This window comes from Pseudomonas sp. P39-UII1 (genome assembly GCF_039672635.1).
GTDB lineage: Bacteria > Pseudomonadota > Gammaproteobacteria > Pseudomonadales > Pseudomonadaceae > Aquipseudomonas.
Genome location: NZ_JBDFPP010000001.1, coordinates 280301 through 395643 on the forward strand (window position 1 = coordinate 280301; position 115343 = coordinate 395643).

100 protein-coding genes and 1 pseudogene (1 of these 101 cut by a window edge) are annotated in these 115343 nt (G+C 63.2%); 42 read left to right on the forward strand and 59 right to left on the reverse strand.

Annotated features, from left to right (window positions below; translation table 11 throughout):
- Positions 1 to 55: 55 nt before the first annotated feature.
- Complete coding sequence (locus ABEH27_RS01375) at positions 56 to 742, reverse strand: tellurite resistance TerB family protein (protein WP_346611838.1); 687 nt, start codon at positions 740 to 742, stop codon at positions 56 to 58.
- Positions 743 to 949: 207 nt separating this feature from the next.
- On the opposite strand from ABEH27_RS01375, the gene ydcS reads away from it, so the two are divergent.
- The 7 genes from ydcS to ABEH27_RS01410 all read left to right on the forward strand — a co-directional run bounded on the left by ydcS (position 950) and on the right by ABEH27_RS01410 (position 7165).
- Positions 950 to 2101 carry a putative ABC transporter substrate-binding protein YdcS gene (gene ydcS / locus ABEH27_RS01380; protein ID WP_346611839.1) on the forward strand — a complete coding sequence of 384 codons (1152 nt, stop codon included), beginning with the start codon at positions 950 to 952 and terminating at the stop codon, positions 2099 to 2101.
- Between the two features lie 121 nt (positions 2102 to 2222).
- Complete coding sequence (locus tag ABEH27_RS01385) at positions 2223 to 3263, forward strand: ABC transporter ATP-binding protein (protein WP_346611840.1); 1041 nt, start codon at positions 2223 to 2225, stop codon at positions 3261 to 3263.
- A 1-nt stretch (position 3264) separates the two neighbouring features.
- The gene (locus ABEH27_RS01390; RefSeq protein ID WP_346611841.1) at positions 3265 to 4176 is read left to right on the forward strand and encodes an ABC transporter permease; all 912 of its coding nucleotides are present in this window, start codon (positions 3265 to 3267) and stop codon (positions 4174 to 4176) included.
- Positions 4166 to 4972, forward strand: a complete 807-nt coding sequence (locus ABEH27_RS01395) for an ABC transporter permease (protein WP_346611842.1) — start codon at positions 4166 to 4168, stop codon at positions 4970 to 4972. The genes ABEH27_RS01390 and ABEH27_RS01395 overlap by 11 nt, the downstream gene beginning before the upstream one ends.
- Positions 4973 to 4989: 17 nt before the next feature.
- A complete protein-coding gene (locus tag ABEH27_RS01400; protein WP_346611843.1) occupies positions 4990 to 6414 on the forward strand; it encodes a gamma-aminobutyraldehyde dehydrogenase in 1425 nt (474 codons plus the stop codon).
- A gap of 167 nt (positions 6415 to 6581) precedes the next feature.
- The gene (locus ABEH27_RS01405; protein ID WP_346611844.1) at positions 6582 to 6836 is read left to right on the forward strand and encodes a type II toxin-antitoxin system HicA family toxin; all 255 of its coding nucleotides are present in this window, start codon (positions 6582 to 6584) and stop codon (positions 6834 to 6836) included.
- A complete protein-coding gene (locus ABEH27_RS01410; RefSeq protein ID WP_346611845.1) occupies positions 6833 to 7165 on the forward strand; it encodes a type II toxin-antitoxin system HicB family antitoxin in 333 nt (110 codons plus the stop codon). The genes ABEH27_RS01405 and ABEH27_RS01410 overlap by 4 nt, the downstream gene beginning before the upstream one ends.
- 9 nt (positions 7166 to 7174) lie before the next feature.
- Here the strand turns inward: ABEH27_RS01410 and ABEH27_RS01415 are convergent, their stop codons facing one another.
- Positions 7175 to 8281, reverse strand: a complete 1107-nt coding sequence (locus ABEH27_RS01415) for an NADH:flavin oxidoreductase/NADH oxidase (protein WP_346611846.1) — start codon at positions 8279 to 8281, stop codon at positions 7175 to 7177.
- Between the two features lie 594 nt (positions 8282 to 8875).
- Between ABEH27_RS01415 and ABEH27_RS01420 the strand changes: the two genes are divergently transcribed.
- Positions 8876 to 9406 (forward strand): hypothetical protein, encoded by a 531-nt coding sequence (locus tag ABEH27_RS01420; protein WP_346611847.1) that lies wholly within the window; start codon positions 8876 to 8878, stop codon positions 9404 to 9406.
- A gap of 175 nt (positions 9407 to 9581) precedes the next feature.
- On the opposite strand, the gene recJ is transcribed toward ABEH27_RS01420, so the two are convergent.
- Together recJ and ABEH27_RS01430 are read right to left on the reverse strand one after the other, a co-directional pair.
- Positions 9582 to 11291 (reverse strand): single-stranded-DNA-specific exonuclease RecJ, encoded by a 1710-nt coding sequence (gene recJ, locus ABEH27_RS01425; RefSeq protein ID WP_346611848.1) that lies wholly within the window; start codon positions 11289 to 11291, stop codon positions 9582 to 9584.
- Positions 11292 to 11304: 13 nt separating this feature from the next.
- A complete protein-coding gene (locus tag ABEH27_RS01430; RefSeq protein WP_346611849.1) occupies positions 11305 to 11847 on the reverse strand; it encodes a YaeQ family protein in 543 nt (180 codons plus the stop codon).
- A gap of 132 nt (positions 11848 to 11979) precedes the next feature.
- On the opposite strand from ABEH27_RS01430, the gene ABEH27_RS01435 reads away from it, so the two are divergent.
- Together ABEH27_RS01435 and ABEH27_RS01440 are read left to right on the forward strand one after the other, a co-directional pair.
- Complete coding sequence (locus ABEH27_RS01435; protein ID WP_346611850.1) at positions 11980 to 13179, forward strand: CaiB/BaiF CoA-transferase family protein; 1200 nt, start codon at positions 11980 to 11982, stop codon at positions 13177 to 13179.
- 14 nt (positions 13180 to 13193) lie between these two features.
- Positions 13194 to 14051 (forward strand): TIGR02285 family protein, encoded by an 858-nt coding sequence (locus ABEH27_RS01440; RefSeq protein ID WP_346611851.1) that lies wholly within the window; start codon positions 13194 to 13196, stop codon positions 14049 to 14051.
- Positions 14052 to 14179: 128 nt separating this feature from the next.
- Here the strand turns inward: ABEH27_RS01440 and ABEH27_RS01445 are convergent, their stop codons facing one another.
- The 12 genes from ABEH27_RS01445 to ffh form a co-directional block, all read right to left on the reverse strand.
- Entirely contained in the window at positions 14180 to 14461 is a 282-nt protein-coding gene (locus ABEH27_RS01445) for a DUF3509 domain-containing protein (RefSeq protein ID WP_346611852.1), read from the reverse strand.
- Between the two features lie 79 nt (positions 14462 to 14540).
- Positions 14541 to 14939 carry a histidine kinase gene (locus tag ABEH27_RS01450; protein WP_346611853.1) on the reverse strand — a complete coding sequence of 133 codons (399 nt, stop codon included), beginning with the start codon at positions 14937 to 14939 and terminating at the stop codon, positions 14541 to 14543.
- Positions 14940 to 15068: 129 nt separating this feature from the next.
- On the reverse strand, positions 15069 to 16478 hold the full coding sequence (thrC, locus tag ABEH27_RS01455; RefSeq protein ID WP_346611854.1) for a threonine synthase: 1410 nt from the start codon (positions 16476 to 16478) through the stop codon (positions 15069 to 15071).
- Positions 16479 to 16537: 59 nt separating this feature from the next.
- The gene (locus ABEH27_RS01460) at positions 16538 to 17842 is read right to left on the reverse strand and encodes a homoserine dehydrogenase (RefSeq protein ID WP_346611855.1); all 1305 of its coding nucleotides are present in this window, start codon (positions 17840 to 17842) and stop codon (positions 16538 to 16540) included.
- A gap of 82 nt (positions 17843 to 17924) precedes the next feature.
- Positions 17925 to 18686, reverse strand: a complete 762-nt coding sequence (locus tag ABEH27_RS01465) for a thioredoxin fold domain-containing protein (RefSeq protein WP_346611856.1) — start codon at positions 18684 to 18686, stop codon at positions 17925 to 17927.
- A gap of 153 nt (positions 18687 to 18839) precedes the next feature.
- Entirely contained in the window at positions 18840 to 19736 is an 897-nt protein-coding gene (xerD, locus tag ABEH27_RS01470; protein WP_346611857.1) for a site-specific tyrosine recombinase XerD, read from the reverse strand.
- Between the two features lie 123 nt (positions 19737 to 19859).
- Positions 19860 to 20267, reverse strand: coding sequence for an acyl-CoA thioesterase (locus ABEH27_RS01475; protein WP_346611858.1), 408 nt, complete (start codon positions 20265 to 20267; stop codon positions 19860 to 19862).
- A gap of 94 nt (positions 20268 to 20361) precedes the next feature.
- Positions 20362 to 20712 carry a 50S ribosomal protein L19 gene (gene rplS, locus ABEH27_RS01480; protein ID WP_003252148.1) on the reverse strand — a complete coding sequence of 117 codons (351 nt, stop codon included), beginning with the start codon at positions 20710 to 20712 and terminating at the stop codon, positions 20362 to 20364.
- Between the two features lie 43 nt (positions 20713 to 20755).
- Entirely contained in the window at positions 20756 to 21508 is a 753-nt protein-coding gene (trmD, locus tag ABEH27_RS01485) for a tRNA (guanosine(37)-N1)-methyltransferase TrmD (protein ID WP_346611859.1), read from the reverse strand.
- A 3-nt stretch (positions 21509 to 21511) separates the two neighbouring features.
- Entirely contained in the window at positions 21512 to 22048 is a 537-nt protein-coding gene (rimM, locus tag ABEH27_RS01490) for a ribosome maturation factor RimM (protein ID WP_119145159.1), read from the reverse strand.
- A 5-nt stretch (positions 22049 to 22053) separates the two neighbouring features.
- Complete coding sequence (rpsP, locus tag ABEH27_RS01495) at positions 22054 to 22305, reverse strand: 30S ribosomal protein S16 (protein ID WP_016501232.1); 252 nt, start codon at positions 22303 to 22305, stop codon at positions 22054 to 22056.
- Between the two features lie 236 nt (positions 22306 to 22541).
- Entirely contained in the window at positions 22542 to 23918 is a 1377-nt protein-coding gene (gene ffh, locus ABEH27_RS01500) for a signal recognition particle protein (protein WP_172286731.1), read from the reverse strand.
- Between the two features lie 204 nt (positions 23919 to 24122).
- Between ffh and ABEH27_RS01505 the strand changes: the two genes are divergently transcribed.
- From ABEH27_RS01505 to ABEH27_RS01515, 3 genes are all read left to right on the forward strand, one after another.
- Positions 24123 to 24932: an inner membrane protein YpjD gene (locus ABEH27_RS01505; protein WP_346611860.1), complete on the forward strand. Its 810-nt coding sequence runs from the start codon at positions 24123 to 24125 to the stop codon at positions 24930 to 24932.
- Positions 24933 to 24941: 9 nt separating this feature from the next.
- Positions 24942 to 26147 (forward strand): transporter associated domain-containing protein, encoded by a 1206-nt coding sequence (locus ABEH27_RS01510; RefSeq protein WP_346611861.1) that lies wholly within the window; start codon positions 24942 to 24944, stop codon positions 26145 to 26147.
- Between the two features lie 273 nt (positions 26148 to 26420).
- A complete protein-coding gene (locus ABEH27_RS01515; RefSeq protein WP_346611862.1) occupies positions 26421 to 27719 on the forward strand; it encodes an MFS transporter in 1299 nt (432 codons plus the stop codon).
- Positions 27720 to 27865: 146 nt separating this feature from the next.
- On the opposite strand, the gene purT is transcribed toward ABEH27_RS01515, so the two are convergent.
- The 5 genes from purT to ABEH27_RS01540 form a co-directional block, all read right to left on the reverse strand.
- On the reverse strand, positions 27866 to 29047 hold the full coding sequence (gene purT / locus ABEH27_RS01520) for a formate-dependent phosphoribosylglycinamide formyltransferase (RefSeq protein ID WP_346611863.1): 1182 nt from the start codon (positions 29045 to 29047) through the stop codon (positions 27866 to 27868).
- A gap of 76 nt (positions 29048 to 29123) precedes the next feature.
- A complete protein-coding gene (locus ABEH27_RS01525; RefSeq protein WP_346611864.1) occupies positions 29124 to 29591 on the reverse strand; it encodes a preQ0 transporter in 468 nt (155 codons plus the stop codon).
- Positions 29592 to 29783: 192 nt separating this feature from the next.
- A complete protein-coding gene (locus tag ABEH27_RS01530; RefSeq protein ID WP_346611865.1) occupies positions 29784 to 29990 on the reverse strand; it encodes a DUF1289 domain-containing protein in 207 nt (68 codons plus the stop codon).
- Positions 29983 to 30507, reverse strand: coding sequence for a gamma carbonic anhydrase family protein (locus tag ABEH27_RS01535; RefSeq protein ID WP_346611866.1), 525 nt, complete (start codon positions 30505 to 30507; stop codon positions 29983 to 29985). The genes ABEH27_RS01530 and ABEH27_RS01535 overlap by 8 nt, the downstream gene beginning before the upstream one ends.
- A gap of 42 nt (positions 30508 to 30549) precedes the next feature.
- Positions 30550 to 31149, reverse strand: a complete 600-nt coding sequence (locus ABEH27_RS01540) for a CoA pyrophosphatase (RefSeq protein WP_346611867.1) — start codon at positions 31147 to 31149, stop codon at positions 30550 to 30552.
- A 126-nt stretch (positions 31150 to 31275) separates the two neighbouring features.
- Here ABEH27_RS01540 and ABEH27_RS01545 point away from each other — a divergent pair, with 126 nt between their 5' ends.
- The 4 genes from ABEH27_RS01545 to ABEH27_RS01560 all read left to right on the forward strand — a co-directional run bounded on the left by ABEH27_RS01545 (position 31276) and on the right by ABEH27_RS01560 (position 38794).
- A complete protein-coding gene (locus tag ABEH27_RS01545; protein WP_346611868.1) occupies positions 31276 to 31827 on the forward strand; it encodes an NUDIX hydrolase in 552 nt (183 codons plus the stop codon).
- An 18-nt stretch (positions 31828 to 31845) separates the two neighbouring features.
- Positions 31846 to 32400, forward strand: coding sequence for a L,D-transpeptidase family protein (locus ABEH27_RS01550; RefSeq protein ID WP_346611869.1), 555 nt, complete (start codon positions 31846 to 31848; stop codon positions 32398 to 32400).
- A gap of 160 nt (positions 32401 to 32560) precedes the next feature.
- Positions 32561 to 34240 (forward strand): ShlB/FhaC/HecB family hemolysin secretion/activation protein, encoded by a 1680-nt coding sequence (locus ABEH27_RS01555; RefSeq protein ID WP_346611870.1) that lies wholly within the window; start codon positions 32561 to 32563, stop codon positions 34238 to 34240.
- Positions 34241 to 34267: 27 nt separating this feature from the next.
- Positions 34268 to 38794 carry a hemagglutinin repeat-containing protein gene (locus ABEH27_RS01560; protein WP_346611871.1) on the forward strand — a complete coding sequence of 1509 codons (4527 nt, stop codon included), beginning with the start codon at positions 34268 to 34270 and terminating at the stop codon, positions 38792 to 38794.
- A 201-nt stretch (positions 38795 to 38995) separates the two neighbouring features.
- Here ABEH27_RS01560 and ABEH27_RS01565 read toward each other — a convergent pair.
- The 15 genes and pseudogenes from ABEH27_RS01565 to ABEH27_RS01635 form a co-directional block, all read right to left on the reverse strand.
- A pseudogene (locus ABEH27_RS01565) lies at positions 38996 to 39597 on the reverse strand (type IV secretion protein Rhs); the annotation flags it as partial.
- Positions 39598 to 39700: 103 nt separating this feature from the next.
- Positions 39701 to 40285 carry a DUF1629 domain-containing protein gene (locus ABEH27_RS01570; RefSeq protein WP_346611872.1) on the reverse strand — a complete coding sequence of 195 codons (585 nt, stop codon included), beginning with the start codon at positions 40283 to 40285 and terminating at the stop codon, positions 39701 to 39703.
- A 10-nt stretch (positions 40286 to 40295) separates the two neighbouring features.
- The gene (locus ABEH27_RS01575; RefSeq protein WP_346611873.1) at positions 40296 to 44552 is read right to left on the reverse strand and encodes an RHS repeat-associated core domain-containing protein; all 4257 of its coding nucleotides are present in this window, start codon (positions 44550 to 44552) and stop codon (positions 40296 to 40298) included.
- 320 nt (positions 44553 to 44872) lie between these two features.
- A complete protein-coding gene (locus ABEH27_RS01580; RefSeq protein WP_346611874.1) occupies positions 44873 to 45532 on the reverse strand; it encodes a hypothetical protein in 660 nt (219 codons plus the stop codon).
- Entirely contained in the window at positions 45529 to 45915 is a 387-nt protein-coding gene (gene gspM / locus ABEH27_RS01585; protein ID WP_346611875.1) for a type II secretion system protein GspM, read from the reverse strand. The genes ABEH27_RS01580 and gspM overlap by 4 nt, the downstream gene beginning before the upstream one ends.
- Entirely contained in the window at positions 45912 to 47000 is a 1089-nt protein-coding gene (locus ABEH27_RS01590) for a GspL/Epsl periplasmic domain-containing protein (protein WP_346611876.1), read from the reverse strand. The genes gspM and ABEH27_RS01590 overlap by 4 nt, the downstream gene beginning before the upstream one ends.
- Positions 46997 to 47587: a prepilin-type N-terminal cleavage/methylation domain-containing protein gene (locus ABEH27_RS01595; RefSeq protein ID WP_346611877.1), complete on the reverse strand. Its 591-nt coding sequence runs from the start codon at positions 47585 to 47587 to the stop codon at positions 46997 to 46999. Before ABEH27_RS01595 ends, ABEH27_RS01590 begins: the two co-directional genes overlap by 4 nt.
- Complete coding sequence (locus tag ABEH27_RS01600; RefSeq protein ID WP_346611878.1) at positions 47584 to 47952, reverse strand: type II secretion system protein GspI; 369 nt, start codon at positions 47950 to 47952, stop codon at positions 47584 to 47586. Before ABEH27_RS01600 ends, ABEH27_RS01595 begins: the two co-directional genes overlap by 4 nt.
- Positions 47949 to 48386, reverse strand: a complete 438-nt coding sequence (gene gspH, locus ABEH27_RS01605; RefSeq protein WP_346611879.1) for a type II secretion system minor pseudopilin GspH — start codon at positions 48384 to 48386, stop codon at positions 47949 to 47951. The genes ABEH27_RS01600 and gspH overlap by 4 nt, the downstream gene beginning before the upstream one ends.
- A gap of 3 nt (positions 48387 to 48389) precedes the next feature.
- Entirely contained in the window at positions 48390 to 48824 is a 435-nt protein-coding gene (gene gspG, locus ABEH27_RS01610) for a type II secretion system major pseudopilin GspG (RefSeq protein ID WP_346611880.1), read from the reverse strand.
- An 18-nt stretch (positions 48825 to 48842) separates the two neighbouring features.
- A complete protein-coding gene (gene gspF, locus ABEH27_RS01615) occupies positions 48843 to 50045 on the reverse strand; it encodes a type II secretion system inner membrane protein GspF (protein ID WP_346611881.1) in 1203 nt (400 codons plus the stop codon).
- Positions 50046 to 50048: 3 nt separating this feature from the next.
- Complete coding sequence (locus tag ABEH27_RS01620) at positions 50049 to 51497, reverse strand: ATPase, T2SS/T4P/T4SS family (RefSeq protein ID WP_346612068.1); 1449 nt, start codon at positions 51495 to 51497, stop codon at positions 50049 to 50051.
- The gene (gene gspD, locus ABEH27_RS01625) at positions 51497 to 53455 is read right to left on the reverse strand and encodes a type II secretion system secretin GspD (protein ID WP_346611882.1); all 1959 of its coding nucleotides are present in this window, start codon (positions 53453 to 53455) and stop codon (positions 51497 to 51499) included. The genes ABEH27_RS01620 and gspD overlap by 1 nt, the downstream gene beginning before the upstream one ends.
- 3 nt (positions 53456 to 53458) lie before the next feature.
- Positions 53459 to 53884: a pilus assembly protein PilZ gene (locus tag ABEH27_RS01630; RefSeq protein ID WP_346611883.1), complete on the reverse strand. Its 426-nt coding sequence runs from the start codon at positions 53882 to 53884 to the stop codon at positions 53459 to 53461.
- Positions 53881 to 55521, reverse strand: a complete 1641-nt coding sequence (locus tag ABEH27_RS01635) for a lipoprotein UxpA (RefSeq protein WP_346611884.1) — start codon at positions 55519 to 55521, stop codon at positions 53881 to 53883. The genes ABEH27_RS01630 and ABEH27_RS01635 overlap by 4 nt, the downstream gene beginning before the upstream one ends.
- A gap of 224 nt (positions 55522 to 55745) precedes the next feature.
- Here ABEH27_RS01635 and ABEH27_RS01640 point away from each other — a divergent pair, with 224 nt between their 5' ends.
- Positions 55746 to 57824 (forward strand): PhoX family phosphatase, encoded by a 2079-nt coding sequence (locus tag ABEH27_RS01640; protein ID WP_346611885.1) that lies wholly within the window; start codon positions 55746 to 55748, stop codon positions 57822 to 57824.
- A 152-nt stretch (positions 57825 to 57976) separates the two neighbouring features.
- On the opposite strand, the gene gspK is transcribed toward ABEH27_RS01640, so the two are convergent.
- The gene (gene gspK, locus ABEH27_RS01645; RefSeq protein WP_346611886.1) at positions 57977 to 58942 is read right to left on the reverse strand and encodes a type II secretion system minor pseudopilin GspK; all 966 of its coding nucleotides are present in this window, start codon (positions 58940 to 58942) and stop codon (positions 57977 to 57979) included.
- Positions 58943 to 59087: 145 nt separating this feature from the next.
- Here gspK and tatA point away from each other — a divergent pair, with 145 nt between their 5' ends.
- The 4 genes from tatA to ABEH27_RS01665 all read left to right on the forward strand — a co-directional run bounded on the left by tatA (position 59088) and on the right by ABEH27_RS01665 (position 62574).
- The gene (tatA, locus tag ABEH27_RS01650; RefSeq protein WP_346611887.1) at positions 59088 to 59324 is read left to right on the forward strand and encodes a twin-arginine translocase TatA/TatE family subunit; all 237 of its coding nucleotides are present in this window, start codon (positions 59088 to 59090) and stop codon (positions 59322 to 59324) included.
- The gene (tatB, locus tag ABEH27_RS01655) at positions 59324 to 59614 is read left to right on the forward strand and encodes a Sec-independent protein translocase protein TatB (RefSeq protein WP_346611888.1); all 291 of its coding nucleotides are present in this window, start codon (positions 59324 to 59326) and stop codon (positions 59612 to 59614) included. The genes tatA and tatB overlap by 1 nt, the downstream gene beginning before the upstream one ends.
- A complete protein-coding gene (tatC, locus tag ABEH27_RS01660) occupies positions 59611 to 60360 on the forward strand; it encodes a twin-arginine translocase subunit TatC (protein WP_346611889.1) in 750 nt (249 codons plus the stop codon). The genes tatB and tatC overlap by 4 nt, the downstream gene beginning before the upstream one ends.
- A 96-nt stretch (positions 60361 to 60456) precedes the next feature.
- The gene (locus tag ABEH27_RS01665) at positions 60457 to 62574 is read left to right on the forward strand and encodes an HET-C-related protein (RefSeq protein WP_346611890.1); all 2118 of its coding nucleotides are present in this window, start codon (positions 60457 to 60459) and stop codon (positions 62572 to 62574) included.
- Positions 62575 to 62586: 12 nt separating this feature from the next.
- Here ABEH27_RS01665 and ABEH27_RS01670 read toward each other — a convergent pair whose 3' ends face one another.
- Together ABEH27_RS01670 and purL are read right to left on the reverse strand one after the other, a co-directional pair.
- On the reverse strand, positions 62587 to 62898 hold the full coding sequence (locus tag ABEH27_RS01670; protein WP_346611891.1) for an NGG1p interacting factor NIF3: 312 nt from the start codon (positions 62896 to 62898) through the stop codon (positions 62587 to 62589).
- A gap of 3 nt (positions 62899 to 62901) precedes the next feature.
- Positions 62902 to 66801 (reverse strand): phosphoribosylformylglycinamidine synthase, encoded by a 3900-nt coding sequence (gene purL / locus ABEH27_RS01675; protein WP_346611892.1) that lies wholly within the window; start codon positions 66799 to 66801, stop codon positions 62902 to 62904.
- Between the two features lie 302 nt (positions 66802 to 67103).
- Here purL and mltF point away from each other — a divergent pair, with 302 nt between their 5' ends.
- The gene (mltF, locus tag ABEH27_RS01680; protein WP_346611893.1) at positions 67104 to 68561 is read left to right on the forward strand and encodes a membrane-bound lytic murein transglycosylase MltF; all 1458 of its coding nucleotides are present in this window, start codon (positions 67104 to 67106) and stop codon (positions 68559 to 68561) included.
- A 110-nt stretch (positions 68562 to 68671) separates the two neighbouring features.
- Here mltF and tadA read toward each other — a convergent pair whose 3' ends face one another.
- The 5 genes from tadA to ABEH27_RS01705 form a co-directional block, all read right to left on the reverse strand.
- Positions 68672 to 69151 carry a tRNA adenosine(34) deaminase TadA gene (gene tadA / locus ABEH27_RS01685; RefSeq protein WP_346611894.1) on the reverse strand — a complete coding sequence of 160 codons (480 nt, stop codon included), beginning with the start codon at positions 69149 to 69151 and terminating at the stop codon, positions 68672 to 68674.
- Complete coding sequence (locus tag ABEH27_RS01690) at positions 69151 to 70533, reverse strand: multicopper oxidase family protein (protein ID WP_346611895.1); 1383 nt, start codon at positions 70531 to 70533, stop codon at positions 69151 to 69153. The genes tadA and ABEH27_RS01690 overlap by 1 nt, the downstream gene beginning before the upstream one ends.
- Positions 70534 to 70707: 174 nt before the next feature.
- Entirely contained in the window at positions 70708 to 72285 is a 1578-nt protein-coding gene (gene guaA, locus ABEH27_RS01695; protein ID WP_346611896.1) for a glutamine-hydrolyzing GMP synthase, read from the reverse strand.
- 78 nt (positions 72286 to 72363) lie between these two features.
- A complete protein-coding gene (guaB, locus tag ABEH27_RS01700) occupies positions 72364 to 73833 on the reverse strand; it encodes an IMP dehydrogenase (protein WP_346611897.1) in 1470 nt (489 codons plus the stop codon).
- A gap of 86 nt (positions 73834 to 73919) precedes the next feature.
- Positions 73920 to 74477 (reverse strand): sugar ABC transporter ATPase, encoded by a 558-nt coding sequence (locus tag ABEH27_RS01705; RefSeq protein ID WP_346611898.1) that lies wholly within the window; start codon positions 74475 to 74477, stop codon positions 73920 to 73922.
- 294 nt (positions 74478 to 74771) lie between these two features.
- Here ABEH27_RS01705 and xseA point away from each other — a divergent pair, with 294 nt between their 5' ends.
- The 3 genes from xseA (at position 74772) to leuA (ending at position 78976) form a co-directional block, all read left to right on the forward strand.
- Positions 74772 to 76151, forward strand: a complete 1380-nt coding sequence (gene xseA / locus ABEH27_RS01710; protein WP_346611899.1) for an exodeoxyribonuclease VII large subunit — start codon at positions 74772 to 74774, stop codon at positions 76149 to 76151.
- A 3-nt stretch (positions 76152 to 76154) separates the two neighbouring features.
- Positions 76155 to 76982: a peptidoglycan DD-metalloendopeptidase family protein gene (locus tag ABEH27_RS01715; protein WP_346611900.1), complete on the forward strand. Its 828-nt coding sequence runs from the start codon at positions 76155 to 76157 to the stop codon at positions 76980 to 76982.
- A gap of 320 nt (positions 76983 to 77302) precedes the next feature.
- The gene (gene leuA, locus ABEH27_RS01720) at positions 77303 to 78976 is read left to right on the forward strand and encodes a 2-isopropylmalate synthase (RefSeq protein ID WP_346611901.1); all 1674 of its coding nucleotides are present in this window, start codon (positions 77303 to 77305) and stop codon (positions 78974 to 78976) included.
- Positions 78977 to 79207: 231 nt separating this feature from the next.
- Here the strand turns inward: leuA and ABEH27_RS01725 are convergent, their stop codons facing one another.
- The 3 genes from ABEH27_RS01725 to zwf are packed head-to-tail and all read right to left on the reverse strand — an operon-like array spanning position 79208 to position 82075.
- Complete coding sequence (locus ABEH27_RS01725) at positions 79208 to 79888, reverse strand: bifunctional 4-hydroxy-2-oxoglutarate aldolase/2-dehydro-3-deoxy-phosphogluconate aldolase (RefSeq protein ID WP_346611902.1); 681 nt, start codon at positions 79886 to 79888, stop codon at positions 79208 to 79210.
- Positions 79889 to 79905: 17 nt separating this feature from the next.
- The gene (gene pgl / locus ABEH27_RS01730) at positions 79906 to 80619 is read right to left on the reverse strand and encodes a 6-phosphogluconolactonase (RefSeq protein ID WP_346611903.1); all 714 of its coding nucleotides are present in this window, start codon (positions 80617 to 80619) and stop codon (positions 79906 to 79908) included.
- Complete coding sequence (gene zwf, locus ABEH27_RS01735; RefSeq protein WP_346611904.1) at positions 80606 to 82075, reverse strand: glucose-6-phosphate dehydrogenase; 1470 nt, start codon at positions 82073 to 82075, stop codon at positions 80606 to 80608. Before zwf ends, pgl begins: the two co-directional genes overlap by 14 nt.
- A gap of 211 nt (positions 82076 to 82286) precedes the next feature.
- Between zwf and hexR the strand changes: the two genes are divergently transcribed.
- Positions 82287 to 83150 (forward strand): DNA-binding transcriptional regulator HexR, encoded by an 864-nt coding sequence (hexR, locus tag ABEH27_RS01740; RefSeq protein ID WP_172960401.1) that lies wholly within the window; start codon positions 82287 to 82289, stop codon positions 83148 to 83150.
- Here the strand turns inward: hexR and ABEH27_RS01745 are convergent.
- The 11 genes from ABEH27_RS01745 to edd form a co-directional block, all read right to left on the reverse strand.
- Positions 83143 to 83997, reverse strand: coding sequence for a D-hexose-6-phosphate mutarotase (locus tag ABEH27_RS01745; RefSeq protein ID WP_346611905.1), 855 nt, complete (start codon positions 83995 to 83997; stop codon positions 83143 to 83145). The genes hexR and ABEH27_RS01745 overlap by 8 nt on opposite strands.
- A 117-nt stretch (positions 83998 to 84114) precedes the next feature.
- Positions 84115 to 85458 (reverse strand): carbohydrate porin, encoded by a 1344-nt coding sequence (locus tag ABEH27_RS01750; RefSeq protein WP_346611906.1) that lies wholly within the window; start codon positions 85456 to 85458, stop codon positions 84115 to 84117.
- Between the two features lie 41 nt (positions 85459 to 85499).
- Positions 85500 to 86654, reverse strand: coding sequence for a sn-glycerol-3-phosphate ABC transporter ATP-binding protein UgpC (gene ugpC, locus ABEH27_RS01755; RefSeq protein WP_346611907.1), 1155 nt, complete (start codon positions 86652 to 86654; stop codon positions 85500 to 85502).
- A 3-nt stretch (positions 86655 to 86657) separates the two neighbouring features.
- Positions 86658 to 87503, reverse strand: coding sequence for a carbohydrate ABC transporter permease (locus ABEH27_RS01760; RefSeq protein ID WP_346611908.1), 846 nt, complete (start codon positions 87501 to 87503; stop codon positions 86658 to 86660).
- Positions 87496 to 88404, reverse strand: coding sequence for a sugar ABC transporter permease (locus ABEH27_RS01765; RefSeq protein WP_346611909.1), 909 nt, complete (start codon positions 88402 to 88404; stop codon positions 87496 to 87498). The genes ABEH27_RS01760 and ABEH27_RS01765 overlap by 8 nt, the downstream gene beginning before the upstream one ends.
- 147 nt (positions 88405 to 88551) lie before the next feature.
- The gene (locus ABEH27_RS01770; RefSeq protein WP_346611910.1) at positions 88552 to 89838 is read right to left on the reverse strand and encodes an ABC transporter substrate-binding protein; all 1287 of its coding nucleotides are present in this window, start codon (positions 89836 to 89838) and stop codon (positions 88552 to 88554) included.
- A 104-nt stretch (positions 89839 to 89942) separates the two neighbouring features.
- Entirely contained in the window at positions 89943 to 91169 is a 1227-nt protein-coding gene (locus tag ABEH27_RS01775; RefSeq protein ID WP_346611911.1) for an AGE family epimerase/isomerase, read from the reverse strand.
- 153 nt (positions 91170 to 91322) lie between these two features.
- Entirely contained in the window at positions 91323 to 92777 is a 1455-nt protein-coding gene (locus ABEH27_RS01780; RefSeq protein ID WP_346611912.1) for an ATP-binding protein, read from the reverse strand.
- Positions 92758 to 93483: a two-component system response regulator GltR gene (gene gltR / locus ABEH27_RS01785; protein WP_346611913.1), complete on the reverse strand. Its 726-nt coding sequence runs from the start codon at positions 93481 to 93483 to the stop codon at positions 92758 to 92760. The genes ABEH27_RS01780 and gltR overlap by 20 nt, the downstream gene beginning before the upstream one ends.
- Before the next feature lie 164 nt (positions 93484 to 93647).
- Positions 93648 to 94607: a glucokinase gene (locus ABEH27_RS01790; protein WP_346611914.1), complete on the reverse strand. Its 960-nt coding sequence runs from the start codon at positions 94605 to 94607 to the stop codon at positions 93648 to 93650.
- The gene (gene edd / locus ABEH27_RS01795; protein WP_346611915.1) at positions 94604 to 96430 is read right to left on the reverse strand and encodes a phosphogluconate dehydratase; all 1827 of its coding nucleotides are present in this window, start codon (positions 96428 to 96430) and stop codon (positions 94604 to 94606) included. Before edd ends, ABEH27_RS01790 begins: the two co-directional genes overlap by 4 nt.
- Before the next feature lie 264 nt (positions 96431 to 96694).
- On the opposite strand from edd, the gene gap reads away from it, so the two are divergent.
- From gap to ABEH27_RS01825, 6 genes are all read left to right on the forward strand, one after another.
- Entirely contained in the window at positions 96695 to 97696 is a 1002-nt protein-coding gene (gene gap / locus ABEH27_RS01800; RefSeq protein ID WP_346611916.1) for a type I glyceraldehyde-3-phosphate dehydrogenase, read from the forward strand.
- A 172-nt stretch (positions 97697 to 97868) separates the two neighbouring features.
- Positions 97869 to 98381, forward strand: a complete 513-nt coding sequence (locus ABEH27_RS01805) for an RNA polymerase sigma factor (protein WP_346611917.1) — start codon at positions 97869 to 97871, stop codon at positions 98379 to 98381.
- Between the two features lie 90 nt (positions 98382 to 98471).
- Positions 98472 to 99434 (forward strand): FecR domain-containing protein, encoded by a 963-nt coding sequence (locus ABEH27_RS01810; RefSeq protein ID WP_346611918.1) that lies wholly within the window; start codon positions 98472 to 98474, stop codon positions 99432 to 99434.
- Positions 99435 to 99560: 126 nt separating this feature from the next.
- Complete coding sequence (locus tag ABEH27_RS01815; protein WP_346611919.1) at positions 99561 to 102146, forward strand: TonB-dependent receptor; 2586 nt, start codon at positions 99561 to 99563, stop codon at positions 102144 to 102146.
- Positions 102147 to 102352: 206 nt separating this feature from the next.
- Entirely contained in the window at positions 102353 to 102946 is a 594-nt protein-coding gene (locus ABEH27_RS01820; protein ID WP_346611920.1) for a biliverdin-producing heme oxygenase, read from the forward strand.
- Between the two features lie 53 nt (positions 102947 to 102999).
- The gene (locus ABEH27_RS01825) at positions 103000 to 103413 is read left to right on the forward strand and encodes a YbaN family protein (RefSeq protein ID WP_346611921.1); all 414 of its coding nucleotides are present in this window, start codon (positions 103000 to 103002) and stop codon (positions 103411 to 103413) included.
- On the opposite strand, the gene arcD (ABEH27_RS01830) is transcribed toward ABEH27_RS01825, so the two are convergent.
- Positions 103393 to 104820 carry an arginine-ornithine antiporter gene (gene arcD, locus ABEH27_RS01830; protein ID WP_346611922.1) on the reverse strand — a complete coding sequence of 476 codons (1428 nt, stop codon included), beginning with the start codon at positions 104818 to 104820 and terminating at the stop codon, positions 103393 to 103395. The genes ABEH27_RS01825 and arcD (ABEH27_RS01830) overlap by 21 nt on opposite strands.
- A gap of 426 nt (positions 104821 to 105246) precedes the next feature.
- Here arcD (ABEH27_RS01830) and arcD (ABEH27_RS01835) point away from each other — a divergent pair, with 426 nt between their 5' ends.
- From arcD (ABEH27_RS01835) to gcvP, 9 genes are all read left to right on the forward strand, one after another.
- Positions 105247 to 106674, forward strand: coding sequence for an arginine-ornithine antiporter (arcD, locus tag ABEH27_RS01835; RefSeq protein ID WP_346611923.1), 1428 nt, complete (start codon positions 105247 to 105249; stop codon positions 106672 to 106674).
- 33 nt (positions 106675 to 106707) lie between these two features.
- The gene (gene arcA, locus ABEH27_RS01840) at positions 106708 to 107961 is read left to right on the forward strand and encodes an arginine deiminase (RefSeq protein WP_346611924.1); all 1254 of its coding nucleotides are present in this window, start codon (positions 106708 to 106710) and stop codon (positions 107959 to 107961) included.
- Between the two features lie 69 nt (positions 107962 to 108030).
- The gene (locus tag ABEH27_RS01845; RefSeq protein WP_012270693.1) at positions 108031 to 109041 is read left to right on the forward strand and encodes an ornithine carbamoyltransferase; all 1011 of its coding nucleotides are present in this window, start codon (positions 108031 to 108033) and stop codon (positions 109039 to 109041) included.
- Between the two features lie 142 nt (positions 109042 to 109183).
- Entirely contained in the window at positions 109184 to 110113 is a 930-nt protein-coding gene (gene arcC, locus ABEH27_RS01850; RefSeq protein ID WP_346611925.1) for a carbamate kinase, read from the forward strand.
- Between the two features lie 56 nt (positions 110114 to 110169).
- On the forward strand, positions 110170 to 110538 hold the full coding sequence (locus ABEH27_RS01855; RefSeq protein WP_306379056.1) for a DUF5064 family protein: 369 nt from the start codon (positions 110170 to 110172) through the stop codon (positions 110536 to 110538).
- A gap of 165 nt (positions 110539 to 110703) precedes the next feature.
- Positions 110704 to 112212, forward strand: a complete 1509-nt coding sequence (locus ABEH27_RS01860) for a sigma-54-dependent transcriptional regulator (protein ID WP_346611926.1) — start codon at positions 110704 to 110706, stop codon at positions 112210 to 112212.
- A gap of 152 nt (positions 112213 to 112364) precedes the next feature.
- Positions 112365 to 113570, forward strand: a complete 1206-nt coding sequence (gene gltS, locus ABEH27_RS01865; protein WP_346611927.1) for a sodium/glutamate symporter — start codon at positions 112365 to 112367, stop codon at positions 113568 to 113570.
- A gap of 312 nt (positions 113571 to 113882) precedes the next feature.
- Positions 113883 to 114266, forward strand: a complete 384-nt coding sequence (gene gcvH, locus ABEH27_RS01870) for a glycine cleavage system protein GcvH (RefSeq protein WP_346611928.1) — start codon at positions 113883 to 113885, stop codon at positions 114264 to 114266.
- A 10-nt stretch (positions 114267 to 114276) separates the two neighbouring features.
- Positions 114277 to 115343, forward strand: partial view of an aminomethyl-transferring glycine dehydrogenase gene (gene gcvP, locus ABEH27_RS01875; protein WP_346611929.1) — the beginning only. The gene runs 1789 nt beyond the window's last position; only the first 1067 of its 2856 coding nucleotides appear in the window; it begins with the start codon at positions 114277 to 114279; its stop codon lies off the right edge, out of view.

The following is a 115343-nucleotide window of genomic DNA, read 5'->3' on the forward strand; positions in this document are numbered from 1 at the left end:
GGCTGAAATGCGGGGTAATCAGGCATCCATGCCTGATGGACAGGCCATTTGCAGGTTATTGCCCTGCGCCAAGGCGCGCCTGGCTTTCCAGCTCCTGGCGCAGCGCCGGGTCCAGGCGCAGCTGCCGCGCCAGTTCGTCCAGGTAGGCACGTTCCATGAAGTTCTCCTGGTCGACCATCATCAGGCTGGCCAGATACATCTCGGCGGCCATCTCCGGCGTTTGCGCGGCGCGGGCTACTTCGGCCGGGTCCAGCGGTTTGTTCAGCTCGTCGTGCAGCCAGTGCTGCAGCTCGCGGTCGCTGTCCAGGCGGGTGAATTCGCCCTCGATCAGCGTGCGCTCGCGCTCGTCGATATGGCCATCGGACTTGGCGGCCGCCACCAGTGCGCGCAATACCGCCTGGCTGTGCTGCTCGGCCTGTGCCGGCGGCAGGCGGTCGAGGGTTTGCGGTTCGCCCGCCTGCCCTGCCCCCTGGCGGGCCTGCCAGTTGCCATAGGCTTTGTAGGCGAGCACCCCGAGCGCGGCCAAGCCGCCGTAGGTGATCACCTTGCCGCCGTACTTGCGCGCTTTCTTGTTGCCCAGCAACAAGCCCAGCGCCCCAGCCCCCAAGGCCCCGCCGCCAGCCCCGGAGAGCAGGCTGCCGAGGCCGGCGCCACCGGTCGAGGGCTTGCCTGAGCCTGACTGTTTGTTCAGCAGTTCCTGGCCGGATTTGAGCAATTGATCGAGCAGGCCCCGGGTGTTCATGCGTGCGTCTCCACGGTAACGAAGGTAACCCGCAGAGTACGGCCTGGCGGGTGGAAGGCCATCCCTGGATTTGCTTCCGGATGTTGCGTGGACAAGCAAAAAACGCAACTAGACTCGAAGTCGCGCAAGCGCACTACGCTTATGACAATCGCTCCACTGCTTTCTTGACGACTGCCCCGACCAAGATCTCCAAAAAGAGGGAACACCATGTCAGTGCACAAGACCGCATTGCTCGGCGCCGTGACCGGCGCGCTGCTGGCCAGCGCCGGCCTGCAGGCCGCCGAGCTGCCCAAGGCCCTGGGCGCCGGCGAAGGCCGGCTGGATATCGTCGCCTGGCCCGGCTACATCGAACGCGGCGAGAGCGACAAGGCCTACGATTGGGTCACGGGTTTCGAAAAGGAGACCGGCTGCAAGGTCAGCGTCAAGACCGCCGCCACCTCCGACGAAATGGTCAGCCTGATGAACAAGGGCGGTTACGACCTGGTCACCGCCTCCGGCGACGCTTCGCTACGCCTGATCGTCGGCAAGAAAGTGCAACCGATCAACACCGCGCTGATCCCCAACTGGAAGAACCTCGACCCGCGCCTGCAGAACGGCGGCTGGTACGTCGTCGACAAGCAGGTTTTCGGCACCCCGTACCAGTGGGGGCCAAACGTGCTGCTGTACAACACCCAAACCTTCAAGCAGGCGCCGAACAGCTGGAGCGTGGTGTTCGAAGCGCAGGACCTGCCCGATGGCAAACCGAACAAGGGCCGCGTGCAGGCCTATGACGGGCCGATCTACATCGCCGATGCAGCGTTATACCTGAAGTCGGCCAAGCCTGAACTGGGCATCCAGGACCCGTACGAGCTGAACGAAGCCCAGTACAAGGCGGTGCTCGACCTGCTGCGCCAGCAGCAACCGCTGATTCACCGTTACTGGCATGACGCGACGGTGCAGATGAGCGATGTGAAAAACGAAGGCGTGGTCGCATCCAGTTCGTGGGGCTACATGGTCAATGGCCTGAAGGCGGAGAACCAGCCGGTAGCCTCGACCATACCGAAGGAAGGCGCCACCGGCTGGGCCGACACCACCATGCTGCACAGCGAGGCCAAGCACCCCAACTGCGCCTACAAATGGATGGACTGGTCACTGCAGCCGAAGGTACAGGGCGACGTGGCGGCCTGGTTCGGCTCGTTGCCGGCGGTGCCGGCGGCCTGTACCGGCAGCGAGTTGCTGGGGGCCGAGGGCTGCAAGACCAACGGCTTCGACAATTTCGACAAGATCGCCTTCTGGAAGACCCCACAGGCCCAGGGCGGCAAGTTCGTGCCGTATAGCCGCTGGACGCAGGACTACATTGCGATCATGGGCGGGCGTTGAGTTTTATTTGGCCTGTGCCGGCCTCATCGCCGGCAAGCCGGCAAGCCGGCTCCCACACTGTTCGCGTTGTTGCCGGCGATTAGGCCATTGAGGCCAATTGATGAACAACTGAGTCGTGCCCATGCCCTTAGCAGTCCAGTTCACCCAGGTATCGCGCACCTTCGGCGAGGTCAAGGCTGTCGACCAGGTCAGCATCGACATCGTCGACGGCGAGTTCTTCTCCATGCTCGGCCCTTCCGGTTCGGGCAAGACCACTTGCCTGCGCCTGATCGCCGGCTTCGAGCAGCCCGACAGTGGCTCCATCCGCATCCATGGCGTCGAAGCCGCTGGCGTGCCGCCCTACCAACGCGACGTCAACACCGTGTTCCAGGACTACGCACTGTTCCCGCACATGAACGTGCGCGACAACATCGCCTACGGCCTCAAGGTCAAGGGCGTGGCCAAGGCCGAGCGCCATGGGCGCGCCGAGGAGGCCTTGGCGATGGTGGCCCTGGCGGGTTATGGCGAGCGCAAACCGGCGCAGCTTTCCGGTGGCCAGCGCCAGCGCGTGGCCTTGGCGCGGGCGCTGGTCAATCGGCCGCGGGTACTGTTGCTCGACGAGCCGCTGGGCGCACTCGACCTGAAACTGCGTGAGCAGATGCAGGGTGAGCTGAAAAAGTTGCAACGCCAGCTGGGCATCACCTTCATTTTCGTTACCCACGACCAGACCGAAGCACTGTCGATGTCTGACCGCGTGGCGGTGTTCAATCGCGGCCGCATCGAGCAGGTCGATACCCCACGCAACCTGTACATGAAACCGGCCACCACCTTCGTTGCCGAGTTTGTCGGCACCTCCAACGTGGTCCGCGGCGACCTGGCCGAGCAACTCAGTGGCAGCCGGGCCCCCTTCTCCATCCGCCCCGAGCATATCCGCCTGCTGAGCCAGCCCGGCGCGGTTGACGGCGTGCAGATCAGCGGTCTGCTGCGCGACGTTCAGTACCAGGGCAGCGCCACCCGTTATGAGCTGCAGCTGGACAGCGGCCAACTGCTGGCGGTCAGCCAGGCCAACGACCGCTGGCATGAACGGCCACAGGACTTGCAAACCGGCCAGCGGGTGCAGGCGCATTGGCCGCGCGAGGCGATGACGGCGCTGCAGGAAACCGTCCTGGCCGAGGGCCGGTGAGATGAGCCCGTTGCGCAGTTTTTCCAACCTGCTCTACCGCCGCCCCAACCTGTACCTGCTGTTGCTGCTGATCCCGCCACTGACCTGGTTCGGCGCCATTTACCTGGGCTCGTTGCTCAATTTGCTGTGGCAGGGGTTCTACACCTTCGACGACTTCACCATGGCGGTCACCCCAACGCTGACCCTTGGCAACTTCGCCGCGCTGTTCAACCCGTCAAACTTCGACATCATCCTGCGCACCTTGACCATGGCCGTGGCGGTCTCACTGGCCAGCGCCGTGCTGGCATTCCCCATCGCCTACTACATGGCGCGCTACACCAGCGGCAAGACCAAGGCGTTCTTCTACATCGCCGTGATGATGCCGATGTGGGCCAGCTACATCGTCAAGACCTACGCCTGGACGCTGCTGCTGGCCAAGGGTGGCGTCGCGCAGTGGTTCGTCCAGCAACTGCACCTCGAAGGCCTGCTGCAGGCATTGCTGGCCGTGCCCGGCGTGGGCGGCAGCACGCTGTCGACTTCGCACCTGGGGCGCTTTCTGGTGTTCGTGTACATCTGGCTGCCCTTCATGATCCTGCCCGTGCAGGCCTCGCTGGAACGCCTGCCGCCGTCATTGCTGCAAGCCTCGGCAGACCTCGGCGCCCGGCCGGGGCAGACCTTCCTGCAGGTGGTCCTGCCGTTGTCGGTACCGGGCATCGCCGCCGGCTCGATCTTCACCTTCTCGCTCACCCTCGGCGACTTCATCGTGCCGCAACTGGTCGGCCCGCCCGGCTACTTCATCGGCAGCATGGTCTACGCCCAGCAAGGGGCAATCGGCAACATGCCCATGGCCGCGGCGTTCACCCTGGTGCCGATCGTGCTGATTGCGGTGTATCTGTCCATCGTCAAGCGCCTGGGGGCCTTCGATGCACTCTGAAAAAGCGTCGATGGGCCTGCGCCTGGCGGCCTGGGGCGGGCTGCTGTTCCTGCACTTCCCGATCCTGATCATCGTTCTGTACGCCTTCAACACCGAAGACGCGGCATTCAGCTTCCCGCCCAAGGGCTTTACCCTCAAATGGTTCGCCGTGGCCTTCGCCCGCCCGGACGTGCTCGAAGCGATCAAGCTGTCGTTGCAGGTGGCCTGCCTGGCCACGCTGATCGCCCTGGTGCTCGGCACCCTGGCCTCGGCGGCGCTGTACCGGCGCAGCTTCTTTGGCAAGGAGAGCATCTCGCTGATGCTGATCCTGCCGATCGCCCTGCCCGGGATCATCACCGGCATCGCCCTGCTGTCCGCGTTCAAGACGCTGGGTATCGAGCCGGGCCTGTTCACCATCGTGGTCGGCCATGCCACCTTCTGCGTGGTGATCGTCTACAACAACGTGATCGCCCGCCTGCGGCGCACCTCGCAGAGCCTGATCGAAGCGTCGATGGACCTCGGCGCCGATGGCTGGCAGACCTTCCGCTACATCATCCTGCCCAACCTCGGCTCGGCGCTGCTGGCCGGCGGCATGCTGGCGTTCGCCTTGTCATTCGACGAAATCATCGTCACCACCTTCACTGCCGGCCACGAGCGCACCCTGCCAATCTGGCTGCTCAACCAGCTCAGCCGCCCGCGCGACGTCCCGGTGACCAACGTGGTCGCCATGCTGGTGATGCTGGTGACCATGCTGCCGATCCTCGGCGCCTACTACCTGACCCGCGGCGGTGAAAGCGTCACGGGCAGCGGCAAATGACCCACAAGGAGCCCCCGATGCAAACCAACATGCTGATCAATGGCCGCCTGGTCGCCGGCGAAGGCCCGACCTGGACCGTGCTCAACCCGGCCGAGGGCAGCGCCCTGGCGCAGCTCAACGAAGCCACCGAGGCCCAGGTCGATACCGCTGTGCGGGCCGCCGACCAGGCTTTCGACAGCTGGTCGCAAACCAGCCCGAAAGAACGGTCCATGGCCCTGCTGGCGCTGGCTGACATCATCGAGGCACACGCCGATGAGCTGGCCCGCCTGGAGTCGCAGAACTGTGGCAAACCCTTCAGCGCCGCGCTGAACGACGAGATACCGGCCATCGCCGACGTGTTCCGCTATTTCGCGGGTGCCACCCGCTGCCTGGGTGGCTCGGCGGCGGGTGAATACCTGCCCGGGCACACCTCGATGATCCGCCGGGACCCGCTGGGCGTGGTGGCCTCGATCGCGCCCTGGAACTACCCGCTGATGATGCTGGCGTGGAAAATCGCGCCGGCCTTGGCTGCCGGCAATACCGTGGTGATCAAACCGTCCGAGCTGACCCCGCTGACCGCCCTGCGCCTCGGCGAACTGGCCAAGGACGTGTTGCCTGCGGGCGTGCTGAACATACTCTTCGGCCGCGGCCAGACCGTCGGAAACCCGCTGATCACCCACCCAAAGGTGCGCATGGTTTCGCTGACCGGCTCGATCCCCACCGGCGCGCACATCATCGGCGCCACTGCCGACAGCGTGAAGCGCATGCACATGGAGCTGGGCGGCAAGGCGCCGGTACTGGTATTCGACGACGCCGACATCGATGCCGCCATCGACGGCATCCGCACCTTCGGTTTCTACAATGCCGGCCAGGACTGCACCGCGGCCTGCCGGCTGTATGTACAGGCTGGCATCTACGAACGTTTCGTCGAACGCCTCGGCAAAGCCGTGGCCAGCCTGAAAGCCGGCCTGCAGGACGCCGAAGACACCGAACTCGGCCCGCTGATCAGCGCCCAGCACCGTGACAAGGTGGCCGGCCTGGTCGAACGCGCCATCGCCCAGCCGCACATTCGCCTGGTCACCGGGGGCAAGGCACTGCCGGGTGATGGTTTTTTCTTCGAGCCGACGGTGCTGGCCGACACGTTGCAGGATGACGAGATCGTCCGCAACGAAGTGTTCGGCCCGGTGGTATCTGTAACGCGCTTCACCGACGAAGCCCAGGCGCTGGAATGGGCCAACGACTCGGAGTACGGCCTGGCCTCGTCGGTGTGGACCCGCGACACCGGCCGCGCCCACCGCCTGGCGGCGCGCCTGCAGTATGGCTGCACCTGGGTCAATACCCACTTCATGCTGGTCAGCGAAATGCCCCATGGTGGGCAGAAGCATTCGGGGTATGGGAAGGATCTGTCGATGTATGGGCTGGAGGATTACACCTGTGTGCGGCATGTGATGATCAAGCATTGAACGTGATGTGAAGCTACCGGCCTCTGCTGAGACAAGTCAGCAAGGAGGCCGGTATGAAGTGGCGATGGTCCTCGCAGGAATACCTAGGACCTTTCCTTCAATCACCGTCCCTATCTCCTACAGTCCGGCTGTTGTGTAAAAATCGACTGGTATCATAGTCTGATACCATGAATAATCATCAGAGATCGACCCTTGAAGCCATTTTCAGGAAACCAGTGCCCAAGGCCTTGGAATGGGTCCGGCTGGAGTCACTGTTGATATCAGTTGGTGCCAATGTCATCGAAGGTCGAGGTTCGCGAGTTCGTTTCGAGCTCAATGGGGCCGTTGCCACCTTCCATCGGCCTCACCCGGACAAGCATGCCAAAACCTATCAATTGCGCGACGCCCGCCAGTTCCTTGAGCAGGCCGGAGTAACACCATGAATGTCATGACCTACCGCGGCTATGCCGCAAGAATCGAATACAGTGACGAGGACAAGTTGCTGATTGGACACGTTGCGGGCATACGTGACGTGATTGGTTTTCACGGCGAATCGATCAGTGAATTGCGACAAGCATTCGAGGAGGCCGTTGATGACTACCTGGAAACCTGTAAACGCCTTGGCCGCGAGCCGCAAAAGACTTATTCGGGGAAGCTGAGCCTGCGTCTTGAGCCTACCCTTCACGCCAGCGTGGCCGCAAAGGCCGAGCTGGCGGAAAAAAGCATCAATCAGTGGGTCAGCGATATTCTGAGCAAGGCCGCTTACAGCTGAGGTGGTTGATCAGTCCCGCAGGTCCGACTCATGTATCGGATTCGCCCGGCTGGTAGCCCGTTGATACTGCGCCGGCCACGTAGCCCTGTTGCCACCCAGGTCATCATCGGCATGCAACGGCCAGTAAGGATCGCGTAGCAGCTCGCGAGCCAGGAAGATCAGGTCGGCCTGCCCCGTGCGCAGGATGTGTTCAGCCTGGGCCGGTTCGGTGATCATGCCCACCGTGCCGGTAGCGATTTCCGATTCCTTGCGTACACGCTCGGCGAAGCGAGTCTGGTAGCCAGGGCCGGTCGGAATCTCGGCGTTCATCGAGGTTCCACCCGACGACACGTCGATCAGGTCAACCCCCAACCCACGCAGCCTGCGGGCCAGTTCGACCGTCTCATCAGGGTTCCAGCCATCCTCGACCCAGTCGGTTGCCGAAACGCGAACGAACAGCGGCAGTTCCTGCGGCCAGACCTTGCGCACTGCCTCGGTCACCTGCAGGGTCAGGCGGATGCGGTTTTCGAAACAGCTGCCATATTCATCGCGGCGCTGGTTGCTCAGCGGCGAGAGGAACTGGTGCAGTAAATAGCCATGGGCTGCGTGGATTTCGACCACCTTGAAACCTGCTTGCAACGCCCGTTCGGTCGCTTTGACGAATGCGGCGATGACGTCCTGGATCTCGTCCTTGCTCAACTCACGCGGTGCAGTGTGCTCAGGGTCGAAGGCAATCTTCGACGGCCCCACCGGCTGCCAGCCGCCGTCTTCGATCTTGACGCTGCCATGCTTGCCCAGCCAGGGGCGATGGGTACTGGCCTTGCGCCCGGCGTGGGCTAGCTGAATACCCGGCACAGCACCCTGGGCGGTGATGAAGCGGGTGATGCGTTGCAGTGGGGCGATCTGCTCATCGGTCCACAGGCCGAGGTCTTCGGCAGTGATACGGCCATCGGCGGTCACGGCCACCGCTTCGCTGATGACCAACCCGGCGCCACCTACAGCGCGACTGCCCAGATGAACAAGGTGCCAGTCGTTGGCCAAGCCATCGACGGCGGAATACTGGCACATCGGCGAGACGGCGATGCGGTTGGGCAACGTCAGCTGACGCAGGGTGTAAGGCTCGAGCAGCAGGCTCATGAGGGCACCTCCCAAGGACTCCAATGGTGAACCGGCCCGGGCACTCAAGTGCACATCCGTGGCCCGGTGCCGGTCATTAATCAGACTAGACCAGATTGGTGGGGGGGAAGGTTCCCTGGGATTGCTGACTGCTCCGACGCGGTAGGTGACCCCACCACCGCTAACAGATGCCGGCCGACGGCTCTATTTAGAAAATACCTACACGCCACCTCTAAACCTCCTACGGCTTCGTAGGAGATTCTTCTCAGTAAGCGAGTGCTTGGTCCTATCGCCTCCCAAAATAAAAAATACTATCGTCACAGCCGCCATCGTTTTGCGAAAAATCTTCGCAACTCGAGGAAAACACCTATCGACTTGGCGATCACGACAATCGACAAAAAACTATTTATACAGAACACAATCACACTCGATCACGCCGTCACCGAAAACTAAAAGCAACAATCACGAGCAAGTCTCACGAGTCATCGAGTGGGTTTAATTGGAGCAACATACATATGCTGCTGCGCTGCACCACGGCAAGATAAATATCGCTGACCGGCAATCACTTATAATAGAGAGGCACCAATGCTAACTTGGGGAGCTTGGATCAAACTGATGCGCAGCCTGCCTCCACACGACCGTGTAAAGTGCCTGATCATGGTGGGGTTCGCATTCCTCTGTTTTTTACCCATATTTCTCTTAGGCTATGGGGAAAAAATCGAGCCCATTACCGCTCCATGGACTCGCATCCCCGCGTCTCTGATCTCAAAACCTGAGATATGGGATTACGACAAATCCATATACAGTTTAGGCGTTCGCTACTATTCGCCTAACGGCCAGCGGGCGAAGGCATGGATGTACGTGGACCGGGCTCGCTACGATAATGCCAACGTCAGTAAGGTAACTCCGCTGTTCGTAGAAATCGAAGATACCTTTTCTGGCCCTATCGCGAGGACTTTATCGACCCATGACGAAGTATTATCCGACCCTTCAATCAGGCAACGTGTAAACGAAACGAGTGATCGGAAAGCTGCAGAAGGGATTGTGTTCTTCTGCGCGCTCAGCCTGCTCTCATTTGCAGGGGCTGCAGTGATGTACTGGGAAGACCGGAGGAATAAAAAACAACAGCGCACGGTCGGAATATAGCCACAATGCGCGGGGTCGCTGCGTGAGTGGCCTGAACGGGGATTGACGTTGCGCAGGTAGGGCGGCGGCACTGTAGAGCGACCCATTGTTCACCGGCAGGCTTGCATCGTCTATGAAAGTGAGCGCCGCGCGGGCGGCGCCCAGCTCTGCAGATCCAGGGCAGAAACTTTAGTGCTCAGCGCGGCTCGATATGCGCAATCATCAACTGCACACTTTCATTCCCGCGGAACTCGTTCACATCCAGCTTGTACGCCAGCTCCACCCAGCGCACGGTCGGGTTGGGCCACACTTCGCGGTCGATGCCAAAGGCGATGCCGTCCAGACGAACCGAGCCACATTCGCTCTTCAGCACCACCTTCAGGTGGCGCTCGCCGACCACACGTTGTTCGACCAACTGAAACACGCCGTGGAACAGCGGCTCGGGGAAGTGTTGCCCCCAAGGCCCGGCATTACGCAGAGCCTTGGCCAGGTCCAGGTGAAATTCCTCCACCGCCAGGCTGCCATCCGAAAGCAGACGGCCGGTCAAATCCTCTTCGCGCAGCTGGCGACGGACTTCTTCATCGAACGCTTCGGCGAACGCCGGGAAATTACCTTCGGGCAACGACAGGCCCGCAGCCATGGCATGGCCGCCGAACTTGCTGATCAGTTCAGGATGACGCGCCGCCACGGCATCCAGCGCATCGCGGATGTGGAACCCCGGCACCGAACGTGCGGAGCCCTTGAGCATGCCGTCGCCAGCATCGGCAAAGGCGATGGTCGGGCGGTGATAACGCTCCTTCAGGCGCGAGGCGAGAATGCCGATCACCCCTTGGTGCCAGTCGGCATCGAACAAGCACAGGCCATAGGGCATGGACTCGACCGGCAAATCCTTGAGCTGGGCCAGCGCTTCACGCTGCATGCCCTGCTCGATGGACTTGCGGTCCTGGTTCAGGTCGTCCAGTTGCTGGGCCATGTCCTGGGCCAGGGCCGCGTCTTCGCACAGCAGGCATTCGATGCCCAGGCTCATGTCGTCCAGGCGCCCGGCAGCATTGAGCCGTGGGCCGAGGATGAAGCCGAGGTCGGTAGAGGTGATGCGCCGATGATCGCGACGTGCCACTTCCAGAATCGCCTTCAACCCCGGCCGCGCACGGCCCGCGCGGATACGCTCCAGGCCTTGGTGCACAAGGATGCGATTGTTGGCGTCCAGCGGCACCACGTCCGCCACGCTGCCCAGGGCGACCAGGTCGAGCAGCTCGCCGATGTTCGGTTGCGCCTGGGTTTCATAACGCCCCAGGCTGCGCAGGCGCGCGCGCAACGCCATGAGCACGTAGAAGATCACCCCGACGCCAGCCAGCGATTTACTCGGGAAGCCGCAGCCTGGCTGGTTCGGGTTGACGATGGCGTCGGCGTCCGGCAGTTGCTGGCCCGGCAGGTGGTGGTCGGTGACCAGCACCTTGAGCCCGGCCGCCTTGGCGGCCGCCACGCCTTCGACACTGGAAATGCCGTTATCGACCGTCACCAGCAGGTGCGGCTGGCGCTGCAACGCCACCTGGACGATTTCCGGGGTCAGGCCATAGCCATATTCGAAACGGTTGGGCACCAGGTAGTCGACATGGGCCGCACCCAGCAGGCGCAGGCCGAGCACACCGACGGTACTGGCAGTGGCGCCGTCGGCATCGAAGTCGCCGACGATGAGGATGCGCTGGCGCTGGTCGAGGGCGTCGACCAGCAGGTCCACTGCAGCATCGATGCCCTTGAGCTGCTGATACGGCAACAGCCGCGCCAGGCTCTTGTCCAGCTCGGCCTCCGATTGCACGCCGCGGGCGGCGTACAAGCGGGTCAGCAAGGGTGGCAGGTTACCCAGCAATGGCAGGGTCGGAGGCAGCGGGCGAGGTTCGATACGCATGGGTTCGGTCGGCTCAGCCGCGCTCGCCAAGCAGCCACTGCAGCTGCACTTCATGCTGGCCACGATCGTCGGTGACGAACACCGTGCCTTCGCTGATCATCACGTCCCATTTGATGGAACGCGGCATGTCGGTTGCGAGGGTTTCCAGCACCTCTTGGGGCACTGCGGCAATGTTCAGGTTCTTCAGGCCCTTGACCGCACTCACCACCTTGGTCTCCCACACCCGCAGGCTACCGTAGGCCAGCAAGCTGGTACGCTCGGTGCGGCGCGAGCACCAGGTCAGGCGGTCGGCGTCCGGCTGGCCGACTTCGATCCAGTGCAGGACACGGTCGTCCAGGCTCTTTTCCCACAGCGCCGGTTCATCGACATCCGACAAGCCGCGACCAAATGACAGGTTCTCGTTGTACCAGAGCGCATACGCCAAAAGACGAACCGCCATCCGCTCTTCGGTTTCCGAAGGGTGACGAGCAATGGTCTGCTTGACGCTTTCGTAAACGTTGCGATCAAGGTCGGTCAAATTCAGTTCGAACTTGTAGGTGGTGGACGGCTGGGCCATGGTCGACGGGCTTCTTGCACAAAGAAAAGTCGCACAGTCTAACCGATCCTGATCTTCGTTGCCCCGCAGCAGTATCTGCCGTTACCGACCTATGATAAAACCACGGCTCTGACCAGTTGCCACGGATGCCTCATGTCTACGCCCAGCAAACCTCTCGCCGGCCTGAAAGTCATCGAGCTCGGCACCCTGATCGCCGGCCCGTTCGCCTCGCGCATCTGCGCAGAATTCGGCGCCGAGGTGATCAAGGTCGAGTCGCCCGATGGCGGCGACCCGCTGCGCAAGTGGCGCAAGCTGTACGAGGGGACGTCGCTGTGGTGGTTCGTGCAGGCGCGCAACAAACAGTCGCTGACGCTCAACCTCAAGCACCCCGAAGGCCGCGAGATCCTCAAGCAGCTGTTGGCCGAGGCTGACATTCTCATCGAGAACTTCCGCCCCGGCGTGCTGGAAAAGCTCGGCCTGGGCTGGGATGTATTGCATGCCCTCAACCCGAAGCTGGTGATGGTGCGCCTGTCGGGCTTCGGCCAGACCGGCCCGATGAAGGACCAGCCAGGCTTCGGCGCCGTGGGCGAGTCGATGGGCGGCCTGCGCTACATCACCGGCTTCGACGACCGCCCACCGGTGCGCACCGGCATCTCCATCGGCGATTCGATCGCCGCTTTGTGGGGTGTGATTGGCGCGCTGATGGCGTTGCGGCACCGCGAAGTCAACGGCGGCCAAGGCCAGGTGGTGGACGTGGCGCTGTACGAGGCGATCTTCGCCATGATGGAAAGCATGGTCCCGGAGTTCGACGTGTTTGGCTTCATTCGCGAGCGCACCGGCAACATCATGCCGGGCATCACGCCCTCCTCCATCCACACCAGCGCCGATGGCAAGCACGTACAGATCGGCGCCAACGGCGATGCGATCTTCAAGCGCTTCATGCAGGCCATCGGGCGTAGCGACCTGGCTGACGACCCGAGCCTGGCCAGCAATGACGGCCGCGATGCGCGGCGCGACGAGCTGTACGGGGTGATCGACCGCTGGGCCAACAGCCTGCCGCTGGAGCAACTCATGCAGACGCTGACCGCCGCCGAAGTACCGGCCAGCCGCATCTATTCGGCAGAAGACATGTTTCACGACCCGCAGTACCTGGCCCGCGAGATGTTCTTGCAGGCCTGCCTGCCAGACGGCAAGCCATTCAAGATGCCGGGCATCGTGCCCAAGCTTTCCGAGACGCCCGGCTCTGCAGAGTGGGTTGGCCCGGCGTTGGGCGAACATACCGATGCGCTGCTGACGACCCTGGGGTATGACGCCCCCGCCATCGCCGGGTTGCGCCAAGCGGGTACGGTCTGAGATTGCCCTGGCCCATGCGCGCGTTGCCCCTGCTGTGCGGGCTGCTGCTCGCCATGGCCATCGCGCCGGTGCAGGCCAAGGAGCGCTTGCTGTGGCTGGTTCGCGACCTGCCGCCCTTCACCATCTTCGAGGGTGAAGGGAAAGGCCAGGGCGTGGTCGATCAGATGTTGCCGCTGCTGATCAGGCAAATGCCCGAGTACGACCACGCCATCGTCCGCGTCAACCGCGCGCGCGGCATCCAGATGCTGCAGGACGCGAGCAGTTTCACCTGCGACCCAACCCTGCTCTGGACGGCTGAGCGCGCCAAATACGTGCATTTCTCCAAACCGACCTTGGGTGTTATCAGCGGTGGTCTGGTGGTACGCAATCAAGGCGCGGCGCTGCTGGCGCCGTTTCTGGACGGGCAACAGATCGACCTGAAAGGGTTGCTGAATGCCACGCAACTGAAGCTTGGCATCGTCGCCGAACGCAGCTACAGCACACAGATCGATGACATCTTGCGGCAACTGCCCGATTCGGCCTTGAGCCGCCATTACGGCAACGATGCTACGGCCAGCCTGCTGCAGATGCAGCGCCTTGGGCGTCTGCCATGGGTGCTCGGCTACTGGCCAGAGGTGCGTTACCTGATCCAGCAGCAAGGTGGGGCGTTGGATGAGTACCAGTTTCACCCCATTCAAGGCGTGAACCGCTACCAGTTCCTGCATGTGGGCTGCTCTGACTCACCCTTGGGGCGCGAGGCCGTGGCGCATATCGACCAACTGCTGCCCACGCTGCGCTCGGGCACGCTGCCGGCACTTTATGCACGCTGGCTGGACCCGGAGCTGCAAGCCGATTACCTGGAACAGAGCAAACATTTCTTCGAAGGGCAGTAAAAAAGAAACCCCGGACGCTGGGGAGGACGCCCGGGGCCAATCGAAAGCCCTGTCGGGCTTCCCACGGCAGCCTGCCATCACCGGAGCTGTGTGCTGGCTGGCTGCCCTTGCTGTGTCTGATACGCCATTCAGGCAAAGGTTCCCTGAGGTTGCTGGCGTTGTTGCAGTGCTGCAATGACACAGGGCTGCAGGCGACCTTCGGCGATTTGCAGGTCACGGTGCAGGCCGTCGACCAGGTCGATCAGCAGGCTTTGCTCCTGTAACTGGCGCAAGGACACCGTGCGCCGCAAGGTAGTACTGCCGAGGCTATCGAATACAGTCAATTGGCGATTGCCGCTGGCATCCAGGTTGCCGAGCTGGGTCTGATAAGGGCTCAGGGCGTCATTAAGCAGTCTGCAGATTCTTTCCATCCGGATCACTCGCTGCGTGGTGGGACATGAAGGAACTGACCAGCAAGCGCAGCGGAAAGTTCGTTACGCCGCGGCTGTTTCAGTGAGCATGCGTGGGTGATGTGACGGTTTGAATACGCTGCAATGCCTGCTGCCAGGCCAGCACCGGTAAAGGCCAGGGCAAGTCAGCCAGCACCCAGAGCCCACGGCGGCGCGCCTCCTGGGCGAGGTCTGGCCGCCGGGCGCTGGCGCGGCCGGTAAACAGCACCGCCCGCAAGCACCGGTTGCGCTCGATGCGCTTGAGTAGGGTCAGGCCATCGCCCACTGCATGATCGAGGATGAGCAGATCGGCTTTGCCAGGGCGGGCAAGGCAGGCCTCAAGGTCGGTGAGATCGAGGGTGACGCGGACGTTGAACATGCCTTGGGCATTGCACGCCTGGTGCAGGAGGATCTGGTGGGAAGGCCGCGCCTGGTAAATCAACACGTAGGGCTGATGCATGAGCCGCTCCTGGGGGAAGGACCGGCCACTCTAGGTAAGGCGTAGGGCGCCTTATATAGGACAATTCCGAATCAGATGAAGGAAAGCACCTAAAGAAAGGGGCCGCACAGCGGCCCCTTCTCATTTCGATTAAAGCGGTTTGCCGCGGTTACCGTGCTGGCTGACGAAGGCCTGGACGGCCTTGAGGTCGTTGGCCAGGACCGTGCAGCGCTCTTCACGGCCGAACAGGTCGCTCAGGTGCGCTGGCAGCTCCAGCGCCTTGCCCACGCCCGCCTTCTCCACGGCCTCCGGGAACTTGACCGGGTGCGCAGTACCCAGCACCACCATCGGCGTGTCCAGGCTGCGACGGCACTCGCGGGCAGCCTTGACGCCGATCGCGGTGTGCGGGTCGAGCACTTCACCGGTGCTGGCGAAGACCTCGGCGATGGTTTCGCAGGTCTGCTCGTCGCTGACGGCCAGCGAGTCGAACAGCTTGCGCGCTTCGGTCCAACGGTCCTGGTCGACGCTGAAGCCGCCGCCCTGCTTGAAGTTGGCCATCAGCTCGCCGATGGCGGCGCCATTGCGGCCGTGCAGGTCGAACAGCAGGCGCTCGAAGTTGGACGACACCATGATGTCCATCGACGGCGACAGGGTCGCGTGCAGGGTTTCCTTGACGTACTGGTTGCCGCTCATGAAGCGATGCAGGATGTCGTTGCGGTTGGTCGCGACCACCAGCTGGCTGATCGGCAGGCCCATGTTGCGGGCCAGGTAGCCGGCGAAGATGTCGCCGAAGTTGCCGGTCGGTACCGAGAACGCTACCGAGCGCGCCGGGCCACCCAGCTGCAGGGCTGCGTGGAAGTAGTAGACGATCTGGGCCATGATCCGCGCCCAGTTGATGGAGTTCACCGCTACCAGGCGCGTGCCCTTGAGGAACGACTGGTCGGCGAAGCTGGCCTTGACCATCTCCTGGCAGTCGTCGAAGTTGCCTTCGATGGCGATGTTGTGGATGTTTTCGCCCAGGATGGTGGTCATCTGGCGGCGCTGAACTTCCGACACACGCTGGTGCGGGTGGAGGATGAAGATGTCGACGTTGTCGCAACGGCGGCAGCCTTCGATGGCGGCCGAGCCGGTGTCGCCACTGGTGGCGCCGACGATCACCACGCGCTCGTTGCGCTTGGCCAGCACGTGATCGAGCAGGCGCCCGAGCAGTTGCAGGGCGAAGTCCTTGAAGGCCAGGGTCGGGCCATGGAACAGCTCGAGGACCCACTCGTTGCTGTTCAGCTGACGCAGCGGGGCGACCGCGGCGTGGGCGAACTCACTGTAGGTTTCTTCGAGGATCTTCTTGAAATCGGCATCGGCAATGCTGCCCTCGACGAACGGGCGCATCACGCGGAAGGCCAGTTCGTGGTACGGCAGGCCGGCCCAGGAGGCGATTTCTTCCTGGGTAAAGCGTGGCAGGTTCTCTGGCACGTACAGGCCGCCATCGGTGGCGAGGCCGGCCAGCAGAACGTCTTCGAAATTCAGGGCCGGTGCCTGGCCGCGGGTGCTGATATAACGCATGGCTACAAACCTTCGATACTGAGGCCGGGGCCGGTTGAGCGGCCCGACGGCGCTATTCGTTAATTAAGCTGTTCGACGCGGATGCGCACGACCTTGCCGACGACGTCCTGCAGGTCTTCCAGGGCGACAATGGCATCGTTGATGCTCTGCTCGACCACGCGGTGGGTCAACAGGATCATCGGTACCAGGCCATCCTGCTCCTCGGCTTCCTTCTGCATGATCGATTCGATGTTGATACCACGCTCCGACAGGATGCTCGCCACCTGGGCCAATACACCTGGGTGGTCCTTGGCCTGGATGCGCAGGTAGTAGGCGCTCTGGCAGGCTTCGATCGGCAGGATCGGGTGCGCCGACAGCGAATCCGGCTGGAAGGCCAGGTGCGGCACGCGGTTTTCCGGGTCGGAGGTCATGGCGCGGACCACGTCGACCAGGTCGGCGACCACCGACGAAGCGGTAGGCTCCATGCCGGCGCCGGCGCCGTAGTACAGGGTCGAACCTGCTGCGTCGCCATTGACCATCACCGCGTTCATCACGCCGTTGACGTTGGCGATCAGGCGGTCACTGGGGATCAGCGTCGGGTGCACGCGCAGCTCGATGCCTTCGGCAGTGCGGCGGGCCACACCCAGGTGCTTGATGCGGTAGCCCAGCGCTTCGGCGTAGTTCACGTCGGCGGTGGTCAGCTGGGTGATGCCCTCGGTGTAAGCCTTGTCGAACTGCAGCGGGATGCCAAAGGCGATGGACGCCAGAATGGTCAGCTTGTGCGCGGCATCGATGCCTTCGACGTCGAAGGTCGGGTCGGCTTCGGCGTAACCCAGCGCCTGCGCTTCGGCCAGCACGTCGGGGAAGGCGCGGCCCTTTTCACGCATTTCGGTGAGGATGAAATTGCCGGTGCCATTGATGATGCCGGCCAGCCAGTTGATGTGGTTGGCCGACAGGCCTTCACGGATGGCCTTGATCACCGGGATGCCACCAGCCACTGCAGCTTCGAAGGCGACGATGACGCCCTTCTCGCGGGCCTTGGCGAAGATTTCGTTGCCGTGCACGGCGATCAGCGCCTTGTTGGCGGTGACCACGTGCTTGCCGTTTTCGATGGCCTTGAGCACCAGGTCGCGGGCGATGGTGTAGCCACCGATCAGCTCGATGACAATGTCGATCTCCGGGTTGGTCGCAACATCGAACACATCAGCGGTAATGGGGGTACCGGTAATCTGGCAGTTCGGGTTCTGCGAGCGCATGGCGATCTGTGCCACTTCAATACCGCGCCCGGCACGGCGGGCAATCTCCTCGGCGTTGCGCTGAAGTACATTGAAGGTTCCGCCACCGACGGTCCCCAACCCACAGATGCCTACTTTGACCGGTTTCACTGTGAACTCCCCATTGAACGGCCGGCACCTGCGCCGACCGTGAAACATGCCGTCACCCCATGACGACGGCGTACTGAATTGATTACTTCGCTGCCTGCTGCTGGCCGGCCAGGGCCAGTTTGGCCACCTGCGGCGCCGGCTGATAGCCCGGGATCACCTGGCCGCTTTCGAGCACGATCGCCGGCGTGCCGTTGACGCCGATCGACTGGCCCAGCTGGAACTGCTTGCTGACCGGATTGGCGCACTTGGCGGCCTTGATTTCCTTGCCATCGACCATCTTGTCCAGCGCCGCGCGGCGGTCGCTGGAGCACCACACTGCCTGCAACTGCTCGTCACCTGGCGAGCCGAGGCCCTGGCGCGGGAAGGCGACATAGCGCACTTCGATACCGCGACGGTTCAGCTCCGGCACTTCGGCGTGCAGCTTGTGGCAATACGGGCAGGTGGTGTCGGTGAAGACAGTAATGTGCGATTTGGTCTCGCCCTTGGCAGGATAAACCACCATCTCGGCGGCTGGAATGCCGTTGATGAGCTTGGCGACGCCCTGACGCTCGGTTTTCTCGGTCAGGTTGACCGGCTTGCCGTCCTGGATCTGGTACAGGTAACCCTGCATCACGAACTGGCCATCGGCGCTGGCGTACAACACGCGGCCCCCTTGCAGCTTGACTTCATACAGCCCGTTCAGCGGGCTGCTGGCAACGCTTTCAACCGGTACTTCCAGTTCGAGGTTCTGCAACGATTTGCGAATGGCCTGCTCGGCACCGGCATTGCTGTCGGTTGCCGCGGCAACGGCAAAGGTACTGGCCAGCGCCATCGCGGCGGCGGCGAAAATCTGGGTCAAGCGCATGGGAACTCCTGAAGGCGGACAGGGGCCGGAGGGCGTCACCTGCGCAAAAAACGCGGCGACCGTGCGGCCCTTGGTGCAAACCGCCCAAGCCTACCACAACACGCCAGGCAGTAAGGGGCTTGCGAGTACCGGTCGGCGGAACATGAAAATCATTCATCCACGCGGATGGTGCTGGGCGTGCAGCTGCTGCAGGCGGGCCTTGGCCACATGGGTGTAGATCTGCGTGGTCGAGAGGTCACTATGGCCCAGCAGCATCTGCACCACGCGCAGGTCGGCGCCGTGGTTGAGCAGGTGGGTGGCAAATGCATGTCGCAAGGTGTGTGGCGACAGCGACTTGTCGATCCCCGCAACCTGCGCCTGATGCTTGATGCGGTGCCAGAAGGTCTGGCGTGTCATCTGCTCACCGCGCAGGCTAGGGAACAGCACATCGCTCGGGCGACCGTTGAGCAACTCGGCGCGACCACCGCGCAAGTAGCGCTCAAGCCACACTACCGCCTCCTCGCCCATCGGCACCAGGCGCTCCTTGCTGCCCTTGCCCATCACCCGCAGCACGCCTTGGCGCAGGTTGACCTGGTCCAGCGTCAAGCTGACCAGTTCGGTGACGCGCAGGCCGCAGGCGTACAAGACTTCAAGCATGGCGCGGTCGCGCTGGCCGATGGCTTCACCCAGGTCCGGCGCCTGCAGCAAGGCTTCAACGTCGGCTTCCGACAAGGATTTGGGCAAAGGCCTACCCAGCTGGGGCATCTCGACCTGCAAGGTCGGGTCCACAGCGATCAGCTTTTCGCGCAGCAAATAACGGAAGAACCCCCTCAAACCTGAAAGAAAGCGCGCGGTGGAGCGCGGCTTGTAACCTTGATCGAGGCGCCAGGCCAGGTGATCGAGGATCAGCTCGCGGCCCGCGTCGGGCAGGGCCACGCCGCGCTCCTGCAACCAGCCGTTGAACAGGGCAAGGTCGCTTCGGTACGAGACGCGGGTGTTGTCGGACAGGCCTTTTTCAAGCCACAGGGCGTCGAGAAACTGGTCGATCAGGGGGTGGTCTAGGGCGGGCATTCGGGGCTGCTGGGTGTTGGACGTGGCTTAGTGTTTCACAGCAACTGACAGGTTGTCGTGATCAATCGAAGCCTGATCGGCTGGCACCGCCCCCACAGAGACCGCGTCAGCCCATGAAGAGGCTCAGGCATGGGCCAAAACGGGCACAGGCCGCTTGTCTTCGTCGATGGCAACGAAGCTGAACACGCCATGGATCGCGCGCTCGCGACCGTCCAGGTACATGTTCTCGACGAACACATCCACCTGCACCTGCAGGCTGGTGTTGCCGACCTTGATCACCGTGCCGACCAGTTCGACGATCGAGCCCGCCGGGATCGGGTGCTTGAAGTCGATGCGGTCAGTGGACACCGTTACCAGCGGCAACCGGCAAAAACGCGTGGCGGCGATGAACGACACTTCGTCCATCCAGGCCAGCGCGGTGCCGCCGAACAGGGTGTTGTGGTGGTTGGTGGTGTTAGGGAACACCGCTTTGGTCACGCGGGTCACCGACAGCTCGGTGCGGCGCTGGATTTCCTGGTCTCGGCTGGTCATGTCTGTCACTTTTCCTGGGTTTCAAAACGCAAAAAAGCAGCCCGAAGGCTGCTTTTTTCTCGCTAGGCGGCCTGGGCCACCGGGCAAACTGTACTCAGGACAGTTTTTCCTTGATGCGAGCGGCTTTGCCGGACAGGTCGCGCAGGTAGTACAGCTTGGCTTTACGCACGTCACCACGACGTTTCACGGCCAGGCTGTCGATTTGCGGGCTGTAGGTCTGGAAGGTACGCTCAACACCAACGCCGCTCGAGATCTTGCGCACGGTGAAGGCGCTGTTCAGACCACGGTTACGCTTGGCGATAACAACGCCTTCGAACGCCTGCAGACGGGAACGCTCGCCTTCCTTCACTTTAACCTGAACGACAACGGTGTCGCCTGGTGCGAAGGTCGGGATTTCCTTGCTCATCTGCTCTGCTTCGAGCTGCTGGATGATTTTGTTAGTCATGCTGTGCTCCTAAGGTGGACAAACGTGATCCACCATCGATACGTTAACTATCGTTCCGCTCGCGGAGGTATTCCTCGAGCAGCTTCTTCTCTTCTCCAGAAAGTGAGCGACTTTCCAGAAGATCGGCGCGTCGTTCGAAGGTCCTACCAAGGGACTGCTTCATCCGCCATCGCCGGATATGTGCATGGTTGCCACTTAGCAACACGTCGGGTACACGCTGATCCGCATACACCTCAGGTCGGGTGTAGTGCGGGCAATCCAGCAGGCCATCGGTGAAGGAATCTTCCTCCGCCGACCCCACATGCCCTAAAGCTCCGGGCAGCAGCCGCGTAACCGCATCGATCAGCACCATGGCCGGTAGCTCACCACCGGAAAGCACATAGTCGCCAATCGACCACTCTTCATCGACATGAGCATCAATAAAACGCTCGTCAATGCCTTCATAACGGCCGGCGATCAGGATCAACGATTCCTGTTCGGCCAAGCCTTTGACCGCTTGCTGATCCAGCTTGCGGCCTTGTGGCGAAAGGTAGATTACCTTTGCCGCTGCTCCGGTCGCTTGCCTGGCACTGGCCAGCGCATCTTCCAGAGGCTTGATCTTCATCACCATCCCCGGACCACCGCCAAAAGGCCGATCATCCACCGTGTGGTGGCGATCAGTGGTGTAGTCCCGCGGATTCCAGCAAGTGACTTGCAACAAGCCCTGCTTCACCGCGCGGCTGGTAATGCCGTACTCCGTAATGGCCGAGAACATCTCGGGGAACAACGTGATGACTTCTACGCGAAGGTTACCCATCAGTTAGAAATCCGCGTCCCATTCGACCCGCATCACACCGGCTTCAAGGTCGACTGTCAGCACACATTGCGCCGTATAGGGCAACAAGCGCTCACGGTCATCCAGGCTGCCTGCGCAAGGCTTGACCACCATTACATCGTTCGCGCCGGTCTCCAACAGGTGATCAACCGTGCCGAACAGCTGTTCGTCCTGGTTGATGACTTTCAGACCGACCAACTGGTACCAGTAGTACTCGTCGTCCGTCAGGTTGGGCAAAAGGCTGCGCGAGATGCAAATCTCGTAACCGCTCAGAAGACGCGCTTCGTCACGATCGTCGAGCCCTTTGAGCTTGGCGACCAGCTCCTTTTTATTGGAACGGCCACTGACCAGCTCAACCTGCTTGACCGACCCTTCGCGCCGAAGCGTCCAGTTACGGTAATCCAACAGGTTTTCAATCGGATCGGTAAAGGAATACACCTTCACCTCGCCGCGAACGCCGTGAACCGAAAAAATCTTGCCAACGACGATGAGGTCGTCAGCCTTTTCTGGCGTCGCGTTCATACAGTTCAGGCAGCAGCCTTGGCAGCTTCCTTCAGCAGCTGAGCAACACGCTCAGACGGCTGTGCGCCGATGCTCAGCCAGTGAGCAACGCGATCTTGTTTAACGGACAGACGAACTTCCTGACCACGAGCGATCGGGTTGAAGAAGCCAACCTGTTCGATGTGGGAGCCGTCACGCGGGTTACGCGAGTCGGTTACGGTCAGTTGGTAGAACGGGCGCTTTTTGGAGCCGCCACGGGCAAGACGAATGGTAAGCATTGAACATCGTTCCTGTAGTCGGTGCTGCAAATCATGATGCACAGCGGGCACACGGGTGCCCGAAAGGCCGCACATTCTCAAGGAATATCCGGACATTTGCAAATGCCTTTTTACTTCAAATAAAAAGGCCAGCCTGCTGATCTGCTATTAAGCCGCCTGTTAATGGAGGCGGCAGTGTTCCCGCCGAAGCGGGTTCCGGCCAGCGGCGGGGTTGCCGCCACTGGCCTGAATCGGTTTTACAGCTTGGGCATGCCGCCGCCAGGCATCATGCCGCCCAGGCCGCGCATCATCTTGGCCATGCCGCCTTTGGCAGAGAATTTCTTCATCATCTTCTGCATTTGCTTGTGCTGCTTGATCAGCCGGCCGATGTCCTGCACCTGGGTACCAGAGCCGAGGGCGATACGGCGCTTGCGTGAACCGCTGATCAGGTCAGGGTCGCGACGCTCGGCCGGGGTCATCGAGTTGATGATCGCTTCCATCTGCTTGAACTGCTTCTCCGCCGCGCCCTGGGCATTGCCCATCTGCGACAGGTTGACCCCACCGATGCTCGGCAGCTTGTCCATCAGGCCGCCCAGGCCGCCCATGTTCTTCATCTGTTGCAACTGGTCGCGGAAGTCTTCGAGGTCGAAGCCTTTGCCCTTCTTGAGCTTTTTCGCCAGCTTGTCGGCCTTGGCCTTGTCGATGGTCTGCTCGGCCTGCTCGATCAGGCTGAGCACGTCACCCATGCCGAGGATGCGCGAGGCAACACGGTCGGGGTGGAATGGCTCGAGGGCCTCGGTCTTCTCTCCCATACCGATGAACTTGATCGGCTTGCCGGTGATGGCACGTACCGACAGCGCGGCACCGCCACGGGCATCACCGTCGACCTTGGTCAGCACCACACCGGTCAGCGGCAGGGCTTCACCAAAGGCCTTGGCGGTGTTGGCGGCGTCCTGGCCGGTCATGGCGTCGACCACGAACAGGGTTTCGATCGGCTTGACCGCGGCATGCAGCGCCTTGATCTCGTCCATCATGTCGGCGTCGATGTGCAGACGGCCGGCGGTGTCGACGATGACCACGTCGATGAACTTGAGCTTGGCTTCGCGGATCGCCGCTTCGGCAATGGCCACGGGTTTCTGGCTGATGTCGGACGGGAAGAAGGTCACGCCGATGTCGTTGGCCAGGGTTTCCAGCTGCTTGATCGCTGCTGGGCGGTAGACGTCGGCCGACACCACCATCACGCTTTTCTTCTTGCGCTCTTTAAGGAAGCGCGCCAGCTTGCCGGCGGTGGTGGTCTTGCCCGCGCCCTGCAGGCCGGCCATCAGCACCACGGCGGGCGGAGCGGCATTGAGCGCGAGGTCTTCGTTGGCCGCGCCCATCAGGCTTTCCAGCTCGGCCTGAACGATCTTCACGAACGCCTGGCCCGGGGTCAGGCTGCGCGACACCTCGGTGCCGACCGCACGTTCCTTGACACTGTTGACGAAATCCTTCACCACCGGCAGGGCAACGTCGGCCTCGAGCAGGGCCATACGCACTTCGCGCAACGTGTCCTTGATGTTGTCTTCGGTCAGCTTGGCCTTGCCGGTGACATGGCGCAGCGTCTGTGACAGGCGGTCGGTCAGGTTTTCGAACATGGTGATCCTTTCAGGCCCAGTAAAAGCCGAGGTTTGTCAGGCGCCCAGGTGAAAATGCACACGCGCTGGGCACAGCAAGCCGGCGATTATAGCGAAGAGCGGGCGCTGCGCACACCTCGGCTTCCCAGCGGCAATGTGCAGTCTTCCTTGCACAGCGCGATCTATGCCAAACTCCGTGTCTTTAAGGCTCGCCCACCAGGACTTATGTTCTCCTCACCCAGCCTCATCCCCAACCTGATCGCCGCCGGCCTTTATATAGCAGCGACCGTTTATCAGGGCTCGCGCCTGGCCCAATCGAGCAAAGCCGACAAGCGGCTGCTCGGCCTGCTTGGCGCCCTGGCCGTGGTCGCCCAGGGCGGCGCGCTGTTCTTTCAGCTGATTACCCCGCTGGGCTTGAGCCTCGACTTTTTCAGCGCCGCCAGCCTGATTGCCGTGGCGGTCATTACCCTGACCCTGCTCGCGTGCCTGCGCATACCGGTGGAAAACCTGCTGGTGCTGCTGTTCCCGCTCGGCGCGGTAACCGCCCTGCTGGCACAATTCGCCCCGCCAGGCACGGTACCGCTGATCAATGAGCAACCGGGGATTCTCGCGCATATCCTGCTGTCGATCCTGGCCTACGGCCTGTTCACCATCGCGGTGTTCCAGTCGCTGCTGCTGCTGCTGCAGGACCGTCAGTTGAAGAACAAACACCCGTCCGGCCTGATCCGCAACTTCCCGCCGCTGCAAACCATGGAGAGCCTGCTGTTCGGCTTCCTCTGGGCCGGCTGGTGCCTGTTGTCGCTGTCGCTGATCTCCGGTTGGCTGTTCCTCGACAACCTGTTCGCCCAGCACCTGGTGCACAAAACCTTGCTGGCCTGTGTCGCCTGGGTGGTCTTCAGCGTACTGCTGTGGGGCCGCACCCGCCTGGGCTGGCGTGGCCACAAGGCAATCCGCTGGACGCTGGCCGGTTTCTGCCTGCTGATGCTGGCCTATTTCGGCAGCAAGCTGGTTCGCGAATTCATCTTGCATATCTGACGGTCGCCCATGGACACCCTGCCGTACGCTCCGCTACTCGGCACTCTGGCACTGGCGCTGCTGTGGTCGGCGCTGTTTTCGGCAGTGGATGCCGCCCGCCTGCAGCTCAATGGCTCGCTGCGCAGTGGCGAAGACCCTCTGCCGCCACTGCCTGGCCAGGCCCTGGTGCTGTGCGCCAGCCTGGGCAAGCTGCTGGTGCTGGGCCTGGCCTGCCTGATCGGCCAGCGTTACAGCGGCGAGCATGGCTTCTGGCTGGCCGGCCTGGCGGCCACCCTGGCCTTGCTGGTGTTTGCCGAATACCTGCCAAGGCGCCTGGCCCGGCGCAACCCTTTGGCCTTCATCAGCCTGGGCGCCAGCCTGTTGAAGCTGCCCCTCGCCCTCCTGCAGCCGGTGGCCTGCCTGCTGGATGGCATCGCCAAGCTGATCCTGCGGCCATTCCGTGCACAGCCCACAGCGGTGGCCCTGCACCCGCAGGCTGATGATGATTTCACCGAAGATGAAGACCACGACATGCCGCGCCACGGCCTGCTCGACGGCCTGCAGTCGCTGGACAAGATCACCGTCAACGACATCCTGGTGCCGCGCAACGAAGTCGATGGCATCAACCTCGACGAGCCGATCGAACGCATCATCGAGCAACTCATCGTCAGCCGCCACACGCGCTTGCCGGTCTACCACAACGACATCAACCAGGTCGAAGCGATCCTCAATACCAAGCTGATCAGCCACCTGCTGCCAAAGGCCGAGCTGACCCTTGAGAAGCTTCACGGCGCGTGCTACGAGCCCTACTTCGTTCCGGAAAGCACGCCACTGCAACTGCAGCTGCTGAATTTTCACAAGCAGCAGCGCCGGTTGGGCGTGGTGGTGGACGAATACGGCGAGGTGCAGGGCATCGTCACGCTGGAAGACATCCTCGAAGAGATCGTCGGTGAGTTCGAGGAAGAACACAGCCTGGACAACCCGCACGTGCACCCGCAACCCGATGGCACGTACGTCATCGAAGGCACCGCCTCGCTGCGAGAGATCAACCGCACCCTGGGCTGGCACCTGCCCTGCGACGGCGGCCCGAAAACCCTCAACGGGCTGGTCACTGAAGCACTGGAGAGCATCCCGGAAAGCGCCGTTTGCCTGAAGATCGGCCGCTATCGCCTGGAAATCCTCGAAACAGAGGACAATTGCGCCAGCAAGGTACTGGTGTGGACCGTGACCCGCTAGCTATACTCGGGTCACGCTTACCCAGCCCCGCCGTCCCGCCTGCTACCCGCACCCGGCGCCCCACGGCCAGTCCGCTCCACTGACACGCCCTGCAGTCCTGCTTCAACACCCCGAACAGTGCCTGCTCCCGCCCCTATCCCCCTTGGGCTATCGTCAGTCGGGCGAGCAAAGAACAATACGCTCCGGCGTCTGCGCAACCGTGCCTGGCCTGTTCAGCGCGCTGCTGTGTGGATCAAGCCACGGAGCACGACAAGACTGTCAGGGACCTACTCAATGACCACCAGCACCTATGCCGAAGCGCCTGCCGCGCCGGTCAACTCGCCTGCACGGGTGGCCACCGCCAGCTTTATCGGCACTGCCATCGAGTTCTACGATTTCTACGTTTACGCCACTGCTGCCGCGCTGGTGATCGGCCCGGTATTCTTCCCGTCCGGGTCGGGTACCGCGCAAATGCTCGCGGCGTTCCTTACCTTCGGTATCGCCTTCCTCGCCCGCCCGCTGGGCTCGGCGTTGTTCGGCCACTTTGGCGACCGCATCGGCCGCAAGTCCACCCTGGTTGCCTCATTGCTGCTGATGGGCGTGTCCACCACGCTGATCGGCGTGCTGCCGGGCTACGACAGCATTGGCGTGTGGGCACCGATCATTCTCTGCCTGCTGCGCTTTGGCCAAGGCCTGGGCCTGGGCGGTGAATGGGGTGGCGCTGCGTTGCTGGCTACCGAAAACGCGCCAGCCGGCAAGCGCGCCTGGTTCGGCATGTTCCCGCAACTTGGCCCTTCGATCGGCTTCCTGGCCGCCAATGGCCTGTTCCTGACGCTGGCCCTGACGCTCAGCGACGAGCAGTTCCGTGAGTGGGGCTGGCGTATTCCGTTCCTGCTCAGCGCCGCGCTGGTGCTGGTGGGCCTGTATGTGCGCCTGAAGCTGGAAGAAAGCCCGGTGTTCGCCAAGGCCGTCGCCCGCCATGAGCGGGTGAAAATGCCGGTGGTCGACCTGTTCAGCAAGTACTGGCTGCCGACCCTGCTGGGCGCCGCAGCGATGGTGGTGTGCTATGCGCTCTTCTACATCTCGACGGTATTCTCGCTGAGCTACGGGGTCACGACCCTGGGCTACACCCGCGAGACGTTCCTCGGCCTGCTGTGCTTTGCCGTGGTCTTCATGGCCCTGGCCACCCCGCTGTCAGCCTGGCTCAGCGACCGTTACGGGCGCAAACCGGTGCTGATCGTCGGCGGCCTGCTGGCGGTGGCTTCGGGCTTTACCATGGAGCCGCTGCTGACCTCGGGCTCGACCACGGGCGTGGCGCTGTTCCTGGCCATCGAGCTGTTCCTGATGGGGGTAACTTTCGCCCCGATGGGCGCTTTGCTGCCCGAACTGTTCCCCACCCACGTGCGCTACACCGGCGCGTCTGCGGCCTATAACCTGGGTGGCATCGTGGGGGCTTCGGCGGCGCCGTTCTTTGCTCAAAAGCTGGTGAGCATGGGCGGGTTGAGCTGGGTGGGAGGGTATGTGTCGGTGGCAGCGGTGATCAGCTTGATTGCGGTGCTGTGCCTTAAAGAGACTCGCCATACCGAACTGTGAGTGATCGGGGCTGCTTTGCAGCCCTTTCGCCGGCAAGCCGGCTCCCGCGGGATCCTGCGCAACGCTTGATGCCAGCAGTTGACGCCATACCTGTGGGAGCCGGCTTGCCGGCGAAAGGGCCGCAAAGCGGCCCCGGCAATCTCAGATCAGAACTCGACCTTGACCGCCTGCGCTGCACGGGTCGCCTTGGCCCGCGCCGCTTCGATCGACTCGTCACGAGCCAGGCACACGCCCATGCGGCGCTGGCCGTTGATTTCCGGCTTGCCGAACAGGCGGATCGCGGTGTCCGGCTCGCTCAAGGCCGCGCCGAGGTTGGCGAAGCTGGCCTGCTGCGACTGGCCTTCAGGCAGGATCACTGCCGAGGCCGACGGGCCGAACTGGCGCACCACCGGAATCGGCAGGCCGAGAATGGCGCGGGCATGCAAGGCGAACTGCGACAGGTCCTGGGAAATGAGCGTAACCAGGCCAGTGTCGTGTGGGCGCGGCGAGACTTCGCTGAACCACACCTGATCGCCCTTGACGAACAACTCGACGCCGAACAGGCCACGCCCACCCAGCGCATCGGTGACAGCCTTGGCCACGCGCTGCGATTCGGCCAACGCTTTTGCGCTCATGGCCTGAGGCTGCCAGGACTCCTGATAATCGCCCTTCTCCTGGCGGTGGCCAACAGGCTCCAGGAAAGTGGTGCCGCCGACGTGACGCACGGTCAGCAGGGTGATTTCGTAGTCGAAATCGATGAAGCCTTCGATGATTACCCGGCCCTTGCCAGCACGGCCGCCTTCTTGGGCGTAGTCCCACGACTTCTGCAGGTCGGCATCGCTGCGCAGCAGGCTCTGGCCCTTGCCCGACGAGCTCATCACCGGCTTGACCACGCACGGGTAGCCAACGTCGGCCACGGCCTTGGCGTAGTCTTCATAGGTGTCGGCAAAGTGGTACGGCGAGGTCGGCAGGTCCAGCTCTTCGGCGGCCAGGCGGCGGATGCCTTCGCGGTTCATGGTCAGCTGGGTGGCGCGGGCGGTCGGCACCACGGTGAAGCCTTCGTTTTCCAGCTCGACCAGGGTGGCGGTGGCGATGGCTTCGATTTCAGGGACGATGTAATGCGGTTTTTCAGCTTCGATCACCGCACGCAGGGCGACGCCATCGAGCATGTTGACCACGTGGCTGCGGTGCGCAACCTGCATGGCCGGGGCATTGGCGTAGCGGTCCACGGCGATCACTTCGACGCCCAGGCGCTGCAGCTCGATCACCACTTCCTTGCCCAGCTCGCCACAGCCGCAGAGCAGTACACGGGTCGCGGTAGGCGACAATGGGGTTCCGATACGGGTCATTTCAGGTCCTCGAAGGCGTCCGGGGCCGCGCCAGGCTTAGCGCCGCCCGCTGAAAAAGGACCCGTATTCTACACCATCAGCCGGCGACGGCAGCCCGCCGCGCGCGAAATGCCATGGCCAGCCACACCGCAGTCACACCGGCGAACTTCGAGGCCATCGCAGTGCCGATCACGGCCGGCGTCAGCGCGCCGATCATGCCAAAGAAGATGAACGTATCCACCGGGATGCTCAGCGCCGAGCTCAGCCACAGGCGGTCACGCAGAGGCCGGCGGGTGATGCTGAAGACCAGCCAGTCGATCAGTTCGGAGATGAAGAACGCGGTGGCGCTGGCCAGGGCGATGGCCGGCTCCGAGGTCACGTAGGACAGCACCAGGGCCATCAGCATCGCAATCAGCGCGCCATGGCCGTAGCGGGTCTGCACCATGTCGCGCAGGATGAACACCAGCCCGCCCCAGGCGGACCAGATCACGTCCAGGTGCGGGGCACTGGAGAAGGCGAAGTTGATCAGTACAACGCTGCTGATGTAAGCGATGAGAAAGAACATGGGCAATGACCGTCGGGCAAGCCGCACAGATTACTTGATTTTCGGGTCAATGGCAGCCAGCCAGGCTCTGAGGTGTGCTGTGGCCACCGGCCTCATCGCCGGCAAGCCGGCTCCCACAGGTATCGCACAGGGTTTGAAGCCGGTGCGTTCGAGGTGTGAGCCGGCTTGCCGGCGACAGGGCCTATACAGCAATCACTGGCCCATGATCAAACCGGCTGCCACTGCGCGCTCATGGCACAGCTTCAGCACCGCCCGGCGCTCGGTATTGTCCATCCGCCCCCAACGGCCGATTTCGGCCACGGTACGCTGGCACCCGGTGCAGATATCCTGCTCGTCCAGCGCGCAGATGCTCACGCACGGCGAGGCGACCGGGCGTTCGGCGGCGCTCAGCTCACTCATCGTCGACCACCAGCTCACGGGCATAACGTTGGGCGTTGTGCACATAGTGCGCGGCGCTGGCTTCGAGCATGCGCTTCTGCTGCTCGGTCAGCTCGCGCACCACCTTGCCGGGCGAGCCCATCACCAGCGAACCGTCGGGTATTTCCTTGCCTTCAGGGATCAGCGCATTGGCGCCGATGATGCAGTGCTTGCCGATCCGCGCACCATTGAGGATGACCGCATTGATGCCGACCAGGCTGTAATCGCCAACCGTGCAGCCATGCAGCATGGCGTTGTGGCCGATGGTCACGCCCTTGCCCAGGGTCAGCGGTGAACCCATGTCGGTGTGCATCACGGTACCGTCCTGGACGTTGCTGTCTTCGCCAATGTCGATCAGCTCGTTGTCGCCGCGCAGCACGGCGCCAAACCACACGCTGGCACGCGCCTGCAGGCGCACTTTGCCAATCAGCATGGCGTTGGGTGCAGCCCAACTGGTGGGATGGCTTTCGACCCGCAGGTCGCCCAGGCGGTATTTCATGTTCGCTCCTCAGGGTAGCAACGGCGGCGGGGTGGGCCCCGCTCAGATTTCGATGTAGCGTTCGGGGGGGTGATGCAGGCTGATCCCGGCGTCGTACAGCAGGTTGACCAGCTCGACGATCATGATCGCCGACAGCCCCCAGATCTTGTATTCGCCATAGCGATAGCTGGGCACATACCAGCTGCGGCCCTGGTAATCGATACGGTGGGTATGGTCACGCGGGTCCTGGCGGAAGAATTCCAGCGGCACGCTGAATACTGCCGCGATCTCCGCATCGTTGGCGCGGTATTCGACGAAATCGGGAATAACCCCGACGAATGGCGTCACTTTCAGGCCATGCAGCGAAATCAGCGGGCTAAGTGGGCCGAGTACTTCGACCAGGCCCGGCGGCAGGCCGATTTCTTCTTCGGCTTCGCGCAGGGCGGTGAATACAAGGTCAGGGTCTTCCGGGTCGCGCCGCCCGCCGGGGAAGGCAACTTCGCCACCGTGGGTCGAAAGGCCCTGGGCACGCAGGGTCAAAACCAGCTCGGGCGCTTCGCTGCGGGTAATGGGCAAAAGAACCGCGGCCTCGGGGAACCGTCGGTCGGTTTCCAGTGAAGCAGGTTGGTGGTTGCTCATTCGGCGAAGTAGCTCGTCCAGCATTGCGCACTCTCGTTTCCAAGGCCTGCCCTGCATGATGCACCAAAGCCGCGAAGCACCCAAGCCCTGTACGCTTGCGGCAGCCCCACGTGGCGCGCCAAGATAGCCCGATCACAAGGGAAGAAAAGCATGAAATTCTGCAGCGCGTGCGGCCAGCCAGTCATTCAGCGGATCCCCGAGGGCGACACCCGCCTGCGGTATGTCTGCGAGCATTGCCAGACCATCCACTACCAGAACCCTAACATCGTCGCCGGTGTGCTGCCGACCTGGGGCAGCCAGGTGCTGCTGTGCCGGCGTGCGATAGAGCCGCGTCGCGGCTACTGGACCCTGCCTGCGGGGTTCATGGAGAACGGCGAAACCATCGACCAGGCCGCCCGTCGTGAAACCGTCGAAGAAGCCTGCGCCCGGGTAGGCCCCATGGCCCTGTATCAGCTGTTCGACCTGCCGCACATCAACCAGGTACATGTGTTCTTCCGCGCCGAACTGGCCGACAAGGCCTTCGATGTCGGTGTCGAAAGCCTGGAAGTGCGGTTGTTCGAAGAACACGAGATACCGTGGGACGAGCTGGCTTTCCGCACCGTCACGCGCACACTAGAATGCTATTATCGCGACCGCATCGGGCAGCACTACCCCATAGGCCATGAGTACCTGCCCCCGATGAACGTTTCGCCCACTACTTAAGCTTGCAGGTGCTGCTTCATGCGCTGGTTGTTCGCCCTCCTCTGCCTTTGCGTTACCTCGGTGTCCCAGGCGGCCTTCACCGAAACCATCATTCGCAAGCCGCAACCACCGGTGCCGCTACAATCGCAATCGCAGGCGGCCATGCAGCCGCTGATCGACAAGGTGCTGGTGATCAAGTCCGAGCGCCGTCTGCAACTGATCAGCCGCGGTGAGCCGCTGAAAACCTACCGCATCTCGTTGGGCAAACAGCCCAAAGGCGCCAAGGAGCGCGAGGGCGACAAGAAAACCCCCGAGGGCCTGTACTGGCTGGACTGGCGCAAGGAAAGCGACCGCTTCAACCTGTCCATGCACATCACCTACCCGAACATCAGCGATGCCGCCCGCGCCACCCGTGAAGGCGTCAGTGCCGGCAGCATGATCATGATCCACGGCACGCCGCTGAACGACGATTACCCGGAGTGGTACTTCCATACGCTCGACTGGACCGATGGCTGCATTGCCATGCGCAACGCCGACATGCGCGAGGTCTGGGATCTGGTGCGGGACGGCACCTTGATTGAGATTCGCCCTTGATAGTCCTGCATGCCCATTGAGGCTGTAGGAACCTTCCCACCGCCCTTGCACACTTGCCCTACCGCCATGTAGGCAGCAGACTGCATCCGACTGACTGGCAAAATTCTTAGCATCCACGCAAACGAGTACGCATGCCGTACGCCATTTGCGGGGTTATTCAATGCCGTCCGGGTTTCGCTGCATCGCCAGCAGGCTGCTTGCCTGCTTTGTGCCCGCCATGCTGGGCCTGCCACAGGCCCTGGCCGAAGACCCTGCCAGCCAGCAACTGCGTGACCAACAGCAGACATTGCGGCAGCTGGAGCAGCAGCTACGGCTGCAGCGCTGGCAGCAAGGCCCGGCGTTGCAGCGCAACGATGACCTGGCGCCGGGCGTTCCCAGCGACAGCCATTGCTGGAACGTCACGGGGGTGGCCCTGGCCGGCAACCAGCGGCTCTCTGCGCAGGCCCTTGAAGCGGCCGTTCTGCCTGCACTCAAGCCCTGCATGGGCATCGACGACATCAACCGCCTGCTCAAGGCCATTACCCAGCGCTATGTGCAAGCCGGTTACCCGACCGGCCGCCCTTACCTGCGCCAGCCACCACAGCATGACGCGCCCCTGGATGTCGTCATCATCGAAGGCTTCGTCGAGTCGGTCGAGCTCAGCGCCGACCTGCCGCTGTCCCTGCACAGTGCATTCCCCGACCTGCTGGGCCACCCCCTGTACCTGCCAGACCTCGAGCAAGGGCTGGACCAACTCAACCGGCTGCGCGCCTATGAGCTGAATGCCGAGCTGTTGCCAGGCGAGATGCAAGGCGGCACGCGGGTGCTGGTGCAATCTCGCCAGGTGGCTTCACGCTGGCACCTGGACAGCCGCTTCGACAACCGCGGCAGCGCCCTGACCGGGCGGCACAGGTTGAACCTCAGCCTCGGCGTGGACAGCCCGCTCGGCCTCAACGATGACCTGCGCCTATCGCTGGCAACCACCGTCATCGATGCCCCCGGGCGCAGCCAGGGCGTGACGCTGTACTACAGCCTGCCCTATGGGCCATGGACGTTCGCGCTCAACGCCAGCCAGTTGAGCTATGACGCGCCGATCCCGCAATACAGCCAACGCAGCAACGGCAGCAGCAGCTTCCAGGGCATCAGCGCCGAACGGGTGCTGTGGCGCAACCAGCGCGGCATGCTCAGCGCCAGTGCCCGAGTGGATCGCAAGCAACTGGTCAACCGCGCCGGCAAAGCTGTCATAGGCGTACAGAGCCATAACCTGACCACCGTCGAGGCTGGCCTCAATATGCTATGGCTGGACGACGGCCTGTGGAGCGCGCACCTGGGCGTCGCCCAAGGCATGGGCTGGTTCGGCGCCGATCAGCCAGCCCAGCGCGCGGATGCGCCGCGCCCCGACTTTCGCAAGTACCGCGCCAGCGTGCTGCATCTGCGCCAGGGGCCGGCGAACTGGCCTTGGCGTTGGCAGAGTGAACTTGCCCTGCAGTACAGCAGCGATGTGCTGCCCGCCGTCGAGCAACTGCTGGCCAGCGATGACTCGGCCGTGCGCGGTTTTCGCCAGCGCACCTACGCCGGGGCCAGCGCCGCCGTCTGGCGCAATACCTTCAGCCAGGCACTCCCCATGGCCTGGGCCGCCCCCGTGCAGGTGCGCCCTTATCTGGGCGTGGACCTGGGCGCGGCTCGCGTGGCGAAAGGCAAGCCTGGCCAGCGCCTTGCCGGTGCAGCGGCAGGCGTGGAACTGAGCCTGCCCCATGGCCGCTTTCGCCTGGATTACCAACGCGCCCTCTACACCAACGACTTGCACCGCTCTGGCCTTGAGCCCGGCTTCTGGGTGCTGGAGTGCGCCCTGAACATCTGATTCACCCACAACAAAGAGAACGAGAACATGCAGACACTCTCGCAGATACCGTCTACCCGCCCCGATACCTTGCGCTGGAAGATTTTCCTAGCCCTGCTCGGCCCCTCTACCGCGCTGGCTCAGGGCGGCCTGGAAGCAGCCGCTGGCCCTGGGGGTACTCCCGTCATCAACAACGGCCACGGCGTGCCGGTCATCGACATCGTCGCCCCCAACCCCAGCGGGCTGTCGCACAACCAGTATCTCGATTACAACGTTGCCGGCGCCGGCGTGGTGCTGAACAACGCCGTGCAAGCCGGCCAGTCGCAACTGGCCGGCGCGCTTGCTGCCAATCCGCAGTTCCAGGGCCAGGCAGCCTCGACCATTCTCAACGAGGTGGTCAGCCGCAACGCATCGTTGATCGAAGGCCCGCAAGAGATCTTCGGCCGCCCCGCCGACTACATCCTGGCCAACCCCAACGGCATCACCCTCAACGGTGGCAGCTTCATCAATACCACCCGCGCAGGGTTCCTGGTGGGCACGCCGGAGCTGCAGGAGGAACAATTGAAAAACCTCAACACCTTGAACGCCAGCGGCACTTTGCAAGTGCTCCAAAGGGGCCAGAGCAATGCCGAAGGTGCGCTCGAACTGATCGCGCCGAAAATCGACAGCAAAGGTTTGCTGCTGGCCGGGCAAGACCTCAACGTCACCGTTGGCCGCAACCGCATCGGCTACAGCGACGGGCAGGTTATCGAGCATCTGCCCGGTACCCCTTCGAGCATCGACGCCAACCTGTTCGGCGCCATGCGCGCGGGGCGTATCCGTGTGGTCAGCACCGCCGAGGGTGCCGGGGTGCGGGTGGGGCCGGTGCAGGTCAAAGCCGATCAAGGCATCACCATTCAGTCGGCCGGTACATTAGAGGTCAGTGGCAGTGCCGACCAGGCGGGCGAGTTGATCAGCGAGCACGGCACCATGCTGCTGACAGCCGCCGATGACCTGACGCTGACGGCCGTCGACGGTCGCGCCGAACGCATCGAAATCAAGGCGGGCAAGAAGCTCACTCTGGATGCCGCTAGCCGCGAAAAAATCGCGCACGAGCGCGAGGACTGGAAAAAAAAGTTCCTGTTCGTCACCCGCGAGACCTACAGCCGGGAGCGCACCACCACCGACAGCCATCTGCGCGGCACACAACTGAACAGCGCTGACAGCACCCTGTTGCAGTCCGGCGCGGACATGCGCCTGGTAGCGGCCGACGTGAATGCCGGTGGCGACCTGACCGTCGACAGCGGCGCCAACCTGGACATCGTCGCAGGCATCGAGAGCAAACGCAGCAGTGAAGCAGTCCGCCACCGCAAAGACCTGTGGCGCGGCGACTCGGACACCACGCAGTACAACGAAACGGCCAAAGGCAGCAACCTCAATGCCGGGCGCATGACGATCAAGGCCAACGACACGCTCACTGTCAGTGGCAGCAAGCTGCACAGCACAGGCGACATGGACATGAACGCCGAACACATTGAAATAGGCACCACGGCGCTGCAGGCCCAGGGCACCCGGCGCAACTACCGGGGCGACCTGGTCTCCGGCACGTTCTTCGGTGACCGCAAAGGTAACGACACTCAAGGCCAAAGCCTTGCCGGCAGCAGCGTTACGGCAGATGGCCTACTCAACATGACCGCCGACCAGGTCAGCATCAAAGGCAGTACCGTTCACGGCACGCAAGACGCGGTGCTCTACAGCGAAAAAGGCGCGCTGGCGATCGAGGCGGACTACGGCAGCACCACCACCACCGAGCGGGACAGCAACAGCAAGCTGTTTGGCCTGATCGGCAGCCAACATGAGCGCACGGACCGCACCCAGCAGGTGCTGGTCAGCGACGTGAGCTCGTCCAGCAACCTGCGCCTGGCCAGCGCCGAGGAAATGCGCATCCGCGGTTCCAAAGTCGAGGCGGGTGCGCATCTGCAGGTCGAGGCCAAGGGTGACCTGACCATCGACAGCGGGCAATCGGTCATCGACAGCGAAACTCGTAGCCAACAGCGTCATTTCACGGCCAGCGCCAAGCAGACCCAGGCAGCCGAGGACGGCAAACCCGAGTCGCGGCAATACGCCGCTGGCGTGGCGTACGACGTTGTCACCAGCACGGGTAAAGAGCACAAGGTTACCCAGCAGGCCAGTGAGCTGATGGGCGCAACCGTTGGCCTGGACAGTGGTGCCCACCTGCAGGTCAACGGGTCCAACGTCCAGGCCACCGCGGGCGATTTGAACGTCCAGGCCAGGCAGGTGACCCTGGGCGCGACCCGCAACGAAAACGAATCATCCAGCAGCACTGCCCGCAGCGGCGGCGGCCTGACCGTCACGGGTGGCATCGATCGGCTGGGCAGCCTGTTCGAAGGCCATCACAACGTCGAGGCGGTCACCGAGCGCGACAGCAAGGCGCAACGCAGCGAGCTACAGGCCAGCGGGGGTCTGAACATCCGCGCCGACGAACTGGTCACCGAAGCCGCACGCGTGAAGGCTGGCAATACCCTCAAGGTCACCGCCAGACACATTGAAAACCGTGCCGTGATGGACACCCACGAACGTGAGGAGCAGCGCAACGACTGGTCGGGCAGCGTCGGTGCCAGCCTGGAGTATCGCGACCTGACCCGGCCGATCGAACGCCTGGTGCTGGGCGAGGAAGCCGCACGCTTCCAGCAAGCGTCCCCTGAAGATGCGATGGTGGCGCCCAGCGTTGGCGGCGACATGACCATCGAACACCTCAAGCGCCTGGAAAACCAGCGCCGCGGCGTTGCCCAGATAAGCGAGCTGGCCGGGGCTGCGGTGGAGGTAAAGGCCGAGACCATCGATGACCACGGCACAGCCTGGCGCGCCAATGCCGGTGAGCTGAAGATCGAGGCCGAGCAACATCATGTGCGCGCCGCCGAGAACACCGAGGACGCCACCCTGCAGCGCCTTGCCTACGGTGGCGACTTGCGCGTGGACACCAGCACCGGCCAGGATCTGAACGTCCGCGCTTCCGGCAAGGGCGGCTCGCTGGACACGCAGAAAACCGCCAGCACCGCCGTGCCAGGCAGCCTGTATGGGCAACAGGGCATTCAGGTGCAGCTGGGAAGCGATGGCCGCTACGAGGGCACGCACATCGATGGTGGTGACGGCGACGTGGTCGTCCAGAGCGCCGGCACGCTGTCGATGACCCAGGCCAGCGACCATGCTCAGCAGGTATCGCGCCAGCTCGACGGCAACGCCTGGGCCAAGGTTGGCAACCGGCCTGGCAGCACCGGCGTCGATGGCCGTGGCTACCTCGACCATCGTCAGCAACAGGCCATGCAGACCACGGCGCACGTGGCACAGATCGATACCGAGGGTGGCGTGCGCCTGCTCAGCGAGGGTGATCTGCTGCTCGAAGGCACCCGCATTGGCAGCCGCGAGGCGAAGGTCGGCGATACAGTCGTGGAAAGTGGCGGTGGGCTGCAGGTCAAAGCGGCCAACAATACCCAGCAAGCCAATGGCGCAAGCCTCGGTGGCGGCATGGAGCTGGCCGTCAAGACCGGCAACACCCAGGGCGGGGCCATTGGTGGCCACTTCAACCACGGCAAGCAGAACGAAGACGCCCGCCAGGCGGTCGACGCGCACATCGAGAGCACCGGCAAACTGACCCTCGGCAGCCGTGCTCGCGAAGAGATCGCCGTGCACCTGGCAGGCCTGCAGGCTTCGGCGCAGCAAATCGACATTCAGGCCGCCAATGGCGGCGTGCTGGTCGAGGCGTCGTCCAACCTCGAGCGCCGCGACAACCTGGACATCACCGCCGGTGCCGGTTTCAACCTGTCCAAAGGCGCGACCGACACCCGCGGGCTGCATGGCCGTGCGCAGGTCGACCTGGACAAGCGCGACAACCACACCTCGAACGCCGGCAACCTGCGCGCCGAAAACATCGACCTGCAAAGCCGCGGTGACATGCGCATCGAAGGCGTCAGCCTGGAGGCCGGCCGAATCAGCGGCGCAATCGATGGCGACCTGCACATTGCCAGCCGCATGGACAAGGTGGACACCCTCACCGTCAAGGGTGATGCACGCCTGAGCCAGGAGAAGAACCCGCAGGGCTACGCCAACGCGGCCAGCTCCGTTACCACCCCGCTGGGCAGCAAGGTAAGCGACAAGGCCGGCTCGGCCGCAAGCAAGGTAGACCCCGGCTTCTCGCCAACCTTCAGCCTGGATGTATCGCATGAGCAGCGCAACAGCGTGGCCCAGCAGGCGGTACTCAAGGGCAGCGACGGAATTGACCTGACGGTCGGTGGTGATGCTCACCTGGTGGCTGCGAAGTTGCAGTCGGCGAAGGGTGACGTCGCCCTTAAGGCCAACGCGGTAACCCAAGCCTCACTCAGTGGCAATGACTACCGCCGGGATGTGTCGATCGATGCCTCCAATTCGCCGGTAGACCTGGGCACCGCGATAGCCCAGGTGGCCAAAAACAAAGGTGCGGCGGATGGGGAAAATGCACTGGATCTGGGGCTGCTGCGTACCAGCGGGCATAGCCGCAGTGAGCAGTGGGCTTCGAGCATAAAAGGGAAGGCGAACTAACCGAGGCTGAAAAACGCTTTCGACTGGACGTCGCTTTCCAAGTCCGGCAATCCGCTTGGGCTTCCTTGGGCTAACTAAGGTGGCCCAAAGCGGGTGATAGTAGAGCAGGCCCCCCCGAGGGGGCCGAGATTAATGGCAGCGACCTCACCCTCGCTTATTGCTCAGTTCTAACGGCGTACCAAGCTGATCGGTATGGAATTAGTAGACCTTCTGCCCTTCCCCTTCCACCTGATCCACCCGCGCCAGCGGTGCGTAGCTACCCGGCTCATACAAATACAGAATGCTCTGCCCCGGCGTCTCTTCCCGCAACATCCGCAGCCCTTGCCAGAGGAAGTGCTTCAGCTCCGTCTCGCCGACGATTTCAGCGCTCTTGGCAATGCGTCGCCCCAAACTGTCATAGCGATAAGTCCCGACGCTGTGCAGTTGCCCATTTACCAGCGTCTCGGCACGCACAAGCCGGTTTTCGCAGTCATAGCTAAAGCTCTGCAGTTTGCTATGCCCTGAGCGCTTCTCGATCAGGTTGCCCCACGGGTCATAGCGATACTCCTGATCGCGCCAGCGCTTGATACGGTTGTCCTTGACCTTCTCCAGTTTTCGCGCATTGAAGTCCAAGCGGTTGGCTGCCGGGTCATAACGGAACTCTTCGCTACCTACGAGGGAACCGGTATCGCGGCTGCGCAACTGGCGTTGCCTTCGTACTCGTATTTGATCTCCCCGCGTAGCTTGTCCAGCGTACGCACCAATTCCCCTGCCGGGTCGTACTGATAACGCCGATGAATCGGGTTGTACGCATGCTCCACCATCTTCCCCGTTGAGGTAGTCGGTCATCTGGCCCAGCGCATCGAACTCGGCCAGCAGGTTGCCCTTGTCGTCGTAGCGCGCCTGCCAATTCGTTAGGCCATTACATTAGCCAGCTTTAAGAAATCGCACACAAAGCTTTTTATCCTGAACTTCACGAACCAAGTTCTCCGAAACGATAGGATCAACCCAAATGGCACCCTGGATGAAGAAAAAATCCAGGGATCTAGCCTTGACCTCGTTGATGCATAGCCTTGTAATACCCCGGACATTATAGTCAGGACTTAGCTCGCCACTCTGAATCTTACTCAATACCAAGGACTTCCCAGCGTACTCTGAATCCCGATAATCAAAGCATGGCACTTTCGAATTAGCATGAATTAGATAATATCTCTTCTCAACAGGCTTTCCACTGTGATATTTAACTACCGCCGGTACAAACTCTAAATCTACCTCAAACTTGCTGAAGACTGCCTTTAATTGATCGGACACAAAAAACGAGCCACAACCCGTTAAAAAAAAGTCAGACTTCAAACTACGAACTTTTTTATCCATAGTCAAATCCACAGTCAAATCTTTAGTTTGAAGGAACCGTCCAACTTGATAGTAATCCTCGAGCGGAGGCGTGAATAATACATCGCCATCAGTATATCTCCCATCAACGGCCTCGTGGCACATAACAAAATAATTCACCGGTTTTCTCCTAGCATGTCGAGCGAGTGCCTTTGGGCCGAGGATCTGTATTTTGTAGCCTTAATGAATCTGATCCAAGACTCATTCTCATACTTCTTTCAACAGCCGCAATTTTCTTGAGTAATTGCTGGTCAGATGCAGTTGCCAAACTTCCTAACTTTTGCTCAGCCCCCAACAGTCGTGTTCGCGCGGCATCATAATAGGAGCCAAGATGGCCACCGCTATGTAGCGGCTTGCCTGAAGCTAAGGATTCAGCGGAGGTAGTCGGCAATGGAGAACCATTACTGGCGCCGTTGGGATTATAAATGCCGCGATTCATAGCTTCCTGAATGAGATTAGATTTATTAACCACGTTCGTCGGGATCAAATGGTGAGCAGCGTAACCCGGCGGCACAGTATTACCAGCCTTAGCCATGGCGGCAGCTAGTAGCTTACCTGGTGACAAACCAGCGGGATCAACCCAAGAGATTGGATTAGGTGCGTACAAGTAAAGATTATCGCCCCCTAGGACACCCAACGGATCCTGGGTAACAAACCTTCCAGCCTCTGGATCGTAGTACCTAAATAAATTGTAATGTAGCTCTGTTTCCTGATCAAAATATTGACCCTGAAATCGTAAATTCTGCTCAACCTCATTGGTTGAATAGTTATCTACCACACCCCACGATCGATACCTAGCCTGCCAGACGACGCGACCATCGCTACTTGTTAGATCCACAGGCGTACCCACCTGATCCGTATGGAAGTAGTAGACCTTCTGCTCGACCCCTTCAGCCTGATCAACGCGTGCCAGCGGTGCATAGCTGCCTGGCTCATACAGGTACAAGCTGTTCTGCCCAGGCGTATCCTCACGCAGCATCCTCAGTCCTTGCCAGAGGAAGCGCTTCTGCTCGGTGATGCCGTTGATTTCCGACTGCTTGGCTACCCGTCGACCCAGACTGTCATAGCGATACGCGCCGGTGCTTTCCAGCTTGCCATTGACCAGCGTCTCCGCCCGAACCAACCGGTTCTCACAGTCATAGCTAAAGCTCTGCAGTTTGCTATGCCCTGAGCGCTTCTCGATCAGGTTGCCCCACGGGTCATAGCGATACTCCTGATCCCGCCAGCGCTTGATACGGTTGTCCTTGACCTTCTCCAGTTTTCGCGCATTGAAGTCCAAGCGGTTGGCTGCCGGGTCATAACGGAACTCTTCGCTACCTACGAGGGAACCGGTATCGCGGCTGCGCAACTGGCCGTTGGCTTCGTACTCGTATTTGATTTCGCCACGCAGTTTATCGAGGGTGCGCACCAATTCACCTGCCGGATCGTACTGGAAACGGCGGTGGATGGGGTTGTAGGCATGCTCCACCAGCAGTGAAGTGTTGATGCCGGTATTGTGCACCTGCGACAGCTTGTCGGCCGGCAAGGTCGAGGCAAACTGCCAGGCTTTGCGCCCCATGGCGTCGTAACCAAAGCAACTGGTGAGTTTGCCCTGGGTGCGATACACCTCGCGGTGCAAGTCATCACGCTCCATGTCGCTGATGACCTGGCCATCCAGGTTCAGCTGGTGCAGGTGGCCGCTACCGTAGTACAGATAGTTGACCTGGCGACCGTCCGGCAAAGTCAATGTGGTCAAGTTGCTGAGCGGGTCATAGTCGTAGCCCAACATCCCTTGTGCTGAGGTCTCTTGGGTCAAGCGACCCAACACGTCATAGGCGTACTCCAGCGTTTCCTCAGTCACACCATGCTGCTTGCCAATGCCGGTGGGTTGGCGCTGGATGCTCAGCAACCGGTCGACTTGATCATAGGTGAAGTCTTGGCGGGCATCGCGGTTGAGCTTGGCGACCAGGCGGCCAATCGGATCGCGTTTAAACAGCGTATGGCGCTCCGGTTGTTCGCCACGCTCGCCGTAGCCGATTTCGTCCAGCCGGGTCAGATGGCCGCCGTCGTTGTAGGTAAACCGGCGCGTCAGGTTATCCACCCGCACTTCTTCCACCAGCCGGTCCGACGCATCGTAGGCGAAGCGGTACGAGGCGTTGTTCTCGTTGATGAGTGCGGTCAGGCGCAGCGCCTTGTCGTACTCGTAGCGCACCATCCCGCCTTTCGGGTCGCTGCGCAGGCTTGGCAAACCATGGCCCGTGCGCAACAGTCGGGTGGTCTGGCCTTTGCCGTCGGTGTGGCTGAGTACCTGGCCAACGTCGTTGTAGGTGAAAGCCTCCGCCGTGCCGTCCGGATGGCTGATGCGCAGCACTTCACCGTTCGGCTTGCGTTCAAGCGTGGTGGTCTGGTTCAGCGCATCGGTCACCGCCACCAGGTGCTGCCGCTCGTCATAGCGGTAGTAGGTGCTCTTGCCCGAACAGTCCTGATACCGCTCGACCTGGGCGTGGGCGTTCCACCACAGGTACTTGGACCTGTAGGTGGCATCGACGATGGTGTGCGGCAGGCCATCTTCGCCGTGGAAGTATTCGGTCATCTGACCGAGTGCATCGAATTCGGCCAGCAGGTTGCCCTGGGCGTCGTAACGCGCTCGCCTGGTGCTACCGTCGGGATACGTGACCTGGGTCACCAGGGTGGTCAGGTGGTGGTATTCGTAGGCGATGGTGCGGCTCAGCGGGTCGGTTTCTTCGAGCAGGCGGGCGAACTCGTCGTACTTGAAGTGCAACTGGTTGCCGTCCGGCAGGGTCAGGCCGACCATGTTGCCGTAATCGTCCAGGTCGATGGCGTAGCGTTCGCCGCCGTAGTCGCGGCTGGCGATAACGCGGTGGTCTTCGTTGTAGTCAATCTCCAGCTCACGGCCCAGCACGTCGGTGGCCCAGCTGGTGCGCGCTGCGAAGTCGTAGCGGAAGTGGAAGCGCTCGCCGTCGCTGGTCCAGTGTTCGACCACGCGCGGCTGGCCGTCGAGGGTTTGCCAGCGATAGTGGCAGCCCAGGCCAATGGCGTTGCTGTGGGCCACCATCACGCCGTCGGCATAGCTGAAGCTGCGCACGGTGTCGCCGTTGCGGTTGACCACGGCACTGAGCTGGCCGTGTTCGTCGTAACGGTACTGGGTCAGCGTTTCGACACCCTGGTTGTCGACCACCCGCTTGATGTCGGTCAGCCGGCCCAGGGGGTTGTCGTAGTGCAGGTGCACGCGTGTGCCGCCGGTAGCGCTGATGTCGGTCAGCGTGCCTTGTTCGGTGCGGGTGAAGTGCAGGAAGTGGCCTAGGGCGTTTTCGATGCGCTGCAGTGGGACATCGGTGTTGGTGTCCGGCACCTCGCCGAAGTAGAAGAACAGGTTGTCCAGCGTCTGCAGGATGTAGTGGCCGCCTTCGGTGCACACCAGGTACACCTGCTCGTGCGGGTTGTAGATGCGCTCACCCGGCTGGATGTCCACGAACGGAACTTCGCGGCCCTGGTTGTCGGTGAGGTAGACGAAGTAGCCGCTGCGGCGCAGGCTTTGCTCCCACGGCAGTACCCAGCCGCGGCCGAGCACGCTTTCGACGGTGAGGTCGCTGGCGTAGAAGCGTGACCATTCGATCGGCATCAGGCCCGGCAGGCTGAAGTCGACTTCGTCGGGGATCAACTTGCGGCCTGTGGTCAGATCGACTGGGTTACCTGCCAAACCGCCCAATACCCTGCGAGCCACCGGCTCGACCACATAGCGAGCAGCCACCTCGCCGGCCACGAAGCCCGCCGTGAATCTCATGGCGCACGGCATGGCGGCCTTCAGGCCGGCCTGGGTGCCGGTCTTCAGCACGCTGGCGAGACCACCGGCGGCACCGGCGACGGCCATCAGTACATCCACGGTGGTGCGCAGCCATTGTGGGATTTCGTCATCCACCGGCAGGTAGCGGTACGTGCCGCCGCCGATGAAGACGTTGTTCGAACCACCGGAAATGCTCGCGCCGCAGGTCAGCTTGTCGCCCTTGCGCGCGGCCGCCACGCCATTGATGAAAACATTGGTCGAGCCTTCGGCGATCTGCATCGGACCGGGGTGCTTGGTGCAGGCGCCGATGCTCTTCTCAACCCGCGCGGCCTTGCGGTTGTTGATGAAGACGTTGGGTGAAGCCGTCGTTATCGTCCCAGAGGGGGACTTGAACAGACTGCCCAGCGCCTCGCCGGCAGCGGTCAGCAGGCTGCTCCCGACACCTGCCGCGATGCCGGCCAGCAACGCCACGCCGAAGCCACAAGTGAATGTGGCGATGGCCACCGTGGCCACCAGCGCGATGCCTAAGGCAGCACCCAGCACGAACCCGCCCAATGCGCCCGTATGTGAAATCTCGTCGCCGAACCTGGCTGCTTCGAACATGACGGGTTACTCCCGTTCGCCAGATACGGCATAGCCTGCGACCCTGTCGCGCCGATCCATTGACCTCAGCATCTCCCTGAAATGCACGGTAAACGTCTCAATCCAATTGCCGTGTGATCATCCGTGAAAGGCGCGAAGTAAATAGTTTCGGGCGTTGCCCTGTCAACCGGGCGCAAGCCTTGTCCGGCGCGGGCTAGAGTGGGCCAGAGGCGATATCAGAAAGCCATACCTCAAAGAAATCGGGCGTCCCGAGCGAGCGGTAGGCACTTCGTTTGAAAAGCCTCTTTTTGTAACTTCAGAAACGTCCGTAGGAACAATCGCTACCACTTGATCTCCTTCCGCCCAGACAGCGCCTGCGGCCCCAACCACTGCATGCTCCGTAACAAGGCAGTCAGACCAGCATCCGATTGCACATCGAATACCACTGTTGCCCGACGCGCCAGCAGGTCGGCATCCAGCTTGAGTTCCTGTTCGCCCTGCTGCGCCAGTTGCCCGCGAAGGTGCCAGCCAGCATGGCAATCCACCTCGACCCAGCCCTGCCCCAACCCCAGCGACCACGGTTCGCTCAAAGCCAGGTCGGTTACGCTTACCCGCCCTTGGCTACCTCGACACTGGCGCCCCGCGCCGTGCATGCGCAGCGCCCCCTGCCATTGCCCGGCCAGCCGGAAGTCGGTGAGCACCGTCGGCTGGCTACCCAACGCGGTAGCGTCGAGCTGCCAACGCCATGGCCAACCTTCCGCGCGCAACTGCCAGCCCTGCCCTTGAAAACCTAGCTGCGCATCGGCTTGCAAGCGCCAGGGCTGCAGCGTCCAGGTCATGGGGCCGACAGGCCCGAACTGGCGGGCCTGGCCGTGCCACAGGCTGCCGCTGACATCGTGCAGCGGCAGGCCAGCGACGCGTACCACCCAGGCGGCAGGCAGCTCTATCAGCAAGGTCAGGCTGAAGACCAGCCCAGCCCACAACCAACACCAGCGCCTCATGGTTGCATCACCAGATCGAAACGCAGGCCCTTGGCATCCTGCTCCAGGCCCCACTGCAGCGGCCGGGCGCCTTCTGCCTGCAAGGCTTGCATCCAGCCTTGCAGCACACGCTCATCGGCCACCTGGCCGCGCAGTTGCCAGTGGCTGCCTTGCGCCTCGACGTCGACAAGCTCGATCTGTCTGGCCTGGGCAGACTGGCGCAACCGCTCCAGGCTTACCCCTGGGCCGCTGTGCAAAGCGCCAGCCTGCTCTGCCAGAACACCCCACTGCCTGAGCTCGCGCCACTGCGAGAGACCTTCGCGCAGCGCCACGAACGCCAGTAATGCGCCGATCAGGCACCACGCAAGCGGCAGGCGATAGCGCTGAATCCACTCTCGGGTCATGTTGCCGCCCCCAGATCGAACACCACCTGCGTTGACGGCGCGGTGCCTTGCACCTGCACCGCTGCGCCTGCGGCGCTGGCCATTTCTTGCCATGGCGGCGCGCGCCCTTCGCCGTCCAGGCGCAGGTGCCAGCGTTGGCCGTCAAAGCGCACTGCTTGCAGACGCCAGGCTGGGTGGTCCTGCAGCCAGGCGTGCAAACGTGCCTGCAGGTCGTCCAGCTGGCGCATGCGCAGTTGCTGTTGCACATCGGCCTCCCTCAGGCGCTTGAGGGCCTGCGCCGCGTGCCTTGGCGTGGCCTGGGCGCCGGTCACCGCCAGCACTTGCCCTCGCCATGTCTGCACCTGGCGCCATTGCTGGCTTGACCACAACGCGCCCCACACCGAAGCCAGTACCAGGCAAACCACGATCAAGCGCCGCTGGGGCGCTGGCACGCCGGGTAGCGCGCGCACCGAACGCGAGCGTTCGAACAGGCTTGGCAGGTTGTCCAGCGGCGCCAGCGCTAACGGCCAGCGACCGGCCAAGGCTACTGTGCGCAGCCCGCTCCAAGGCTGCTGCGGCAAATCACCCAGTGCGTCCGGCCACGCCAGCCAATGTTCACGGCTATCGTCACAGAGCCCACGGTAGAGGCTCAGGCCAGGCGCCCGCTGCCACTGCCAGGCCGCACCCGGCTCCGTTGTGGGCAGCAACTGGAACTCGGCCCAGCAGCGTTCCACCTCAAGCCCCCATTCGGCGCATTGCCCACGCCAGTCATCCAGGTGCTGCCGTGCTACCGCCAACAGGCGCAGCTGCCCGGCCTGGCGAGACAGGCAGGCACATTGCACCTCCTGCGCCCCCTGCAGCAAATGGTCTTCCAGCAGCAATGGCCACTCGTCACGCTTGAGGCCGGGCGGTGCCGCTAGCTGAAACTGGCTGCACAGCGGGCCCGGGATGATCAGCGCTACCCGTGCCTGCAGGTTCGCGGGCGGCTCGCCCTGCCCTTCACGCTGTGCCACCCCATCTTCGACCAGCACCCAGTCCCAGATTTCGCCCGGGCGCACCAGCAGCCACGGCCGGGCCGGCGTACGTCGCCGCCATTCAAGCTTCATGAACGCCCCCACGGGAGGATGAAGGTGCAGACATAAGGAGCTCCATCGCGCTGCAGTTCCACACGCACGCCACGGCCGGGGTGCGCAGGTTGATCGGAGGGCCAGGGCAGCCAGCGGCCACCCTGGTGATAAAGAACAGTGAAGGCACTGACCTGCTGCAGTTGCTCACGCAAGACCCAGCGCGGCTCGCTGGCGGCATACAGGTCTGCCGAAGTTTCCAGCAGCAGGCGTTGCTCGCGGGCGTCGAAACGCAGGCGCTGGCGCTGCAGCCGCGAACCGCCCTCGGCTTCGGGCAACGCCGTGGCTGCCACCCACAGCAATTGCTGACGGCCCGCCTGCCAGTCGAGCCAGCGGCTGGCCAGTGGCAGGCGCTGCTCGTACACCCGGCGCAGTGCCGGGCTGTCGAAGCGCCGCTCCAGGGCCAGGCAGAACTCCAGCACGCGGGTTTCCTGTTGGCTGCTCTGCAACCGTTCGCGGACCTTCAGCCAGCCATTGACCAAGGCGGCAAGCATCACCCCAAGCAAGGCCGTCAGCGCCATCGCCACCATCAGTTCGATCAGGGTCAAGCCGAGCTGGCGCTGCTTCATGGGCGCTCCAGAAAGACCGTGTACTGGCCAAGCGGCAGGCGCTGGTCGCGGTCGGCGTACAGCTGCAGCTCGCCACGGCGCAGGTCGCGCACGCCGGTGCGGCGCAGTTGCAGTAGCCAGTGGCAGGCCTGGCCACCCTGGAGCAACACGCCACTGGCCTGGCTGCTCGCCGGCCAGAACTGCTCGACGGCAAAACGCGCTTGCAATTCGCGGGCGCACAGCACGCCCAGGCGATGCTGTTGCACGCTGTCCTGTACCGCCAGGCGCTGGCGCAGGACCTGGCTGGTGATCACCGCCAGCACTGCGGCGATCGCCAGCGCCACGGTCACTTCCAACAGCGTGAAGCCGTGCTGCTGGCGCTTCATGGGGCCAGCCCGACGCGCAACTGACCGTCGCGGCCCCACGCCCACTGCTGGCTGCCTTCGGCCCAGCGCCAGTGGACCGTGCCCGGCTGCGCCCACCCCTGTGGCGTGAACAGCAAACGTGGCTGGCTGCTGGCTGGCCAGTCCGGGCGCAGGCCCTTCGGCCAGTCACCCAGGCTGACCGCTTCGACCACCCAACCGTCGCGTTCACGGCGCACGAACTGCGGGTGCTGGCCGGTCCAGCGCAGCCCGCGCAGCTGCCCGGCGTGCCTGGCCAATGCAGCTTGCGCCTGGACGTGCGCGGCCAACCGCTGCAGCGCCTGGTCGACACTGGCCTTGCCGCTGTCGAGCCAGGCCACGGCGAGGCCGGTCATGAGCCCGGCGATCGCCAGCACCACCAGCAACTCGAGCAGGCTGAAACCCTGTTGGCCGCGCATCGATCACAGCGCCCAGTTGCCCAGGTCGGCATCCTGGCCTTCACCACCCGGCACACCGTCTGCGCCCAGCGAATACACGTCGACCCGGCCATGCTCGCCCGGCATGCGGTACTGGTAAGGCGTGCCCCACGGGTCTTCGGGCAGGCGGCGCACATAGCCGTCGCTGCGCCAGGCACGCGGCAGCGGCTGCTGTGTCGGTTTTTTCACCAGTGCGGCCAGGCCTTGCTCATTGCTGGGGAAGCGCAGGTTGTCCAGCCGGTACATGTCCAGCGCCTGTTCGAGCGTGGCCAGGTCGGCCATGACCTTTTGCCGCATGGCCTTGTCCTGGTTACCAAGCACACTGGGCGCGACCACCGCGATCAGCAGGCCGATGATGAAGATCACCACCATGATTTCCATCAGGGTGAAGCCGCGCTGGCGGGTACGTCGATGCTGCATGGGGAAACTCCTTGTCATCTACAGTTGCAGGCCCTGGTTGAGTTGCATGATCGGCAACAGCACCGCCAGCACGATGAACAGCACCACGGCGCCCATCACCAGGATCATCAGGGGTTCGAAAAGCGCCATGGCGGTGTCCACCTGGCGGGCAAAACCGCGCTCCTGGTCATCGGCCACGCGTTCGAGCATGTCGGCCAGGGTGCCGCTGGCCTCGCCGCTGCCGACCATGTTCACCAGCAGTGGCGGGAACTGTTGGCAGGCGTCCAGCGCCCGGTGCAGGCTGGTGCCGCCCTGCACCTGCTGGCGCACCTGTTCCATCGCCAGGCGGATGCGCCGGTTGCCGACGGTTTCGGTGGCCACCTGCAAGGCTTCGAGCAGGGCCACCCCGCTGCTGGTGAGAATTGCCAGGCTGCGTGCCAGGCGGGCGCTCTCCAGCACCTGCAACAACCCGCCAATACGGGGCAGGCGCAGCAGCAGGTCATCGCGGCGCAGGCACCAGTGCGGTTTACGCAGCAGCCAGCGGGCCTGCAGCGTGGCGAGAACGGCCAGGCCCAGAATCCAAGGCCCGGCGTGCACAAGGCCCTGGCTGAAGCCGATCAGCAATGAAGTGATCAGCGGCAGGCTCTGGCCCGCATGGGCAAACTGTTCCGTGAGCTTGGGCACGACAAAGGTCATCAGGCCGATCACCACCGCCAGAGACACGCCCATCAGCACGCAGGGGTAGATCAACGCGGTGCGTGCCTTGTGCTGCTGGCGCTGCACCTGCTCCAGGTGGTCGGCCAACCGTGTCAGCACCTGGGCCAAGCGCCCCGAGCGCTCGCCGGCCTCGACCAGCGCACAATACAAACCGGTGAACGGCGCGCCTTGGCGGGCCAGGCTGGGCGCCAGCCCCAGGCCTTCGGCGAGCGAACCACGCAAGGCCACCAGCACCCCGTGCAGGGCGGGCTGGCGCAGCTGACGTTCCAGCGTGGCCAAGGCATCGACCAGGGCAATGCCGGCACCGGTCAAGGTCGCCAGTTGACGGGTCAGCTCGCACAACTGCGCCCGGCTCAGGCGCTGGCGGCGCGGTTGCCGGGTGCCTGCGTCATGGCGCTGTAATTGCCGGGCAAACAGCCCCTGCTCGCGCAGCAGCTGGCGCGCATGGCGCTCGGTGTCGGCCTGCAGGCTGGCTTTGTGGGTCTTGCCGGCAAGGTCGACGGCCTGGTAGCGAAAAGTCGGCATAGGTCAGCCCTGCACCACGCGCAGCACTTCGGCCAGGCTGGTCTCGCCGCGGGCCAGGCAGTCACTGGCCATCGTCACCAGGCTCTGGCGGCGCTCGGCCAGGTAGTCCTGCATCGCCAGCTCGCTGGCGCCGTCGTACAGCAGCGCGATCAGGCCCGCGTCCAGCTCGATGAACTCATAAAGGCCCAGGCGCCCGATATAACCGCTGCCCTGGCACTGTTCACAGCCTACCGCGTGGTAGCTGCTGCCCAGCGCTGCAAGCTCCGGCCACAGCGCGCGCTCGGCTGCCTGCAGCGGCTGCGCCACGGCGCAACTGCACAGGCGCCGCACCAGGCGCTGGGCCAGCACGCCGCGCAGGCACGAGGCGATCAGGAACGGCTCGATGCCCATGTCGCGCAGGCGGGTAACTGCGCCCACCGCGCTGTTGGTGTGCAGCGTCGACAGCACCAGGTGCCCGGTGAGGCTGGCCTGCACGGCGATTTGCGCGGTTTCCTGGTCACGGATTTCGCCGAGCATGATCACGTCCGGGTCCTGGCGCAGAATGGCGCGCAGGCCGCTGGCGAAGGTCAGCCCGGCGCGCGGGTTGATGGCGGTCTGGCCGATGCCGGCGATGGCGTATTCCACCGGGTCCTCGACGGTGAGGATGTTGCGGCTGCCGTCGTTGAGGCTGTTGAGGCTGGCGTACAACGTGGTGGTCTTGCCCGAGCCGGTCGGGCCGGTGGACAGGACGATCCCATTGGGCCGCGCCAGGCAGCTACGCAGGCCCTGCAGCACTGCTGCCGGCATGCCCAGGTTGGTCAGCGACAGCAGGCTGGCCTGCTTGTCGAGCACGCGCATCACCACGCGCTCGCCGTGGATGCCCGGCAGGGTCGAGACGCGCACATCCACCTCGCGCCCGGCGGCGCGCAATGTAATGCGGCCGTCCTGCGGCTGCCGCTTTTCGGCGATGTCGAGCCGCGCCATGACCTTGATCCGTGACACCAGCATCGCCGACAGCGCACGCGGCGGGCGCAGCACTTCGCGCAGGTGCCCGTCGACGCGCAGGCGCACCACCAGGCTCTGTTCGAAGGTCTCGATATGAATGTCCGAAGCGCGCAGGCGCAGGGCCTGGCCGAACAGGCCGTTGATCAGGCGGATCACCGGCGCTTCGTCGTCGCTTTCAAGCAAATCCTCGATGCGCGGCATTTCGCTCATCAGGCTGTTCAGATCGACCTGGTCGCCGATGCCCTCGATCAGCGCTGCGGTGGCGGCATCGCCAGCCTGGTACAGCTGGCCAAGGCGTTCGTCGAAGGCAGCAGGCTCCAGGTAGGCAAGCGCAACAGGGCGGCCATGCACACGCAGCAGTTCCTGCAACTGATCGCTGTCGGCATCGCGGCGTAGCCACAACTGCCAGCCGGCCTCTGCCGGGGCCATGGCCAGCCCGGCCTGGCGCGCCAGGCGATAGGGCAGCATCACCAGTCACCGCCTTCGAGGCGTGCACGGCTGGCCGGGAACACGCGCTGAAGCTGGCCGTCCTGCGCCAGGTCGGGCAGCTTCAGCGGCGTGGTCTGCTGCAGGGTGCGGTACTTGTCTTCGCTCAAACCGGCCAGGCTCGGCCCGTCACGCAGGATGCGCGGGCGGATGAACACCATCAGGTTCTGCTTGGTGTTCTTGCTGGCGTCGGAGCGGAACAGCCGGCCCAGGCCCGGAATATCACCGAGGAACGGCACGCGCTGGTCGCTGGTGCTCAGCTCGTCACTGATCAGCCCGCCGAGGATCACCAGGCCATTGTCCTCGACCATGACCTTGGTCTTGATCTCGCGCTTGTTGGTGATCACGTCGCTGGCAGCGCTGGAGTCGGCGATTGACGAAACCTCTTGGACGATGTCCAGGCGCACGCTGTTGTCGATGTTGATCTGCGGCTTGATGCGCAGCTTGACCCCGACTTCCTTGCGCTCGATGGTCTGGTACGGGTTGGCGTTGTTCTGGGTGACGGACCCTGTGACGAAGGGCACTTCCTGCCCCACCAGGATCGACGCCTCGGCGTTGTCCAGGGTCAACAAGGTGGGCGTGGACAGCAGGTTGAAGCCGCTCTTGCCTTTGAGTGCGTTGACCAGCATGGCGAAGTTGAAGCCACCGCCGATATGGCCGATGCCGACGGTGGCACCGGTGGTGGCCGACAGCAGGTCACCGAGCCCTTCGTTGTCACCACTGGCGGCGGCGCCAGCGATGTTGGCGATGTTCACCCCGTTGCTGCCGAAGTTGACGATGCCGGCACCAAACTTCTCATCGGCAAACAGCCACTGCACGCCAAGCTCCTGGGCGCTGCTGTCGGAGACTTCGGCGATGATCGCCTCGACCACCACCTGGGCGCGGCGGATATCCAGTTGTTCGACAATGGAGCGGTAAGCGGCCAGTTGGCTATCGGGGCCTACCATGACCACGGCGTTGGTGCCTTCCTCGTACTCAAGGCGGATGCCCGAATCGCTGGCGGCGGCCATCACCGGTTTGTCCTTGCCTTCGCCTTCGCCTTCGCTTGCACCTTCGCTGGGCGCTGCGCCTTCCTGGCTCAAGCCGCGCAGCACCTTGACCACTTCGCCGGCATTGGCGTGACGCAGGTAGATCACCTGGGTGTTGCTGCTCTGGCGGTTTTCGCTGGGCTGGTCGAGCTGGCGCAGCAGCGCCTTGACGCGGTCGGTGCTGCCACGTACCAACAAGGCATTGCTGCGCGGGTCGGCGACCACCTGGGTGCTGTCGGCGCCTTGCTCGCGGGCCAGCAGGCGGGTCAGCAACTGCGCGGTGTCGGCAGCGCTGGCGTGGCGCAGCGGCATGACCTGCAGCGGCTCGTCGCTCACCTGGTCGAGCTGGCGCAACAGGCTGTCGATACGTTCGAGGTTGCTGCGCCAGTCGGTGACCACCAACAGGTTGGCGGCAGGGTACGGGGTGATTACGCCGACGCGCGGGTCGATCAATGGCTTGAGGATGCCGAGCATCTGCTCGCTGGCGGCGTTGCGCACATTGAATACCCGGGTAGCCACGCCGTCACTGCCTGCGGACTGTTTACCAGCCGGCTCCACCGGTACCGGCTCCAGCCGCGCCGCCTGGTCGGGGACAATCTTCACACTGCCATTGGGTAGGTCCACTGCGGCGTAGCCCTGGGCGCGCAACTGGGCGAGGAAGATGTCGTAGATGGCATCGGCATCGTGGCGGTCGACAGTACGCACGGTGACCTTGCCTTTTACCCGGGGGTCGACAATGAATGTGGTACCGGTGATCCGCGACACGCTGTCGATGAATTCGCCCAGCTCGGTATCGACGAAATTCACTTCGTAAAGCGGCGTGCCATTTTCATCGAAGGTTTCCGGTTCTTCTGCCCAGGCCATCGTCAGGGCCAGGCTCAAGGCAGCGGCCACGCAATATCTCACCAGCATCGTTCATCCTTGCCGCTTGAAGCCGGTCACGGCGGGGCGTGGCGGCCAGGGCAGGCGCTCACGCCGCCCCTGGTTGTCGAAAATGAGGCCATCGGCGTCGATGTCCTGTAACACGATCCCCGGCGCCAGCCGCTGGCCGCGGCCGAGGGTGCGCACCTGCTGGCCGTAGCGCAGCACCACCACGCTGGCCGACAGCGGCTGGGCCTTGAGGCCACCGAGGTATTGCAATGGCAACCGGGTGAGCGCGATTGCGCCGTCGTCGAGTGGGGCCTGCCAGTGGCCGACCAATAAACCCGGCAATGGCGTATCGGCGGCTGCGAGAGGGCTGGCCGGGTGCGGCTGGCGGCCCAGTTGCAGCACGCATTGGGCGGCCAGCCAGCCGGCCAGGGTCAGCAGGCCGCCGGTGAACAGGCGCGAGGCAAGGCTCACGAAACCACCTGGCGTGGGTGCCAACCCGGGTGGCCTTGTACATAGCGCACCTCGGGCAGTTGCAGGGCCGCCAGTTGCCAGCCCGGTTGCTGACGCCCGAGCCAGGCCTCGACCCGCTGCCACAGCGGCTCACCGGCCTGGGTTTCGAACTGCAGGCCAAAGGTGCGACACAGGCCCTGAACCGGGTCCAGGCCAGTGATGCGCTTGCCTTGCGGGCTGTAACTAACCCCCCAGGCCTGGCCCTGCCAGCGCGGCAGGTCCTGGCTGTTGTCCAACAGCAGCGGGTCGCCGAACAGTTGCTCGGCGGCGTTTTCCAGCACCTGTTCGACCTGCCGGGCCGGGGCCTCGACCACCGGTGCCGGGTAGCCGCCGGTCAGGCTGATCAGGTGTTCGCGGGTGATGGGCTCACCGGCGGCCAAGGGGTAGTCGTAGCGCAGGCCCGGCAACAGCACCGGCAGGCTGCTGTCACCCGCCAAGGCTTGATGCAGCAGGCGGTCCCAGCTACCGCCGCGGGTGTCGCGACGCCACAGCGCCTGCGGGGCGCGGGCGAGCGGTTGGTCGAGCCACGCGGCATGGCCGGCGCGCTGCTGGCGCAACTGGGCCTGCAACTGGCTGGCGCGTAATTGCGCGGCAGGTGATAGCTGCTGGCTAACGGCGGGGAAGAAGCGCCCATCGAATTGCCACTGCCCCGCCACTTGCTGGCAGCGCAGGCGAAACGCACCACTGCCACGGCAACCGGCAAACAGCACGGGAATGCGCCGGCCGCTGGCCTGGGTCGCCTGCACGGGGGTCGGCCACAGGTCCTGGCCGCGTGCGCAGAGCAGTACGTCGATTTCTGGCACCCGTTCGGCCAGCCACAGGCCCGGCCCGGTGCCGACATCGGCCAGCGCCACTACCAGGTCCGCCTCCCGACGCGCTTGCTCGAAGGTGGGCAACAGCGACTGATACCACTGTTTGAGGGAGGCTTTCTGGTCTTGGGCGTAAGGGTCGGTGACGCCCACCACGGCGATGCGTGCGCTGCCTCGCTCGAATACGTGCAGCGGCTCCAGCCCCAGGGCTTTCCGCTGTTGCTCAGCAAGGCCGGCGCCGAGCGTGACCGCAGAAGACTGGCGGTAAAGGGCCGCGCTGCGCTGCGGCCAAAGTACGCGCTCATCGCTGCTGACCCGCGCTTCACTGCCTAGCAGCTGGCTGCCCTGCCGGCCGCTCTCGCCTTGAGTGAGGTAAGCCAGGCCACTGCCATTCCAACCCTGGCCATTCTCCAGGGTCAGGCTGTTGCTCTGGCCCGCCTCCCCACGCAACTGCTCCAGCAACGCCGCGAGCACCGCATAACCGCCCACTTGCAGCGTTGACGCCTGGTTGGCATCGAGCAACGGCGCAAGGTGTGGGTGCGCCAGGCTGGCGCTGGTGCCGGTCATCCACGGCGCACGGCCCAGGTGGCTGACCGGTCCCAGGCGGGTCGCCGGCACCACGGGCAGGCCGGGCTGCCGCGCATCGAGGGTGTCGGCGACATAGAGCAGGTCCACGCTGGCATTGCCGCCACCCTGGCCTGGGAATGCAGAACAGGCGCCGAGCAACGGTGCCAAGGCACCGATTCCCATCCAGCTGATCACTTCGCGCCTGTGCACACTGCTTGCCATCGGGCCCGCCATCCTTATCCGAGTTCTCTTTGGGCTCCGGATGTTGCGGCGTTGGCATTACAGTTTGATGGCAGAAATCCGACAGCCATTCCAAATTGATCTGTCGGACACACAAGTAAGAACTGACAGTTTTAAAGGCCCGTTAACATTTCTGCCAAGGAATCATCACACTAGCGCTCTAAAGTCGCGGTTTCTTTCAACTCAGCTACTACAAGGAAACCCTGATGAGTCGAGAATCCGGCGACAACGTTGACCGCAACGCTAGCGGCAACCTGCCCATGGCCAGCGTCATGGACGCTTACCTGAGCCGTCGCAGCGTGATGCGCGGTAGCCTTGGCGCCGCTATCGCCATGATTGCAGGTACCGGCCTGACCGGCTGCTTTGACAGTGGCGGTTCTGACAACGACGACCCGGTAACCGAGCCGCCTGTAACCGAGCCACCGGTTACCGAACCTGAACCGGAACCGAAACTGGCCCTGGGCTTCCAGTCCATACCGGGTTCGCGCACCGACGCCTGCGTCGTCGCAGCCGGCTACAGCGCCTACGTGCTGGCACCGTGGGGCACGCCGCTCAACAGCAACGCCAACCCGTGGAAATCGGACGGCAGCAACACCTCGACCGACCAGGCCAATGCCATGGGCATGCACCATGACGGCATGCACTTTTTCCCCATCAATGGCAGTTCGGAAGACGGCCTGCTGGCGATCAACTTCGAATACATCGACGCGGCCGCCCTGCACCCCAACGGCCCCACCACCGACGTCAGCGGCAAGCGCCCGGCCGAGGAAGTGCGCAAGGAAATCAACGCCCACGGTGCCGGCGTGGTACGCCTGCAGAAGCTCAACGGGCGCTGGCAGGTGGTCGACAACGACCCGCTCAACCGCCGCTTCACCACGGCTTCGCGCATGGAAATCACCGGCCCGCTGCGCGGCACCGACCACGTCAAGACCAAGTACTCGGCGGCCGGTACCCACTGCCGAGGCACCAACAACAACTGCGGCAACGGTTACACCCCGTGGGGCACCTACCTGACCTGCGAAGAGAACTGGCCAGGCATCTTCGTCAACAAGGGCACACGCCCTGAAGACCAGCGCCGCATTGGTGTCGGCACCTCCAGCGGCCAGTACAAGTGGGAAAGCGCTGCCGGTGACAGCACCGAAGTCAGCGACGAATTTGCCCGCTTCGACGTGACCGTCAAAGGCGCCAGCGCCACCGACGACTACCGCAACGAAGCCAGCACCTATGGCTACATCGTCGAGATCGACCCGTACAACAGCAGCACCCTGGCCACCAAGCGCACCGCCCTTGGCCGCTTCCGCCACGAAGGTTGCTGCCCGGGCCTGCCGGTGGTGGGCAAGCCGCTGGTCTGGTACATGGGTGACGACTCCAACAACGAGTACCTGTACAAATTCGTCTCCACCGCCGTGTGGGACGCTGCCGACGCGAACCCGGCCGACCGCCTGGCCACCGGTGCCAAGTACATGGACCAGGGCAAGCTTTACGTGGCCCGCTTCAATGCCGACGGCTCGGGCGTATGGCTGTTGCTCGACGTGGCCACCCCAACCGCGGCCGGCACTACCCTCGGCGCGCTGTACGGTGACCTGCCCGGCATCATCCTCAACACCCGTGGTGCGGCTGATGCGGTGGGTGCAACGCCGATGGACCGGCCAGAGTGGACCGCAGTGAACCCGCTCAATGGCGATGTGTACCTGACCCTGACCAACAACAGCGCGCGCACCCCGGAGAAAGTCGACGCAGCCAACCCGCGCGGCCCGAACCGCCACGGCCACATCATCCGCTGGCACGACAGCGACGATCAGTTGAGCTTCACCTGGGATATCTTCGTGTTCGGCGCCAACGCCGCAGGCACGGCCGACATCAACCGCTCAGGCCTGACCGAACTCAACCAGTTCGCCAGCCCCGACGGCATGAGCTTCGATAGCCGTGGTGTGCTGTGGTTCGAGACCGACAACGGTGAGAGCACCCTGACCGACTACACCAACGACCAGCTGCTGGCGGTGATTCCTACCGACCTGGTGGATGGCACCGGCAAGCAGGTGCCGGTCAATGCCCAGAACCAGGTTGACCTGCGCCGCTTCTTCGTCGGGCCGAATGGTTGCGAGGTGACCGGGATTGCCTTCAGCCCGGACAACAAGTCGATGTTCGTGAACATTCAGCACCCGGAGAACTGGCCGTATACCGACAAGGCCACCGATGCTACCCCGGCGGGGGCCACGGTGCGGCCGCGGGCTTCGACGGTGGTGATCCAGCGGGATGATGGCGGGGAGATCGGGACAGTCTGATCCTGTTCGCATCAGGGCCGCTGTGCGGCCCAATCGCCGGCAAGCCGGCTCCCACAGACACCCTGCAGTACTGAATATCAGCGAGGTAGTTGGGGGCAGCCCGTACTTGTGGGAGCCGGCTTGCCGGCGATTGGGCTGCACAGCAGCCCCCCTTACCAGGCAATTGGCTCACGGCTCTTGACCCGCACCTGCTGCGCTGGCACCCGCGCATGCCACTGCACCACACCCAATGCCTCCACCTGAAACTCGCTACGCATCACCCTCCCCTGCTCCTCGAACGACAGCTGCAACAGAAAACGCCCGCTGTTGAGCAACAACCCCTCGCTCAAGCGCTCGAACGTCTCGTCATCCACCGCCCCCAGCGCCTGGCGCAACGCCGAGGCATCTTCATACCCCGACGCCGGCCGGCCACTGATGATCCGGCTCAGCAGCGAGCGCGGATAGCGCCCCTCATACAGCGCATCTAGCAACGGCAGATGCTCCACGCCCAGCGCATTGGCATTCAGGCGCCAGCCTGTGGTTTGCGGCAAGGCGCACAGCATGGGGTAACGACGTTGGCGCGCGGCATCCGGTTCGAGCAGCAGGTTCAATTCACTGGTGTCGAGCATCGGCTGGTTCGCCGCCAGGCGTGACGGTTGCTGGCGCAGGTACTGGGCACTCTCAGCGCCTTGCAGGCGGGCATCGCTGTCACTGTCGAGCCAGTCGGCCAGCGCATCGACCAGGCGCTGCGCCGCCATGTCGTCGCCCAGCACATACCGAAGCTGGCGCTCGGCACGCGCTCCATCGGCGCCCAGCAGTGCATTCACGTTAAAACACGTGTGTTGGTCGCGCACCCGCAACTGCGCCTGGCCGGCGCCAAAATCGTAGGTCAGCGGCTGCCCGCGCAACGCCTGCCAGAACAGTGGGCTGAGCCGCCAGGCAGGGTCGCGCAGGGCCTGCTCGGCGTAGGCCAGGCCGGCCTGCTCCATAGCCCTCACCTGCACCCGCTGGCGCAACAACTGCACGTCATCGACCTGGCGGCGGCCGTCTTCCACCAACCAGGCCATCCCCGCAGCGAGCATCGCCAACACCACCATCACCATCAGCAGTGCCGCGCCCTGCTGTCGCGTGTTCCTCATTCGCAGCCATCCTTTTGATGATTCGAGGCGCCAGTCAACACAGGGGTTGTTGCAGATAGATGGCAATCACTTTGCAGTCATCTGCGCGTCATCAAGGCGAGGCAGGATTAGCCATTCTTTTCATGGCCTTACAGGAGTGGTGGTAATGGGTGGCATCGGAATCTGGCAATTGGTGATCGTACTGCTGATCGTGTTTCTGCTGTTCGGCACCAAACGCCTCAAAGGCCTGGGCAGCGACGTGGGTGAAGCGATCCAGGGCTTTCGCAAGTCCATGGGCGGCGACAGCGACGCCGACACCCCTGGCGCTGCGCAGGTACAACAGCCACCGCTGACCAGCCAGGCTGCGGCGCAGCCACAGCCCCACGCGGATCGACAGGCCTGATGTTCGAGGTAGGTTTCAGCGAACTGCTGCTGGTCGGCATCGTCGCCCTGTTGGTGCTAGGGCCGGAGCGCCTGCCGGTGGCGGCGCGCACCCTGGGCCGGGGGCTCGGCCAGGCGCGCCGGGCGATGCAGGGTTTGCGTACGCAGATGGAGCGCGAAATCGATATGTCCCATTTCGAGCGTGCGCCATTGCAGCGCCTGGAGCAGGAAATCCGCCAGGGCATCAGCCTGAAGGTGGAACCGGCCAATGACGCAGCAGCAGTCAGCGTCACGCGGGAGAGCAGCTCATGAGTATCGCCCTGGACCCAGCGGCACGCATGCCGCTGACCGATCACCTGCGCGACCTGCGCAAGCGCCTGGTGCGTTGCCTGCTATTGATAGCGCTAGTGTTCGCCGGGCTGTTCCCCTTCGCCCAGCAGCTTTATACGTTGATCTCGGAACCGCTGCGCCGCTTTCTCCCGGAAGGCGCCAGCATGATTGCCACCAGCGTCACCTCGCCCTTTCTGACGCCGTTCAAGCTGACGGCGATGTGCGCGCTGTTCGTGGCCATGCCGCTGCTGCTGCACCAGGCCTGGGGCTTCCTTGCACCGGGGCTGTACCGCCGCGAACGGCGCATCGCCCTGCCGTTGCTGGTGTCGAGCATCCTGCTGTTCTACGCCGGCATGGCCTTCGCGTTCTACCTGGTGTTCCCGATGATGTTCGGCTTCTTTGCCAGTGTGACACCGGATGGCGTGGCGATGATGACCGACATCAGCCAGTACCTGGATTTCATCATGGCGCTATTCCTGGCGTTCGGCTTGGCGTTCGAAATCCCGGTGGCAACGTTCATCGTGGTGTGGGTGGGGCTGGCCGATGTGGCCTCGTTGCGCCGCAGCAGGCCGTACGTGATCGTCGGATGTTTTGTGGTGGGGATGATGCTTACGCCGCCGGACGTGTTTTCGCAGACCATGCTGGCGGTGCCCATGTGGATACTGTTCGAACTGGGCCTGGTGGCCTGCGCGCTGGTCCACCGCAAGGCAGGTGAACCCTCAACTTGAGATGGGCATCAGCTGATTCGGTAGCGCTGCCTCGTTAACTTCGTAAAGCCTCGTCTACATGCTGCTCGCTCATCCGATCCTATTGCGAGGAACACCATGAACGAGCCCCTTGAAACTTCAGACGTCAGTGACGAAACCACGTTCAGCAGCAGCCTTGCCCTGGAGCAGTTGGGCAATCTCGCCAAAACCCTCGATGCCCAGCTATTCACTCACCTGTTCAGGTCGGTGTTCGGCACTGGCTTCGCGCCTGCAGTGTTTGTGGAGTTGCAACGGCATCTGGCTGACGACACGCTGGCCAACCCCGCATTCAGGGTCCAGACAGGCCTGCAGACATGGTCAGCCTATGACCCGGACGCGGGCGAGATCCAGGTGCAGCGCGAAGTCATAGATCAGGCACTTGATGATCCGGAGATCACCGCCACGTTCATGTTGGCGCTGATACAGGTTTTTGCACTGCATGTTCACCAGCTGCTTTGTCGATACCAGGACGCTGCAGGCATCGAACAGGCAATCGAGCCCCCACGGGAACACCTCGGCGTAGCCTTTGCCCAGACGCTGCTTTTCTACAACGAGCCGATCGAAGCGGGTAGGACCTTCGCAATCTTTACCCACTCAGGCACTGAAACACCGTTGGTTATGGCATTCCCGACCCAGGAGCCACCGCAGACTGCAGGCTTCGGTGCCGGTCGAGGCGACAAGAACTCCCATAGATCCTTCGGCCATGAGTCCATCGAGGACGGACTGGAGATCGCCGGCTTCGACAGCGCCCAGCGCAAAGCCATCTACTTCGGCAACTGGTTGCGGGACTACTCTCAACTGATTGACCCAAAGCTGGTTCATCCGGTGCAAGATGCAGGCATCAATACCGCTGAAATCATTCAGGCCATTGCCGCTGGCCAACTGCCGAGAGTCTCGCGCAAAAAGCTGACAGCCATTGTCGACCTGTTTGCCCTCAAGGAATTCCACAGCCTGCAGCAGACACCCGAAGACCGCGCGCAGTATCAGGTGACACCGATGATGCTTGGGGTCTACCGGGCCCACGAACACATCGACAATCCGACCACGCTGGACCGCAATGCCTTCGACCCGCGCAGCATCGACAAAGACTTCACTGCCCTTGTGTTCCCTGAAGACAAGCAGAATGCAGTGCTGCCCAAGCGTTCGATGAAACGTTATATCCGCCGCCCGATCGCATTCATGATCAAACAGCTGGAGGCGGCCAAGAAGGAGGGCATGACTGCCAAGGGCATGCGCTACTTTGGCGAGGCCTTGCATGTGCTGGAGGACTACTTCGCCCATTCAAACTTTGTCGAGCTCAGTTTGAAAAAACTGGGTCACGACGAGGTGCTGCTCTGGACCACGCGGATCGAGGCCAGAGAAGACAGCAAGCATGAGTGGCCTGTGGTCACTGGCATGTTCGGTGCTCTGGACATCGTCGGTAGCGTCGCCGACCCGCTGGCCGACCTGCTCTATGGTAACGAGTCGTCCCCAACACCCGAGCCTGGCGAGCGCAGCGACTTCGACCAAGTTATGCTGATATTGCTCGAGGATGAGGACCCTCTGCTGCGCAATGCTTATGAGCTCTACCTGAAGGCCCGCGACAACGTACGTAAAAACGAGATCTACCAATGGATCAACCAGGTTACGAAAGTCGCTCAGCTGCCCAACGAGGCGATTGCCTATGCCACCAGCCTGATCAAGAAGCCGCTGCTCAAATGGGCAGGCGATCACGTCGCAACCCTGCAAACGCTGCTGGACACTGACCCCAACAGCGATGCCAGCGCCCTGGTAAGCCATTCACAGCTAGCCAAAGACCACGACACGCATCCTTTCCATACCCTGGCAGTACAGATGGCGGCAGTGGCCGTGAAGGATGTAGGCCAAGCGATGTTCGATCACTGGCACGGAAACAGCGCAGGGCATGGCGACCCCCGTGTAGTGGCTGAAGGCATGATTGTTCACCCCTACGACACCGACCGATTCGATCAGATCGTCAAGGACTGGGCACTCGCCAATCCAGAAAGGATCGAGCAGGGGGCATCCATCGACACGCTCAGGCAGTTGCAGACAGACGAGCTGGCAGAAGCAATGAAAGGTATAGGGGAGGCGCTGGAGACTGTCGTCAAGCACGTCGAGGAAATAGAACAGATAACCGATACGAGCTTCTGGAGCATCGTCAACAGCCCGGACGCGGGCCCTTCGCCCTTTGGCTGAAAACCACCGGTTTCAGAAATCCAGCAGGCGCCAGACCTCAAAGGCCGGTGTCTCGTACGGATGGCTCAGTCGAAGCGCAGCGACGACCTGAGCAATCAGGTCGTCAGCCACCACCAGCTCCACCTTCCACTCCTCGACCACCTCAACCTGGCCGGTTTGCCCGAGGAACGGCTGGCTGCCGTGCAAAGGGCGAAACTGGCCCTGGCCCAGGGTTTGCCAGGCGCAGTGGTCGTAGTCGCCGATACGCCCGCCACCGGCGGCGAATACGGCGGCCTTGACCACGTCGACATGGCTGGCCGGGACGAAGAAGGCGAGCTTGTACACGCCTTAGTTCACCCAGACGCGCGCGTTGCGGAACATGCGCATCAGCGCGGCGTCTTCCTGCCACTCATCCGGGCGCCAGGAGTTCTGCACGGCGCGGAACACACGCTCCGGGTGCGGCATCATGATGGTCACGCGGCCGTCGCGACTGGTCAGGCCGGTGATACCACGCGGCGAGCCGTTCGGGTTGGCCGGGTAGGCTTCAGTCACCTTGCCGTGGTTGTCGACGTAGCGCAGGGCTACGCAACCGGACACATCGGCTTCCAGCAGTGCTTCTTCACTGGCGAACTCGGCATGGCCTTCGCCGTGGGCGATGGCGATCGGCATGCGCGAACCGGCCATGCCCTGCAGGAAGATCGAGTTGGACTTCTGCACCTCGACCATGGCCACGCGGGCCTCGAACTGCTCCGAGCGGTTGCGCACGAAGTGCGGCCAGTACTCGGTGCCCGGGATCAGCTCGTGCAGGTTGGACATCATCTGGCAACCGTTGCACACGCCCAGGGCGAAGCTGTCGGTACGCTCGAAGAAGGCCTGGAAGGCATCGCGGGCACGGGCGTTGAACAGTGCGGACTTGGCCCAGCCTTCACCGGCGCCCAGCACGTCACCGTAAGAGAAGCCACCGCAGGCGACCAGGCCTTTGAAGGCTTCGAAGTCGACACGCCCGGCGAGGATATCGCTCATGTGCACGTCGATGGCAGCGAAGCCGGCGCGGTCGAAGGCGGCTGCCATCTCGACCTGGCCATTGACGCCCTGCTCACGCAGGATCGCCACTTGCGGGCGCACGCCTTTCTTGATGTACGGCGCTGCGATGTCGTCGTTGACGTCGAAGCCGACCTTGACCGACAGGCCCGGGTTGTCTTCTTCGAGCAGCGCGTCGAATTCCTGGTCGGCGCAGTCGGCATTGTCACGCAGGCGCTGCACCTGGTAGCTGGTCTCGGCCCACTGGCGCTGCAGCATGCGACGGTCGTCGTCGAACAGCACTTCGCCATTCAGGCTGATCGACACTTCAGCGTTATTGACCGGCTTGCCGATCACGGCCACACACCCTTCACCCAGGCCAGCAGCGCTGAACTGCGCCAGCACGTCCGGGGTGGCATCCTGGCGAACCTGGATGACCGCGCCCAGCTCTTCGTTGAAGAGGATGGCGGGGACGTCATTGCGGTTGTCGGTCAACGGGTCGAGCTGCAGGTCGAGGCCGCAGTGGCCGGCGAAGGCCATTTCCACCACGGTGGTCAGCAGGCCGCCGTCGGAGCGGTCATGATACGCCAGCAGGTGGCCGTCGGCGTTCAGGCCCTGGATCACGGCGAAGAAGGCCTTGAGGTCTTCAGCGTCGTCGACGTCAGGTGCCTGGGCAGCGATCTTGCCGTAGGTCTGCGCCAGGATCGAGGCGCCCATGCGGTTCTTGCCACGGCCCAGGTCGATCAGGATCAGGTCGGTTTCGCCCTTGTCCATGCGCAGTTGCGGGGTCAAGGTCTTGCGGATGTCGGTGACCGGGGCAAAGCCGGTGATGATCAGCGACATCGGCGAGGTGACGCTCTTGTCGACGCCCTCTTCGCTCCACTGGGTTTTCATCGACATCGAATCTTTGCCGACCGGGATGGTGATGCCCAGCTCTGGGCACAGCTCCATGCCGACAGCCTTGACGGTGTCGTACAGGCGGGCGTCTTCACCCGGGTGACCGGCAGCGGACATCCAGTTGGCCGACAGTTTGATGTCGGACAGTTTTTCGATCTGCGCAGCCGCCAGGTTGGTCAGGGTTTCGCCGATTGCCATACGGCCGGACGCCGGTGCGTCGAGCAAGGCGAGCGGGGTACGCTCACCCATGGCCATGGCTTCACCGGTATAGACATCGAAGCTGGTGGCGGTAACGGCGCAGTCGGCCACCGGTACCTGCCACGGGCCGACCATCTGGTCGCGAGCAACCAGGCCGGTGATGGTGCGGTCACCGATGGTGATCAGGAAGCTCTTGCTGGCCACGGCCGGGTGGTTCAGGACACGCTGCACGGCGTTGTCCAGGTCCAGTTGGCTCGGGTCGAAGTCATCGCCCAGCTCGGCTTCGCGGCTGACCGAGCGGTGCATGCGCGGCGGTTTGCCCAGCAGCACGTCCAGCGGCATGTCTACCGGGGTATTGCCGAAGTGGCTGTCGGTGACGGTGAGGTGCGGCGCTTCGGTCGCCTCGCCGACAACGGCGAACGGGCAGCGCTCGCGCTCACAGATGGCCTGGAAGCGCTCGAAATCGACAGCGCTGACGGCCAGGACGTAACGCTCCTGCGATTCGTTGCTCCAGATTTCGTGCGGGGCCATGCCCGGCTCGTCGTTGGGCACGTTACGCAGTTCGAAGCGGCCACCACGGCCACCGTCGTTGACCAGCTCAGGGAAGGCGTTGGAGATGCCACCGGCGCCGACGTCGTGGATGAAGGCGATCGGGTTGTGGTCGCCCAGCTGCCAGCAACGGTCGATGACCTCTTGGCAACGGCGCTCCATTTCCGGGTTTTCACGCTGCACCGAGGCGAAGTCCAGGTCGGCGGAGCTGGCGCCCGTGGCAACCGACGACGCCGCGCCGCCGCCCAGGCCGATCAGCATGGCTGGGCCGCCGAGCACGATCAGCTTGGCGCCGACGGTGATCTCGGCCTTCTGCACGTGGTCTTCACGGATGTTGCCCATGCCGCCTGCGAGCATGATCGGCTTGTGGTAGCCGCGCACTTCTTCACCGTGCGGGGTATTGATGGCCTGCTCGAAAGTACGGAAGTAACCGGTCAGTGCCGGGCGACCGAATTCGTTGTTGAACGCAGCGCCGCCCAGTGGGCCTTCGATCATGATGTCGAGGGCGTCAACGATACGCTCCGGCTTGCCGTACGCCTGCTCCCACGGCTGCTCGAAGCCCGGGATGCGCAGGTTGGATACGGTGAAACCGGTGAGGCCGGCCTTGGGCTTGGCGCCACGGCCAGTAGCACCCTCGTCGCGGATCTCGCCGCCGGAGCCGGTGGAGGCGCCGGAGAACGGGGCGATGGCGGTCGGGTGGTTGTGCGTCTCGACCTTCATCAGGATGTGCACCGGCTCCTTCACCGCGCCGTACTGGCGGGTTTCAGGGTTCGGGAAGAAACGGCCGGCAACGCTGCCGACGATCACCGAGGCGTTGTCCTTGTACGCAGACAGCACGCCTTCGCTGTGCATCTGGTAGGTATTCTTGATCATGCCGAACAGGCTTTTTTCCTGCTCCTCGCCATCGATATCCCAACTGGCGTTGAAGATCTTGTGGCGGCAGTGCTCGGAGTTGGCCTGGGCGAACATCATCAGTTCGATGTCGTTCGGGTTGCGCGCCAGGTTCTGGAAGGCATTGACCAGGTAGTCGATCTCGTCTTCGGCCAGGGCCAGGCCCAGGTCGATGTTGGCCTTGGCCAGCGCATCGCGGCCACCGCCCAGGATGTCGACCGAGGTCATCGGCTTGGGCTGGGCGTGGCTGAACAGGTCGGATGCCTGCTCCAGCTGGGCCAGCACGCGCTGGGTCATGCGGTCGTGCAGCTCGGCGGCGACAACCGCGGCGTCGGCATCACTCAGGTCGCCGGCGACGTAGTAGGCGATGCCGCGCTCCAGGCGCTGGATCGACTGCAGGCCGCAGTTGTGGGCGATGTCGCTGGCCTTGCTGGCCCAGGGCGAAATGGTGCCCAGGCGCGGCACGACCAGGAACAGGCGGCCACTTGGCTCCTGCACCGGCACGCTCGGGCCGTACTTGAGCAGACGGCCCAGCACCTGCTGCTGGTCGGCGGTCAGCTCGCCGTCGACATCGGCGAAGTGGGCGAATTCGGCATACAAACCAGTAACAGCGGGGACTTTCTGGCTCAGTTGCTCGAGTAATTTACCGTGGCGAAAGGCAGAAAGGGCAGGAGCGCCGCGCAGGATCAACATCGTCGGGACAGCCTCAGGAAGGGGTGTGCTTAGAGGCCGTGCATTCTAGCCTAATTCAACCGCTTTCGGCACCTGCTCTAAGCCAAGCCTGCCGGGCGGTGGAACCGGACTTTCGGGTCAAAAAATTTTGACTTGTTTTGCCTGCCCCGGCCCCATCGCCGGCAAGCCGGCTCCCACAGGACAGCGCCAACCTTGAGTATGGGGCGGGTCCGATGGGGCCGGTGCAACACAGACTGCGCTACCAGACAAGCTATCAGTTGTCGAGATATGGCGGGCTCCATCCTTTGCGTATACTGCAAGCTATGTTCGCCCACACTGCTTTGCGCCAGCGTTGCGCCAAATGGCTTTTAGCAACCGGTCTCTTTCTGATGCTCGGTGCCTGCGTTGAAAAACCCAGCACCCTCGAGCGCGTGAAGGAGGATGGCGTGCTGCGCGTGATTACCCGCAACAGCCCGGCTACCTACTTCCAGGACCGTAACGGCGAAACCGGCTTCGAATACGAGCTGGTCAAGCGTTTCGCCGATGATCTGGGCGTGAAGCTGGAGATCGAGACCGCCGATAACCTCGACGAAATCTTCGACGACCTGAGCAAACCGTCCGGCCCGGTGCTGGCGGCCGCCGGCCTGGTCAGCAGCGAACGGCGCAAGACCCAGGCGAAATTCTCGCACCCGTACCTGGAAGTGACCCCGCAGGTCATCTACCGCAACGGCCGTTCCCGCCCCACCGAGCCCAAAGGGCTGGTCGGCAAGAAGATCATGGTGCTCAAGGGCAGCAGCCATGCCGACCAGTTGGCCGACCTGAAAAGGCGATATCCGGGCCTGGAATACGAAGAGTCCGACGCCGTCGAGGTGGTCGACCTGCTGCGCATGGTCGATGAAGGGCAGATCGACCTGACCCTGGTCGATTCCAACGAACTGGCGATGAACCAGGTGTACTTCCCCAACGTGCGGGTTGCCTTCGACCTGGGCGACGCCCGCGATCAGCGCTGGGCGGTGGCCCCCGGCGATGACAACAGCCTGCTCAACGAAGTGAACGAGTTTCTCGACAAATCGCAGAAGAACGGCACCCTGCAACGCCTGAAAGACCGTTACTACGGCCATGTCGACGTGCTTGGCTACGTTGGTGCCTACACCTTCGCCCAGCACTTGCAGCAGCGCCTGCCCAAGTACGAAAAGCACTTCAAGAGCTACGCCAAGGTCGAGCAGGTGGACTGGCGCCTGCTGGCGGCGATCGGTTATCAGGAGTCGATGTGGCAGCCGGAAGTCACCTCCAAGACCGGCGTGCGCGGCCTGATGATGCTGACCCAGCGCACCGCCCAGGCCATGGGCGTGTCCAACCGCCTGGACCCGAAGCAGAGCATTCAGGGTGGCGCCAAGTACTTCATGCTGATCAAGGAACAGCTCGACGACAGCATCAAGGAGCCGGACCGCACCTGGTTCGCCCTGGCGGCCTACAACGTCGGCAGCGGCCACCTGGAAGACGCGCGCACCCTGGCCAGGCGCGAGAAGCTCGACCCGAACAAATGGCTGGACGTGAAGAAGATGCTGCCGCGCCTGTCGCAGAAGCAGTGGTTCCGCCAGACCAAGTACGGTTACGCCCGCGGCGGCGAGCCGGTGCACTTCGTGGCCAACATCCGCCGCTATTACGACATCCTCACCTGGGTGACCCAGCCGCAGCTTGAAGGCCAGGTGGCCGAGGGCAACCTGCATGTGCCTGGCGTGAACAAAGACAAACCGGCAGAACAGTCGCCGCCGATGTAAACCCTTACGGCCCTATCGCCGGCAAGCCGGCTCCCACAGGGTCAGCGCAAGTCATAGGGTTTGCGCTGACCCTGTAGGAGCCGGCTTGCCGGCGATGAGGCCAGAACAGGCTAACCCTTGGCCCGCCGAGCCTTGAAGAAGTCACTGAGGATCTGCCCGCATTCTTCAGCCAGCACACCACCCTCGAACATTACCCGATGGTTCAGGAAGCCCTGGCTGAAGAACTGCCCCTGGCTCTGCACGATACCCGCTTTAGGCTCCAGCGCCCCGTACACCACCCGCGCCACCCGCGAATGCACGATCAACCCTGCGCACATGCTGCAAGGCTCCAGCGTGACGTACAAGGTGCTGCCCGGTAGCCGATAATTGCTGGCGGATTTCGCCGCCGCGCGGATGGCAACCATCTCGGCATGGGCACTGGGATCACTGTCGAGAATGGGTCGATTGAAACCCTGCCCTATCACCTGGCCGTGCTGCACCAGCACCGCACCGACAGGCACCTCGCCCATGGCTGCACCTTCGCCAGCCAGGGCCAGGGCCAGGCGCATGAATTCCTGATCGCGGCTGCGATCGATGATCTGCGGGCGCATCAGACCACCGCAATCGCGGCCATCAGGCCGGTTTCCATGTGGTCGATGACATGGCAGTGGAACATCCAGGTGCCCGGGTTATCCGCCACCAGCGCGACCTGGGCGCGTTCGTTCTTGCCCAGCAGATAGGTATCGGTGAACCACGGCTCGACGATATCGTGGCGATTGGAGGCGATCACCTTGAAACTCATGCCGTGCAGGTGGATCGGGTGCTGGTACTGGGTCATGTTCTTCAGCTCGAAGATGTAGCTCTTGCCCTTCTGCAGCGTGGCGATTGGCCGGTCGGCGCAGGTCTTGTCGGTAATGTCCCAGGCCTGGCCGTTGATTTGCCACAGGCTCGGCGGCTTGCCGTTCTCGGTGTTGACCGAAACCTTGCCGACCCATTCGAAATTGAAGTTCAGCTTCTCGGCATTCTCCAGGTCCGGCTCAGCCACCGGGTTCGGCGGCAGGGCTGGGGGCCAGTCGCTCGGCGCGTCGTTGCTGGCCACCGAACGCAAGGTGCCCAGGCGCACGAAGCCGTCGCGCAGGGAGATTTCCTCACCCGCCTCGGGAATGCGAATTGCCAGGCAGATACGCATGCCAGGGCCCAGCCAGTATTCGTCGCCCAGATCACGCGGAGTGACCGGGTTGCCATCGAGGGCGTAGATCTTCGCCTCGAAATTGCCTTTGAGATTCAGGCGGTAGGTCCAGGTATTGTCCAGGTTCAGCAGGCGCAGGCGCACCACTTGCCCGGCCGGCAGTTCGGTCACCGAATTGGCCTGGCCGTTGATGGTAATGAGCCGCCCGGCCGTGCCGTTGCGCGCCGCCTCGCGGGGAATGCTGAACGGCAGCCAGGCGCCCTGCTCGTCCACGTGCCAGTTTTTCAGGCTCATGGTGCGCTCATGCAGGAAGCCGGTAGGCTCACGCTCCTCGACGATCAGCGGGCCCACCAGGCCGCGGCCAAGCTCTTCGGAACTGCTGACATGCGGGTGGTACCAGTAGCTGCCGGCGTCCGGCACGCGGAACTTGTAGTCGAAGTACTCGCCCGGCTTGACCGGCAGCTGCGACACGTACGGCACACCGTCCATTTCCAGCGGCAGGCGGATGCCGTGCCAGTGAATGGTGGTCTCGACAGGCAGGTGGTTGATGAAGCGCACCCGCAACCAGGTGCCCTGGCGTACTCGCAGCTCCGTACCCGGCGCCGAGGGGCCGAACGCCCAGGCCTCGGTCTTGAAGCCCGGCACCAGCTCCACGTCCAGAGGCGCTGCGATCAACTCGTAGTCGTGCCCCGCGTTCTCGTCCTCGACCTTGCCCAGCCAGTACCGCGCCGCGCCTCCGGCGCCCAGGCCTACCACAACCAGGCCGGTGAGGCCTTTGAGCATTTGTCGACGGGTGAAGGACATCGGTGCGGGTACCTCGTTTCTGCGCAATCAAGCTGCCAGCAGGGCTGACGATGAAGGGCGAATACGATACACCTGCAAATGCGAAAGATTAAGTGAAGTCTTGTCGCAGGATGGTATGCGGTCTGTCACGGCCAGATACAACAAGGGCGCCTCGCGGCGCCCTTGTGGCTCAACTTATTCCCACTCGATAGTGGCCGGCGGCTTGCTCGACACGTCGTAGGTGACGCGCGAGATGCCTTCGATTTCGTTGATGATACGGCCGCTGACGGTTTCCAGCAGCTCGTACGGCAGGTGTGCCCAACGTGCGGTCATGAAATCCACGGTTTCGACGGCACGCAGCGCCACGACCCAGGCGTAGCGACGGCCGTCGCCGACGACGCCAACCGATTTGACCGGCTGGAACACCACGAAGGCCTGGCTGGTCTTGTGGTACCAGTCGGCTTTGCGCAGCTCTTCGATGAAGATGTGGTCGGCGCGACGCAGGATGTCGGCGTATTCCTTCTTCACTTCACCGAGGATCCGCACGCCCAGGCCCGGGCCCGGGAACGGGTGGCGGTAGACCATGTCGTACGGCAGGCCCAGCTCCAGGCCGATCTTGCGTACTTCGTCCTTGAACAGCTCACGCAGCGGCTCGACCAGCTTGAGGTTCATCTCCTCCGGCAGGCCACCGACGTTGTGGTGCGACTTGATCACGTGGGCCTTGCCGCTCTTGGCGCCAGCCGACTCGATCACGTCCGGGTAGATGGTGCCCTGGGCAAGGAACTGGATGTTTTCCAGCTTGCTGGCTTCGGCATCGAAGATGTCGATGAAGGTGCGGCCGATGATCTTGCGCTTCTTCTCCGGGTCCGCTTCGCCTTCCAGGTTACCCAGGAACTGGGCCTCGGCATCGGCGCGGATCACCTTGACGCCCATGTTCTCCTTGAACATGGCCATCACCTGGTCGCCTTCGTGCAGGCGCAGCAGGCCGTTGTCGACGAAGACGCAGGTCAGCTGGTCGCCGATGGCGCGGTGCAGCAGCGCGGCAACCACGGACGAGTCGACGCCGCCGGACAGGCCGAGCAGCACATTGGCCGAACCGACTTGCTCACGCACCTGGGCGATGGCGTCTTCGACGATGTTGGACGGGGTCCACAGGGCTTCGCAGCCACAGATTTCCTGAACGAAGCGCGAAAGGATGCGGCCGCCCTGTTTGGTGTGGGTCACTTCCGGGTGGAACTGCACGCCGTAGTAGCCGCGTGCATCGTCGAACATGCCGGCGATCGGGCAGCTCGGGGTGCTGGCCAGCACGTGGAAGTCGCCCGGCATCTGGGTGACCTTGTCACCGTGGCTCATCCACACGTCCAGGCCCAGTACGCCGTCACCATCGACGTGGTCTTCGATGCCGTCCAGCAGGCGGCTCTTGCCGACCACGTCAACGCGGGCGTAGCCGAATTCACGCAGGTCGGAACCGGTGACCTTGCCGCCCAGTTGCTCGGCCATGGTCTGCATGCCGTAGCAGATGCCCAGCAGCGGTACGTTCAGGTCGAACACGGCCTGCGGCGCGCGTGGGCTGTTGGCTTCGTGCACCGACTCGGGGCCGCCGGCGAGGATGATGCCGCGCGGGTTGAATTCGCGGATCGCTTCATCGTCCATGTCGAACGGGTGCAGTTCGCAGTACACGCCGATCTCGCGCACGCGGCGGGCAATCAGCTGGGTGTACTGGGAACCGAAGTCGAGGATCAGGATGCGGTGAGCGTGAATGTCGAGGGCCATGACTCAATCTCGTCAGTGGAAATCGGAAACGACGCGGGGCTGTCGTGACAGCCCCGCATGCTGATGTTGCTGGAAGCCTCAGCCTACGCGGTAGTTAGGGGCTTCTTTGGTGATCTGCACGTCATGCACGTGGGACTCGGCCATGCCGGCACCGGTGATGCGCACGAATTCCGGCTTGGTGCGCATCTCTTCGATGGTCGCGCTGCCGGTGTAGCCCATGGACGAACGCAGGCCGCCCATCAGCTGGTGGATGATCGCGGCCAGGGCGCCCTTGTAAGGAACACGGCCTTCGATACCTTCCGGTACCAGCTTCTCGGCGCCGGCCGAGGAGTCCTGGAAGTAACGGTCGGACGAGCCTTGCGCCTGTGCCATCGCACCCAGCGAGCCCATGCCGCGGTATGCCTTGTAGGAGCGGCCCTGGAACAGCTCGACTTCACCCGGCGCTTCTTCGGTACCGGCGAACATCGAACCCATCATCACGCACGAAGCACCGGCGACGATGGCCTTGGACAGGTCACCCGAGAAGCGGATGCCGCCGTCGGCGATCAGCGGCACGCCAGTGCCTTCCAGTGCGGCGGCGACGTTGGCGATGGCGCTGATTTGCGGCACGCCGACACCGGCGACGATGCGGGTGGTGCAGATCGAGCCAGGGCCGATACCGACCTTGACCGCGTCGGCGCCGGCTTCAGCCAGGGCCTTGGCCGCAGCGCCGGTGGCGATGTTGCCGCCGATCACCTGCACTTGCGGGTAGGTCTCCTTGACCCAACGAACGCGGTCGATCACGCCTTTGGAGTGACCGTGGGCGGTGTCGACCACCACCACGTCAACGCCGGCGGCAACCAGGGCAGCAACGCGCTCGCCGGTGTCCTTGCCGGTGCCGACCGCAGCGCCGACGCGCAGGCGACCCTGGTCGTCCTTGCTGGCCAGCGGGTAGGCCTTGGCTTTTTCGATGTCCTTGACGGTCATCATGCCCTTGAGGCTGAACTTGTCGTCGACGATCAGGACTTTTTCCAGGCGGTGCTTGTGCAGCAGCTCGCGGACTTCGTTCTTGTCGGCGCCTTCGCGCACGGTGACCAGGCGCTCTTTGGGCGTCATCACGTCGCGCACCCTGGCATCCAGGCGGGTTTCGAAGCGTACGTCACGGGAGGTGACGATACCGACCAGGTCACCGTTCTCCAGCACCGGAACACCCGAGATGTTGTTCAGGCGGGTCAGGTCGAACAGGTCGCGCACGGTGGCGTCGGCTTCGATGGTGATCGGGTCCTTGACCACGCCAGCCTCGAACTTCTTGACCTTGCGTACTTCGCCGGCCTGCTGCTCGATGGTCATGTTCTTGTGGATGATGCCGATGCCGCCTTCCTGAGCCATGGCAATGGCCAGACGCGCTTCGGTCACGGTATCCATTGCAGCGGAAACCAGAGGGATGTTCAGCTCGATGCCACGAGTCAAACGGGTCTTGAGACTGACTTCATTGGGCAGTACCTCGGAATAGCCAGGTACAAGGAGGATATCGTCGAAAGTCAGGGCTTCTTGGCTGATACGCAGCATCGCGGGGGCTCCCGGGCGGGAAAAATGGAAGCGCGCCATTATACTCATCCACGGCGCGCCGCTCAATGCAAAATAAGGGCCTTCGGTCAGCGTTCTGGCAGTTTTACCTGCACCACTGCCACTGGCTGGTCCAGCCAGTCGGCGAAGCTGTCGAGAAAGGCTTGGGTAAAACCGGCCTCGCCCCAGTTGTTGAAGATGAACCCCAGGTTGGAAAAGGCACATGGCTGCAGGTAAATGAAGCCATTGATGTCGTCTTCGAAGCCGCACAACGGGCAGGTGAAGTTGTCGCTCACCCCCGGCATCCATTCTTCCAGGCTTTCGAACAACGGCTCGCCCACTTCGCGCCGGCACTCGGGGCAACCGGCTTCTTCGAGGAACCCGGCAGTTGGGGTATAGATGCAGCGCTTGAGCATCACTTCCAACCCGTTGACCGGTGCGCCAAACGGCAACTTTTCAGGGTGCAAGGCAACCTTGCGCGCGCCTTCTGCCAGGGCATGGCCCATGCGGTTGCCGGTGCGCCCGCATGTGGTCAGTTGCTCCTCGACCACCTTTTCGCGCACCAGCCAGCGCAGGATGGCCCGAGCGCGGGCCTCGTGCACCGGGACGGTGGAAAGTTTCGGAACGATGATGCTCTGGGTGTTCATGGGTCAAACAGGCCTGCCAACTGCGGTAATCGGCTGATTCTACCGCTCACGCGCTCAGGTAGCGACCGATCAGCGCCAGGCTGGCCAGCATGCCGCGGGATTGTATGTGGGCGAACAGGTGCATGCCTTGAAGTTTATAGCGGCCTCAAGATCGAGCGCCGCCCGCGCGGCGCTCGATCTCAAACGCCCTGAAAAATTGAAGGCGTGCGCCCACAGACATCGCCTACCCCCACCAAAACCAGAAATCTCCCCCATGCACTTGGCGCCCTCACCCTCCCCCCTTATCATGCCCCCATGATCAAAGACCCCTTCGAACGACTCGGCCTGGACCGCGAGGTCCTCACCGTCAGCCAGCTCAACGGCCGCGCCCGCGTACTGCTGGAAGACGTGTTCCGCAGCGTCTGGGTGGAAGGCGAGATTTCCAACCTCGCCCGCCCGGCCTCCGGCCACATGTACTTCACCCTCAAGGACAGCGGCGCTCAAGTGCGCTGCGCACTGTTCCGGCAGAACGCTGCGCGCGTGCGCCAGGCACTGCGGGACGGCCTGGCGGTGCGGGTGCGCGGCAAGGTATCGCTGTTCGAAGGGCGTGGCGACTATCAACTGATTCTCGACAGCGTCGAACCCGCCGGTGACGGCGCCCTGCGCCTGGCCTTCGAGGCGCTGAAGGAAAAACTCGGCGCCGAGGGCCTGTTCAGCACCGAACGCAAGAAACCGCTGCCAGCCCATCCTCAGCGCATCGGCATCATCACCTCGCCCACCGGCGCAGTGATCCGCGACATCATCAGCGTGTTCGGCCGCCGCGCCCCCCAGGTGGAGCTGAGCCTCATCCCCACCGCCGTGCAGGGCCGCGAGTCCATCGCGCAGATCGTGCGCGCCGTGCAATTGGCCGACAGCCTCGGTTTCGATGCGCTGATCCTGGCCCGTGGCGGTGGCTCGCTGGAAGACCTGTGGAGCTTCAACGAGGAAGCCGTGGCCCGCGCCGTGGCCGCTTGCGTCACGCCCATCGTCAGCGCCGTCGGCCATGAAACCGACGTGTCGATCAGCGATTTTGTCGCTGACGTTCGCGCGCCCACGCCATCGGCCGCCGCCGAACTGCTGGCCCCCGACAGCAGTGGCCTGCAGCAACGCCTCGATGGCCTGCAACGGCGCCTGCTGCTGCGCATGCAAAACCGCCTGAGCCACGACCGCCTGCGCGTGGAATCGCTGGCCCGGCGCCTGCGCCACCCCGGCGAGCGCCTGCGCCAACAGGCCCAGCGCCTGGACGACCTGGACATGCGCCTGCGCCGGGCATTCGCACTCAACCTCAACCAGCGCCGCGAGCGCCTGGCACGCCTGGACACGCGGCTGGCCGCGCAGCATCCGGGGCGTACGCTGAAACTGCTCAGCCAACGCCTGGACAGCCTCGCCGAGCGCCTGCCGCGCGCCATGCGCGACGTGCTGAAGGATCGCCGCCAACGCTTCCAGGCCCAGCTGCAGACGCTGCAGGTGGTCAGCCCGCTGGCGACCCTGGCGCGCGGCTACAGCATCCTCCTCGACGAGCATGGCCAAGCCATTCGCAGCGCCGAGCAGACCCGCAACGGCCAACGCCTGACTGCCCGCCTGAACGAAGGTGAGCTGCAGGTGCGGGTCGAGGACAACCACCTGACTCCGGTCACCCTTTCTCTACTGGACTGACACATGCCCCGCCTGTTCGCGCCCCTGCTCGCCCTTTCCCTGTTGTTGCTGGCCGGCGGCGCCCAGGCCAGCTATATCACCCGCACCCTCAACAAACCGGTACCCGGCGGCGTCGCTGTGGTCGACCTGGGCCCTGCGGCTGCCGCCCCCAGCGCGCGCTTCGATGGCAAGCCGGTGCTGGTGGTGCAGGAGCAGGGCAACTGGCTGGCCATCGTCGGCATCCCGCTGACGCAAAAGCCCGGCACCGCAGTGCTGACTGAAGGTGGGCGCAACCTGCCGTTCAGCGTGGGCAGCAAGAAGTACCCGGAACAGCACATCACCCTGAAGAACAAGCGCCAGGTCAACCCCGACCCGGCCGACCTCAAGCGCATCGACCGCGAGCTGGCCGAGCAGATCAAGGCCTATCGCAGCTTCAGCCCCAACCTGCCAAGCAATCTGGTCCTCGACAAGCCGGTCAGCGGGCCACTGTCGAGCAAGTTCGGCGTGCGTCGCTTCTTCAATGGCGAAGAACGCAACCCCCACGCCGGGCTGGATTTCGCGGTGCCTGCAGGCACGCCCATCAAGACGCCGGCCAATGGCAAGGTGATCCTGGTCGGCGACTACTTCTTCAATGGCCGCACGGTGTTCGTGGACCACGGCCAGGGCTTCATCAGCATGTTCTGCCATATGTCGAAGATCGATGTAAATGTGGGGCAGACGCTGCGTCGGGGGGATGTGGTAGGCCGGGTAGGTTCGACCGGTCGCGCGACCGGGCCCCACATGCACTGGAACGTCAGCCTCAATGACGCCCGCGTGGATCCGGCCATCTTCATTGGCGCGTTCCAGCCCTGAAAATGGGCTGCCACTGGGTTGCGCGAGTGAAAAGACTCGCGCAAAGAACAAGATGACCCCTTAAAAATTCAGCAATAAAATCTCGGTTGATTCCACTTTTTAAGCATTCCTCTCAATTTTCCGCGAACACTTGCCATCCCTGACCCCACTGGTTAGGGTTGAGGGCATGAAAACCTTCAGCACCCTCATCCTGCTCCGACAACATCGCAGCCTCTGCCTGGTCAGCGCTCGACTACCAGGCTGAATCGCGTCGCCTCGCCCTTCTATCTCGTTACTGCTCGGCAGGCCCGATCTCGGCCGCACACAAAAGGATTGCTTCCATGACCATGCTCAAAGACCCATCGAAGAAGTACCGCGCTTTCCCGACCATCGACCTGCCTGACCGTACCTGGCCGTCGAAGACCATCACCGAAGCGCCGATCTGGTGCAGCTCGGACTTGCGTGATGGCAACCAGTCGCTGATCGAGCCGATGGACTCGGAGAAAAAGCTGCGTTTCTGGAAGACCCTGGTGCAGGTTGGCGTGAAGGAAATCGAGGCCTCGTTCCCGTCCGCCTCGCAGACCGATTTCGACTTCGTGCGCACCTTGATCGAAGACGGCCACATCCCCGACGACACCACCATCCAGGTGCTCACCCAGGCCCGTGAAGACCTGATCGCGCGCACCTTCGAATCGCTGCGCGGGGCCAAGAAGGCCATTGTCCACCTGTACAACGCCACCAGCCCGTCGTTCCGCCGCATCGTCTTCAACCAGGACAAGCAAGGCGTGAAAGACATCGCGGTGAACGCAGCCAAGCTGTTCGTCAAATACGCCGCCCAGCAGCCGGAAACCCAGTGGACCTTCCAGTACTCGCCTGAAACCTTCAGCGCGACCGAACTGGAGTTCGCCAAGGAAGTCTGCGACGCGGTCATTGAAGTGTGGAACCCGACGCCTGAGCACAAGCTCATCCTCAACCTGCCGGCTACCGTGGAAGTCGCCACGCCGAACATCTACGCCGACCAGATCGAGTGGTTCTGCCGCAACATCAGCCGCCGTGACAGTGTGATCATCAGCCTGCACTGCCACAACGACCGTGGCACTGGCATCGCCGCCACCGAACTGGGCCTGATGGCCGGCGCCGACCGTGCCGAAGGCTGCCTGTTCGGCAACGGCGAGCGTACCGGTAACGTCGACCTGGTGACCCTGGCGCTGAACCTCTACACCCAGGGCATCGACCCGCAATTGGACTTCTCCGACATCGACGGCGTGCGCAAGGTCGTCGAAGAGTGCAACCAGCTGCCGGTCCACCCACGTCACCCGTACGTCGGCGACCTGGTTCACACCGCGTTCTCCGGCTCGCACCAGGACGCCATCCGCAAAGGCTTCGCCAAGCAGCAGGACGGCGAATTGTGGGAAGTGCCGTACCTGCCAATCGACCCGGCCGACATCGGCCGCAGCTACGAGGCGGTGATCCGCGTCAACAGCCAGTCGGGCAAAGGCGGCATCACCTACCTGCTCGAGCAGGAATACGGCATCAGCCTGCCGCGCCGCATGCAGATCGAGTTCAGCCAGGTGGTACAGGGCGAAACCGACCGCCTGGGGCTGGAAATGACCGCCAAGCAGATCTACAGCCTGCTGCAGAAGGAATACCTGCAGGCCAACGCCCCGTACGCGCTGGTCAGCCACCGCCTGCAGGAAGAAAACGGCCACAGCGCCGTGGAAGTGGAAGTCGCCGGTGAAGGCGAAACCACCCTGCACTGGCGCGGCAAGGGCAACGGCGCCCTGGAAGCCCTGGTGGCTGGCTTGCCGATTGCCGTGGAGATCATGGACTACAACGAACACGCCATCGGCGCCGGCACCAACGCCAAGGCGGCGGCCTACATCGAGCTGCGTGTGGCCGGTGGCCGTCCGGTACATGGTGTGGGCATCGATGAGAACATCACCACTGCCAGCTTCAAGGCACTGTTCAGTGCGCTGAACCGCTCGCTGAGCCAGCAAGAGGCCAAGGCGGCGTAAGCTGCTGTTGATGATCAAGAGCCCGCATCCATGATGCGGGCTTTTTTATTGCCGGTACTGGCCCTATCGCCGGCAAGCCGGCTCCCACAGGATCGCCACAGGTTTCAAGACGCGTGGAGTACCTGTGGGAGCCGGCTTGCCGGCGATAGGGCCGTACAATCAGTACAAAACCTGCAGACAAAAAAGGGGCGCCGACCAAGCGCCCCATAAGCCGTAAAGCACACAACAAATTCAGTTGGCGTCCAGCAGTGCCATCGCCTCCGCACTGCACGCTTCGATTCGCGCCCAGTCACCGTTCTTGATCCAGCTACTGTCCAGCATCCAGGTCCCGCCCACGCACATCACATTGGGCAGCGCCATGTAGTTGCGCACGTTCGCCGGGTTGACGCCGCCAGTCGGGCAGAAGCGGATATCGCCGAATGGGCCGCCAAAGGCCTTGATCGCCGCCACGCCGCCGCTGATTTCAGCGGGGAACAGCTTGAACCGGCGATAACCCAGGGCATAGCCCATCATTATTTCCGAAGGGGTGCTGATACCCGGCAGCAGCGGAATGTCGCTGTCCACGCCGGCTTCGAGAATGTCCTGGGTAATGCCCGGGGTCACCACGAACTGCGCACCAGCGGCTTCGACCGCTGCATACATGCCGCGATCGAGCACGGTACCGGCCCCCACGCACAGCTCCGGGCGCTGCTCGCGCAACACCTGGATGGCCTTGAGGCCATACTGCGAGCGCAAGGTCACTTCCAGGGTACGGATACCGCCGGCGGCCAGGGCATCGGCCAGGGGCAGGATGTCTTCCTCGCGGGCGATGGTGATCACCGGCAGGATGCGCGCCTTCTTGCAGATCGCGTCGATGCGGGCGGCTTTGTCGGCCATCGAGAGCAGAGGCTGTGGGCGTTCAAGGGTGGTCATGACAGTGGATCCTTTGCTCATGGGCACCAGTAGATGTCCAGGGGGGCGTGAAGAAAGGCGCGAATCGGCATTTCGTTTAAGTCGTCGCCCGCCAGCGCGGCGCGCAGGGTAGCGAGTTTGCCTGGGCCTTGGACGGACAACGCGGTGAAGGCGGCGCTGGCCAGCAGCGAACGGGTCAAGGACAGGCGCTGGTGCGGCACGCTCGGCGCCAGCAATGGCAGGCAGCGGCGCTTGCTGTTCAGGTCAAGGCCTTCAGCCAGGTTGGGGCTGTTAGGGAACAGCGAGGCCGTGTGGCCATCGTCACCCATGCCCAGCACCAGCACGTCGATGGCGGGTAATTCGGCCAACGCCTGGTCAGCTTTCAGCGCTGCCGCGTCGAGGTTTTCCGCCTGTTGATACAAACCGACAAAGCGGGCCTTGGCCGCTGCGCCCTGGAACAAGTGGCGGGCAAGCAGGCCGGCGTTGCTATCGGCGTGCTCAACCGGTACCCAGCGTTCGTCAGCCAGGCTGACGGTTACCTTCGACCAGTCCAGCGCCTCGGCTGCCAGCTTCTCAAGGAAGGGCACCGGGCTGCGGCCACCGGACAGCACCAGGCAAGCCTGCCCTTTCGCGGCAATGGCTGCACGCAGGCGTAGGGCAACATCGACGGCCAGCGTCGCCGAAAGCGCCTTGGCATCATCCAGTTGATGCGCCTTCACCGTTGCCGGCAATTGCAGTTCAGATATCCCCATACCACGCCCTCCCATCTCGTGTAATCAGTGCAATCGAGCTCATCGGCCCCCACGACCCAGCCGCATAGGGCTTGGGGGCATCCCCGGCGCTCTGCCAGCCAGCGATCAACTGGTCGCACCACTTCCAGGCGTATTCGATTTCGTCTTTGCGCACGAACAGGTTCTGGTTGCCGCGCATCACTTCAAGCAGCAAGCGCTCGTAGGCATCCGGAATACGCGCTGTGCGCCAGGTGTCGGAAAAATTCAGCTGCAACGGGCCGCTGCGCAGTTGCATGCCCTTGTCCAGGCCCTGCTCCTTGGTCATCACCCGCAAGGAAATACCTTCGCTTGGCTGCAGGCGAATGATCAGCTTGTTGCCGACCTGCAAACGCTGCTCCGGGGCGAAAATGTAGTGAGGTGTTTCCTTGAAGTGGATGACGATCTGCGACAGCTTCTGCGGCATGCGTTTACCGGTGCGCAGGTAGAACGGCACGCCGGACCAGCGCCAGTTGCGGATATCGGCGCGCAGGGCGACGAAGGTTTCGGTGTCGCTCTGGGCGTTGGCGTTGTCTTCTTCCAGGTAGCCGGGCACCGGCTTGCCATCGCTGTAGCCGGCGATGTACTGGCCGCGCACCACGCGGGTGGTCAGCCCCTCACCGGTGATCGGCGCCAGCGCCTTGAGTACCTTGACCTTCTCGTCGCGGATACTGTCGGCCGACAGTTCGCTGGGCGGGTCCATGGCGATCAGGCACAGCAGCTGCAACAGGTGGTTCTGGATCATGTCGCGCAGCTGGCCGGCCTTGTCGAAATAGCCCCAGCGGCCTTCGATACCCACCTTTTCAGCCACGGTGATTTCCACGTGGGAAATGGAATTCTGGTTCCACTGGGTTTCGAACAGGCTGTTGGCAAAGCGCAGGGCGATCAGGTTCTGCACCGTCTCCTTGCCCAGGTAATGGTCGATGCGATAGACACGGCTTTCCGGAAAGAAGCGCGCCACGGCATCGTTGACCCGGCGCGATGACTCAAGATCATGGCCGATGGGCTTTTCCAGCACTACCCGAGTGCGCGAAGCCAGGCCAGCCTTGTCGAGGTTTTCGCAAATGGCGCCGTACACGGCCGCCGCAGTCGCGAAATAGGCAATCAACGGCAGCTCGGCAGGCGCCTGCTCGGCCAGGGCCTCGTAGCCCTCCGGCTGCAGGAAATCCAGGTGCTGGTAGCTGAGGCGCCCGAGGAAACGCCCCAGCGCTGCCGGCTCCAGGTCACCCTCTGCCACATGCTTGCGCAAGTGGGCCTCGATGGTATTCAGGTGCTCCTGCGCGCTACCGGCCTCGCGGGCCAGCGCCAGCAAGCGGGTATCCGCGTGCAACAAATTGGCGCGGTCGAGCTGGTAAAGCGCAGGAAACAGCTTGCGCAATGCCAGGTCGCCGAGGGCGCCGAAAAGGGCAAAGGTGCAAGGTTCGACACTGATCGCAGCCATGATGTTGGTTCTTTCCTAAAGTTGGTCTAGGAATACCGCTTTCACATACGGTTTTCAAGGGATAATGTAGTAAAAACCACAACATTACACACGAGTGTTACAGACAAGTGGTGCGCCACACGCACCGCCAGTACGATAGACGACCGTGCAAAAAGCCTGCTGCTCCGGCGGCCGGCTGTCTTCCCGACCCAAGGACACACCCATGGACCGCGTGCGAAACCTCCTGGAGCAGATCCAGGGACGCCTCGACGAGCTGAACAAGGCCGAACGCAAAGTCGCCGAAGTCATCTTGCTCAACCCGCAACAAGCTACCCGCTTCAGCATTGCCGCGCTGGCCCAGGCGGCCAAGGTCAGCGAGCCGACCGTCAACCGCTTCTGCCGCTCGTTCGGTGTCAGCGGCTACCCCGAGCTCAAGCTGCAACTGGCGCAGAGCCTGGCCAGCGGCGCTGCCTACGTCAGCCGCGCGGTCGAGGCCGACGACGACCCTGCAGCCTACACCCAGAAGATATTCGGCAGCGCCATCGCCTCGCTCGACAGCGCCTGCCAGCAACTCGACCCGCAGCAGGTCAGCCGTGCCGTGGACATGATGATCCAGGCCCGGCAGATCCACTTCTTCGGCCTGGGCGCCTCTGCGCCAGTGGCGCTGGATGCGCAGCACAAGTTCTTCCGCTTCAACCTGGCGGTTTCGGCCCATGCCGACGTACTGATGCAGCGCATGCTGGCCTCGGTGGCGCATACCGGTGACCTGTTCGTGATCATCTCCTACACCGGGCGTACCCGCGAACTGGTCGAAGTGGCCCGCGTGGCCCGCGAAAACGGCGCCTCGGTGCTTGGCCTGACTGCAGCCGGTTCACCGCTGGCCCAGGCCTGCAGCCTGAGCCTGCACATCCCGCTACCGGAAGACACCGACATCTACATGCCGATGACCTCGCGCATCATCCAGCTGACCGTGCTCGACGTGCTGGCCACCGGCATGACCCTGCGCCGTGGCGTGGACTTCCAGCCACACCTGCGCAAGATCAAGGAAAGCCTCAACGCCAGCCGCTACCCGATCGAGGACGACGAACTCAACTGAGCCGGTGCGCCTGCAGCCGCAGGTGGGCGCGCTGGCCCGGCGCCAGGCTCAGGCCCTCGCCACTGCCGCTGGCCGCTTCCACGCAAACGAACCCCTGGCACTCGCGCCCCGTCACACCCATCAGTGGCCGGTTGCCGGGGTGCCAGACCACGGTGTCGTCGCTGTCACCGGTGTCGATGCACAGTTCGCGCTGCCAGGCCGGGTCCTGCAGCTGCACACGCGGCGTGCCGGGGTACACCTTCTGGCAGCCGCCGTTGAGCTTCAAGGCGCCGTCCTGGCGGCAGGCTTGCCGGTTCAGGCGGTCATACCCTTCGATGTCTTCAAGGCCAGACAGCGCTATCTCGGATACGTCACTGATACGCCAGTAGGCCAGCAGCGCATGGCTCAGCTGGCAGGGTTCGCTGTCCTGATGTTCAGTACTCAGGCTCAGCTCCATGCGGCTACCCAGCCGGGCATGCAGGTCGACCTGCCAATCGCACAGGTCCAGCCGCCATTTCAGGCTGACGCCCTCCTCGTCCTCGCGGCTGTCCACCAGCTTCCAGTCCAGCAGGCGCGCCCAGCCATGGGCCGGCCACAGGTCTTCGCTGGGATGGCGGCCATACCACGGCCAGCACACCGGCACGCCTCCACGGATCGCCCCCACTTGTGGCCACTGTTCAGCGCACCACAACCAGGGCCGCTCGCCGGCCGGCTGGAAGTGCAGCAACTGCGCGCCCTGGCGGCTGAAGACCGCCTGGCAACGGGGGTGATCGATGATCAGCACATCGCGCTGCTGGTAACGCTCCCACTCGAATGTCGGCCTGGGCCTCTGTGCGGAAAAGAAGCGATGTAGCGGATGTTCAGGCATGGGTTCCAAGCTCTTGTTGTTTGAGATAGCGCTGTCTCGGTCTGTTCCCGACAACCACTGCAAGCCAGTGGTGCCGGGAGCCGAAATTGGATTGGCGTAAATTTACAACAAACAGGCTCAGAATGACGACTGAATCTTCAAACCTGCGACCAGCGCGTTGTCCACCTCATCCACCCCGCCGGGGCTCTTGATGTACTGAAGGTTCGGCCGCACGGTCAGCCAGTTGGTGACATGGAAGCCGTAGTACAGCTCGGCGTTGTACTCGGTGCGCTGCAGCGGCACGAAGCCCGGGTTGTCGTAATCGTTGATGCCACTTTGCGCATTGAGCTGCTCGGCGCGCTTTTTCACATCGTCGTTTACGTGGATGCGCGCGATGCCGAAACCGATGTCGTCCTTCGGCCGTGCGTCGAAAGCGCCCTTGTAGACCAGGCCAACTTGCTGGTAGTTGTCGACCACGTTGGTGGCCTTGTCATGCACGGTGAAGTTGGCGAACAGGCTGAGGCCCCGGCTGGCGTCGCCACCGTGGGCGGTCACCTGCTGCTGCGCCACGACCCACCAGCCATGCTTGCTCGAATGCGACTTGAAGCCTGCGCCGCTGATGCCCTGCGGGTTGCCATTGATGTCCTCGTAAACGTCTTCGGCATCGGCGGTGCTGTAGTAATAACCAAGCCGGTACTCGCCCGGCAGGCCGTTGACCTGCGGCGACCACACCGCCTCCACCGGCAGGATCGCACCCTTGGTGCCGCTGCCGCTGAGCTTGAAGCCGTTGCCGGTTTCCAGGTTCGACGGGTTCTGCTCGAAGGCGCCGACCTGAACGAAGAACTCCGGCGTGATGTTGTACTTGACCCGCAGCGCCCACTGGCTGACTGGCCAGTTGTACCAGATGCCACCCACCCAGTTGCCAACCTGCGAGCCGCAGAAGGCCAGGTTCTGGAAGTCGCACGGGAAGCTGTTGAAGTCTTCACCTTCGCCAAAGCGGCCGAATTTCACATCCAAGGCACCGTCGAAGTATTTCTGCTTGACCCACATCTGCGTCAGGCGCCAGGTCTGCCCACGGCCCCACACTTCCTGCACCGAGCTGAACTGGCCAGCACGCGGGTCGCTGATACGGTCATTGGACAGGTTGCGGCCGCTGCGCTCGGTGATCGCCAGTTTGAATTCGGCATCGTGCCAGCCAAAAATCTTTTGCAGGTCCAGGTGCGCGCCAAGGGCGAACTGGTCGCTGTAGCGTGCAGTCTTGTCGTCGTTGTAGCCACCGTTGAGGTTACCGGCGACCTCGCCGACGTAGTCCAGGGTGAAGTCATAGCCTTTTTCCAGCAGTTCGGTGCGGGCGCCGCCCCAGTCGCCGGTCATCCATTTCGACTCGCTGGAGAAGGCCTCGGCAGCCTGCGCCCCGCTGCTACCCACCACGGCAAGCAAGGCCAGTGAGCCCAAGGTCTTGATACGATTGCGCTGTTCCATCCCTTTGCGTCCTCTTTTTTCTTATTGATGGTGTAGACGATTCAACGGCCCTTGAAGCGGGTGACGTTGTCCTTCACTGAAGCGTTGGCAGTGTTCAGGTCCAGGCGCTCGCCACTGCCGGCATCGAACAGCAGCACCCGCGCCGGGTCGAATTGCAGGTTCAGGCTGTCACCCACCCGGCACGCGACATCCGGCGCCAGGCGGCAGCACACCTTGGTCTGGTTGAGGGTGACGAATACCAGCAGGTCAGGCCCGGTGGGTTCGGTCACCTGCACTTCGGCGCGAATGCCCGGCAGGCCATTGCCCTCACCGGTACCCAGGGCGATCTGCTCGGGGCGGATGCCGAGGATGATCTCGCGGCCATCCAGTTCATCTCTTGCCACGCCCAACGGCAACTCACAACGCGCCTGGCCGCTGTCGAGTAGCGCCAGCAGGCGGCCGTCCTGTTTGGCCAGGCGCACCGGGATGAAGTTCATCGGCGGCGAGCCGATGAAGCTGGCGACGAACTGGTTGGCAGGGTCGTTGTAGATCTGCTGCGGGGTGCCGAACTGCTGGATGATGCCGTCCTTCATCACCGCCACCTTGTCGCCCAGGGTCATGGCCTCGATCTGGTCGTGGGTGACATACACCGTGGTGGTCTTCAGGCGCTGGTGCATCAGTTTCATTTCAGTGCGCATCTCCACCCGCAGCTTGGCATCGAGGTTGGACAGCGGTTCGTCGAACAGGTAGATCTTCGGCCGCCGCGCCAGCGCCCGCCCCATGGCCACGCGCTGCTGCTGGCCACCGGACAACTGCGCTGGCTTGCGCGCCAGCAGGTGCTCGATCTGCAACAGCTTGGCCACCCGCGCCACTTCTTCGTCGATGGCCGCCTGGGGCATCTTGCGGATCTTCAGGCCGAATTCGATGTTCTCGCGCACGCTCATGGTCGGGTACAACGCGTAGGACTGGAACACCATGGCGATGTCGCGGTCCTTGGGGCTCATGCCGCTGACGTCCTGCTCGTCGATCAGGATCGCGCCGCCGGTGATCTGCTCGAGGCCGGCGATGCAGTTCATCAAGGTCGACTTGCCACACCCCGAAGGGCCGACCAGGATCAGGAACTCGCCGTCCTTGATCGACAGCTGGATATCCTTGAGGGTGTCGGGCAGGCCGCTGCCGTAGGTCTTGCTCACATTGCGAATTTCAAGCGTTGCCATGACTTACCCCTTGACGGCGCCGGCCGTGAGGCCGCGGACGAAATACTTGCCTGCCACTACATAGACCAGCAGGGTTGGCAGGCCGGCGATCATCGCCGCCGCCATGTCGACGTTGTATTCCTTGGCCCCGGTGCTGGTGTTGACCAGGTTGTTCAGGGCCACGGTAATCGGTTGCGAGTCGCCGCTGGAGAACACCACGCCGAACAGGAAGTCGTTCCAGATCTGGGTGAACTGCCAGATCAGGCAGACCATGATGATCGGCGTCGACATCGGCAGGATGATGCGGCGGAAGATGGTGAAGAACCCGGCACCGTCCAGGCGTGCAGCCTTGACCAGCGCATCGGGAATGCTCACGTAGAAGTTGCGGAAGAACAGCGTGGTGAAGGCCAGGCCGTAGACCACATGCACCAGCACCAGGCCACTGGTGGTGCTGGCCAGGCCCAGTTTGCCGAGGGTGAACGAGGCTGGCAGCAGCACGGTCTGGAACGGCAGGAAGCAACCGAAAAGCAGCAGACCGAAGAACAGCTGCGAACCCCGGAACCGCCACATCGACAGCACATAGCCGTTGAGCGCACCAATGGCGGTGGAGATCAGCACCGCCGGTACGGTAATCATGATCGAGTTCCAGAAATACCCGTTCACGGTACCCCAGGCCTTGACCCAGCCAATGCCACTGATCACCGTCGGCCAGCTCAGCAGGTTGCCGCTGCTGATGTCTTCTGGGGTCTTGAAGCTGGTCAGCAGCATCACTACCAACGGCACGAGGTACAGCAGCACGGCAATCAGCAGTACCGCATGGATGGCGAGACGGCTGATGCTCAGCGCCGGTTTGTCGGCAGGGCTATGCATGGCGTTTGCTCCGCAGCTCCGAATACAGGTAAGGCACGAGGATCGCCAGGATCGCCCCGAGCATCAGAATGGCGCTGGCCGAGCCCATGCCCATCTGGCCGCGGCTGAAGGTGAACGAGTACATGAACATCGCCGGCAGGTCGGAGGAGTACCCCGGGCCACCGGCGGTCATGGCCGCCACCAGGTCGAAGCTCTTGATGGCGATGTGCGAGAGGATCATCAGCGAGCTGAAGAACACCGGGCGCAGGCTGGGCAGCACCACGGTCCAGTAGATGCGCGGCAGGCTGGCGCCATCCATCTGAGCGGCGCGGATGATCGACTGGTCGACGCCGCGCAGGCCGGCAAGGAACATCGCCATGATGAAGCCCGAGGCCTGCCACACGGCAGCGATCACCAGGCAATACACCACGCGGTCGGGGTCGATCAGCCAGTCCAGGCGAAAACCCTCCCAGCCCCAGTCACGCAGCAGCTTGTCCAGGCCCATGCCGGGGTTGAGCAGCCACTTCCAGGCGGTGCCGGTGACGATCATCGACAGTGCCATGGGGTACAGGTAGAGGGTGCGGATAACGCCTTCGCGGCGGATGCGCTGGTCAAGCAACACCGCCAGCAGCACACCGATGGCCAGGCTGATGGCGATGAACAGGCCACCGAACACCAGCAGGTTCTTGCTGGCCACCCACCAGCGGTCGTTGTCGAACAGCCTGGCGTATTGCGCAAGGCCTGCCCACTTGTAGGTTGGCAGGAAGGTCGACGTGGTGAAGGACAGGACGAAGGTCCACAGGATGTAGCCGTAGAAGCCCACCAGCACGATGAACATGCTCGGCGCGAGTACCAGTTTGGGCAGCCAGCGCTGCACAGCGTCCAGGGGTGAGGCCCGCAGTCGGGCGGTTGCTGTAGTCATGTGTGATTACCGGGAGCTTAGGCAGCCCCTTGTGGTGTCGATACTGGCCTCATCGCCGGCAAGCCGGCTCCCACATACGCCCCACAGTTTCAGGGGCAGTGAAAGACCTGTGGGAGCCGGCTTGCCGGCGATGAGGCCATCAGGGTTTCACTTGGCCGCCTTGATCGCCGCCGCCAGCTTCTTCGCCGCGTCAGCAGGGTCCGCCTTGGGGTCGTTGATGTAGTTGGTCACCACATCGAAGAACGCCCCCTGCACGGCCAGCGTGGTGGCCATGTTGTGCGCCATGCTCGGCTGCAGGCCGCCAGTCTTGGCGTCAGCCAGGAAGTCCTTGGCAGAGGTCTGGGCGCAGGCATCGAAGCCGTTCGCGGCCATGTCGGCGAGCATGTCGTTACGCACCGGGATGGACCCCTTGTTGGTGCTGAAGACCTTCTGGAAGTCCTGGCCGAGTACCTTTCGGGCGATGTCCTGCTGGCCAGCAGCAGTGCCCTTGTCGTTCTGCTTGAACACCACCAGCGAGTCGATGTTGTACAGGAAGGCCTTGTCGGTCCCCGGGAATGCTACGCACTGGTAGTCCTTGCCGGCAGTCTTCTTGGCCAGGGTCCATTCACTCTTGGCCCAGTCCCCCATGATCTGCATGCCGGCCTTGCCGTTGATGACCTTGGCCGCCTCCAGGTTCCAGTCCTGGCCCTTGCCGTCCGGGTCCATGTAAGTGGCAACCTTTTTCAGCTCGGTCAGCGACTTGACCATCTGCGGGCCGGTCAGCGTCGCTTCATCGAGGTCGACCAGCGCCTTCTTGTAGCCGTCCGCGCCCATCACCGACAGCACCACGCTCTCGAACACGGTGCTGTCCTGCCACGGCTGGCCGCCATGGGCGAGCGGGATGAAGCCGGCGGCCTTGAGCTTGTCAGCGGCGGCGTAGAATTCGTCGAGGGTGGTCGGTGCCTTGTCGATGCCGGCCTTCTTGAACACCTCGGGGTTGATCCACAACCAGTTGATGCGGTGGATGTTCACCGGCACAGCCACGTAGTCGCCTTCGTATTTCACGGTGTCGGCGACTTTCTTGTCGAGCAGCGAGTCCCACTGCTCCTCCTTGGCGACGTCCTTGAGCACATCGGCGTCGAGCAGGCCGGTGGCGGCCCAATCCTGGATGTCCGGGCCCTTGATCTGCGCGACGCCCGGCGGGTTGCCGGCCACGGCGCGGCTCTTGAGCACGGTCATGGCAGTGGCGCCGCCGCCGCCGGCAACCGCGCCATCCTTCCAGGTGAAGCCGTCCTTCTCGACCTGGGCCTTGAGTACATCGACAGCCGCTTTTTCACCACCGGATGTCCACCAGTGCACCACCTCGACACTGCCTTTGGAGTCGGCGGCGAAGGCACTGAGCGGGAACAGGGAGGCAAGGGAGATCGCGGCAGCGAGGCGGAGAGTCGAATTCATCGGAATACCTTTCTTGTTGTTATGCCGGGCAAGTCGGTCGCTTGCATTGCATGGAGTCTAATCAGAGTGCTCGCTGCGCCAGGTAACGAAGCGATGCGTGAATGTCATCGTTTGGTTACATTGCGCGCCAGCGCGGTGGCAAGGCTGGGTGCTAGCGGCAGTGTAGGCAGCAACACCGCCTGGTAGGCGTGGTAGAGGTCGGGCTTGCCGGCCCAGATGGTTGCAGCGGGCCGGTTGGCAGGGTCGAGTTCGTGGTGCCAGCTGCCGGCGGCGCGGTCGATGAAATGAGTGTCGATAAACGCCCAGAAGCGACGATACCAGTGCGCGTAGTCAGGCTCGCCGGTACGCCGAAGCAGGGCTGCAGCGCTGGCGCACGCTTCGGCGTGCACCCAGTGCAGGCGCTCACGCACAACGGGCTGGTCGTGCCAGTCGAGGGTGTAGACGATGCCCGCTGTACCCTCAACGCCCCAGGCATGCTGGCAGGCACTGGCGAACAAGCCACGGGCGCAGGCCAGCAACCCATCCGGCGTGGGTAACCCGGCCAAGCGCCGCGCGGCCTCCAGATGCAGCATCAGCCGCGACCATTCGAACGCGTGCCCGGGCGTGGTGCCGTAAGGCCGGAAGTGATCAGCGGGGTTGTCGCGGTTGTATTCGGGCACGGGCTGCCAGTGCGCATCGAAATGCTCGACCACCCGGTAGCCGTTGGCGGCCGCATGGCCTTGGATGATGCGCTCGACGATGCGCAGGGCGCGCTCCAGCCACAGCGTATCGCCGGTGACATCCGCCAGGGCCAGAAACGCCTCGGTGGCGTGCATGTTGCTGTTGGCACCGCGGTAGGCCTCGGGCTGCTGCCAATCGCGGGAGAAGGACTCGCGCAACGCGCCCTCGTCCTCACACCAGAAGCGCTGTTCGAGCACCCGGATTGCATCCGCCAGCAAGCCCTGCGCACCGGCAGCATCCGCCACCACCGCAGAGCTGGCGGCCAGCGCGACAAACGCATGCAGGTACGCCGCCTTGCCGTCGTCGCCCTGCCGATGCGGGCGGGCGAACCAACCGCCGTGCCTGGCATCGTGCAACGGCCCGCGCAGCGCGCGCACGCCGTGTTCGACCAATGCCAGGCAGCCAGGCTCACCCTGCAGATGGGCCAGGGCGAAGCTGTGGGTCATGCGCGCCGTGATAATGGTCTCGGCGCAGGCGACGGGCAGCAGCCTGCCTTGTGCGTCGAGAGCGGCGAAGCCTTCAGCCACCTGCGAAGCCTTGGCAAACGACAGCAGGCGCCGGCCTTCAGCCCTGAGCCATTCGCCGTGTTCGGGGGAATCGATGTGGTCCATGCACCCGTACCTTCCATGCCTGAGGTTTGCAGATTCTAGCCAGCCGTCCTGGCTGGGATGTCACGAACGCCCGCGGGTATGTCACCAGAAAGTGACACTTGCTTTGCCAGCACTGGCCCCATCGCCGGCAGGCCGGCGATGGGGCCAGTGGCTTCAATCAAAGCCGCGCGGCAGGTACAAGGTCACCCGCAACCCACCTTCGCGCAAGTTCAGCAAGCTCACCTCGCCGCCATGGCTATGGGCGATGTTGCGCGCGATCCCCAACCCCAGCCCGTAGCCCTGCTGCTGCCCGGCCAGCCTGAAGTGCGGCTCGAACACCTGCTCCTGTTGCTGCTGCGGCACGCCGGGCCCCTGGTCATCGACCTGCAAGACGAAGCCGTCGGCGCTGTCGATGATGCGCAAGCGGGCCCGCTCGCCGTACTTGATGGCATTGTCGATCAGGTTGCCGATGCAGCGGCGCAACGCCAGCGGCTTGCCCGGGTACGGCGCCAAGGCTTGGCCTTCGACAGTGATGCGGCCGTCACGCACGTAGGGCTCGGCAAGGATTTCCAATACCTGGTTGAGGTCGACAGGTTCGATGTTTTCGTGGATGTCGGTGTCCTTCACGCACTGCAGGGCGCCCTTGACCAGCAGCTCCAGCTCATCCAGGTCCTGGCTGAACTTGGCCTGCATATGCTCGTCCTCCAGCAGCTCCACACGCAGGCGCAGGCGCGTGATCGGTGTGCGCAGATCGTGGGAAATGGCACTGAACAGCTGGCTGCGCTCGGTGAGGTAACGGCTGATGCGTTCACGCATGCTGTTGAACGCCCGCCCAACCTCGACCACCTCACTACCGCCACCCTCGGCCACCGGCGCCACGTCAGCACCCAGCGACAGCTCGCGGGCGGCCCGTGCCAGGCGCTTGAGCGGCCAGCTCTGCCAGTGCACCAGCAGGCCGATGAACAGCAACAGCAAGGCGGTGGTCAGCACGATGAAGCCGATCTGTTGGCGTGGCAGGCGCTCGGCTTCCAGGCTGGTGTAGGGTTCGGGCAGCAGCGAGGCGATGTACAGCCACTCGCCCTCGCCCAGGCGAATCTGGGTGACCAGCACCGGTGGCTTGAGTGGCTCCAGCGTCAGCGAATAATGCGCCCAGGAGCGTGGCAGCTCATCAAGCTTCAGGCCGCTGTTGAAGATGCGCAAGTCATCGGGCCCGACGAACTCCACCGATATTTCCATCTGCGCACCCTGGCGCTCGTGCAGCACCTGCTGGAACACATCGATGACCGCCTGCTTGCGCGGGGTGATGGGCAGTACCGGCATGTCCAGCGGCTTGTCGTTGAGCGAAACGAAAAAGCGTGTGCCGCCCATGCTGCGCAACTGGTCCAGCACCATCGGCCGGTAGGCCACTGGCAACGAACGGAAGTAGCTGACGCTGGCGCTCATCGAATGCGCCAGGCTGCTGGCACTGGCGCGCAGCCCCTGCAACTGGCTGGCGCGCAGCTGGGCGACCCAGATCACACTCGAAAGGCCCTGGGCGAGCAACACCACCAGCAGCGTCAGCAGCAGCATGCGCCCCAACAGGGAGCGCGGCAGCAAGCGCCAGCGCCGCTCAGGAAGCGCAGCAGACATGCGCGGCCAACAGGTAACCACTGCCACGTACGGTGCGGATCAGCCGCGGCGGTTTGTCGGTGTCGCGCAGACGCTGGCGCAGGCGGCTGACCGCCATATCGACAATGCGGTCCAGCGGCATGGGCTCACGGCCACGGGTGGCGTTGCCGATGGTGTCGCGGTCGAGGATTTGCTGGGGGTGGTCGAGAAACAGCTTGAGCAGGGCAAAGTCGGCCCCAGAGAGGATCACTTCTTCGCCATCACGGTGAAACAGCCGGTGGCTGATCGTGTCCAGGCGCCAATCATCGAAGGCCAGCACGGCGCTGGCCGGCGCTGCGTGGCCGAACTCTGCGCGGCGCAGCAGGGCCTTGATCCGCGCTTGCAGCTCGCGCGGGCTGAAGGGTTTGCCCAGGTAGTCGTCGGCACCCAGTTCCAGGCCGATGACCCGGTCGGCCTCGTCGGAGCTGGCGGTCAGCATGATGATCGGCACCCGTGACTGGCGCGGGTGCTGGCGCACCCAGCGGCACAGGCTGAAGCCGTCTTCGTCGGGCAGCATCACATCCAGGATGACCAGATCGCAGGGGGTGTTTTCCAGCGCGCGACGAAAGCCTTGGCCATCGGCTTCGGCATGCACCTGGAAGCCGGCGCGGCTCAGGTAGGTTTGCAACAGCTCGCGGATTTCCTGATCGTCGTCGACCATCAAAATCGATTTACCGGCAGTGCTCAAGGTGTCCCGCCCTCTTGTTTGTCGCAGGTCTTCAGTGCCTGCTGCAAGGGCCGCTTCGCGCCCCAATCGCCGGCAAGCCAGCTCCCACAAAACCGTGCGCAATCACGATTCCTGTAGGAGCCGGCTTGCCGGCGATTGGGCCGCGTAGCGGCCCCATTCACAATTCAGTGATCCAACGCTTGCTGTAATGCCACCCCGGCGCCCAGCAGTCCAGAGAATTCCGCCGTCACCAGCCACACCGGCACGCCGGCAAAGTAGCCACTCATGCAACCCTTGTCGGCAAAACTCGCAGCAAAACCACTGCGCAGAAACAGCTCGGCGAAGCGCGGGATCACGCCGCCGACAATATAAACCCCACCACGCGCCCCCAGGGTCAGCACATTGTTACCAGCCACGCGGCCCAGGAAGCGGCAGAACTGCTCGACCACCGCCAACGCCTGGGGTTCGCCGCCCAGGGCCGCGTCGGTGATGTCTGCAGGGGTCTTGTGCCGCGGTACGGCGCCATCCAGCACGCAGATGGCCTGGTACAAGCGCACCAGGCCACCACCGCTGAGTACGGTTTCGGCACTTACATGGCCGATCTGGCTGTGGATCTGCTGGTGGATCGCCGCCTCACGGGCATTGCCGACCGGCAGGTCGACATGCCCACCCTCGCCCGGCAACGCCTGCCAATGCTGCTCGCCAAGGCGCAGCAGGCTGCCGACACCCAGGCCGGTGCCAGGCCCGATCACCAATGCGGGCCGCAATGGGTCGGCCTGGCCGGCGCAGACTTGGCGGTACTCGCCCTGTTGCAGGCGGGTCATGCCCAGGGCCATGGCCGAGAAGTCGTTGATCAGCAGCAGCCGCTCGACCTGCAAAGTCTTGCAGAATGCGCTGCGGCTCAGCCGCCAATGGTTGTTGGTGAAGCGAAACTCATCGCCATCGACGGGCCCGGCGACCGCCAGGCACACCGCTGCCAAACCACCACGGGCAATGCCCTGATCGTCAAGGTAGGCCTCGATGGCCTGCTCGGGGCTTGTGTAGTCGGCAGTGGCGAAGACCTTCACCTGGTACAGCTGGTTGTCACGCCACAACGCAAAACGGGCATTGGTGCCACCGATGTCGCCAACCAGCAGGTCCTTCATTTGAGGTTCTCCAAAGCCGAGGTGAAGGCGCTCGCGCCCTGTTCGGCCGGGCTGAACGCCATGCGCATGAAGCCGAACAGCTCGCGCCCGCAGCCCAGGTCGTTACCCAGGGGCGCTGGCGGCAGGTCGCGGCTGGCCAGTTCTTCGGCCGACACCATCACCTGCAGCGTGCCTTCGACACCATCGACGCGCACGATATCACCCTCGCGCACCCGCGCCAGCGGGCCGCCGTCAAATGCTTCGGGGCAGACATGAATGGCGGCAGGGATCTTGCCCGATGCGCCCGACATGCGCCCGTCGGTGACCAGCGCGACTTTGTAGCCGCGGTCCTGCAGCACACCGAGGAATGGCGTCAGCTTGTGCAGCTCGGGCATGCCGTTGCAACGCGGCCCCTGGAAGCGCACCACGGCCACGAAATCGCACTCCAGCTCGCCGGCCTTGAACGCATCGGCCAGCGACTGCTGGTCCTGGAACACCCGCGCCGGGGCTTGCACAACGCGGTGCTCGGGGGCGACTGCAGACACTTTCATCACCCCGCGGCCGAGGTTGCCTTCCATCACCCGCAGGCCGCCCTCGGCCGAGAATGGCCGCGCCACCGGGCGCAGGATGGTTTCGTCCAGGCTGTCTTGCGGGCCTTCGCGCCATACAAGTTTGCCGTTGTCGAGGAACGGTTCCTGGGTGTAACGGCGCAACCCGTGGCCAGCCACGGTGTTGACGTCTTCGTGCAGCAGGCCGGCGTCGAGCAGCTCACGGATGAGGAACGACATGCCACCGGCAGCCTGGAAGTGGTTGATGTCGGCTTTGCCGTTGGGGTACACGTGCGACAGGGTAGGCACCACCTCGGACAGGTCGGCCATGTCCTGCCAGGTCAGCTGGATACCCGCCGCCTGGGCAATCGCCGGAATGTGCAGGGTGTGGTTGGTCGAGCCGCCGGTGGCGTGCAGGGCGACGATGGAGTTGACCAGCGCCTTTTCGTCGACGATTTCGCCCAGCGGCATGAAACTGCCACTGGCCTTGGTCATGCGCGTGACCTGCTGCGCAGCCTCGGCAGTGAGCGCGTCGCGCAGAGGCGTATACGGGTTGACGAACGAAGCGCCCGGCAGGTGCAGGCCCATCACCTCCATCACCAACTGGTTGGTGTTGGCGGTGCCGTAGAAGGTGCAGGTACCCGGGCTGTGATAGGAGTTCATCTCCGATTCCAGCAGCTCCTCGCGGCTGGCCTTGCCTTCGGCATAGCGCTGGCGCACATCGGCCTTCTGCTTGTTGGAGATGCCAGAGACCATGGGGCCGCCCGGCACGAAAATGGTCGGCAGGTGGCCGAAGCGCAGCGCACCCATCATCAGGCCCGGGACGATCTTGTCGCAGATACCCAGCATCAACGCGGCGTCGAACATGTTGTGCGACAGCGCTACCGCAGTGGACATGGCGATGACTTCGCGGCTGGCGATGGCCAGCTCCATGCCCGGCTCGCCCTGGGTCACGCCATCGCACATGGCCGGCACGCCGCCGGCGAACTGGCCAACCGAGCCGACCTCGCGCAGGGCCTGCTTGATCTGATCGGGGAAGTGCACGTAGGGCTGGTGCGCCGAGAGCATGTCGTTGTAGGCCGAGACGATGGCCACGTTGGCGGCGTTCATCAGCCGCAGGCTCTGCTTGTCGTCGGCGCCACACCCGGCCACGCCGTGGGCAAAGTTGGCGCACTGCAGGCTGGCCCGCATGGGTCCGTCACTGGCCGCGCCGCGAATCAGCTGCAGGTAGCGTTCACGGGTGGCACGGCTGCGTTCAACCAGCCGTTGGGTGACCTCAAGGATGCGCGGGTGCATGTACGGGACTCCAGGCTAACGGTAAGGGCGGTTTACCGGGCATTTCCCCTCCAAACGATTGCGGCCTAGGCTCCAGTGTAAGGGGCCCGGCGCATCGAGGAGGCGGCTCACCCGACCACTCGTTGTATATTTAAACAAAATACTGCCAGTAAAAAGGCTTGTTTTCTATCGCTCAGTGAATAATCTTGTAATTCCAACAACAAAACCGTTTCAGTGAAGCTTCTTTGTGCCACAGGTTTCACTCGGACTGCCAGAGGTACTGCCATGACCCTACGCATCGCCATCAACGGATTCGGCCGCATCGGGCGCAATGTTCTGCGCGCACTGTATACCCAAGGCTACCGCCAGGACTTGCAGGTCGTCGCCATCAACGACCTGGGCGACAGCGCCATGAATGCCCACCTGCTCAAATACGACAGTGTGCACGGTACATTCGATGCATCGGTGGAGGCCGATCATGAAAGCCTGACGGTAAATGGCGACCGCATCGCGGTCAGCGCCATCCGCAACCCGGCCGAGCTGCCCTGGAAGGCCGAAGCGATCGATGTGGTGTTCGAGTGCACCGGGCTGTTTACCGACCGGGCCAAAGCCGCCGCACACCTGGCGGCGGGCGCCGGCAAGGTGATTGTCTCGGCCCCGGCGAAGGGCGCCGACGCCACGGTGGTGTACGGGGTCAACCACGACATCCTGCGCGCCTCCCACCAGGTCATTTCGAATGCGTCCTGCACCACCAACTGCCTGGCGCCGATCGCCCAGGTGCTGCACCGAGAGTTCGGCATCGAACAGGGCTTGATGACCACCATTCATGCTTACACCAACGACCAGGTGCTGACTGACGTTTACCACAGCGACCCTTACCGTGCGCGCTCGGCCACCCAGTCGATGATCCCGAGCAAGACCGGCGCCGCCGAAGCCGTGGGCCTGGTGCTGCCGGAGCTGGCCGGCAAACTGACCGGCATGGCCGTGCGGGTGCCGGTGATCAACGTTTCGCTGGTCGACCTCACCCTCAACCTCAAGCGCGAAGCCACGGCCGAGCAGGTCAACCAGCTGTTCCTCGAGGCCAGCCGGCATTCCAAGGTGCTGGGCTACAACACCCTGCCGCTGGTGTCCTGCGACTTCAACCACAACCCGTTGTCGTCGATCTTCGATGCCAACCACACCCGTGCCAACGGCAAGATGCTCAAGGTGATGGCCTGGTATGACAACGAGTGGGGGTTCTCCAACCGTATGCTGGATAACTGCCTGGCGCTGTGCAGCGCGCGCTGAGGGGGCGCCTGGCGGGGGATCTTCAGCGCTCTTGAGATCGAGCGCTGAAGATGCCAAGACATGCCACCACAGCCCACACTCACAATCTTTACCTTTCCCTAACACTTCCGCGCTTGACCAACAGGCAAGATGATAAGCATTATCATTAACCTTTCGTCGGCCAGGTCCCCCCGTGAGTCAGTCCCGGTTCAACTCCGTCTTCCTCGTCCAGCGCCTTTCCCTGCTGCGCACCCTGCAGCGTATGGTCGGCAACCCCAGCACCGCCGAGGACCTGCTGCAGGAAACCTACCTGCGGGTGTCCCGTGCCCTGGGCGAGCGGCCTATCGAGCACCTCGAACCTTTCGTGTTCCAGACCGCCCGTAACCTGGCCCTGGACCACCTGCGCACGCGTCGGGTGCAATCGCGCATGCTGGTCGACGATGTTCCCGACGAAATCCTGCACAACGTCGCCGCCCCCCTGAGCAGCAGCGAAGATGCCGCACATGCCGAACAACTGCTCAAGCACCTCAGCGTCAGCCTCAACCAGCTGACCGAGCGCCAGCAACGCATCTTCATCCTCAGCCGCCTGCACGGCGCCAGCTACCTGGAAATCGCCGAACAACTGGATGTCTCGGCCAGCACCGTGCAGAAGGAACTGAAATTGATCATGGCCATCTGCATAGGTGTGGCCGATCGCCTCAAGTGAGACGACCGCCGGCCGGCAGAGTGAGGCGAAGCGCTTGCCACGCCCCGCCTTAGCCGTGATCATTCGGGAAAATCATTTCAAGGATTCACCGTGACCGACAGCCCCGTCCCTCGCCCGCCGACCGCCGGGCCCGACGCCCGCGCCCGTGCGATGGACGAGGCGCTGGACTGGCTGGTACGCCTGCAATGCGCCACTGAAGCCGACACCCTGGCCTTCGAGCAATGGCTTGGCGCCGCGCCGGAAAACGCCGCGGCCTACGTCGAAGCCGAAGCCCTGTGGAACGGCACGCCGCTGCGCCAGGCCGCCACGCAGATGCACCAAGGCCGGCGCCGCTCCGTGCGCGGGCGCCTGCGTGCACACTGGAAACCGTTAGCGACCGCTGCCGTGCTGCTGGTAGGGCTGTTCACCGTGGGCAACCTGCCGGTGCGCCTGCAGGCCGATCACCTGACCGTGGTGGGCGAACGTCAGCGCCTGCAACTCGATGACGGCGCCAAGGTGCTGCTCAACACCAACTCGGCCTTCGCCAGCGATCTGCGTGACGGCCGCCAGGTGGCGCGCCTGCTGCAGGGTGAGGCGTTTTTCCAGGTACCGGCGGGCGCCCAACTGCCATTGGAAGTACAGGCCGGGCCGCTGCGAGCCCAGGTGCGCGACACCGATTTTGCCGTGCGCTACCTCGATGGCGAGGCGCAGGTCCGCGTGCAGCGCGGTGACGTTGACCTGCAGGCGGCCAGCGACCAGCGCATCCGCCTCAGCGCTGGCGACAGCATCAGCGTCGGCCCGCAAGGCTTCGGCCAGCGCCAGCGCCCGGACATGCACAAGGACCTGGCCTGGGTCGACGGCCGCCTGGTGTTCGAAAACTGCCCGCTGAGCCAGGTGCTGGCCGAAGTGCGGCGCTATTACCCAGGCTGGATCATCAACCGCAACGCCAACCTCGACGACATGGCGGTGACCGGCAACTATCGCCTCGACCAGCCGCTGGAGACCTTGCGCGCGCTGGCTCACATCACTTCGGCGCAGCTGCACGAATACCCCGCCGTGGTCATTCTCAACTGACCTGCCAATTATTTTTACGCGATCGCGCTACCCCGCCCGTCTCGTTATAGCCAATGCAACTGATTCTTGTTTGAAAACAAGAACGGTCATCACCTATAACAGTTCGCGCGTCTGGGAGCGCTTTCGATGTCCACAGGTACAACTCGCCCGTCCACCCTTCCCCGCCGTACCGGCCAACTGTCCCTGCTGACCCTGGCCTTGCTCGCCAGCGGAGCCTGCAGCCTGCCTGCGCTGGCCGCAGAGCCAGCCCAGGCGAGCAGCCCGCGCATGGGCGACTACCGCTTCAGCATCGCCCAGCAGCCCTTGGTCGAGGCCATCAATGCCTTCAGCCAGGTGACCGGGTGGCAGGTAGGTTTCAGCGCCGAACTGGCAGAGGGCGTGGCTTCGCCAGGTGTGCAAGGTTCGTTGGCGCCAGAGGCTGCACTCAAGCGCCTGCTGCAAGGCACCGGCCTTGGCTATCGCAAGATAGGCAACGGCAATGTGGTGCTCGAACGCCAGTCGGCGGGCAACGCCATCGCCCTGCAGCAAATGACCGTCAGTGCTACCCGTAGCGCCCAGGACGTCAGCCAGGTGCCCAGCACCGTGAGCGTACAGACCCGCGAACAGCTGGACCGCCAGAACGTCAGCAACATCCAGGAACTGGTGCGTTACGAGCCGGGCGTGTCGGTCGGCGGCACCGGCCAGCGCAGTGGCCTGAATGGTTACAACATCCGCGGTATCGACGGTGAGCGCGTGCTGACCCAGATCGACGGTGTGTCGATCCCCGACAGCTTCTTCTATGGCCCCTACGCCCAGACCCAGCGCAATTATGTCGACCCGGAAATCGTCAAGCGCGTCGAGATCCTGCGCGGCCCCGCCTCGGTGCTGTATGGCAGCAACGCCATCGGCGGCGCGGTGAGCTACTTCACCCTCGACCCCGAAGACATCATCAAGCCTGGCAAGGATGTGGGTGCTCGGCTGAAGACCGGCTACAGCTCGGCCGATGACAGCTGGCTGACCTCCGCCACCGTGGCCGGCCGCCAGGGCGATTTCGACGGCTTACTGCACGTGAGCCAGCGCAACGGCCACGAAACCGAGTCGTATGGGGGCCACGGCGGCACCGGCCTGTCGCGTACCGAAGCCAACCCGGAGGACGTGCGCACCACCAACGTGCTGGCCAAGCTTGGCTGGAACTACGCTGACGACGCGCGCCTGGGTTTCACTTACGAGCGCTACAAGGATGACCGCGACCAGGACATCCTCAGCGCCGTGGGCGGCCCGTTCGCCAATGGCGCTGGCATGGGCATGTACCGCAGCCGTACCGGCAACGACACCGTGACCCGCGAGCGCTTCGGCATCAACCACGAATTCGGCCTGGATTCGCGGGTGGCCGACCACATCAAGTGGAGCCTGAACTACCAGATCGCCAAGACCGACCAGCACACCGAGGAAGTCTACTTCCCGTTCAGCCGCACGGTCTTTCGTACCCGCGACACCACCTACAAGGACCGCCAGTGGGTCTTCGACGCCCAGCTGGACAAAGCCTTCAGCATCGGCGCCACCGACCACCTGCTGACCTACGGCACCACCCTCAAGCACGAGAAAGTCACCGGTTCGCGCAGCGGCACCGGCACCTGCCTGGCAGTCGGCGGCACCTGCCGCGCCATCGGCCAGGTGAGCGCCAGCGATGCACAGGCGCTGGTCAGCGACTTCCCGGACCCGACCGTCAACACCTACAGCCTGTTCGCCCAGGATGAAATCCGCTGGAACAACTGGACCTTCCTGCCAGGCGCGCGTTACGACTACACGCGCATGGAGCCGAAGTTCACCGACGAGTTTCTGCGTGGCATCCAAGGCTCGGGCGCAGCGCCTGGCAGCCTGGACGACTCGGACAAGAAGTGGCACCGCGTGTCGCCCAAGTTTGGCCTGACCTACGCGTTCAACGACAACTACACCTGGTATGGCCAGTACGCAGAGGGCTTCCGCACACCGACTGCCAAGTCGATGTACGGCCGCTTCGACAACCCGACGCTGGGTTACAGCGTACAAGGCAACCCGGGCCTTGAGCCCGAGAAGAGCAAGAGCTACGAAACCGGCCTGCGTGGCAACTTCGATGCCGGTAACTTCAGCGCTGCGGTGTTCTACAACAAGTACCGCGACTTCATCGACGAAGATGCCGTGCAGTCGGCCAACCTGGAAACCACCTTCCAGGCCAACAACATCAAGCACGCCACCATCAAGGGCGCCGAAGTCAAAGGCCGCCTCAACCTCGACCACTTCGGTGCGCCCGAAGGCCTGTACACCCAGGGTTCGATCGCTTACGCCAACGGCCGCAACGATGACAACGGCCAGCCGCTGAACAGCGTCAACCCGCTGACCGGCGTGTTCGGCCTGGGTTACGAGCAGCCGAACTACGGCGGCCTGCTGAGCTGGACCGTGGTCAAGCGCAAGACCCGCGTCGACGACACCACGTTCTTCGCCCCGGATGGCCAGAGCTCGCAGTTCCGCACCCCAGGCTACGGCGTGCTGGACCTGAGCGGCTTCTACAAGGTGACCGACGACGTCACGGTCAACGCTGGGCTGTACAACCTGACCGACAAGAAATACTGGCAGTGGGACTCGGTGCGGGGTTACGACGGCCAGGGTGAGGCAGGCGTAACCCAGCCAGCCAACCTGGACCGCCTGACCATGCCAGGGCGCAACTTCGCCATCAATGTGGTGTGGGATATCTGATTTGAGCTGATCGGTACTGGCCCCATCGCCGGCAAGCCGGCTCCCACAGGTACCCCGCTGCCCTCAGGTTAGGTGGAACACGTGTGGGAGCCGGCTTGCCGGCGATGGGGCCGGTACATTCAACAGGGAAACCCAGCTTTTTTTACTGTCCCCACCCCGCTGTTTCGTCTTGTCACTAGACGCCCCCATTTTCCAAGGACACCCCCATGACCGACCGCCCAGCCCTGCGCTCGCAACGCCTCAACCAGGTCACCCACGCCCCGCACACCGAGCTCGACGCCCTGGTCAAATCCCACGCGCCGTTCGACAGCCGCGAAAGCTTCGCCCGTTTCGTCGTAGCGCAGTACCTGTTCCAGTCCGAACTGCAGGCCCTGTACACCGACCCGCAACTGATCGCCATCGTCCCCGACCTGGCCGAGCGTTGCCGCGCCGAGCAAGCTCGCCTGGACCTTGCCGACCTCGACACCGAAGTACCCGCAGCCGTCGCCGGCGCACCGCAGAATCTGAGCCTTGCCGAGGCACTGGGCTGGATCTTCGTCTCCGAAGGCTCCAAACTGGGCGCTGCGTTTCTGATCAAGCGTGCCGTTGCGCTGGAACTGTCCGACAGCTTTGGTGCTCGGCACCTGGGCGAGCCAGCCGGTGGCCGCGCCGAAGGCTGGAAGCAGTTCACCCGTATTCTTGATGGCCTGGAGCTGTCGGCCGAGCAAGACGCTGCTGCCGAGCGTGGCGCTGTTGCGGCGTTCGAGCGCTTCACCGAACTGCTCAAGCATGCCTACGCTGCCGACAGCGCGCTGGCCTGATACGCGTTACCCGGCCACCCCTCCGGTGGCCGCACCGTTTTCGCAGTGAGACCATGACCCGACCTGCCCGCTCGAAACTGTCGCGCCTGCTGTATGGCACCCTGGCTTACGTAAGCCTGGGTATCGGCCTGGTCGCCATTGTCATCCCTGGCCTGCCGACCACCGAATTCATTCTGTTGGCCGCCTGGGCGGCGACACGCAGCTCACCGCGCCTGTCGGCGTGGCTGGAGAACCACCGGCTGTTCGGGCCAATCCTGTACAACTGGCGCAACGGCAAGCTGATCCAGCGCCGGGCCAAGGTCAGTGCGACCATCAGCATGCTGGTGTGTGCAGGCGTGATGCTGACCTTCCTCGACCACCGTTGGCCGGTGTTCCTGGCCATCGCCGGTATGGCCCTGGGCAACCTGTGGATCTGGTCGCGGCCAGAGCCCGCCTGCCCGCCTGCCTCACAAGCTCAGCAGCCCTGAATAAAGCCCGTAGGCCGCCAGTGCCGCCCCCGCCAGCACCGCTGCGAAAATCAGTTTTTCCCACGGGGTGAACAGCGCCTGGCCTTGCTCGCGCTTGGCCCGGGCAAACAGGATCACCCCTGGGGCGTACAGCAACGCCGACAGCAACAGGTACTTGAGCCCACCGGCGTACAGCAGCCACACCGCATACAGCAGCGCCACCGCCGCAACCAGCAGGTCTTTGCGCCGCAGCGCCTGCTGCCCGCCATAGCCCTCTGCGCGCAGCGCCAACAGCACTGCATAAGCGGCCGACCACAGGTACGGCACCAGAATCATCGACGACGCCAGGTAGATCAGGCTGGTGTAGGTGCCCGCCGAAACCAGCGTAATCAGCAGGAAGCCCTGAATCATGCAGTTGGTCAGCCACAGGGCATTGGCCGGCACGTGGTTGGCGTTTTCCTTGGCCAGAAAGCGCGGCATGGTCTTGTCCCGCGCTGTGGCGAAGAGGATTTCGGCGCACAGCAACGCCCATGACAGCAATGCGCCGAGCAGCGAGATGGCCAGGCCGATGCTGATCAGCAAGGCCCCCCATGGGCCGACGATATGCTCGAGCACCGACGCCAGCGACGGGTTCTGCAACCCAGCCAGTTCCGGCTGGGTCATTACCCCAAGCGACAGCACATTGACCAGCACCAGCAGCGCCAGCACGCCGAGAAAGCCGATGACCGTGGCCTTGCCGACATCCGAGCGACGCTGTGCCCTGCCCGAGTAGACGCTGGCACCCTCGATGCCGATGAACACGAACACGGTGACCAGCATCATGTTGCGCACCTGGTCCAGCACATCGCCGAACTGCGGGTTGCTCAAGCCCCAGATATCACGGGTGAAGATGTCGGCACGAAAGGCAAAGGCGGCGATGACGATGAAGATCAGCAGCGGCACCACCTTGGCAACGGTGGTCACCTGGTTGATGAACGCCGCTTCCTTGATGCCACGCAGCACCAGAAAGTGCACGGCCCACAGCAGCAGCGAGGCACAGCCGATGGCGATCGGCGTATTGCCCTCGCCGAATACCGGAAAGTACAAGCCCAGGGTACTGAACAGCAGCACGAAATAGCCGACGTTGCCCAGCCAGGCACTGATCCAGTACCCCCAGGCCGAAGAGAAGCCCATGTAGTCGCCAAAGCCGGCCTTGGCATAGGCATAGACCCCCGAGTCCAGCTCCGGCTTGCGGTTGGCCAGGGTCTGAAACACGAAGGCCAGCGCCAGCATGCCCACCGCGGTGATACCCCAGCCGATCAGCACGGCGCCGACATCGGCGCGTGCCGCCATGTTTTGTGGCAACGAAAAAATCCCGCCGCCAATCATCGAACCAACTACCAGTGCGATCAACGCGCCTAGGCGGAGCTTCTGTCCTGGTTCGTTCATGTAAATCCCCATCTTTTGTGTGTGTTGTCACACGCCTGAAACAGCTTTATCTGCATATAAACAAGGCTACTTATAAGCGACAAAGCCATTAAAGCTATAGCACTCATAACTCCTTTGTCTATACCTGCCTCCTGACAAAAACGCATGTCCTTCAGGCAACTTTTATCCCGCGTATCTGTTGAGAAATATTTGCGAAAACGGCAGAAGCGACTAGCTTCTAAAGCTCGCAGGCTGAAACAGAGCGTTTGCTCTAGATGTACATGGAGGTGCCAGCGCGCGTGGCCTGTAGCAAGGCTGTCGGCACTCTCCAGGAGTCATGTGAAGGAAATTTCCTACTTCACACGCCATGAACTGATCCAAGTCAGGTTATGGCTCGGGCGACGGATTTATTCTGTTGTCAACTTTCTCCTGGTACGGAGTTGTTAAATGTCTGATTCATCTGGAAAACTAAAACTTGGCGCACTAGTTGCCCTCGTCGTCGGTTCAATGATTGGCGGCGGCATCTTCTCGCTTCCTCAAAATATGGCGGCCAGCGCGGGCGTGGGTGCTGTACTGATTGGCTGGGCGATCACTGCCGTTGGCATGCTGACACTGGCGTTCGTGTTCCAAACCCTGGCCAACCGCAAACCTGACCTCGACGGGGGTGTCTACGCCTACGCCAAGGCCGGCTTCGGCGACTACATGGGCTTCTCTTCGGCCTGGGGCTACTGGATCAGTGCCTGGCTGGGCAACGTCGGTTACTTCGTGCTGCTGTTCAGCACCCTCGGCTACTTCTTCCCGATCTTCGGTGAAGGCAACACCCCGGCCGCCATCATCGGTGCGTCGATCCTGCTGTGGGCCGTGCACTTTCTGGTACTGCGTGGCATCAAGGAAGCGGCGTTCATCAACCTGGTCACCACCGTGGCCAAGGTCGTGCCGCTGGTACTGTTCGCGCTGATCTGCCTGTTCGCCTTCAGGCTCGACATCTTCACCGCCGACATCTGGGGCACCGGCACGCCGGAGCTTGGCAGCGTGATGAACCAGGTGCGCAACATGATGCTGGTCACTGTCTGGGTGTTCATCGGCATCGAGGGCGCGAGCATCTTCTCGTCCCGTGCGGAAAAACGCGCCGACGTCGGTAAGGCCACGGTCATCGGCTTCATCACCGTGCTGCTGTTCCTGGTGCTGGTCAACGTGCTGTCGCTGGGCGTGATGACCCAACCGGAACTGGCCAAGCTGCAGAACCCGTCGATGGCGGCTGTGCTTGAGCACGTGGTTGGCCACTGGGGTGCGGTACTGATCAGCGTCGGCTTGATCATCTCGCTGCTGGGTGCCCTGCTGTCGTGGGTGCTGCTGTGCGCCGAGATCATGTTCGCCGCAGCCAAAGACCACACCATGCCGGAGTTCCTGCGCCGCGAAAACGCCAACCAGGTACCGGCCAATGCGCTGTGGCTGACCAACGCCATGGTGCAGATCTTCCTGGTGATCACGCTGTTCTCGGCCAGCACCTACCTGTCGCTGATCTACCTCGCCACCTCGATGATCCTGGTGCCCTACCTGTGGTCGGCGGCCTACGGCTTCCTGATGGCACTGCGCGGCGAAACCTACGAAAACGCTGCCGGCGAGCGCAGCAAAGACCTGTTCATTGGCGCTGTCGCCCTCGTGTACGCCATCTGGCTGCTGTATGCCGGTGGCACCAAATACCTGCTGCTCTCGGCCCTGCTGTATGCCCCTGGCGTGATCCTGTTCGCCAAGGCCAAACATGAAATCGGCCAACCGATCTTTACCAACGTGGAAAAACTGATCTTCGCAGCCGTGGTCATCGGCGCCCTGGTGGCGGCCTATGGCCTGTACGACGGTTTCCTGACCCTGTGACCCACGTCTTTGCACCACATGGAGGATTGAACAATGTCCGCTGAAAAACAGAAGTACGGTGTCCATTCCGAAGCCGGCAAGCTGCGCAAAGTGATGGTCTGCTCGCCGGGCCTGGCGCACAAGCGCCTGACCCCAAGCAACTGCGACGAACTGCTGTTCGATGACGTGATCTGGGTAGATCAGGCCAAGCGTGACCATTTCGACTTCGTCACCAAGATGCGCGAGCGCGGCGTGGATGTGCTGGAGATGCACAACCTGCTGACCGACATCGTGCAGGACAAGGAAGCACTGAAGTGGATCCTCGACCGCAAGATCACCCCTGACACCGTTGGTGTCGGCCTGACCAACGAAGTGCGCAGCTGGCTTGAAGGTCTCGAACCTCGCCACCTGGCCGAGTTCCTCATCGGCGGCGTGGCCGGCCAGGACCTGCCGCAGAGCGAAGGCGCCGATGTGGTCAAGATGTACAACGACTACCTGGGCCACTCCAGCTTCATTCTGCCGCCACTGCCCAACACCCAGTTCACCCGTGACACCACGTGCTGGATCTACGGTGGTGTGACGCTGAACCCGATGTATTGGCCAGCACGACGCCAGGAAACCCTGCTGACCACCGCCATCTACAAGTTCCACAAGGAATTCACCAACGCCGACTTCGAGGTCTGGTACGGCGACCCGGACAAGGAGCACGGCAACGCCACCCTCGAAGGCGGTGACGTGATGCCGATCGGCAAAGGCATCGTGCTCATCGGCATGGGCGAGCGCACCTCGCGCCAGGCCATCGGCCAGCTGGCGCAAAACCTGTTCGCCAAAGGCGCAGTCAAGGAGGTCATCGTCGCCGGCCTGCCGAAATCTCGTGCGGCCATGCACCTGGACACCGTGTTCAGCTTCTGCGACCGCGATCTGGTTACCGTCTTCCCCGAAGTCGTCAACGAAATCGTGCCCTTCATCATCCGCCCGGACGAAAGCAAGCCGTACGGCATGGATGTACGCCGCGTGAACAAGTCGTTCATCGAGGTGGTGGGCGAGCAACTGGGCGTCAAGCTGCGTGTGGTCGAGACCGGCGGCAACAGCTTCGCCGCCGAGCGCGAGCAGTGGGATGACGGCAATAACGTGGTGGCGATGGAGCCCGGCGTGGTCATTGGCTACGACCGCAACACCTACACCAACACCCTGCTGCGCAAGGCCGGGATCGAGGTCATCACCATCAGCGCCGGCGAGCTTGGCCGGGGCCGTGGCGGCGGCCACTGCATGACCTGCCCGATCGTCCGCGACCCAATCGACTACTAACGACCATACGCCCGGCCGTGCCCACGAAGCGGCGGCCGGGCCCCTCACCGAATTCAAGGAGATACAGTCATGGCGTTCAACATCCATAACCGCAACCTGCTCAGCCTCGAACACCACACCACGCGTGAACTGCGCTACCTGCTGGACCTGTCCCGCGACCTCAAGCGCGCCAAGTACACTGGCACCGAGCAGCAGCACCTGAAGGGCAACAACATCGCCCTGATCTTCGAAAAAACCTCCACCCGCACCCGCTGCGCCTTCGAAGTCGCCGCCTATGACCAAGGCGCCAACGTCACCTACATCGACCCCAACTCCTCGCAGATCGGCCACAAGGAGAGCATGAAGGACACCGCCCGCGTGCTCGGGCGCATGTACGATGCCATCGAGTACCGTGGCTTCAAGCAGGAAATCGTCGAAGAGCTGGCCAAGTTTGCCGGCGTGCCGGTGTTCAACGGCCTGACCGACGAATACCACCCCACCCAGATGATCGCCGACGTGCTGACCATGCGTGAGCACAGCGACAAGCCGCTGCACGACATCAGCTACGCCTACCTGGGCGACGCCCGCAACAACATGGGCAACTCGCTGCTGCTGATCGGTGCCAAGCTTGGCATGGACGTGCGTATTGCCGCGCCCAAGGCGCTGTGGCCGCATGACGACCTGGTCGAGCGCTGCAAGAAGTACGCTGAGGAAAGCGGCGCTCGTATCACCCTCACCGAAGACCCGAAAGCCGCGGTCAAGGGCGTGGACTTCGTGCATACCGACGTCTGGGTGTCGATGGGTGAGCCGATCGAAGCCTGGGGCGAGCGTATCAAGCAGCTCAAGCCTTACCAGGTGAACGCCGAGCTTATGAAGTCCACCGGCAACCCACGGACCAAGTTCATGCATTGCCTGCCGGCCTTCCACAACTCCGAGACCAAGGTCGGCAAGCAGATCGCCGAGCAGTATCCGGACCTGGCCAATGGCATCGAAGTCACCGACGACGTGTTCGAATCGCCGGCATGCATCGCCTTCGAGCAGGCGGAAAACCGCATGCACACCATCAAGGCGATCCTGGTTTCGACCCTGGCCGATCTCTGACAAGCACCTCGGTAGTGTGGGAGCCGGCTTGCCGGCGATGCAGGCAACACGGTGCATGGCACCGGCTTCGCAGGTGATCGCCAGTTAGCCGGCTCCCACACAGAAACGAGGCGCTACCCCCATCTTCGCAAAGGACATTCCCATGCGTATCGTTGTTGCATTGGGCGGCAACGCCCTGCTGCGCCGCGGCGAGCCCATGACCGCTGACAATCAGCGCGCCAATATCCGCACCGCCACCGAGCAGATCGCCAAGATTCACCCGGGCAACGAACTGGTCATCGCCCACGGCAACGGCCCCCAGGTGGGCCTGCTGTCGCTGCAGGCGCTGTCCTACAAACCCGATGAAGCCTACCCGCTGGACGTGCTCGGTGCCGAAACCGAAGGCATGATCGGCTACATGATCGAACAGGAGCTGGGCAACCTGCTGGCGTTCGAAGTGCCGTTCGCCACCCTGCTCACCCAGGTTGAAGTCGACGCCAACGACCCGGCCTTCAAGGACCCGACCAAGTTCATCGGCCCGGTCTACAGCAAGGAAGAAGCCGAACGCCTGGCCAAGGAAAAGGGCTGGGTGGTCAAGGCCGACGGCGACAAGTACCGCCGCGTGGTGGCCAGCCCGAAGCCCAAGCGCATTTTCGAGATCCGCCCGATCAAGTGGCTGCTGGAAAAAAACAGCATCGTGATCTGCGCAGGCGGTGGCGGCATCCCCACCATGTACGATGAGAACCGCAAGCTCAAAGGCATCGAGGCGGTGATCGACAAGGACCTGTGCTCGGCACTGCTGGCCGAGCAATTGGAAGCCGACCTTCTGATAATCGCCACCGACGTCGATGCGGCGTACGTTGACTGGGGCAAGCCAACGCAAAAAGCCATTGCCCAGGCTCACCCCGACGAACTCGAGCGCTTAGGGTTTGCCGCCGGCTCCATGGGGCCGAAGGTGCAGGCTGCCAGTGACTTTGCTCGCGCCACTGGCAAGGTGGCGGTGATCAGCTCGCTGGAAAACATCGAGGATATCGTCAAGGGCACCGCCGGCACACGCGTTTCCACGGCCAAGCCAGGTCTGAGCTACCGTTGAATGCAGTAGGCGGGCGCTGGCTGCCCGCCATTTTCGACCTTCCGGAGGACCCCGCCATGGCTCAGTTTCAACCCGGTCACGTGCATATCGAGCGCACTGCGCTGAACAGCGCCGACCACAGTTACGACCTCAACATCGAGTACGAAGCGACGCAAGATCCCAAGGAAGGGCGCGGCATACAGTTCCACATGCATGGCAGCATCGAAGGCAAGACGGTTGATGAAAAGTTCTTTCTGCCCAAGGACCAGGTGCTGCCCAGCTTCCTGATGGTGATGAGCCGCAAGGCCCAGGCCCACCTCGCCCCGCCCAAGAAATTCGAAACTCTCAGCTCACCGCACAAAATCTACGACGCGATGTTCGAAGACATCCGCGCCAAGCTGGATGTGAAGTCCGGCGACTCGATCAAGCCAGAACATCTCGAGTGATCCCCTTCGCGGCAAGCCCGCCCCCACAGGTACTGCGCTGCACTTGAACACAGCGCAGTACCTGTGGGAGCGGGCTTGCCCCGCGATGGGATCACCGCTCAACTTTGGCCAGAACCCCGTATCAGGGCATACTGAGGCCCTCCCCAGCCACAACCCACCTCCCCCATGCGCATCCACGTCAGCTTCATCGACCGCGTCGGCATCACCCAGGAAGTCCTTGCCCTGCTCGGTGCCCGCAACCTCAACCTGGACGCCGTGGAGATGGTCCCGCCGAACGTCTACATCGACGCCCCGACCCTCAGCCCCGCCGTGCTCGAAGAGCTGCACGATGCACTGTTCGAAGTGCGGGGCGTGCAGTCGGTGGACGTGGTCGACATCCTCCCCGGCCAGCGCCGCCACCTGCAGCTCGATGCCCTGCTGGCCGCCATGAGCGACCCGGTGCTGGCTGTGGACAGCGCCGGCCAGGTGTTGCTGGCCAACCCCGCGCTGATTGCCCTGTGTGGCCGCGAATCTGCCGGGCGTTCAGTCGGCGAACTGTTCGGCGACCCCGGCCTTTTGCAGGCATTGCTGGACAACAACTTCCACCTGCCGATGCGCGAGATGCAGCTCAACGGCCAGAGCCTGCTGCTGGATGCCACGCCCATCACCAACGCCGGCGGCCTGTTGACCCTGTACCCGCCCAACCGCATGGGCGAACGCCTGTCGGCCCTGCACCACGACCATGCCGAAGGCTTCGATGCACTGCTCGGGGAGTCCCCGGCGATTCGCACCCTCAAGGCCCGAGCGATGCGCGTGGCGGCCCTCGACGCACCGCTGTTGGTGCATGGCGAGACGGGCACCGGCAAGGAGCTGGTAGCCCGCGCCTGCCATGCCATCAGCAGCCGGCACGCCGCGCCATTCCTCGCCCTCAATTGCGCCGCGCTGCCCGAAAGCCTGGCCGAGAGCGAACTGTTCGGCTACGCCCCAGGCGCCTTCACCGGCGCCCAGCGGGGTGGCAAGCCCGGGCTGATGGAGCTGGCCAACCAGGGCACGGTGTTTCTCGACGAGATCGGCGAGATGTCGCCGTACCTGCAGGCCAAACTGTTGCGGTTTCTCAGCGACGGCAGCTTCCGCCGCGTGGGCGGCGACCGTGAGGTAAAGGTCGATGTGCGCATCATCAGCGCCACCCACCGCGACCTGGAACGCATGGTCGCCGAGGGCACCTTCCGCGAGGACCTGTTCTACCGCCTCAACGTGCTCAACCTGCAGGTGCCACCGCTGCGTGACCGCGGCCAGGACATCCTCATGCTCGCGCACTACTTCATGCAGCAGGCCTGCACGCAAATCCAGCGCCCCGCCTGCCGCCTGACCCCGGCCACCCACTCGGCAATGCTGGCCAACCCATGGCCGGGCAACGTGCGCCAGCTGCAGAACGTGATCTTCCGCGCGGCGGCCATCTGTGAAAGCAACCTGGTGGACATCGGTGACCTCGACATTGCCGGTACCTCGGTCGCGCGCGGGCAGGATGGGGAGGTGGGGAGCCTTGAGCAGGCAGTGGGTGATTTCGAGCGCGAGCTGTTGCAGCGCTTGTATGCCAGCTACCCCTCTACGCGCCAGTTGGCCGGGCGGCTGCAGACCTCCCATACCGCCATTGCCCAGCGGTTGCGCAAGTACGGTATTCCAGGCAAAGCCTGAAGTGCCTGATGCACGCCTTCATTTCAACAAGGTGAAATCCCAACATTATTCAGAATTCTCCTAGCCGTAGCGGGCTGACATTGCCCCTAAACTCGCCCACCCCAGGCGACCCCCTGCAGTGTTCGCCTCTAATAGAGCAAAGAGTAACCTGAATGCTTGCACTCGATTTCTACGGCACACTGGTGGCCGCTTCCCTGGTGCTTCTACTGGGGCGTAGCCTTGTTACACGCATTGGTTTCTTGCGTACCTACAACATTCCCGAACCGGTCGCCGGAGGTTTGGTGGTTGCTCTGCTGCTATTGGGCCTGCGTGCATTGGACCTGCACGTGCAGTTTGATACTTCATTGCAAACACCCTTGATGCTGGCGTTTTTTGCGACCATCGGCTTAAGTGCCGACATTGCCAGCCTGAAAAAAGGCGGCCGCATTGTCGGTATATTCCTGCTGGCGGTGACCGGGCTGCTGCTGGTGCAGAATGCGATGGGCATTGCCCTGGCAAAAGCGTTGGGGCTCGATCCCTTGATGGGTTTGCTGTCCGGGTCGATTTCCTTGTCGGGCGGCCACGGCACAGGCGCTGCGTGGGGTGCCACCTTCAGTGAAAAATACGGCCTGGCCTCTGCCAGTGAACTGGCACTGGCGGCAGCCACGTTTGGCCTGGTGCTGGGCGGCCTGATTGGCGGGCCGGTCGCACGGCTACTCATCAAGCGCGTGCAAACCCCCGGTATGGGACAGGAAATGCCGCGTACTCCCAAGGGCTTTGAACAGCCCAACAAAGAACGTCTGATCACGCCCTTCACGATGATCGAAACGCTTGCGCTGATCGCAGTCAGCCTGATGGGAGGCTCCTTGCTGAACAGCATGCTCCACGGTACAGCGTTCGAGTTGCCGACATTCGTTTGCGTATTGTTCGTGGGGGTCTTGCTGCGCAACGGGCTGTCATTGCTGGGTGTGTATCAGGTCTTCGAACGTGAAGTTTCAGTACTGGGGAATGTCAGCTTGTCGCTGTTCCTGGCCATTGCGCTGATGTCGCTGAAATTGTGGGACCTGGCTGCACTGGCTCTGCCGTTCTTCGTTCTGCTGGCAGCGCAAACATTGGTGATGGCGCTGTTCGCGATCTTCGTGACGTTCAGAATCATGGGCAGCAACTACGATGCAGCGGTGCTGGCAGCAGGGCACTGTGGTTTCGGGCTCGGTGCCACACCGACTGCGATTGCCAACATGCAGGCGGTAACGCAGCGTTTCGGTCCGTCGCAGATCGCTTTCCTGGTGGTACCGATGGTTGGGGCGTTCTTCATCGATATCATCAATGTAATCGTGATCAAGCTGTACCTGGCGCTGCCTTTCTTCGTCGCCCTTTGACGGCTGGTAGTCGGACCAAGCGCCCTGTCGCGACGCATCGCGCACAGGGCCGTACCGAAAACGATACATCGTATCGAATTCAATACACACCCATTCCAGTCATCGTGGACAAGGGTTTGATCCTCCGAACCTTTTCGTCCTCGCTTGTTCCGTAGCGTTTTCGTTCCACATTATAGATCGCATATTTAGCAGATTATGTTATCTAATTGATTTTTAACGACTTTTTGTTAGTGGCCGCATTTTTGCTTATGGAACCTCAACCCAAGAGCGCGTACCCACCGCGCCCAACGCCCTGCTTCCCGAGGATTTCCCATGAGCGAGTTGCGTTTCACCGAAGATCACGAATGGCTGCGCGTCGAAGCCGACGGTAGCGTCACCGTAGGCATCACCGCCTACGCCCAGAATGCCCTCGGCGATGTGGTCTACGTGCAACTGCCGGAGTTGCAGCGGTACGACAAAGGTGCCGAAGCCTCCACCGTCGAGTCGGTCAAGGCCGCCAGCGGTGTGTACATGCCACTGGCCGGTGAAGTGGTCGCCGTCAACGATGGGCTCAACGACAGCCCGGAGCGGGTCAATGAAGACCCGCTGGGCGAAGGCTGGTTCTTCCGCTTTATCCCGGCTGACATGAGCGAGGTAACCGCCCTGCTCGACCAGGACGCATACGACCGCCTGATCAAAGCCAACGACGACGCCTGAGGACCTGAACATGACCATCAACCTCGGCACCGCCAACGAATTCATCGCCCGCCACATCGGCCCACGCGCCGCTGATGAGCAGGCCATGCTGGCCACCCTGGGCTTCGACACGCTGGAGGCCATGACCGCCGCTGTCATCCCCGACAGCATCAAAGGCACCAGCGTGCTCGGCTCGCAAGACGGCCAGAGTGAAGCCGATGCCCTTGCCACACTGAAGGCCATCGCCAGTAACAACCAGCTGTTCAAGAACTACATCGGCCAGGGCTACTACAACACCCACACCCCAGCACCGATCCTGCGCAACCTGCTGGAAAACCCGGCCTGGTACACCGCCTACACCCCATACCAGCCAGAAATTTCCCAAGGCCGCCTGGAAGCCCTGCTGAACTTCCAGACCTTGATCAGCGACCTGACCGGCCTGCCGATCGCCAACGCCTCCCTGCTCGACGAAGCCACTGCCGCAGCCGAGGCCATGACCTTCTGCAAGCGCCTGTCGAAGAACAAGGCCAGCCATGCCTTCTTCGCCTCCGTGCACTGCCACCCGCAGACCCTCGACGTACTGCGTACCCGTGCCGAGCCGCTGGGCATCGAGATCGTGGTCGGCGACGAGCGTGAACTGGGCGACGTCAGCGCCTTCTTTGGTGCACTGCTGCAATACCCGGCCAGCAATGGTGAAGTGTTCGACTACCGCGAGCTGGTGCAGCGCTTTCACGCCGCCAACGCGCTGGTGGCCGTTGCTGCCGACCTGCTGGCCCTGACCCTGCTGACCCCGCCGGGCGAGTTCGAGGCCGACGTGGCCATCGGCAGCGCCCAGCGCTTTGGCGTGCCACTGGGCTTTGGTGGCCCGCACGCGGCCTACTTCGCCACCCGTGACGCCTTCAAACGCGACATGCCGGGCCGCCTGGTCGGCGTGTCGATCGACCGCTTCGGCAAGACTGCCCTGCGCCTGGCCATGCAGACGCGCGAACAGCATATCCGTCGCGAGAAGGCCACCAGCAACATCTGCACCGCCCAGGTGCTACTGGCCAACATCGCCAGCATGTTCGCCGTGTACCACGGCCCTGCCGGCCTCAAGCG

Excerpts from the sequence above, each read along its gene's own strand:
- gap (WP_346611916.1), top strand. The coding sequence starts at position 96,695 with ATGACCCTACGCATCGCCATCAACGGATTCGGCCGCATCGGGCGCAAT.
- ABEH27_RS01445 (WP_346611852.1), bottom strand. The coding sequence starts at position 14,461 with ATGGAAAGAATCTGCAGACTGCTTAATGACGCCCTGAGCCCTTATCAG.
- gcvH (WP_346611928.1), top strand. The coding sequence starts at position 113,883 with ATGAGCGAGTTGCGTTTCACCGAAGATCACGAATGGCTGCGCGTCGAA.
- ABEH27_RS01465 (WP_346611856.1), bottom strand. The coding sequence starts at position 18,686 with ATGCGCTTGACCCAGATTTTCGCCGCCGCCGCGATGGCGCTGGCCAGT.
- ABEH27_RS01375 (WP_346611838.1), bottom strand. The coding sequence starts at position 742 with ATGAACACCCGGGGCCTGCTCGATCAATTGCTCAAATCCGGCCAGGAA.
- gspM (WP_346611875.1), bottom strand. The coding sequence starts at position 45,915 with ATGACCCGAGAGTGGATTCAGCGCTATCGCCTGCCGCTTGCGTGGTGC.
- ffh (WP_172286731.1), bottom strand. The coding sequence starts at position 23,918 with ATGTTCGAAAACCTGACCGACCGCCTGTCACAGACGCTGCGCCATGTC.
- ABEH27_RS01540 (WP_346611867.1), bottom strand. The coding sequence starts at position 31,149 with ATGCTGGACGAGCTACTTCGCCGAATGAGCAACCACCAACCTGCTTCA.
- gspG (WP_346611880.1), bottom strand. The coding sequence starts at position 48,824 with ATGCAGCATCGACGTACCCGCCAGCGCGGCTTCACCCTGATGGAAATC.
- ABEH27_RS01385 (WP_346611840.1), top strand. The coding sequence starts at position 2,223 with ATGCCCTTAGCAGTCCAGTTCACCCAGGTATCGCGCACCTTCGGCGAG.
- ABEH27_RS01745 (WP_346611905.1), bottom strand. The coding sequence starts at position 83,997 with ATGCCTGAACATCCGCTACATCGCTTCTTTTCCGCACAGAGGCCCAGG.
- ABEH27_RS01590 (WP_346611876.1), bottom strand. The coding sequence starts at position 47,000 with ATGAAGCTTGAATGGCGGCGACGTACGCCGGCCCGGCCGTGGCTGCTG.
- tadA (WP_346611894.1), bottom strand. The coding sequence starts at position 69,151 with ATGCGCCCGCAGATCATCGATCGCAGCCGCGATCAGGAATTCATGCGC.
- ABEH27_RS01770 (WP_346611910.1), bottom strand. The coding sequence starts at position 89,838 with ATGAATTCGACTCTCCGCCTCGCTGCCGCGATCTCCCTTGCCTCCCTG.
- ABEH27_RS01525 (WP_346611864.1), bottom strand. The coding sequence starts at position 29,591 with ATGTTCTTTCTCATCGCTTACATCAGCAGCGTTGTACTGATCAACTTC.
- gspH (WP_346611879.1), bottom strand. The coding sequence starts at position 48,386 with ATGCGCGGCCAACAGGGTTTCAGCCTGCTCGAGTTGCTGGTGGTGCTG.
- xseA (WP_346611899.1), top strand. The coding sequence starts at position 74,772 with ATGATCAAAGACCCCTTCGAACGACTCGGCCTGGACCGCGAGGTCCTC.
- ABEH27_RS01530 (WP_346611865.1), bottom strand. The coding sequence starts at position 29,990 with ATGAGTGAGCTGAGCGCCGCCGAACGCCCGGTCGCCTCGCCGTGCGTG.
- ABEH27_RS01775 (WP_346611911.1), bottom strand. The coding sequence starts at position 91,169 with ATGGACCACATCGATTCCCCCGAACACGGCGAATGGCTCAGGGCTGAA.
- gspF (WP_346611881.1), bottom strand. The coding sequence starts at position 50,045 with ATGCCGACTTTTCGCTACCAGGCCGTCGACCTTGCCGGCAAGACCCAC.
- ABEH27_RS01820 (WP_346611920.1), top strand. The coding sequence starts at position 102,353 with ATGACCGACCGCCCAGCCCTGCGCTCGCAACGCCTCAACCAGGTCACC.
- ABEH27_RS01440 (WP_346611851.1), top strand. The coding sequence starts at position 13,194 with ATGCGCGCGTTGCCCCTGCTGTGCGGGCTGCTGCTCGCCATGGCCATC.
- purT (WP_346611863.1), bottom strand. The coding sequence starts at position 29,047 with ATGACCCGTATCGGAACCCCATTGTCGCCTACCGCGACCCGTGTACTG.
- ABEH27_RS01845 (WP_012270693.1), top strand. The coding sequence starts at position 108,031 with ATGGCGTTCAACATCCATAACCGCAACCTGCTCAGCCTCGAACACCAC.
- trmD (WP_346611859.1), bottom strand. The coding sequence starts at position 21,508 with ATGGGTAACCTTCGCGTAGAAGTCATCACGTTGTTCCCCGAGATGTTC.
- ABEH27_RS01760 (WP_346611908.1), bottom strand. The coding sequence starts at position 87,503 with ATGCATAGCCCTGCCGACAAACCGGCGCTGAGCATCAGCCGTCTCGCC.
- gspD (WP_346611882.1), bottom strand. The coding sequence starts at position 53,455 with ATGCTGGTGAGATATTGCGTGGCCGCTGCCTTGAGCCTGGCCCTGACG.
- arcC (WP_346611925.1), top strand. The coding sequence starts at position 109,184 with ATGCGTATCGTTGTTGCATTGGGCGGCAACGCCCTGCTGCGCCGCGGC.
- tatB (WP_346611888.1), top strand. The coding sequence starts at position 59,324 with ATGTTCGAGGTAGGTTTCAGCGAACTGCTGCTGGTCGGCATCGTCGCC.
- ABEH27_RS01510 (WP_346611861.1), top strand. The coding sequence starts at position 24,942 with ATGGACACCCTGCCGTACGCTCCGCTACTCGGCACTCTGGCACTGGCG.
- ugpC (WP_346611907.1), bottom strand. The coding sequence starts at position 86,654 with ATGGCAACGCTTGAAATTCGCAATGTGAGCAAGACCTACGGCAGCGGC.
- tatA (WP_346611887.1), top strand. The coding sequence starts at position 59,088 with ATGGGTGGCATCGGAATCTGGCAATTGGTGATCGTACTGCTGATCGTG.
- ABEH27_RS01690 (WP_346611895.1), bottom strand. The coding sequence starts at position 70,533 with ATGTCCTTCACCCGTCGACAAATGCTCAAAGGCCTCACCGGCCTGGTT.
- ABEH27_RS01410 (WP_346611845.1), top strand. The coding sequence starts at position 6,833 with ATGAATGTCATGACCTACCGCGGCTATGCCGCAAGAATCGAATACAGT.
- ABEH27_RS01450 (WP_346611853.1), bottom strand. The coding sequence starts at position 14,939 with ATGCATCAGCCCTACGTGTTGATTTACCAGGCGCGGCCTTCCCACCAG.
- ABEH27_RS01560 (WP_346611871.1), top strand. The coding sequence starts at position 34,268 with ATGCAGACACTCTCGCAGATACCGTCTACCCGCCCCGATACCTTGCGC.
- arcD (WP_346611922.1), bottom strand. The coding sequence starts at position 104,820 with ATGAACGAACCAGGACAGAAGCTCCGCCTAGGCGCGTTGATCGCACTG.
- ABEH27_RS01825 (WP_346611921.1), top strand. The coding sequence starts at position 103,000 with ATGACCCGACCTGCCCGCTCGAAACTGTCGCGCCTGCTGTATGGCACC.
- ABEH27_RS01715 (WP_346611900.1), top strand. The coding sequence starts at position 76,155 with ATGCCCCGCCTGTTCGCGCCCCTGCTCGCCCTTTCCCTGTTGTTGCTG.
- arcA (WP_346611924.1), top strand. The coding sequence starts at position 106,708 with ATGTCCGCTGAAAAACAGAAGTACGGTGTCCATTCCGAAGCCGGCAAG.
- ABEH27_RS01855 (WP_306379056.1), top strand. The coding sequence starts at position 110,170 with ATGGCTCAGTTTCAACCCGGTCACGTGCATATCGAGCGCACTGCGCTG.
- mltF (WP_346611893.1), top strand. The coding sequence starts at position 67,104 with ATGTTCGCCCACACTGCTTTGCGCCAGCGTTGCGCCAAATGGCTTTTA.
- ABEH27_RS01475 (WP_346611858.1), bottom strand. The coding sequence starts at position 20,267 with ATGACCAGCCGAGACCAGGAAATCCAGCGCCGCACCGAGCTGTCGGTG.
- ABEH27_RS01420 (WP_346611847.1), top strand. The coding sequence starts at position 8,876 with ATGCGCAGCCTGCCTCCACACGACCGTGTAAAGTGCCTGATCATGGTG.
- xerD (WP_346611857.1), bottom strand. The coding sequence starts at position 19,736 with ATGCCCGCCCTAGACCACCCCCTGATCGACCAGTTTCTCGACGCCCTG.
- ABEH27_RS01550 (WP_346611869.1), top strand. The coding sequence starts at position 31,846 with ATGCGCTGGTTGTTCGCCCTCCTCTGCCTTTGCGTTACCTCGGTGTCC.
- ABEH27_RS01620 (WP_346612068.1), bottom strand. The coding sequence starts at position 51,497 with ATGCTGCCCTATCGCCTGGCGCGCCAGGCCGGGCTGGCCATGGCCCCG.
- ABEH27_RS01555 (WP_346611870.1), top strand. The coding sequence starts at position 32,561 with ATGCCGTCCGGGTTTCGCTGCATCGCCAGCAGGCTGCTTGCCTGCTTT.
- rpsP (WP_016501232.1), bottom strand. The coding sequence starts at position 22,305 with ATGCTTACCATTCGTCTTGCCCGTGGCGGCTCCAAAAAGCGCCCGTTC.
- ABEH27_RS01390 (WP_346611841.1), top strand. The coding sequence starts at position 3,265 with ATGAGCCCGTTGCGCAGTTTTTCCAACCTGCTCTACCGCCGCCCCAAC.
- ABEH27_RS01545 (WP_346611868.1), top strand. The coding sequence starts at position 31,276 with ATGAAATTCTGCAGCGCGTGCGGCCAGCCAGTCATTCAGCGGATCCCC.
- ABEH27_RS01415 (WP_346611846.1), bottom strand. The coding sequence starts at position 8,281 with ATGAGCCTGCTGCTCGAGCCTTACACCCTGCGTCAGCTGACGTTGCCC.
- edd (WP_346611915.1), bottom strand. The coding sequence starts at position 96,430 with ATGCACCCGCGCATCCTTGAGGTCACCCAACGGCTGGTTGAACGCAGC.
- ABEH27_RS01400 (WP_346611843.1), top strand. The coding sequence starts at position 4,990 with ATGCAAACCAACATGCTGATCAATGGCCGCCTGGTCGCCGGCGAAGGC.
- gspK (WP_346611886.1), bottom strand. The coding sequence starts at position 58,942 with ATGAGGAACACGCGACAGCAGGGCGCGGCACTGCTGATGGTGATGGTG.
- ABEH27_RS01750 (WP_346611906.1), bottom strand. The coding sequence starts at position 85,458 with ATGGAACAGCGCAATCGTATCAAGACCTTGGGCTCACTGGCCTTGCTT.
- ABEH27_RS01705 (WP_346611898.1), bottom strand. The coding sequence starts at position 74,477 with ATGAACACCCAGAGCATCATCGTTCCGAAACTTTCCACCGTCCCGGTG.
- ABEH27_RS01815 (WP_346611919.1), top strand. The coding sequence starts at position 99,561 with ATGTCCACAGGTACAACTCGCCCGTCCACCCTTCCCCGCCGTACCGGC.
- zwf (WP_346611904.1), bottom strand. The coding sequence starts at position 82,075 with ATGGCTGCGATCAGTGTCGAACCTTGCACCTTTGCCCTTTTCGGCGCC.
- gltS (WP_346611927.1), top strand. The coding sequence starts at position 112,365 with ATGCTTGCACTCGATTTCTACGGCACACTGGTGGCCGCTTCCCTGGTG.
- recJ (WP_346611848.1), bottom strand. The coding sequence starts at position 11,291 with ATGCGTATCGAACCTCGCCCGCTGCCTCCGACCCTGCCATTGCTGGGT.
- guaA (WP_346611896.1), bottom strand. The coding sequence starts at position 72,285 with ATGGCCCTCGACATTCACGCTCACCGCATCCTGATCCTCGACTTCGGT.
- pgl (WP_346611903.1), bottom strand. The coding sequence starts at position 80,619 with ATGGGGATATCTGAACTGCAATTGCCGGCAACGGTGAAGGCGCATCAA.
- ABEH27_RS01580 (WP_346611874.1), bottom strand. The coding sequence starts at position 45,532 with ATGAGGCGCTGGTGTTGGTTGTGGGCTGGGCTGGTCTTCAGCCTGACC.
- ABEH27_RS01790 (WP_346611914.1), bottom strand. The coding sequence starts at position 94,607 with ATGAAGGACCTGCTGGTTGGCGACATCGGTGGCACCAATGCCCGTTTT.
- ABEH27_RS01600 (WP_346611878.1), bottom strand. The coding sequence starts at position 47,952 with ATGAAGCGCCAGCAGCACGGCTTCACGCTGTTGGAAGTGACCGTGGCG.
- ABEH27_RS01595 (WP_346611877.1), bottom strand. The coding sequence starts at position 47,587 with ATGAAGCAGCGCCAGCTCGGCTTGACCCTGATCGAACTGATGGTGGCG.
- ABEH27_RS01435 (WP_346611850.1), top strand. The coding sequence starts at position 11,980 with ATGTCTACGCCCAGCAAACCTCTCGCCGGCCTGAAAGTCATCGAGCTC.
- rplS (WP_003252148.1), bottom strand. The coding sequence starts at position 20,712 with ATGACTAACAAAATCATCCAGCAGCTCGAAGCAGAGCAGATGAGCAAG.
- rimM (WP_119145159.1), bottom strand. The coding sequence starts at position 22,048 with ATGAACGCGACGCCAGAAAAGGCTGACGACCTCATCGTCGTTGGCAAG.
- guaB (WP_346611897.1), bottom strand. The coding sequence starts at position 73,833 with ATGCTGCGTATCAGCCAAGAAGCCCTGACTTTCGACGATATCCTCCTT.
- purL (WP_346611892.1), bottom strand. The coding sequence starts at position 66,801 with ATGTTGATCCTGCGCGGCGCTCCTGCCCTTTCTGCCTTTCGCCACGGT.
- ABEH27_RS01665 (WP_346611890.1), top strand. The coding sequence starts at position 60,457 with ATGAACGAGCCCCTTGAAACTTCAGACGTCAGTGACGAAACCACGTTC.
- leuA (WP_346611901.1), top strand. The coding sequence starts at position 77,303 with ATGACCATGCTCAAAGACCCATCGAAGAAGTACCGCGCTTTCCCGACC.
- ABEH27_RS01725 (WP_346611902.1), bottom strand. The coding sequence starts at position 79,888 with ATGACCACCCTTGAACGCCCACAGCCTCTGCTCTCGATGGCCGACAAA.
- ABEH27_RS01635 (WP_346611884.1), bottom strand. The coding sequence starts at position 55,521 with ATGGCAAGCAGTGTGCACAGGCGCGAAGTGATCAGCTGGATGGGAATC.
- ABEH27_RS01405 (WP_346611844.1), top strand. The coding sequence starts at position 6,582 with ATGAATAATCATCAGAGATCGACCCTTGAAGCCATTTTCAGGAAACCA.
- ABEH27_RS01575 (WP_346611873.1), bottom strand. The coding sequence starts at position 44,552 with ATGTTCGAAGCAGCCAGGTTCGGCGACGAGATTTCACATACGGGCGCA.
- tatC (WP_346611889.1), top strand. The coding sequence starts at position 59,611 with ATGAGTATCGCCCTGGACCCAGCGGCACGCATGCCGCTGACCGATCAC.
- ABEH27_RS01515 (WP_346611862.1), top strand. The coding sequence starts at position 26,421 with ATGACCACCAGCACCTATGCCGAAGCGCCTGCCGCGCCGGTCAACTCG.
- ABEH27_RS01860 (WP_346611926.1), top strand. The coding sequence starts at position 110,704 with ATGCGCATCCACGTCAGCTTCATCGACCGCGTCGGCATCACCCAGGAA.
- arcD (WP_346611923.1), top strand. The coding sequence starts at position 105,247 with ATGTCTGATTCATCTGGAAAACTAAAACTTGGCGCACTAGTTGCCCTC.
- thrC (WP_346611854.1), bottom strand. The coding sequence starts at position 16,478 with ATGCGTTATATCAGCACCCGCGGCCAGGCACCGGCCCTGAATTTCGAA.
- ABEH27_RS01640 (WP_346611885.1), top strand. The coding sequence starts at position 55,746 with ATGAGTCGAGAATCCGGCGACAACGTTGACCGCAACGCTAGCGGCAAC.
- ABEH27_RS01765 (WP_346611909.1), bottom strand. The coding sequence starts at position 88,404 with ATGACTACAGCAACCGCCCGACTGCGGGCCTCACCCCTGGACGCTGTG.
- ABEH27_RS01430 (WP_346611849.1), bottom strand. The coding sequence starts at position 11,847 with ATGGCCCAGCCGTCCACCACCTACAAGTTCGAACTGAATTTGACCGAC.
- ABEH27_RS01395 (WP_346611842.1), top strand. The coding sequence starts at position 4,166 with ATGCACTCTGAAAAAGCGTCGATGGGCCTGCGCCTGGCGGCCTGGGGC.
- ABEH27_RS01505 (WP_346611860.1), top strand. The coding sequence starts at position 24,123 with ATGTTCTCCTCACCCAGCCTCATCCCCAACCTGATCGCCGCCGGCCTT.
- ABEH27_RS01535 (WP_346611866.1), bottom strand. The coding sequence starts at position 30,507 with ATGAAATACCGCCTGGGCGACCTGCGGGTCGAAAGCCATCCCACCAGT.
- ABEH27_RS01780 (WP_346611912.1), bottom strand. The coding sequence starts at position 92,777 with ATGTCTGCTGCGCTTCCTGAGCGGCGCTGGCGCTTGCTGCCGCGCTCC.
- ydcS (WP_346611839.1), top strand. The coding sequence starts at position 950 with ATGTCAGTGCACAAGACCGCATTGCTCGGCGCCGTGACCGGCGCGCTG.